Genomic DNA, 98,127 nt, shown 5'->3' with positions numbered 1-98,127 from the left:
CTTTATCTGGTGCGACGCAATATTGCCGTAGTTCCTGAATACAACCCCCTGATACATCGGCCTGCGGCCTATCCGCAACGAGCCAAAGTGGTCGGTCCGGAAGGTGAAAGCATTTATGTCGATCAGTGGGGCCGGATTAAGGTTCGCTTTATGTTTACTCGTAATGAGGATCATGGACATGATGGCGGAGCCGGAAGCAATGACAATGACAGTGATTCTGCTTGGGTAGACGTACTCACCCCATGGGCAGGTGAAGGTTATGGCGCGCGTTTTCATCCGCGGATTGGTGAAATCGTGGTGATTGACTTCTTTGAAGGTGATGTTGACCGTCCATTTGTGGTGGGGCGGATTCATGAAGCGGAACGCCATCAGACCATGTTTGATATTCAAGGCCAGTTACCGGATACCAAAAAACTCAGCGGTATCCGTTCGCAGGAAGTGGCAGGCGAAGGTTTTAACCAACTCCGTTTTGATGACACCACTGGACAGATCAGTACCCAATTGCAGAGTAGCCATGGCGCAAGTCAGCTGAATTTGGGTCATCTCAGCCATCCAAAAGCTGCCGAGACCAGTGATGGGCGCGGTGAAGGTTTTGAGTTAAGGACGGATCAATGGGGTGCTGTTCGGGCGGGTAAGGGTCTACTGATTTCAACCCATCCTCAAGATCAAGCCAATGGTAATCATCTCAGTACAAATGAGGCAAAAACTCAACTGCAATCGAGTTTCGATCATGCTCAAGTATTGAGTCAAGTTGCGGAAAATCAACTGACTGATCCGCTAGAGATTTTAAACAATTTAAAGCATTTTTTAGAACAGATGGAACACCAGGATGAAGCTAAAGCAAATGCTTTTAAACAGGCTTTAATGATTCTGGCAGCCCCCAACTCCATAGCGTGTGTAACCAATGAAAATTTACACTTTTCAGCGGATGGGCAGATCAGTCAAACTGCTGGCGATGCGATTAATTTCTCAACACAAAAATCATTCATTGCCCATGCTCAAGACAAGATCAGTTTGTTTGCAGCGCAACAGGGAGTTAGGGCATATGCTGCGAAAGGCAAAGTCGAACTTCAAGCACAGGATGATGCCATTGAAGCGATTGCCCGTAAGGTGATCAAGCTGATTTCTACCGAAGATAAGATTGAGTTGACCAGCCCGAAAGAGATTGTACTGACAGCGGGTGGTTCACAGTTAAAGATTAATGGAGAAGGGGTTTTTACGACTACGGGTGGCAAGTTTGAAAGTAAAGCGGGGCAGCATAGTTTTGTGGGAGGGGCTAAAGTCAGTTATGAAGTTCCTCAGCTGCCGAATGCTTCGATTTATAGTAATAAATTAGATGTGTATGACTTGTTTTGGCAGAGTGATTTTAGCCAGCTTAGTTTCAAAGCCTTAATACCTGAAACGAATGCAGTTATCACTGGTGGGATTGATGAGCATGGACGAACTGGAAAAATATCAACTGTTGATCCCTCAAAGGTTCAGATATTGGTGGGTGCGGATGATGAGTGGGGTTTGAGTATTGAAGGTTACGATGCAGATGAACTAATAGATCAAAATAATAATTAAGGTATAAAAAATATGTCTAATAAGGCTTTAGCAACTGTACAAATTTTAGATGCTCTCGGTAATCCAATACCTAAGATTCATTATCAGGTTAGAAATCAGAAAACAGATCAGCATGTTGTAAAAGGCATTACTAATTCAAAGGGCTGTTTTTATGAAATTCAGCGGGATAAAGGAACGATTTTAGACGTATATGTGAAAAGTCTATTTGATGATGGTATGAAGAAAATAAAATCTTTTACTATGTCTAAGGATAGGATGCTAGTTAAGGTGATTAGCCCTAAATTACTCATTGACTTAAAAACTTTAGAAAATAATGGTAAACAAGGTGGTTATAAGCGCAAGACGCATACAGTTCAGAAAGGAGATACGTTAACTTCGATAGCACAACAGTATCAGACTACTGTCAGAGCATTAGAAAATCTGAATAAGCTTGAAAATATAAATAAAATTAGCATAGGTCAAATCATTAAGCTGCCAGTTAATACACCTGCAACAGGCAGTAAAATCAGTCAGGATAAAAAACCGCAGCCACTTAAAAAGCAGCCCGAGAATGCTAAGTCTCAAAAATCAGCACCACCTAAACATGATGCAAAAAAAGCCGATCAATCATCAGAACCTGGTTTAGAAGATTATAAAAATAGGGCATTGGAAAAGCTTAATGAATGGTATGAGGATGGGAAAAAAGCTTTAACTGAAGCTATTAAAATTGAAATGAAAGAGGACCGAAGTCAGGATGGCGGGACTCCCAAATCTGATGTACCAAATCTGTGTAAGTCATCACCTCAATGTATTTCAAGTGGTCAAAGTGAATTAATACGGGAAATTAATATCCGCTTAGCTGGCTTTGGAGGTGCTTTACCTACAGATAAATTTACTCCTTTAACAGAAGCTTGCATCAAACAGTTTCAGAGAGATTATATGGGTGTTCCTGAAACGGGTAAAATATGTGGCAGTTTTTTAGCGACATTGGATAAATTTTATTATGAATATCCAATATCAGGATTTATGAAAAAAGCTACATGCCCTTGTGGTAAATGTAAGGGGTATGGGAATAAAAGAAAAGGAATAAAGTCTGGCGCTAATACAGCGAATGAATATCCAGGATTACATAGATCACTAATATGGATAATCAAGGCTTTAAATTTTTATTTAAAAAATGAATTTAAATCACAAAGCTTAGAAGTGGCTTACATTGAGTCAGGTTATAGGTGTATTGAAGATAACAAGGTTAAAAAAAGAACAAGTGTAAACCATATGGGGCTCGCTATAGATTTACATTTTAATAAGAAAGGTGTGAGGACAAAAGATGTAAGTGATATGGAGTTCATTAGAAAAAAAGTAATTTCTACTAAAATGGGGGCAACAGAATTAAGAGTAACAGATAAAATATATTTAGAGCCTAAAGTCTTTGCTAGCGGGAAAAGTGGAGCTAATACATGGGTGCATTTTGATATTACCAGGTATTCAAATGAATACTTATTAGATCAATTTTTTAAGAAAACAGTAATAGATTTAAATGGTATTTCATTAATTGATATTGCGAAAAGAAGTGGCTCAAATAATTTATTAAGTTGTTCTGGAATATTATTGGGTAAAGATAATACTTCTAAAATTCCAGATAAAACTATTGATGAATTAGTTATTGAATTAGGGAATGCAATTGCTAGTGGTGAGGGTAGTTATGAAGCTTGGAATGCTGGGGCACCTGAAGGCAAAAGGGTTAAATTTGGTAAAATGATGGATACTATTGGAACCATTACAAGTAAAACAATAAATCAACTTTTAAAAGCATCTGAAGCTTATACGTGGGAAGATGAGAGAAGGCGTTTTGCCACGGGGAAATATCAAACAATTCCGGAAACTCTAACGGCTGCAAAAACAAGGCTAGGGTTATCTGGGGACGAGTTATATGATGCAAAGATGCAAGAAAAAGTCTTTAAAGAGCATTTGTTGGTAGGTCGTACATCAATTTATGAATTAATCACAACAGGTAGGGCAACGGTAAAATCGGCAATGACAGATGCGTCTAAAGAATGGGCCTCAATTGCGTTACCTAAAGGGGAAAAAAATAAATTTGGTGTTATCTCTGATGGTTCTATAGGCTACCATCAATCTAAAACTAATAGAGCGAATCCTCATTCGACTTCGAAAGTAAAAGAAATTTTTGAAAAAATCAAATTACACCACGTTGAGAAATAGGTTATAAAATGAATATTATAAATATTGCTGCATTATTTGTATTGGGATTAATATTTTCAGGTTGTTCTTATTCAAAAGAGAACTTGGGATCTAATAATACAAGTTCGAATAGAATATCAAAAGATAATGTTGTTATATGTCGAGATAACTCAATAAGTATAGATTTTTGTACGATGGATAAAATAAATCTTTATAATAAAAGAATTATTGAAAAAGCAAATTTTTCAAAAAATAAATTAATTTTGATTATTGAACAGAATAGAGATGTTGGTAAGGGTGAGATTAGGAAAATAAATTCAGTAGTTGCAATAGATTTAGATTCTAAAGTAGTAATACCATTGCCTCAGGTAGTAGGTAATTTTGTTGATGAGAGATTGGATGTTATTGAAGAAGAACGGCCTACTATAAAATTCTCTAAAGAAAATGATACAGTATGCTTATCGGGAACAACATACTCTATAAATGATAATAATATTAATGTAGAAAATCAGTGTTATAGGCTTAGTGGGAGAGTATTTTTAAAAGTTGAAAATCAAGTTTTAAAGCCTAGTGTTAAAATAAAGCAAGAATATAGCTCAGATAATCATTTTAAATGTTTGAATAATTTTAAGTTGTCAATATGTAAGAGTATTCATATAGTTGCATCTGATAAACTTGTTGAGAAGTTTAGCTTTGTTAATTCTAATGATGGTGATGGAGTGGTAATTGATTTTAATGATAGTGATCATTTTTTAATAATATCACCATTTCAAGATGATAGTGGTAGAAGCTTAAGGATAATGGAAGTTAAGCAAAATTCGTTAATAAAGGAAAAATTTGTAAGTGCCAACAAAAATGTTGAAATAGATGAGAACCTGCAGATGACTTATTATGAAGGAGGTAAAAAAATTAAAATATCTCTTAGATAATAGTAAAAAGCTGATTCTTGTCTGCCTCTTTAATTTAGCCTTCTCAAACTTCTTCTAGAAACTCCTCACTTACTGCAAAGTAATATTTACTAGCCATTGGAGTGAAAAAAATGCAACAAACGGTCGTGAATACCATCATCACGGTACTCAAAAATGCGGACTACTATCCTGTCGATAATCATTAAATCAAACGTAATTATAATTAACCCGAATCACGGATAAGAAATTGACTTGAAAATCAGAAGGACTAGAGCCATCAGTTGAGTTACCACACAAAACTCACAACTCTAGTCCTTATGTTCAATAGTACCGAATTATTCTGTGTAATGGATGATTTCTTTCTTAAATTTGAAGCAACTTATTGGAAATTTCTCAAGCAAAGCAATCACTGTTTAAGAAGCCGAAAAGCACAACTGAGTATCTCTGAAATCATCTTTATCACCATTTGGTATAAGTGTTCTCACTTCAATAATTTCAAAGCATTTTTTTTATGGTTGAAACAGGATAAAAGTCATTTATTTAAGAGCTTACCCTGTAACAACGCATGATTCACCTGATTAATATGCATCAATTGGCTCAACACGCTTTACATGTAGCTGTAATGAAAGCTCAACATAGCCAATATTTATGGATTGATTCAACGACTCTGCCTGTCTGTAAAAATCAGCGTATTCAGCGGCATAAATCATTAGCCAAGATCGCATCACGGGGTAAAAGTTCAATGGGGTGGTTTTATGGCTGTAAATTACATATCGTGATGAATCAATTAGGTGAAATCGTGTGTTCTGCTTTATCCAATGGGCATGTTGCTGATATTAAAATGGTTGAACAATTAGTTGAAGGTTTACAGGCGAAACTCTGTGCGGATCGTGGCTACATCAGTCAAGAATTAAAAAGTAAATTAAAAGAGCAAGACATTGATTTAATTACCTATCATCGAAAGAACATGAAGTCTGTTGAATTACCCGCATAAGATGAATATCATTTAAAACAGCGTAATAAAATAGAAACGTTATTCAGCTTATTGAAAGGGCAATACAATTTAGTGACGAGTAAAGCCCGTAGTATGAGTGGCTTTTTAAGTTGAATCTATCCCTCGTTATGTGCATATCAATTGAGCCACCGAAACAAGCCAATAATTCAGATTATGAAGTCATTGGCTTAAACAGGATCCGGGTTAGATAGTAAAGAAAAAAATATCATCACTACTTCAAATGGAAAAATTAGAGTTCGTGGTCATATTGGAAAATGGTTAAGGATAACAGTATATAAACCTGATGGAACTCCATTAAAATTTGTATATTATTTACAAAAAAGAATAAATGAAAGTTCTGTTAAGTTGCATTTAGATGTAGATATTACTAATGGAAGTACTCAGCAAGATAAACCAAACATTAATAAGCAGATCAAAGAAAATATTACTTGCAAAATTTGCGGGAAGTCTTTGAAGCTTGATATTGATTTTATAAAGAATATAGCTCCTAAAGCTAAAGCGGAATTTCAAGAAGGATTATTAACATTACCTGATTTTATGAAAAAATATGAAGTAAATTCTTGCAAAGATCTAGTCAATATCTTAGCTCAAGGACAAATAGAAACTGAAAATTTTACAAAATTAAGAGAAAGTTTGAATTATACGAAGAAAACTTTTAAGAAACCTGAAAATATTTATGCAATATCTCCAACGGCATAAATGCCGGTTTTGAAAGACGTGGCATGGCGAGTTATACTAGACAGCAGAAACTTGAATATATTTGGAATTATCTAGCTGGTAATGATGCTGCTTATGGTTTTCATTTATATGGAAATGAAAAGTATCCTAATAGAGATTATAGAGGAAGGGGGTTGTTACATTTAACTAATTTTACAGGCTATGAGGATTGTGCAAAAGGTACGGGTTTAGATATTATTAATAATCCTGTTCTATTAGAAAATAATTATAGTATAGCTATAGAAACGGGGACTTGGTTTTGGAAAAATAAAAAGAATGGAAAAATAGCCAGTCTTACGAAAAATGAAAGTATAAAAATTGATTCAGATAGTATAACAACTTCTATTACACATTTAGTTAGTGGTGGAGAAATGAAATTGGCTGAAAGAAAAATAGCAAAAAAATCTATTGCTAAAAAATTTATTGTTAAATATGGTGTATGTGAATGAACTATTCTTTGAAATACCTGCTATTTATTTTTTTATTTACACTAGAAAATTCTTCTCTTTATGCAAGCAATGTAATTAAATTAAATACATATCAATGTCTAGAGTCCAATGAAGTTTCTAATAAGTTAGAGGTCTATATTAGTGATTGCAATAGAAAATTAAAAAAAATTGACTTTTATGAAATTCCTAATAGTACTCCAAAAATAGATTACGTATTTTTTAATAATATAAAAGAAAAGAATAATGTTTTTATAGTGATTTCATATGATGAGAATTATAGAGATCCATTAAATAGATTTAACTATTTAGGTAGCTATTATATGGTGCGTGCATATGAGTGTGATAAAAATAATAATTGTAAAGAAAATGAAAAAGTATCTAATTTTTTTGGTAGTGGGGGGATATAGTAGACTTAGAAAATAAAAAAATAATATATAAGTTTCCTTATTCTAGTCAGAATAAATTGAAAAATGAATTAAATTCAAAATTGTTTAAAGATTGGAGAAATGGAAAGCTTAATATTGGAATTGTACTTCGAAAAACATTTATTAATGACGTTAATAATTTCACACCAGAACATGTTGGATATCTAATAAAAGGTGATAAATTCAAAATAAAAGAAATAAGTTCTAGATGGTTAAATATTGTATATACTAATAAAAGTGGTCGAACGACTTCAGGTTGGATAGCATGTGAAGATACAAATGTATGTAATTAATTTTTATTTTTAGAAATCTATTACGTACTTTGATTGACCTGAGAGAATTATATGTATTAGTTCAGACTTGATCGTATATTCTTCTTGAAAAAGAGAAAGTTACCCGTTTTGATAAAGGTGTCGAAATCTTAAGCAAACAAAGGTAACTTTCTTATTTTGCATACTAACAATCAAATCATCAAACACAAAGTAGGCTTACTCAATTTAGCCGAAGAACTTCAGAATGTTTCTAGAGCATGCAAAGTGATGGGTGTTTCCAGAGATACTTTCTATCGCTATCAGGAATTAGTACAGTCTGGTGACATTGATGCATTAATCAATAAGTCCCGTCGAGTACCAAATCTAAAAAACCGTGTAGATAATGCTACAGAGCAGGTGGTCATTGATTTCGCAATTCAATATCCAGCTTATGGTCAGCATCGTACCAGTAATGAATTACGCAAGAAGGGTGTATTTGTGTCAGGGAGTGGTGTTCGCTCTATTTGGTTCCGCCATGATTTGGAGAACTTTAAGAAGCGTTTAAAAGCACTCGAAGCTAAAGTGGCACAGGATGGTATCGAACTAAATGATCATCAGATTACTGCACTTGAGCGTAAGCATGAAGATGATGTGGCATGTGGTGAAATCGAAACAGCTCATCCAGGCTATTTAGGTGCGCAAGATACCTTTTATGTCGGGAATCTCAAGGGTGTTGGACGGATCTACCAGCAAACATTTATCGATACTTATAGCAAGGTCGTTCATTGCAAGCTCTATACAACCAAAACACCAATTACAGCGGCTGATTTGCTCAATGATCGTGTATTTTTCTATCAATCCCAGGATTTACCAATGCTTCGCATTCTTACAGACAGAGGAACCGAGTATTGCGGTAAGGTGGAACAACATGACTATGAGTTGTATCTAGCCCTCAATGACATTGATCACACGAAGACAAAAGCAGCTTCACCACAAACGAATGGGATCTGTGAACGCTTCCATAAAACAATACTGCAGGAGTTTTATCAAATTACATTTAGGAAAAAGCTTTATAGCTCGCTTGAAGAGTTGCAGACGGATCTAGACGACTGGCTGAAATTCTATAATACTGAACGGACTCATCAAGGAAAAATGTGCTATGGTCGTACACCATTTGAAACTTTACTTGATGGAAAACGAATTTGGGCTGAGAAGAATTTAGCTCAAATTTAACCTGACAGGCACAATAAAAAATGGGGAACTGTCAGATCAGGTTTGAGCTAGTACAAATTATAGTTATCAAATTTTTAAAAAAGTAGCTACATTCATAGCTACTTTTCTTATTATTTACCCTTCCAAAACTTCTTCCAATAACTCTTCACTAGGTGCAAAGTAATATGCACCATCCATTGGTGTTACAAAGTGCAGCAACGGTCGTGAATCCCATCGCCAGCTGTGCCAAACATATGTTCCAACATATGATCGATAATGCTTAAGTTTTTGGTATAGGCAATAAAGAATAAACCTTGGTCACCCCGACCGTCTCCATAAGGAAGAGAATGACGTAAAATTTCCATTTCTTCGCCTTCGTAATCTTCTATGATTAAATGGGAAATATAGATATTTTAGCGTAGGAAATGGCTTCCAAAAGACGAATCCATATTTACATCCGAAATTGAATTTTAATATCGCCTTTTTGCTTTAATAAATCTTTATTGTCTTGAATATGTTTAAAAATCATGGCTTGAACTGCATCATGCTGAAAACCAAGTGCATAGCCTTTAACGATAATGATGCTGGGTAAACTAAAAAAAAGATATTTTGCATCATCTTCAGAAGGGCTGCTATGTATGGCGTGTTCAAGCAAAGTTTGTTGAAAGAATTTTTTTTCGTTCTGTACCTGTGCAGAATCGGTATCATTCCAGTAGTTTTGGCGCATTGCCATTAAGTTATTATGTTGGTAGCTCATCTATCTCATCACCATTAACCATCAATTCGATGGCAACTATATTGGGGTAATTCCCCAGCTTTCAATTTAATAAATTTTAAACCAAGCCAAATTTAGTTTGGTTATTTTGTGTATAGGGAATAGGGCGGTAATTAACAATTTCTCATTTACTTAGCAAGGAAGTTTGCATTGTGATGAAAATCATCTTTTATCACTTTGCTTTGCATGAAAAGGCTAATAAAAACCCGCAAAACAAGGTATCATAAGGCGTTTTAAAAATTGACCTTGGAGATGCCTTAAGTGGATCAACTGACTATTAGCCCTGAACATTTACAGGAAGCCGCTGAAAACCTAAGCACAATTCGCGATTTTATCCGTTTTGGTGTTTCAGCTCTACGTCAATACGATGCACACTTAGGTCAAGGTACAGAAGACTTTTTTGCTGAAAGCTCGGCTTTAGTGCTTCAAACACTGGCATTGGACTGGAATGCCAATCCAGAAATTTTAGATGCGAAATTACTGCCAAGCGAAAAAGCAGAATTTATCAGCTTGCTGGAACGTCGTATCAATGAAAAAGTGCCAACCTCTTATTTGTTAAATCTGGCTTATTTCTGTGGTAAACCGTTTTATGTTGATGAACGTGTACTGATTCCGCGTTCACCGATTGCAGAATTGATCAATCAATGCTTTGCACCTTACTGTCTGGATGAACATGGCCAGATGCGTGAAGCTTTGAATAATCTTCCGGAAAATGATCAGCCACAAACTCCGCGTCGTATTTTAGACATGTGTACCGGTTCAGGCTGTATTGCGATTGCTTTGGCTTATGCATTCCCTGAGTCTGAAGTGGATGCCACAGATATTTCTAAAGAAGCTTTAGAAGTAGCGTCGATTAATGCTGAACATCACAATATGCAATATCAGGTTGCATTGATGGAATCAGATTTATTTGCAAAAATTCCTGCTGAAAATCAATATGATTTAATCGTATCGAATCCACCGTATGTCGATGCTGAAGATATGGCAGATTTACCGGCTGAATTTTTACATGAGCCAGAACTTGCACTTGCTGCAGGTCAAGACGGTTTAGACTTGGTTCGTAAAATGTTGGCTCAAGCCGCGGATTACTTGACTGAAGATGGTTTAATTGTCATTGAAGTGGGGAATTCTGAATGGGCAATGAAACAGAACTTTAATACTGTTGATTTCCATTGGTTAACTTTCCAAAAAGGTGGTTCGGGTATCTTTGCTTTAACCGCAGAGCAGTGCCGTAAATACCGTGATTTATTTGAAAAATCTGTTCAAGCATAAGGAGTTGTGAACATGGCGGGTAATAGTATTGGACAACTGTTCCGTGTAACGACTTGCGGTGAATCTCATGGTGTTGGTCTCATGGCGATTGTCGATGGTGTACCGCCAGGGATCGAACTGACTGAAGCAGATTTACAAAAAGATTTAGACCGTCGCAAACCGGGTACCTCCAAGTTTGCAACGCAGCGTAAAGAGCCGGACGAAGTCGAAATTATTTCTGGTGTATTTGAGGGTAAAACCACAGGTACATCAATTGGTTTATTGATTCGCAATACCGACCAGAAATCGAAAGATTATGGCAATATTGCGCAAACTTTCCGTCCCGGTCATGCCGATTATACCTATACCCAAAAGTATGGTTTCCGTGATTACCGTGGTGGCGGTCGTTCAAGCGCGCGTGAAACTGCAATGCGTGTAGCTGCGGGTGCAATTGCGAAAAAATATCTGGCTGAAAAGTTTGGTATCGTGATTCGTGGTCATGTCACACAAATTGGTACAGAAAAAACCGAAAAACTAGATTGGAATGAAGTTCCAAACAATCCGTTTTTCTGTGGTGATATCGATGCCGTGCCACGTTTTGAAGCTTTAGTAACGTCACTTCGTGAACAAGGTACAAGCTGTGGTGCGAAGCTGGAAATTCTGGCCGAGAATGTGCCTGTGGGTTGGGGTGAGCCGGTATTTGACCGTCTGGATGCAGATATTGCGCATGCCATGATGAGCATCAATGCGGTGAAAGGCGTGGAAATTGGTGATGGTTTTGCGGTTGCAGAACAGTTTGGTCATGAGTCTCGTGATGAACTCACTACAGAAGGTTTCCTGGCCAATCATGCAGGCGGTATTTTGGGCGGCATCTCAAGTGGTCAAACCATTCGTGTCGCGATTGCTTTGAAACCGACTGCTAGTATCACGACTCCGGGTAAAACCATTAACATTCAGCGTGAAGATACGGACGTATTGACCAAAGGTCGGCATGACCCTTGCGTGGGCGTGCGTGCAACTCCAATTGCTGAAGCCATGTTTGCAATTGTACTGATGGATCATTTTATGCGCCATCGTGCACAAAATGCCGATGTGGTTGCGCCGTTTGCACCGATTTAAACCGAAGTAACTCGTTAAGGTTAAGAGCTTTAATGATAAAAAAACCAGACTTTAAGTCTGGTTTTTTTATGGATAGAATATTATTTGATGATACTTTGTGATAATTTTCTTTAAATTCAATTTTTTAGAAGAATAATGCAGCCATTAAAATATAGACTGGCAAATGCCAGTGACGTTGAAAGCCTAGTTGCTTTGATCAATCAGGCATATCGCACCAATACAGGTTTAAGCTGGACCAGTGAACAGGAAATTGTCGCGGGAGATCGAATCAATCATCAGCAGTTATTGGAGAGTCTGAATCAGCAGAATTTTTCTCTATTTGTTGCTGAAATGATTGAGGATTTAGAACCTGCTTTAGTGGCATGTATTGGTCTAACCTTTCAGCAAAATGCCGTTGAAATAGGCACTTTTTGTGTTCACTCGCAGTGGCAAAATCAAGGCATTGGGAAGCAAGTTTTAGCATATGCTGAACAACAAGCATTCTCAATTTGTCCAACTTTGATCAGTTATGAAATGTATGTACTGGATGCCAGAACAGAGCTGATTGAATATTATGAACGCTGTGGCTATTCAAAAACAGCATATGTTGAGTCTTATCCGCTTGATGCCAATGTGGGGCAGCCATTGATTGATTTACAATTACAGCATATGTCCAAGTCTGTTTCTTAAGTGAAGTATAGGAGAGATTTACACCGTGCAAACTATCCAGAAAATAGCCTAATCTAAATCACTTAACTGAATTGATTTAATTTTAAATTTCTGAAAAATTTATTTATTTATATTTAAATAACAGGAATTAACAAATAAATGAATTTAGTGCTCGCGCATGGTATAAAAATTGCTCATATTAAGATAAGTAATTATTGCAGGAGAGATGTTCTTCTGTGAACACGCCGAAGGAGCAACGACCCCGGAAACTCTCAGGCAAAAGGACTGTAATAATTTCAAAAATCTGGAGAGAAGCATATTCAGCCAATATGCTCACCGAAGGGGATGGTCAGCGTTAATTTTAGCGTCATGATCGAAGCTCTCAGGTATCAATGACAGATGGGGCGCATAGAAATGTAGATCTACATTTCCAAGGAGTGTGCTATGTGTCATATCGTTGTGATTGGATCAGGCATTACCGGTGTTACCACTGCCTACGAACTCGCCAATTTAGGTTATAAAGTCACGGTTTTGGATAAGCATTTGTATCCCGCCATGGAGACTTCATTTGCCAATGGCGGACAACTTTCCGCCTGCAATGCAGAGGTCTGGAACCAAAAAGCCACAGTACTGAAAGGTATTAAGTGGATGTCCAATAAAAATGCCCCATTATTACTCAATCCTTCATTTGATTTGCATAAATATGGCTGGTTGATGGAATTTGTCGGCAATATCAAACATTATGAAACCAATACCCGCGATACGGTAAGAATGGCTTTATTGGCACGTGAACGTTTATTCGCTATTGCTGAACAGGAAAATATTCAGTTTGATCTGGAAAAACGCGGCATTCTACATTTTTACCATAGCAAACTGGATTATGAAGTAGCGACTCGGGTGAATACTTTACTGATCAATGGTGGTTTGGAAAGAATTGCAGTAACACCAGAGGAAATTAAAAGCATAGAGCCCAGTTTAAAGGGAGATTATTACGGCGGTTTTTATTGCCCTGGAGATGCGACTGGCGATATCCATAAATTCACCAAAGGTTTGGCTGAAGCCTCTGAAAAGTATGGGGTGAAATACCTGTTTGGCACGGAAGTGATGGACGTAAAACACCATAAAAAAGGCGTCACTGTGCTTTACCATGCCAGTAATGAAAACATGCATTCAGATGCAGCTGTGATGGAATCGCTGGAAGCCGATGCTGTGGTGGTTTGTGGCGGTGTTGGAAGTTATCATTTGGCAAATTTATTGGGTGATCGGGTCAATGTATATCCAGTAAAAGGTTATTCAATTACGTTGAATCTGAATGATGAAGAAAGTGTCAAAAATGCGCCTTGGGTCAGCTTGCTGGATGAAAGCGCTAAAATCGTTTCCTCACGTTTAGGCGCGGACCGTTTACGTGTTGCCGGAACTGCTGAATTTAATGGTTATAACCGTGATATTCGTGCTGACCGTATTCAGCCATTGACCGACTGGGTGAACAAGAACTTTGATATTACCACTGAAGATGTAGTGCCGTGGGCAGGTTTACGTCCGATGATGCCCAATATGATGCCGATTGTACGCCGCGGGAAACGTGAACGGGTTTTTTATAATACTGGACATGGCCATTTAGGTTGGACTTTGTCCGCGGCTACAGCAGTGATGATTAGTCAGCAAGTCGCATCGCAGCATCCTGTTTGAGTTATTAAGATAAATGAATTTTAGAGGATAAAAGCCATTTGGTTAGGCAATTAAAGTAATTGAATCTTTTAAATAAAAAAAACAGAGGCATGATGCCTCTGTTTTTAATAACTTAAGAAAATTTTTAATCATAAAGCCGGTATATACCCGCAAAACGCTCACAGCCTTTCTGTTCTGTTTTCACCGATAAAATCGCCTTGTTAAAATCGAAATGATATTTGCAATCGTGTTCATTATCGGTAATCTCACTTTTCTGGTCAGCCGTGGTGTAAGCCAAAAAAGGAATGGTTTGCGTTTCTAATTTATTGTTTGGATTGCGGTAGGCAATGCCTTCAATTTTAATTTTATCTTTGGTGAGCTGATGTACCTGTAAATGTACAGGCTGACTGGCAAATTGGCCATTTTCAAATTTCAAATAATGGTTGGTCAGACTCTGGTTCAATGAGGTGTAAAAATTAAGATCCTCAATCCGTATTTCAAATTGTTGCGTATAACAGTCCAGCGTTTTACATTGCTGTAAACGCTTAAACCATAAATTGTGGGTATCTTCTAGGAGGCGAACAGGTGCATCACTGACTAAAAAAGCCGTGACATAGTGGTTAGTTAGCTTTTCTCGTGATTCAGTAAAATTATCGGCACAAATTTTCTTCAAGAATGACGTATTTGGATCAGAACAATCGATGCCTTGAGCAAAAGTCATGGTTGAGCACAAACAGCCAATACTGAATAATGTGCTTAATGTTTTAATGAGATTAATATCGGTATTCACCAGCATGATCGCTTATAATTTCACTATGTTGCGCTGCTGTAACTATAGCGAAATAGAAAGCGTGAATACAACATCTCAATCATTTATTTCTTAAGGATGCTTAACGTGGTTGCACAAATTCGAATTGGTCAGGGAATGGATGTACACGCCTTTGAAGAAGGTGACTTTGTCACTTTGGCGGGTGTTAAAATTCCGCATACGCATGGCTTAAAAGCACATTCGGATGGTGATGTGGTATTACATGCTTTGTGTGATGCCTTATTGGGTGCTTTGGCTCTGGGCGATATCGGGCAGCATTTTCCTGATACCGATGCAAAATTTAAGGGCGCAGACAGTCGGGTATTGCTTAAACATGTTTACCAGCTGATTTTAGATCGCGGTTATGTGCTGAATAATGCCGATATCACGGTTGCCTGTGAGCGTCCAAAACTGGCTAAGCATAATCTGGAAATGCGCCAGAGTATTGCAGATGTTCTGAATGTGGATGTTACCCAGATTAGTGTTAAGGCAACCACCACCGAAAAGTTAGGTTTTACCGGACGTCAGGAAGGAATTCTATCGATGGCAACGGTGCTGGTTTCACATCAGGCAAAATGATCGGGATGGATCAGCGACTGTTGTAATTCCTGGGTAGCTTTACGGCCTTGAAGTTGTAGGGCTACTGCATGGATTAAACCGGTCCAGGTTTCATTCGGTTCCCAAATGCTGTGCATCAGCTCTTGCGCAGTGGGCATGCCCATATCCATATAATATTGGCGATATAAATACATCAAACTGCTGACATGGTAATTGGTGGCACAATGCACCCATACCATCTGTTGCTGTACTAAATGACTGAGCAGGTCTAATACCAGTAAACATTGATCATCAGAAGGCGTTTCTGGAGAAATGGGAAATTGAATATAATTTAAGCCCAAATCCAGACAAATTTTATCTTCATGATCTAAATGCGGCTCGGCATCAGACAATGCCAGATTTACAATGGTGGTAATCCCATATTCTTTAATCAGCTTGAGCTGTTCTGCTGTAGGCTGGGCAGAAGTGAATAGATGCTCGTGAATAAACTGGAAATTTTCGATATGACTGAGTGCATTTTCAATTTCATTCATAAGATAAAATTTTTCCTAAGGTTAAAGTAGAAACGCCATCTGTTTAGATGGCGTTTTAGCTCTTAGCGATTTGGTAAAACGTTTTTTAATGCTTCGTGCATGTCGAGTAGGGCCTTTTCTGTAGTTTCCCAATCGATACAGCCATCAGTCACTGATTTGCCGTATTCAAGATCATCCAGATTTTCAGGAATATCCTGGCGACCACCTTTCAGATGACTTTCTACCATAATACCGACAATAGACTTGTTGCCATCCTGAATTTGTTCAGTGATATTTTTCAATACCAGCGGTTGCAAGTACGGGTCTTTGTTGGAATTGGCATGGCTAGCATCAATCATGATTTTGTTGCTGACTTTAGCTTTGGCCAAGGCATTTTCAGCGTCTGCAACAGAACCTGCATCGTAGTTCGGTTTGCCGTTACCGCCACGAAGCACGACGTGTGCATATTGGTTACCGCTGGTACGAATCACGGAAACCTGTCCCTGGTCATTCAGGCCAAGGAAGCTGTGACCATGTTTAACCGATTGCATGGCATTGGTTGCAACGGTTAAGCCGCCATCAGTACCATTTTTGAAACCTACAGGTGAAGATAAACCTGAAGACATTTCACGATGCGTCTGGCTTTCGGTGGTACGTGCACCAATCGCTGACCATGAAATAAGATCTTGATAATATTGTGGTGAGTTTGGATCGAGTGCTTCAGTAGCACATGGCAATCCTTTTTCATTCAATTCAACTAAAAGCTGACGGCCAATGCGAAGACCTTTTTCAATGTTGAAAGAGTCATTCATGTCCGGGTCATTGATTAAACCTTTCCAGCCTACAGTGGTACGCGGTTTTTCAAAATAAACACGCATCACGATATATAGGCTATCTTTAACTTTTTCGCTCAAAACTTTGAGACGATCAGCATACTCATGAGCAGCCACAGTGTCATGAATTGAACAAGGACCAATCACTACAAATAGACGGTTATCTTTACCATCCAGAATATTGCGAATCGTTTCACGACCTTTCAGGACGGTTTGATAAGCCTGTTCAGTCAAAGGCAACTCTTTTTTTAATTCAGCAGGAGTTACAAGAGGCTGAATGCTTTGTACATTCACGTCATCGATGTCAGATTGTGTAATAGGTTTTGACTGTAGTGTATTCATTGCCGTCACTGGTTTGATCATACAAGAGTTTTTTTAGTAGCCTGAATATAACACGATTTCAGCAGTGAGTTGCTATACAAAACACCAATAAATCCGTGAAAAAAACCGATTAATCGCATAGATAGTTTAACCGTTGTTTGATTTTTCAGCAGTTAAAATCATAGCAGTTGCAGGTTTTTCAACAGGTTTTGCTTTTACCGGATGAAGCATGAAATTCATGCCTAATGCGAATAGGGTAATACCGAGAATCTTACGGATAATTTTTTCCGGTAAGCGAGAACTGATTAAAGTACCCACCACAATTGCAGGAATTGAACCGACCAATAACCATCCGAGCAAGTGTAAATCTACATTACCGGAACTCATGTGTCCAAGACCTGCGACTAAAGTCAAAAGCACGGCATGGACCACATCTGAACCAATAATTCGGATCATGGGTAAATTAGGAAACATCAAAACCAATGCCATGATTCCAAATGCACCAGCACCCACTGAAGATAAGGTTACGAATACACCCAATACAATGCCCATAATCACAATATAAGCACGTTTTTTTTTCGCTTGAAAATTAACCTTTTCTAAATCCTGCGTCATATCCAGAGCTTCATCTTTACGGAACTTGGTAAAGAAGCGTTCAATATGACCGCGGAACATGATGGAAACACCGGTCAGGGTCAGCATAAAACCGAGCACCATGGTCAAAACAGATTTATAGCTGCTGGATTGACTGAGGTAATTTTCTAAAACCCAGTGCGTGGCAAATGAAGCCGGAATACTGCCCACAGCAAGCCAGATCACAATCGGCCAGACAATATTCATTTTTTTGGCGTGAACCATAGAACCGCAAAATTTTGAAATGGCGGCATAAAGCAAGTCTGTTCCAATTGCGATGTGCGGTTCGATCCTAAAGAGACTGATCAGGATCGGGGTCATTAATGAACCGCCGCCAACACCTGTAATCCCGACGCAGAAACCGACCAAAACACCCGCTAAAATAAATTCCAATGGACCAAACATGGTTATATGCCAAATATCAAAAAACCTGCATATGTTATGACTTTTTAATATAAGACGTTGTCTTGATTATTGATTTGCTTATTCTAAAAAAAGATATAGATGAAAGGTATTTTATAAAATTTGTGGTTTTAGCCTGAAATTTTGGAGGAATAAGAGGGTTAAACCTAAAAAATTGCATAAAATAAAGAATCTAAGTAAATAAATGGGCAAAGATGTTGCGCTTTGCCATTGCTGCAAATCCTGCTGCGATGGGTTAGATAATTGCATTATATTGGATGTTTTAGCATCCTGAATGACAAGGGTTTGCACAAAAACCTGTTTTTTAGTCTGGGCATAATTCCAGGTTGAACGGGTGAAAAATTGAAGATTGGCGTGCAGCATATTGAATTGTGTTTTATTAGGACTTTGCTGGCAAACAGCCTGAAGTGTTTCGTGCATAAACGCACAATTGGCAAACCATATTTTCTGTTGTTGTTTAACAAGAATCTGTGATATTCGACCTTGCTGTACATAAGCAGTAGGATGATTCAGATGAACCATTTTGAGATGGAGCGTTTTGAGATGAGAAGAAAGCCACACGCTAGGAAAGACAATAAATAATACAATATGGATGAGTATGGATATAATAACTGCCCAGGCAAAATGGTTAGGCCACCATTGCCATGTAGCTTGTATGGGCTGAATGACTTCTGTGTGAAGTCATTGCTGAATTAAACCCAACATAGCTATGCTATAAAACAACGCTTGTTTTGAAGTATTTCAAAAGCTTAGGGCATGATCAATTAAATTGAAAGGCCTATGTTAAAATAGGCCTAACTGCAAAATATACGGCATAAAGAGGATAAAAGTCTTGCAAAATCGGAAGCTTAAAATCGGTATCGTTGTCGGGGAAGTGTCTGGAGATACACTGGGCGCTAAACTCATCCGCCGTTTTCGAGAGCAAGGCATTGATGCTGAATTTGAAGGCATCGGTGGTCCGCAGATGATCGCTGAGGGTTTCAAAAGCTATTATCCAATGGATATTTTGTCGGTTATGGGCATTGTGGAAGTGCTTAAAGATCTTAAAAAACTCTTTGCCGTGCGTGATGGATTGGTTGATACCTGGAGCAAAGACCCGGTCGATGTTTTTGTCGGTATTGATGCGCCAGACTTTAATTTACGTTTATCTAAAAGTTTAAAGCAGAAAAATCTGCCGATTAAAACCGTGCAATATGTCAGTCCTTCGGTCTGGGCTTGGCGTCAGGGACGGGTGCATGGCATTAAAGCCAGTATCGATCTGGTGCTGTGCTTATTTCCGTTCGAGAAAACTTTTTATAAAAAATTTGATGTGCCAGCCGCATTCGTGGGGCATCCACTCGCCAGTCAATTGCCTTTGCAAAATCCTCTGATTGAAGCCAAACAAGAGCTGGACTTGAATGTAGAACAAAAGCATATTGCGCTGTTACCGGGTAGCCGCCGTGGTGAAATTGAAAGACTGGGTCCATTGGTGCTGGATGCAGCCAAAATCGTCAGTCAAAAACACCCGGAATATGTGTTTCTCATTCCTGCGATTAATGATGCACGCAAGCAGCAGATTGAGGCATTGCTACAACAATATCCTGCAGATTTGGTGGCTAAAGTATGCCTGCTGGAAAATACCGATACTGAATCGAAGATTGGCCGTCAGGTGATGAATGCTTCCAATATTGTAGCATTGGCTTCGGGAACCGCTACCCTAGAAGCGATGCTGTTACACCGTCCGATGGTGACTTTTTATAAGTTAAACTGGCTGACTTATGTAGTGGTCAAGTTCCTGATCAAGATTCCGTATTATTCCTTACCGAATATTATTGCGGGCAAAAAAGTCATTCGGGAATTGATTCAGCATGATGCAACACCAGAAAATTTGGCTGCCGAAATTGAAAAACTGATGAATATTGAAACTGCACAAATTCAGGCCATGCAGCATATCACTATGCACAAGCAGCTGCTGGCAGGAAATAGTGAAGATCCGGTTCAGGCTATCTTAAATACCTTAAATGCAGCCCCATCTGATCAGGCATAATTTACTGGAACTGCTGGCGATATTGGCTCGGAGTTAGATGAAACAGCCGTTTAAAGGTTTGACTAAAGGCGGTTTCGGAAGAATATCCGACACGGTGGGCAATTTGCTGGATCGATAATTGCCCTTCACGCAAATGCTGCGAAGCCAAACGGAAGCGGTATTGCTGTAAATAAGCCAGCGGTGTTTCCCCAACAATCGTGCTAAATAAAGTCGCAAATTTGGAACGAGACATGCAACATTGTTCGGCCAGACTTTCTACTGTCCAGGGCCGTTCAGGTTTGCCATGAATGGCTGCCAGGGCATTGGCCAGTTCGGCATGGGCAAGCGCGCGCAGCCAGTTATTGGAATCCTGTAACTGGGCAATATAATCACGTACACATTCAATAAAAAGAATACTCACCAGATGGTCGAGAATTTTGTCGCGACCCGGACGCAGCTGATAGGCTTCCACAGCCAAAAAATGTAGGCCTATTTGCAGCCATTCAGGCGCGGTACTGCCGGTAATATGCTGAATATGAATATAGTCGGGCAGGGCATTCAGTAAAGGCCGAGCCATAATGGTATCGATATGACAACGGATGGCCAAAATTAGCGCCGGTTCACCGCTCTCACTGCCAAACTCAATGGTTTCTTGCCTTTTTTCATCAAAAAGCCCTGTAATATTAAGTGCTTCAATTAAGTTATTTTTATTATTACTGTGACAGCTATGGGTCTGTCCAGAAGGGATCAGGATCAAATCTCCCGCTTCCAGTTGCAGCATTTTTTGCGATTCAAATTGTATGTTGAGCGTGCCCACCAGAACCACATAGCCAATCATGGCATCCTGTTCCTGATAAGCATAGGCCCAGTTGCCTTGCGGTTTTAAATAAATATATTCAGATTTATTCAGATGAATATCATCAAAAATTTTACTTAAGGCATCCATGTCTTATGTTTCTGTCTTCATCTTGACTAAAAATTATAAAAAGCCTGAATTTATTCCAGCATGTGTTTATAGGACAAATTGGGGCTATTTACGCCAAGAACGCTTGCATAGGTTTTTTGGACGTTTACAACTGTTCTTGATGCTGCATTTCTAGAAATATAAAGGGAGAACAGAAAATAAGGAAGATCGCGAGCATGAATGCACCAGTACAAATTGATCAAAAAACAACGTTAACCATGCAAACTGCTTCAGGTCTGGCACTCGATAAAAAACGTTATTGGTGGCTGCTGAGTCCAGGTTTACCAGTGATTGGCATGGGGATTTTGGCCGGTTACCAGTTTGGCCCTAAAGCTACGAAAAAAATATTTGCCTTGGGTGGCCCTTTATTGCTGCACGTGATTATTCCCAGTATTGATGCACTGGTGGGCAATGACAGTAATAATCCCAATGATGACGAAATTAAATCGCTGGTTGCAGACCCTTATTATGACCGGATTGTAAAATTATTTATTCCCTTGCAGATGGCTGCCAATCTTTTTGCCGGTTATGTGGTGAGCCGTAAAGAGACTTCTTTTGTCGATCAGATCCTGTTGGGAATTTCCATGGGGGCGATTAATGGTGTGGGCGTGAATACAGCGCATGAGCTGTCACATAGACCGCATAAGAAAGATCATTACCTTGCTCATGCCACATTAATGCCACTATTTTATAATCATTTTCGTGTTGAACATCCTTATGGCCACCATAAACGTGCGGCAACACCTGAAGATCCTGCATCTTCTAAAATGGGAGAAAGTTTCTATGAATTCTGGCCAAGAACGGTATTTGGCGGCATCAAGTCGGCCATTGAAATTGAAAAGAACCGTTTAAAACGCAAAGGTTTATCTTTCTTTAGTGCGGAAAATGAGCTGTTTCAAGGCTGGGCAATGAGTGCTGGTTTTCATGCCACCATGCTGAAGTTGTTTGGCAAAGAAGTGTTGCCTTATTTAGCTACGCAGGCTTTTTATGGGGTGAGCTTATTTGAAATTATTAACTACATTGAACATTACGGTTTAATGCGCGATAAAAAGGAAGATGGGACTTATACGCGTACCATGCCTGAGCATAGCTGGAATAATAATAATATTACTACCAACCTGTTTTTATACCAGTTGCAGCGTCATTCCGATCATCATGCCTATCCGACACGTCCATTTCAGGCCTTACGCCATTTTGATGAAGCGCCTGAATTGCCGAGCGGTTATGCCACCATGCTCTTGCCAGCAATGATTCCATCGCTCTGGTTTAAAATGATGGATAAACGCGTATTCGATCATTATCAAGGCGATTTAAGCAAAGCCAATATTCATCCAAAACGCCGTGCCAGCATATTCAAGAAGTTTGGTGTGGTTGATCGGTTGTTAAATAAAGAATAACGGGCGGCAAGTTGAACATTTAATATTTTTTGAATGCGTCTTTAAATGATCAATCATAAAAAAAGCCCATTCGAGGGTGAATGGGCTTTTACAACATCGTATTATATTGATTCTATATGACAATTTAATTACATTTTGCATAACGTGTATTATGTTAATTTCAGAAAACTATAAGGTGTCTAAATAATTTCTAGCAATTTAACTAATACTATATTTGTCTAGGCAATTATGAACTGTTTCTATTCTCATACTATCGATTTGCTGAAGTTTAATTTTATAGTTCTTAGGTTTCGGATACTGAAAAACTTTATCGATAAGATTATTGCTTACTTCAATAAAATCTTGTGGTTCGGGAAAATTAGGAGTGTTATTTATAAGATTTCTAATTTTAGCTATGACTTCATCTTTAGATAGTTTTTCTTCCATCCTAGATCTATAAATCAAATCTGATAGCTTTCCCATACCTATACATTTTTTCGCAACGTGTTCGCTATATGGTCCGTTATATGTTTTTTCAGCCTTAGCTGATGCAATACATAAAGGAATTATTACTAATTTTATTATATTTCTCATATTTATAAGATAATTATAGTTAGCCATATGAATTCTTAATATATCAGAATAGATTTAGCATAAAACCTCTTATTTGAAATTTTAAAAACTGGATTTTTCTACCAATTCGCTATCTATTTAACATAATGGTGCTTATACGAAATACATTTTAATTATTTAAATAAAATCATATATTTATATATTTTAGACTGCTCAAAAAAACAGCTAAAAACTAGCCTGGAAGCAAGTCGGCTTTTTTATGAGCGGTTTTGATATAGTCAGTCAATAGAATTGATTATTTTTTATTCAAAATGAAATTTTTCAATGTTTTCGACCTTCTCAGAGCAAAAACTATCCCCAATTTTTACAGATAAAACCGGGATGGTTTTTAGCCAATCTTGTACGCATATGCTCACATAAATCTCGGCCCTTTGCGGCTATACGACTTCACTGTAATTTCTTATGATGGGGACATAGAGAACAGGAAGTTCCACAGAATAAAAAGAATAGATCGAACAAGGAATGTAAGATCAGACAGGAGTCAGATCTAAGCATCAAATACGAAAAATCCCGGCAGGACGCCGGGTTTTTTATTTTATACGAATTTTGTTAGACAACATTGAATATATTTTGTAGCTTTTTCGATCAATTTATAAGAAACTGAATATCTCAATAAGCAATAAAAATAATTTAATACATATTGCAAAAAACAAATTATTTTAAATAGTTTTTCTAAACTTAAAATAATTTAAATTACAACAATAAATTAGAGGTCATAATGATGACAACCAAGTACAGTAAATTTTTTTCTGCAGCATCTGAGTTCAATCTAGATAATTTTCCATACTACTGGATTACTCAAGTACATTCTCAATATGTGCAAAATGTGGATCATGCGTTAAAAAAATATGGTCTGGATAATTCTCGTCGTCGTATTTTACTGGCTTTAAAATCCAAGCCCAACGCGAGTGTATCCGATTTATCCGATATGTTGATTTTCAAGATGTCGACCACGACGAAAATTATTTACCGTCTGAAAGATGAAGGCTTAGTGCATACTTATTGTTGTGAAGATGATGCACGAATTACCCGGGTCGTTTTAACCCATATGGGCGAGCAAATGGTGCAAAAAATTAACGATCTTAGTCACATTGTTCTAGATCAATCTTTTGAAGGTTTGACCCCGCTACAAATTGAAAAAATGCTAGACAGCCTTAAACTTATCTTCAGAAACTTGGCACATTGATCTCAATTTAATTAAAAAGCGTGGATGCAATGTCCACGCTTTATATCATCACTTGGATCTACTTTTTTAAATTCTAAAATCATATTTTTTAAGAGATCTGATTTACACCTAAGTATTTCTCTATAGCAGGTTGCTTGGATAAAACCAATTTTTCAATCAATTGTATATCGATCAAAGTTAGGCCGAGTAAGGGAAGACATATCCTAAGTATCTCCATTGTTATTTTTAGAGAAATGCCGAGTCTAGTCGACAGTAGAATATGGGGAAGCACTTAATACTTCTTTAGGTTTTAGCCACATCTATAATTTGGTTTTAAAATATAAGTCCTAAAACGGTTTTCAGAGTTTTTATAGATTCATTAGATATAAACATGAAACCAAAAAATAGCCTAAGCAAGCTAAACATTCACTTTTAAAAAGCCTATAATTTACTTATCTCGTTTTTAAAATCATCAAAAAATGACACCTGCTTGCAAAGTTTTAAAATCAAATAAAATTGAATTTTCTATCCATGAATATGAACACGATGCCAATGTTAAAAGTTTCGGTCTGGAAGCGGCCGAGAAACTGGGGCTAAGTGTTGAAGAAGTATTTAAAACCTTATTAGTCACCGATGATAAGAACTATTTTGTAGCAGTATTACCAGTGAATCACCAATTGAATTTAAAAAAAGTGGCAGCGGCAGTGGGCTGTAAAAAATTGCAGATGGCCGATCCTAAAAATGCCGAACGCTTAACAGGTTATCTGGTCGGGGGGATTAGCCCAGTGGGTCAGAAAAAGCGTTTAAAAACGGTCATCGATGCTTCAGCACAGCAGTTGCAAAAAATATATGTCAGTGGTGGTAAAAGAGGCCTGGATATAGGTGTAAAACCACAAGATTTAGCCCAGATCTTGGGCGCAGAATTTGCAGATGTGCTAGACGTGTAAAAATTGACTTCAATGATTCTAATCAGCCCTAAACAAATTTAGGGCTTTTTTATATGCTATACACTATGGATAGACATTAGGTGGAACACTGGCTAATACTCGGGATCAATAAAAAATACTCAGAGTGGCTTGGGCAAAAACTGAATCCTAGTTGTCTCATGCCATTAAAAGAACCCGATCTAGCAGTTGGACAATTTAATAATATGATCTTGCGCGTACAAGCTTTGGCGATTGGCGGTACTGACAAAGTCCGGCAAGATACGATTAAATATAGCTCGGCTGCAAACTGAAACAATGGGCTTGCCACAATGGATGTGATTGCCAATACCAAAATGGGCTTCGGGAACCTGCGATTGATTTTTCCAGCGTCTGAAATACTGAATATAACTCTTTTTATAATCAATTTATTGCATTGGTATTACCTGTCCAAGGCCGAACTTATGTCCTGAGCTATAGCGTGAAGTCCTAAATTTCGTTCTAAAAAGCATGAAAGGGCTAGTGTGTGTTGCCTCTGGTCTCTTATAAATACAAACCACAAGTGGGAATTAAAAATAAAGCATGGATAAAAATAACAAAATCTTCATTGCAGCAAGTCTGGCCAATGGGGCGAGTTTCTCGATGATTTTACCTTTGCTGGCGCCTCTGGTTCGTCAGTTAAAGCTCTCGGAACTGCAAGGCGGTGCCATGGTCTCGGGTGGAGCATTACTGATGGCGATAGCAGCCATTTATATTTCTAAAAATCAAAATAAATTTTCGATTTACCAGTTGCTCAGCCTTGGTTTTATTGGCATGACCATTACCTGGGGCATTTTCACTGCCGTCTTGCTCTATGGCCTGTCGGTTCAGGTGTCATTAATCAGCTTGTTTGGTTTGCTCATGGCGGCTCGTGCAGGAACCGGGGTATTTATGGCCATGCCGCAAATTGCGCTACAAACCTATGTGATGACCCGTTATGTCGAAGAACAAGAACGTAGCCAGACCATGTCAAAATTTGGCGCGTTAAATAGCGTAGGAGTGATTATTGGCCCATTTTTAACGACTTTACTGTTAGCGTGGGGCATCCTGGCTCCGTTATGGGCTGCGATAATCATTTTGAGTTTGATTAGTCTGGTGATTGTGTTTGGATTTGAACGTAGCAGCACGATTCAATCTGCTCAACAGGAGCATGTTCTAAATGCAGCCAATACAGATTCAGACTTTTCCATTTATCAATGTTCTGCCTGGTTGCTGCTTGGCTTTAGTTTGTATCTAGCAATTGTGACTGTGAATTTGACTGCCGGTTTTTATATCCAGGATCATTTTCACATGAGTATTGCAAAAGGCGCCGTATATTTTTCCCAGTGTTCTTTAATTGTGGGTATTGCACTGGTGGTTATGCAAAGCCTGATTTCCAGATATCTGCAATGGTCGGTCTATCGTTTGTTGTGGGTAGGCATTTTTTCCCTGACCGCAGCACTACTCATTTCTGTACTGACCGAACAGATCCGTATTTTCCAGTTCGTTTATCTTCTTTATGGGATTGCGGTCGCGTGTTTAATTCCTGCATTTACCACGGGGGCGGCAAAAGATGCACCGAAGTCTATGCAAGCCAAAGTCGCCAGCTGGTGTACCGCAACCCAGGCCTTTAGTTTTGTTTTAGGCCCAATCTTGAGTACCGGCTTGTATCAGTGGCATAAGAGTTATCCCTATTATTTTCTGCTGTTGTTAATGCTGGGTTTGATGGTTTATTTTTCTATGATGGTTATTGCCCAGGACAAGAAGAAAATATCCTTGAATCAGAATGATATGGCAGATAGCTAAAGGCTCATCGGAATGAACTGTATACAGTAATTCTCATGGCGCTGGATCTATAAAAAAGTCATTTATATAAGGCTTTGCATGACGAGCTGAATAAATTTCAGCATAAGCTGAATATTGTTAAACCAAAGCTTTGATTCATCTGGCAAAATTCATGGTTAAATAAGCCGATTGAATTTAATGTGAATTTTACGTGTTTCTGAAACCCTCTATGCCAGTTGTACCCACGCTTGCACAGGATTATCCTGAGTGGCATAAGGGGCGCATGGATTATTCACTCTGGTATCTGGAAATACAGCAGCCTGAATTACTGCATTATTTACACCACCTGCGTCAGCACTTTTCCGACCTGCTGTATACGCCCAATACGCGCCAGTTTCATATTACCTTGTTTATTTGCGGATTTCTGACCGCACATAAACCTGCTTGGGATGACGATTTTAGCCAGCAGCAATTACAACAACAGATTGAAACTTTAAACTCAGCACAAAAATCTTTATTTAAATTAAAGACGGGTAACTTAAATAGTTTTGAAAGTGCGCTTTTTATTGAAATTGAAGATACTGAAGGAAGCTTGGCCCAGATACGCCAACAGTTCTATGCCTGTTCAAAAGAAGTCGCCCCCTTACAGTATTGTCCGCATATCACTTTGGGTTTATATAAAGACAATATCAATAGTGATGCTGTTTTTGAGCGTATTGAAAAAATTTCACAGCAGCAATTTGAATTTCAAACCCGACAATTAACTTTTGGGACTTATCATGCCCAGGTTTTGCAGGGGCCATTAACACCGTACCATCAATTTTTATTGGGTGATGCATGATCCAACTTATTTTAGGCGGTGCCCGTTCCGGCAAAAGTCGTCTGGCTGAACAAATTGCGAAAGATTCAGCTTTAGCTGTAACTTACATTGCAACCGCTCAAGCCTTAGATGCGGAAATGCAGCAGCGAATTGCCCATCATCAAATGCAACGTCCTGCCCATTGGCAGCTGATTGAAGAACCTTACTCACTGGCAGAACGATTGCAGCAAATTGATGCGCCGAATCAGCTGATTTTGGTCGATTGCCTGACGCTATGGATAAGCAATCTGTTGATGCATGAAGATGCAAATCTGCAAGTTATGGAATGTCAAAAATTACTTGATGTGTTGCCTAAGTTGCAATCGCAGATCATTTTAGTGAGCAATGAAACCGGATTGGGGGTTGTTCCCATGGGCGAGATCAGCCGTAAATTTGTGGATGAATCTGGCCGTTTACATCAACAGCTGGGACAGATTGCCGATAAGGTGGTGTTTTGTGTGGCGGGTTTTCCAATGATTTTAAAAGGAGAGAAGTAATGAACTGGTGGTTAGATGCGTGTAAAACGCCGAGTGCAGAAGCCAGACTACAGGCTACAGAGCGTCAATTACAGTTAACCAAACCGACCGGTTCACTTTCCGAACTGGAAAATGTTGCGATTCAACTGGCCAGTTTGCAAAACAATCCGCGTCCCAATATCAACCAGCCCTGGATCAGCATTTTTGCCGGTGACCATGGGGTGATGGAAGAAAATATTTCGGCTTATCCGCAAGCTGTAACCCGGCAGATGCTGCAAAACTTTACTGGTGGTGGTGCCTGCATCAGCGTGATTGCCAAAGAATATCAGGCCAAACTGCAAGTCATTGACTGCGGTTCTGTCGGTGATGCTTATGAATATGCCGGTGTCGAACGACATTGCATTATTCCGGGCACGGCTAACTTCGCCAAACAGCCGGCCATGACCGAAGCGCAATGTGCCGAGGCCATGATGCTGGGTGCAAAAAGTGTGGAACAGGCTGTAGCGCATGGGGCATCTATTTATGTGGCAGGGGAAATGGGCATTGGCAATACCTGTTCCGCTTCTGCGGTCGCCTGTTTTTTACTGAATGAACCTGCCGAGCAATTGACCGGCGTGGGTACAGGCATTCGTGCAGAACAACTTAACCATAAAAAAAATGTGATTAATCAGGCTTTGGCTTTACATCAGCAATATGTCGGTCAGGATGCTTTCAAGGCACTATGCGCCGTTGGCGGTCTGGAAGTTGCAGCCATGGTGGGTGCCTATATTCGTTGTGCGCAACTGGGCCTGGCCATGGTGGTGGACGGATTCATTAGTACGGCATCGGCTTTGGTAGCGGTACGTTTAAATCCGGCAGTACGTGAATGGATGCTGTTTGGTCATCAATCGGCTGAATATGGGCATCTGCGTTTATTGCAAGAGCTGAATGCCAGTCCCTTACTCAAGCTGAATTTACGTTTGGGAGAAGGCAGTGGTGCCGGTGCGGCTTTAGGAATCATCAAGTTGGCCTGCAGCCTGCATAACAATATGGCGACTTTTGCTGAAGCGGCAGTGATTGGCGACAAGGTTTAATGGGTTTTTTATTTAGGATATGAACATGTATCGCATTGATCTGCTGCGTCATGGTGAAACCAGTTTAAGCCATACTTTGCGGGGGTCTACGGATGATGCCTTGACCGAGTCTGGCTGGCAGCAAATGCGTCAGACAGTAGAGCAAGCGTTACAGCATGATCCTAAGGCTTTGGTTTGGGATGCCATAATCAGTTCACCTTTGCAACGCTGCCGTGTATTTGCAGATGAATTGGCCCTCAAACTGAAACTTGAAGTGATACTGGATGCCAATTTGCAAGAAATGCATTTTGGTGACTGGGAAGCCCTTTCGACCCAAAGCATTTATGCAACCCAGCCGGAATTACTGGCGCAATTCTGGGAGAAACCCTCCCAGTTTAGTCCGCCAAATGCTGAAACCCTGCAGCAGTTTCATCTGCGAATCAATCAAGCACTACAGCAGATTCAGACTTATATGCAACACGAGCAGTTTGAACATGTACTGGTGGTCACCCATGGCGGTGTGATTAAACTGTTAAAATGTCTGGCAATGAATCAGCCGCTGGATAATATTCTGAAAATGTCGGCAGAACTTGGGCAACTGAACCGCTTTGCTTTGCATGACAATTTAACACTTCAATATCTGGAGCAATAACATGACTCCATTTTTGATCGCACTCCAGTTTTTAACGACTTTCCCCATACAACTGAAAGCAATGCCTACGAAACAGCAAAATGGGCAATCCTTGCTGTTTTATCCAATCGTGGGTTTGATGATCGGGTTAATCCTGTTTGGACTCGCACTGAGTTTGCAGGCAATTCCAATCATCTTATTAAGCAGTTTGGTGCTGGTGGTCTGGATTTGGCTAACAGGCGGTTTGCATCTGGATGGCTTGGCTGATACTGCCGATGCCTGGGTGGGCGGCTTTGGTAATGCTGAACGTACCTTAGCCATCATGAAAGACCCGAGTTGTGGCCCGATTGGCGTACTGAGCCTATTCATTGTGTGCTTGTTAAAATGGTCAGCCATTTATGTGTTGTTAGAACAGCAACTTTATTCAGCGCTAGTTTTATTTCCGCTGCTGGGGCGTTTAGTCCCTCTGATGTTATTTTTAAGTACGCGCTATGTCCGTACCCAAGGTCTGGGATCTTCCATGGCTGAGTTTATTCCCAAAACTGCTGCAATTTGCATAATTATTTTGTGTTTGCTGATATCAGCATATTGGGGCTGGTCCGGTATTTTAAGCAGCGTCTGTTTTATAGCGACTGTACTTTATTTAAGAGCCAAATTTATACAGCGTATTGGCGGCATTACCGGAGATACCGTTGGTGCCAGTATTGAAATTGTAGAAGTGGTCAGTCTGTTGAGTTTCGTCATCAGTTTATCTTTATATTTTCCATCTGCTTTACAAGCTTGAAAAAGAATTTTATGTATGGATTTTTAAAATTTTTTTTATACAAGGGAAGATTAAAGCAGGAAAGATTGAATGATTTTATGATGAAGAAAAAACTTAAATAAATATAGGATTTGTTAAATATTCAAATAATAAATTAAGTGAAAAATATATTACACTCAAAATTATATAAAAAGAATGACAAAAATATTTTATTAAAAAAATTAAAAATCGAAAGTTACATAAAAATACATATAGTGAATTTATAGTGCTGAATCTTAATGATTATTTCTTAAATATTTAATTTTTAAAATATTTTAAATGTTGTTGTTTTGTGATCAATATACCCAATTACAGTGATATCAATCTCAATTTATTTCGCTTTTAATTAGCCATAATCATTTTTGATTGAACTCGCGATGCTGATAAAGGGATGTCGTATGAAATTTGCCAACATTTTGTTGATGCTTATTTTATTGCAATTTTCAGGAAATATTTATCCTGCAAAACAAACATCTTCGATCGATGTTGTTACGACTATTCCTGTGAGTTGTCAATTTTCCAATGTCAGTCCACAAATTATTGTTTCTGAAAATGGTGCAGTTACTAGCGGAAATTTTACCTTGAACTGTAATAAAAATTTTCAACTGCAAATCAGTTCAAAGTCGTTAAAAGATGGAGATATTTCAACTTCAGTCAAAATAGACAATGGGGGGAAGTTGAATACCATCGTCAAGGTCAGTTTTATGGGGAACATTTATCAACTGGATGGTGTTAAACAGATTCAAGTATTAGACCCATCAAGTTCCGAGCTTGGAACAATCAGTATAAATCTGGCAAGTCCAGTGCATACAACAACACCTGCTGGGGTTTATCAGGACGTCTTGTATTTGGATGCAACTTTTTAATCACTCATTTTATGAGAGCATAACAATGAAAATATTGATTCAATCAGCTGCAACTTTAGCTGTGTTATTGGGGAGTGGCTTGGTTCAAGCCGATACTACGACAGCCAGTATTCCTATGGGGGTAGATATACCTAAAAGCTGTACTATTTCGAATTTAAGTTCCTCTGTTGTGGTCCCTGAAGATGGCACGGATACAACAGGTGGTTTCACAATGATATGTAATATTCCTGACTTTACTTTTAGGATCACAACAGACTCTTTAGAAAGTGGAAACCTACAACTAAAAAATCCAAATGGTGTGGGGTTGCCAATGAACATTCGTGTGAATTATTCAGTGGGTGGAACAATATTTAATAATGTAACAAATCTGGGATCTTCGACTAGAGATTGGTATACGCGACATGGGACAGTTGGAACACCAGTTGGTGCGATTCTCAACTTTAATCTCTCTAATCCAACCACAGCAACTACACCAGCCGGTGTGTATACAGACACATTCCGTGTGACTGTAAATTATTAATTTTCACTTCAACTCAAAAAACAAATGAGAAAAACCATGAAAACATTAACAAAAATTTCTTTAGTTGTTATTGCGGCTTTATCGAGTGCTTTAGTACAGACTCAAGCTGCCACAACTTCAGCAAGCATTCCAGTCAGTTTAACCATTTCTAAAAAATGTACCATTAGTGATGTATCAACGAATATTGTTATTCCAAATGATACAACAAGCGGTACAGGTAACTTTAAAGTGACTTGCAATACACCGTATAGCATTAGTACCAGCACGACCAATACAACCAATGCAACCACTTTTGTTAAATCGACAACCAATGCAAGCCATACTTTAAATACTCATATTGCTGTGGATTTAAACGGTACAGCTGTACCTGTCAATGTAGGTACAGCATTGTCTCAGCCTGGTTTAACGGTAGATACATATAACGTGAATGCTGCACTTGTCGCTGCTGTCGTGGCAACAACTCCTGCAGGTTTCTATAACGATACCTTAAACATTAGTGTTGATTACTAAGTTTGCAATTTCATTGAGGATAAAATCATGAAAAAAATGCTCTTAGCAATTACAACACTGATGATGGGATGTCCGGCATTTGCTGCTACAGCGACTTCATCTATTCCTATGAGTGTGGAAATTGCAAAGCAATGTACGATTGCAGATGTTCCATCAGGTCTGATTTTAAAAGAAGACAATACTTGGACCACGGAAAACTTTTCAGTAACTTGTAATGTCCCTTACGGCATTTATACAACGTCTGATAAATGGGATGCAGGTCAGACCTATTCATATGTTTCTAATGCCAATAATAATTGGTTAAAGACGCAAATAACTATACAAAATGCACAAACAGGTACAGGTTTGCCGTTGCGATATCCTATGGTCTATTTACCTCAACCAGGATATATCAAAGCAGATTATAGTTTGTCTATGCGTGTTTCAGACTCAATTACAGCAACGACACCCGCTGGTTTATATACTGATGTATTTCATGTATATGTTGAATATTAATTCTTAATAATCGCATAAAAGGTAAGCCATTTACCTTTTATGCATTTTTAATTGTGACGCTAAAAATATTAATTTGTACTGGGGTAAAAGAAATATGCGAACTATAACGAATAAAGCAAGTCTTGTTTTTGCTTTACTGACTTTCATGCAGTCCATAGCACATGCAGATCTGACGATATCTCCAGTTCAATTATATATTTCCGGTGAGCGTGAACAGCGTAGCACTACGGCAACACTAAATACCAAAGGTGAAAAATCAGACCGTACCTATGAAGTTAGCGTATTTCGCTGGTCTCAGGATGAACAAGGCAATGATGTTTTAACACCCGATACAGACCTGGTTGTTAATCCCAAGGCACTGATTTTAAAACCCGATGGAAATAAAGTCATTCGATTTGGATTTCGCCAATCTATTGAAGCCATGAACTTACAACAACAAGGGACCTGGCGGGTAAAATTCAACGAGATTCCATCACCCTTACAAAAAACCGGAATGAGCATTGCGCTGAATTTTAGTGTGCCTGTATTTGTAGGAAGCGGTTTCCAACCGGAGATGTCCTTTTACCTTGCGCAGGATGCCAAACAGAATACCGTATTAAAGGCAAAAAATAGTGGTACAGCACATTTTCAAATGACCAAGTTCAGCATTCAAGATGCATCAGGCAAAGTGCTTAAAGATGTCGATACCATGAAATATGTTTTGCCTAAACGTGAAGTTTCTATTCCTTTGGAGGGATGGAATGCTTCTGCAAAAAAATTAAAATTTGTCATGCAGTCCGATGCCAAAAAAAGTGCCGTAGTTTATGATATTGCGGAGCACTAAAATATATGCTTAAAGCAAAATATAATCTTATATTCCTTGCGCTTTTGACCTTGGTGCGAGCAGATTATGCTTTGGCAAATGAATTGCCTATACCTGAAAACAAAGATGAATTACAGCAAGATGCCATTCTTGGCTTATGGATTAACGGTATAGATCAGCATCAGGATGCGATGCTTAGTGTGGTTGAACAGAATAAATATATTGAGTGCAGTGTGCTGCAGGCAAATTTTATGGATCTTGCCAAATTCCAGCAGATTACTCAAAAGGGAATAGCCTATTGCCTGCTTTCTCAAACGGATATTCATCTTGAGGAAGATACCGATTTACAGCTGTTAAAAATTAATATTCCAGCCCGTTATATGCTGAGCCAGCATATTCAAAATAATGAAATTCAAATGCCGGAATTGCCCGGTTTAGGTGGCTTTTTAAATTATGATGCCTTTTATCAAAACGGAGATTATTCAAAACAGGCAAACGCCGTCGCAGATTTAGGCATATTTTGGAAAAATACTTTTTTTAATAGCAGCCATATTTTTCGAAAAAAATTTGCAAATAGTGGCGAAGACTTCAATACCAATACCCGGTTAAATACCACGCTGATATTTGAATTTCCAAAACATCTGACCACTTTGCAATTGGGCGATATTGTCAGTACCAATACCGGATTATCCCAGTCTTATTATTTTGGCGGTTTTCGCTGGGGGACCAATTTTACTTCGCGGCCAGATTTCGTTTACTGGAATACGCCTTCATTTAAAGGCAGTGCACTGGTTCAATCCACAATTGATTTAATTATTAACGGTAATAAAGCCTATAACTCTAAAATAAATCCGGGTGAATTTAATATTAACAGTAATATTAATTTTCGGGGTCTAGGCAGCGCCGATATGGTGATTGAAGACATTATGGGAAACAAGACTGTGCAAAATATCCCTATATTTGTCAGTGAGCGCTTATTAAAACAAGGTTTAACGGATTACAGTATATCAAGCGGTAAGTTACGCTATAACTATAGTGAAGAAAGCGATGATTATCGTGAATGGTTTGCGAGTGCTTATTTAAGGCGAGGAATGACCGATAGCACCACTTTGGGCATGGTGGCTGATTATAGTCGTGCTTTAACCAGTACCGGATTACTGTGGAGCCAATATTTATATAAACTTGGATTATTAGAAATCAATTCGGCTTATAGTGATGCGAAAAGCAGCGATGGTTATACGCTAAGTACAGAGTTTAAAAGAGATAAAGATAAATACAGTCTGGGATTAAAATCACAATATTATAGTCGTAATTTTCGTATGTTAGGCATGGAAGATCAAAAAGAACACTTTTTGCCTGAACAAGAAAACCTTTTTTATTTGTCCAAATCAGGTATACCTGTGCTGGGAAATTTATCTTTTACCTATATAGAACAGCAATATAGAAAAAGTGCAGAACGAGAAGATCAACGTATTTTTTCACTGCGTAATAGCCGCAGTTTATTTGATAATTTAAGCATGTCTTTAGGCTTCAGTTATGATGCAGTGAATCAGGATAATAATCGTGTCGATTTATCACTCAGTTACCGTTTCGATGATAAACATGCTGCCTATTTTAACCAGACTGATTCAGATTCGACCAATCTTAGTTTGGTGAAAACCAGCTCTAATGCTGTAGGTATGGACTATGCGGTTGGCCTGGGACGTGCAAATGAACAAAATACCGGCAATGTCGCGACCCGTGTCAAAACCCAAGCGGGTGATTTAGACCTGCAATATCTAAAAACGGGTTCTAACGACAGTTATAGCGCAACTTTTCATGGGGCATTAACCTGGTTGGGACATAGCGTAGATTTAACCAAATCGGTGAATAACGGTTTCTCTCTGGTCAAAGTTACCGATAGCCCGAATGTTGATGTTTATCGCAATGATTTATATATAGGTAAAACCAACAAAAATGGTGAAATATTTGTCCATGATTTAATTGCCTATACTAATCAGCATCTTTCATTTAATGAAAACCAGTTACAGATAGAAGATAAGGTAACTACAGCTCGTAAAACCATTATGCCGCTGAATAAGCGTGGCTATATTGTTGAATTTCCTGTCATTCATACACGTGAAGTGGATATAAAACTTGTCGATTTGGCGGGGCAGCCTTTAGCGCAGGGCAGCCAGGTTAGCGTGGATGGAAATCAGGCAGATATTTACCCAATCGGCAGTGATCATCTCGTCACCGTCTATGGAATGACTGATGGGCCGCATCAGTTACATGTACAGCTATCTTCGAATGAAGCCTGTACGGTTGATTTCAGCTTTAAAAGCAATGAGGCCAGTCGTGTCCCATTACAGCTGCTGTGTAAATAAGGGAGTATAAAGACAATGATTTTAAAAATTTTGGCGAGTAGTGTTTTCTTCTTTACATGCTCCAGCGCATATGCGCTTTGTACAATTTCCGATACCGGTGCTGGAACCATTCGTTTACAGCCTGGCTCTGGAGCAACTTCGTCTATTCAGTTAACCGCGAAGTGTGATACAGCGTTTAACATTACTTTTGACAGTCAGAATATGCTGAATAGTAGCGGTAGCAGTACTCTAAAAAATGAGTCTGCATTGGCTTATACAAAACTGAAAAACACGATAGATGTCAAATATGAGCTGTCTGGTGATGCCGGTTCACAGTGGCAGGTAATCACCAATCAGAAAAAAAAGGCCGCTCATAGCTATGTGATTGTTGCCCGATTAGGCACTGTGAATTTAGCAAACCTGGCTGCCGGGGATTATCATGACCATATTATTATTAATATAGATTATTAAAGCTTAATCTCCGAGAAACCAGGAATTAAAAAAGCATGGTATTTACCATGCTTTTTTTTTAAAGAAAATGAACAACCAGATGAATAATCGCAGGTCCAAACAACACCATAAATACCCCTGCAAGTACCATACTTAAACAGGCAACCACGCCTTCTTCTTTATGGCGCATGAAGGCCTTACTGGTACCAAAACCATGTGCCGAATTACCCAGAGCAGCGCCTTGGGCAAAACGTGAATTGAGCTTTAAACTTAAGAGCACGACATCTGCAAGTACGCCGCCAGCAATGCCTGTAATCATGGTAAATAAAATGACCAGTTCCACCGAACCGCCTATATGTGAAGTTAATTCCATCGCAAAGGGAGTCGAAATAGACCGTGCCATGAGACTATAAGATGTTTCCTGATCAAACTGAAACAGTTTAGCCAGGTAAAAAGCACTGACCACACCTGCCAGCATGCCAATCACAATACCTAAACCAATTGAAATGGCATGTTCTTTAATGACCTGACGATACTCAAAAATTGGAATGGCAAAGGCAACGGTTGCCGGACCCAGCATCCACACAATCCAATGACTTTCTTGCATATAAGTGTCATAGGAAATATGAAATATGACCATGAAAATGATCAACAAAAAAGGCACAAAAAGTGCAGGGGAAAGCAGCATATAAGGAAACTTTCGATAAAGCCTCTTCGCCAAGATATATCCTACAATCGTAAGAACAAAACAAAGCATTGCAATCATGTTCATATTATTCCCCGTGTTTAAGCATGGTTGCTTCTTGGCTGTGCTGACGCTGCTTTAAACGTGATTCAATTTTAAATCCAAGGTGTACGCTATATGCGGTAATCACCATCACGCACAGGGTTCCCAAGACAACAGCCAAAATCAGTTGCCAGCCTTGAGCGAGAAATAGGCTTTTATATTTGACCAGGCCGACTACGCAGGGAATAAATAATAAAACCAGTTCTGCCAGAATAAAGTCAGCACCGGTTTTGACCCATTGCAGTTTAAACAACCCTGTCAGCAATGCAGCCAGTAACAGCAATAGTCCGATCACACCGGCGGAAATCGGCAAATTGAAGGCATGCTGAATGACTGAGCCTAAAAACCAGATTGCGATTAAAATGCCGAGTTGCAGCACAATCAGCAAAAAGTGCGAATATCGTTGTGACATAGCCATCGTCTTAATAGGAGAATTTTCATATATTTTAAATTTGACTGACTTAGTCAATTATGAATAATAAGAAAAAGATTATGCTTATTTGGAATATTTGTGGATATTAAGAGCCTGAATATTTTTGTCAAACTTGTGCAATTGCAAAGCTTTACCCGCACAGCTGAACATCTGTGCGTGACCCAGCCAACCATCAGTAAAGCAATTCGCCAACTGGAAGAAGAAACTGGTGTAGCCTTATTTCACAAGGGGCAAGCTGGACGTAAACGTGAAGTTTTACTCACCTATATGGGCGAACAGATTTATCAACATGCTTTGGTGATTATTGAAGAACAGCAGCGTATTTTTGACTCCATTGAGCAAGTTCGGCATTTACACAAGGGCAAGCTCATACTGGGCTTGCCGCCACTGGGGTCGGTGCTTTTAAGTAGCCTGATTGCCAAATTTCACAAACAATATCCGCATATAGAATTAAGGTTTCTGGAAGTTGGGGCATCTGGCATTGAAGAGGCGATTTTGGCCAAAAAAGTCGATGTCGGGATTTTACTGGGGAATTTAAAACCGCAATTCAGTGGAATTCCAATTATGGATTCGCCATTATGCCTGCTTTCACGCAAAGCCACTCATTGGAAAGGCCGGAAAAAAGTTCAGCTTATTGAATTAAAAGAAGAGTCGTTTTTGCTCTATGACGACACCTTCAGTCTAAACAATATGATTATTCAGGCTGCGAATTATGTCGGTTTTGAACCGCATGTGGTGTGTAAAAGCAGTCAATGGGACTTTATTGCCAAAATGGTGGAATCAGATGTCGGGATTGCCTTATTGCCAAAAATTTATTGTGATCAGCTCGATCAGGAAAAATACAATGTCAGTCTGCTGGAAAGTCCCAACCTGAACTGGACCTTAAGCATGGCCTGGAATACCACGGTTGCCATGAATCCGGCCACGCGGGCATGGTTAAAAATTATTGAAGAAAATCAGGATAAAATTCATTTTTAAAGCTTTGCTACACTAATTCTAGCATTGGTTTTTTTTGATTTTGAGGGGTACATTTTTGTTATTTTAGGCGGAATCCTTGTCCTGATTTAGGCTCAAGTATTTACTGATTTGCCAAAGTAAACAGCGGTATTGAGTCATGACGATAGATCATGATTCAGGTATGAGAGCAGCTATAAACTCCTTGCAAAAATTCATAAATCACTTCATTTTAGTATCAATTTAAGCGCGGTGACTCAAGAAAATGAAATGGGACGAAATTGGCGAACAACCCTGTTCAATTGCCAGAACCTTATCGGTGATTGGTGACCGCTGGACTGTGCTGATTTTGCGAAATGCTTTTTTAGGCATGCGTCGTTTTGAATCCTTTCAGCAAAATCTGGGTATTACCCGCCATGTGCTGTCTGACCGTTTAAAGCATTTGGTTGAGCATGGTATTTTAGTCAAAAAACCCTATGTACAGCGGCAAGAGCGATATGAATATTGCCTGACGGAAAAAGGGCTGGCGCTTTATCCTATTTTAATGTCTATGGCACATTGGGCAGACCAATGGATGAATGAAGATATTGGCCAGCCCATGCGATACATTCATCAAAGCTGCGGGCATAGCATGAAGCCACGTTTGGTCTGTTCAGAATGTAATGAAACCATTCAGGCCAAGCATATTAAAGCTGAACTGACTCCGGATTATTTCAATTATCTGCAACAACGCAAGACCCAGTCCTAATCCATCTGCTAGGCATTAGAGGCAATTCGGTGGTTTGGGAATTCCTGCCAGACGGCTTAAATGACGTGCCACTAAACCGGTCTGAAACCTATCTTGTAATAGCGCATTATTGATGTCGCTACTGACTGTTTTCATTAGAAATTTAATCAGCGGACGGGTGGCCGGGGAATGTCCAAACTGCTGGTAGAACTGGCGCACGGCATGCAGAACTTCAAAATGCCAGGCGGTAAGTTCTAAACTTAAAGTATTTGCTAATTCTTGTGCAACCTGTTCATTCCAAATGGTGTAATCGACTAAGTGACCATCTTGATCGAGTTCTAAATTCATCATTAATCTCAAATTAGTTCAAACGGATACAGCGGCTATAATTCAGGCAGAGATCTGCAAATTCGGCATAAGAAATAATCTGCAGATGTTCTGATGTTTGGCTTGCCAGAATTTCTGCATCTGTATCCAGCACATAAATGCGATCCAGCTGTTGCAAAAATGGCTGTTGAAACTGTAAGACCGATTCGCCCATCAGTACAACACTATCTTCAGGGCCGTAGAGTTGTGCTAATTTTTCCAGAGTGGCGGGTATCGCTGAAAAACTACTTTGTAGCAAATATAAACTTTTGTTGATCATTATTGTTTCACTCGTCATCTTTACCAGTACAGCACAAAATCGAAACTTTGAATCAGCTCGGGACTAAATTCAACAAATTCAATCTCTTGTTGAGCTTGGGTAACAAAGATGGCGTTACGGTTTTTATTTTCCACCAGTACGGGACTTAAGTCGTAAAATTCAAAGCTATCGACCATGTTCGAAGCAACTTTAAAGGCATGTTTAAGCTGATCAAATTGCACTTCTGAATGCAGTAAACTTAGGGCGGCATCTTGCAACAAAACTTTGACGTCACAGCCAAACGTTGCCAGTACCATCGTGGCAGACAAGCTTTCATGCACTTGTAAATTGGCAAGATTTGCTTGAGTTAGAATAACGAGTACAGATTTCACACAATTTACCTTTTAAAAGCAACAAATTCCCAAAAATAACATCTTAGAATTGAATCAGACGTTGTGTTGATTGTACTGCATCGGCAAGTTCACCCAGTCCAACCAGTTCAAAGCCTTGAGCAAGATTATGTTGGCTAATCTGATGTCGTTTAGCATTTTCCTGATCCGAAATACCCCGCGCCAAAGCAGCACTGACACATACCGGTAAGCGAATGGCCAGCTTCTGCCATTCTTCAGTCAAATTACGCTGGTCATCTGGAACCCATTGTAAGGCATTCGCAACCGCGACTCCGTCCTGATAGAAAAACACGCGAAATGGCTGCTTTTTAGCCTGTAAAGCCTGTGCCAGACCTAGCGCGTGCCAGGCATAGATCGAGGTTGGAGCGGAGGTAATTAGTAATAAGGTGCTCATCGAAATTCACTTGAGGAATGCCCAATCCAATATTGATGCATCCAAACTTCATAAGAAAAGGGTAGTATACAATGATTTTAGTGACTGGTGGTTTAGGCTTTATAGGCTCACATATTGCGTTAAGCCTGATGGCTTATGGACAAGAAGTCATCATTGTCGACAATTTATCCAATGCAAATTTACAAACCTTAGAACGACTTGAATATATTTCGGGCAGCTATGTGCCCTTTGTTAAAATAGATATTCGCAACACGCCCGCATTAAACAAAGTTTTTGAACAATATTCTGTAGAAGCGGTCATTCATACTGCCGGTTTTAAATCGATAGAAGAATCGGCACTGAAACCGCTGGAATATTATAACGACAATGTCAGTTGTATCATGAGTCTGCTGCGCGCCATGCAGCGCACAGGGATCCGGACACTGATTCATTTATCCAGCTTGGCAGTATATGGGCAGTCGAGTCTGATCCTGACCGAGGATGTGCCTTTTAACTATTCTTATCCGAACCCCTATGTAAAATCACAACAAATGGTGGAAGAAATCATCCGTGATACTGCTTTGACCGACAGTGAATGGAAAATTGCCATTTTAAGATTGTGCAATATTGCCGGTGCCTTTGAACACGCCGTGCTTGGAGAATTTGTTGCCCCTTTACCGAAAAATATTATTCCATTGGCCTTACAGGCAGCAGCCAGACAGCGTGAATATATTGAGCTGCGTCAGCAGGCACAGACCTTGGACCGCACTGTAGAACGTAGCTTCTTACACGTGCTGGACTGCTGCGATGCCATTATGGCAACTTTAAAGTGGCTCAGGACGCAGCCCTATACCTGTGATGCCTTTAATATAGCCGGGCAAAATATGTCCATTCGCGCCTTGCTGAGTGAAGTGGCTAAAGTTACCCAGGCAGAAATTAAAACCATTGATGCCCCATTTTATAGTTATGCTGAAATGGATCAGGTCGGTGCAACTGCAGAAAAAGCCCATGAAATTTTACAATGGCAACCGAAACGCAGTATTACCCAGATTGTAGAAGATGGCTGGCGTTTTTATCAGCAAACATTAAAAGGACATTAATAAATAAATTGTAAACAATAATCATTTACATTAAGAAAGTGTTTGATTAAGATCATTGAATATGTCAAAACAGATGAATTGGCTAAAGCTATAAAATGGAAATGAGGTTGATGATGCAGACACGTATTGAACACGACACCATGGGCGATGTAGAGGTTCCGAGTGAAGCAATGTGGGGTGCGCAAACACAGCGTAGTTTGCAAAACTTTAAAATCGGGCAGGAGCGTTTACCACGGCCGATGATTCGTGCCATGGGGCTGGTAAAAAAAGCAGCAGCCATTACCAATGCCGAGTTAGAGCAAATTCCTCATGAATTGTCACATTATATTGTCGATGCCGCAGAAGAAGTCATTAGCGGGAAATGGGATAGCCAATTTCCGTTGGTGGTTTGGCAAACCGGTTCAGGTACGCAAAGCAATATGAACTGCAATGAAGTGATTGCCAATATTGCCAACCAGAAACTGGGCAATCCTTTAGGGGCACAAAAACCGGTGCATCCCAATGATCATGTCAATCGTGCGCAGTCAACCAATGATTCTTTTCCCACCGCCATTCATGTTGCAGCAAGTTTACAGATCAATGAACTGCTGATTCCTGCGGTCGCACGTTTACGCGATACTTTGGAAGCCAAATCTAAACAGTTTGCAGATATTGTTAAAATTGGCCGTACCCATTTACAGGATGCCACACCTTTAACACTGGGACAGGAATTTAGTGGCTATGTATCCCAGCTTGAACATGGGTTAAAGCGTTTGCATTATGCCTTATTGGGTTTATACGAATTGCCTTTAGGTGGTACAGCGGTCGGAACGGGGTTAAATGCACATCCTGAATATGCGGTCAAAGCGGCAGCACAGCTGGCTACATTAACCGGTTTACCTTTTGTGACTGCACCGAACAAGTTTGAAGCCTTGGCTGCGCGCGATGCCGCAGTATTTGCTTCTGGTGCCTTAAAAACCCTGGCCAGCAGTTTAAATAAAATTGCCAATGACATTCGCTGGTTGGCCAGTGGCCCGCGTTGTGGTTTTGGTGAAATTCGCATTCCTGAAAATGAACCCGGTTCAAGCATTATGCCAGGCAAGGTCAATCCAACCCAAAGTGAAGCCATGACCATGGTGGTCGCGCAAGTGCTGGGGAATGATACGACCATTAATGTAGCAGGGGCTTCGGGCAACTTTGAGCTGAATGTGTTTATGCCAGTAATTGCATTTAACTTATTGCAATCGATTCAGTTGCTGGGGGATGCATGTAATAGCTTCAATGACCATTGTGCCATTGGTATTGAACCAAACCGTGAAAAAATTGATCATTTCCTGCATAACTCACTGATGTTGGTGACTGCATTAAATCCGGTAATTGGTTATGAAAATGCCGCAAAAGTGGCGAAAACGGCTTATAAGGAAGGCAAAACCTTAAAACAGGTCGCGGTTGAACTGAATCTGGTTACGGCTGAACAGTTTGATGCCGTGGTAGTTCCGGAAAATATGGTTTCACCTAATGTGAAATAGCATCTAAAGTTTAGATGTCTTGTCAATTGATCATCAGTGGTTTTTATCTGTGGCAGATATGCCTACAATAGCTCTAGAAATTAACTGCTGATGATTGATTATGCTTGACGTTTTGATTTAAAAGCTCGCCAAATGGTGGGCTTTTTTCATCTTTATGGTAAATTAATTCACAAATAAAAGCCCACGGAGGATTTTCTGTAAAAGAAGCACTAAAAGAATATCGCATTGAAAGAACTAAGCTTGAAGATGAAATACAAGAGTTTCTTACCCAAAAATTCGCAGAATTTAAAGAAAAGACTGGGGCTGAAGTTATTCATTTAGATGTAAACATTGAAGTACTGGATGATCATGAGGCAGATGCTTTTATTGAATGCGTGTTTGTGAGTACAGATTTATAATGAACAACCAGAAAGTATAAGCTCATCGAAAGGTCAGCTTTCTTTATTTAATACACACTAATTACCTGCCATACAAAAAGCTATCGAAATGGGCTTGGGATGCAATCGATATAGGTGGTAGTTATATGTGCTTGCATTTCTGATGGGTTGAGTTAAAAGATGAAATTATTAACTTTGATTGGTGCAGGTGTGGCAGCTGGATATTGTTATAAAAAAGTTAAAAATAGGAAGAAAAATACAAAATCCAATGACTATTCGAGAAATAGAGGAACAAATCAAGGCACAAAATATCACTGTTTAATTTATTAAAAGGCCTCACAAATTTGTGGGGCCTTTGATTTTCCGGAGCCATGATTTTGAGTACACAGCTAAATTTCTTGATTCGTGATACAACTTAAATCGATGACAAGAATGATAAATTCTTTGTCTATTTAGTAATCTATAGATCTAATAAAGCGTGTAGGTGATTTAAACGACCTATAAAATTGAGTTTTTATTTCATATAGGAAATGCATATGGTTTGGCTTATTGCTAAATATGCTATAACTGCTGGGATGGTCATACTAATTTCAGAAGTTGCTAAACGTAGTGACCGTCTAGGGGGATTGATTGCAGCCTTACCTATCGTAACGGTACTTGTGCTGATATGGATGAAAATTGAGAATCAAGATCCCCAGAAAATTTCCAATCATGCTTGGTATACTTTTTGGTATGTAGTACCGACATTACCTATGTTTTTAGCATTTCCAATACTTTATCAGCGTTATGGATTTTGGCTGTCTCTAGCCCTTTGTTGCGTAATGACTATCCTTATTTTTCTTGCCTGGGCTATCATTTTGCGCCATTTCGGCATTGATTTAATGTAAAGCATTAAAACGATTACTCACATCGAATCAGGATGAATACTTGATAGGGAAATGTTAATTTCCTGCTGGAAAACCATGAAACATCCATTGGATGCCATACAAAATAACGAGGACTAAAATTACTGAAAAGATGATTTCTAATTTCTTCATTTTTAAGTATTCCTAACATTAACTTAATACACCTTATACAAAATAAAAAATTATTTTCATATAAATCATTTTCTTAATCTTTGTGTTAACTCCAATCATCTTTGATTGGGTTTCTTATTTGAATAGCAATTCCACACTTTGTTTATAGGATGGTTTTTTATTTAAGAAAAGCATCTAGTGTTTTGGTGTCAGATGTTAAATGCCAGCGTACTAAGTAACCAGCAAACCAAATACCAGGAATTACAATTAGACCCACACCAATCCATAAGGGAAGAGCAACTGGTCAAATAATTGATTGGGAGTGAGTACTGTTAAGTTAGGTAAATTTTGAAATGTTCACGAAAGCGATCAGGATTTCCGCCCTTTAAAACCATATAGAAAAAAGGAAGAGTAAATAACCAGACTATATTGGTAGTCACAATTTTAATTATTATCACATATTTCATCATTGGATAGTTCTTAGCATTCCTTCCCGGCAATGATATAAAACGGTGAATGAACGAACGACTTAAGAGCAGGAATGATAAAAAATACAGCTTTTATGATAAAAAATAAATATTTATTGAATACTTTTAGCTAAACAATTTAGAATAAAAACTACACAGCTCTAGGTTTCATTCAGTCCGTGAATCAGCCAGATACCCAATATTTTTTGTTAGTTTACCCGATTTGCTTAATGCTCATTGGTGCTGTTTTTATTGTTGCACATTTATGGTTTAAGGCTCCCAAATATTTATTGTGGATGGGGCTGAGTTGTATTTTGCCATCAGTAGCATTAGCTGCACAGACATTGATGACAAATGCACAATTGAAACTGACTGCGCCATGGTTTGCACTTTTCTATTTAGGCGGAGCTGGGGCAGTCACACATGGAATGCTGTTAAAAGCCAATTCTAGGTTAAATATGTTTGTAGCTTCTCTTTTTATGATCGCGGCTATGGTTTTTCTTTTATATTTCAAGTATATCGATGAGCAGTTATGGCCACGCATAGTCACAATTAATATTGCGATTTTATGCTTAGAAGCGTTAGCACTTCCGAAAGTGTATGCTTTATTGAAAAGAACAGACGTCTTAGAAAAGCTTTTATGCTTTAGTTACTTTCTCTTAATTACTTATGCTGTTATCAGAACTTTAATCGTCATTGTATACCTTCAAAATGTGCAAATGGTCACCTTAGCCACAACAACGTGGTGGATGATGATGATTGCAGTAAATATACTCATCAGTCTGTGGTTTGCAATTGTCGTTTCAGCTGTAGCTGTAAAAGAAAGGTTTAGTATTATTAACGAAGAAAGATTGAAAGATTCTTTAACGCAGCTGTATAACCGTAATGGTTTTTTAGAAAAAACCGAAGACTTGTTTAAAAAATTGCAGCATAGTGAAGTTTATCTTGTGATGTGTGATGTTGATCATTTCAAGATTATAAATGATACATGGGGACATACCGTAGGGGATAAAATTTTGTGCGCAATTGCGGATATATGCAGATCCAATATTCGGCAAGGTGATGTTGTCGGCAGATATGGCGGAGAAGAATTTATTATATTGCTGCAAAGTTCAGATGAAAAATCTTCATTAGCTTTAGTTGAACGTTTACGCAAAAAAATTGAAGATCAACTTTTTATTAATAATATAAGAACTACCGTAAGTTTTGGTGCAGCTCGAATAGATGCAGAATCTCAGTTCATTAGTGCTTTAGAAATAGCAGATAAACGTTTGTACAAAGCTAAAAACGCTGGCCGAAATAGGGTTTGCTTTAATTAAACTTTTTGATTGTATGTCCCGTAAAGAAATCGAGCCAAGTTTTCATTGTTTTGTCTTAAGCTTTTTTATTTATGTGTTGAAATAATGGCGTATGTCCCAAATCAGTGAGATTTATAAAGCTTAATTTAGCGTTGAATAAATTGTCATAATTGCTAAAATGCATTTCGTTTTTTATTACTGCTTTGCACTTATTTTGCATTAGTTTTGCAAGGTAAAAATAAATGTTTGTAAAACAGTAATCTATCTAGGAAAATTTTCAATGTTCGATATTTATTTAACAGATGTTCAGAAAAAGGTGCAATTCAAGGATTATCCGGGTGAGCATCCTGTTAAATTTATTTTGAATTTTAAGAAGATTTTCCCGAGTGTGATGGAACTGCTACTTCCGGTACTTCCTAATGATGAAAATCTGGATGAAATGACCTGGGAATCAACCACTGAAGATTTTGAACTGTTCAAATTATTGGTGAGTGGCTGGGGTGTGATTGAATTACGTTTAAATGCAATTTCCCAATTTAAAAATAAAAACTATGCAGATCAATTGGTCAAAACTGCACAACAAAAGCGTAAAGCCTTTGCCAAAAGCCATCCAAAATTAAAAACAGTTGAACTTGATTATCTATTTATGCATGAAGTTCATGCGTTGATTGATGCTGAGTTGGTCGAAATTGGTGAAAAATTCTATTTGCCAACTTTACGAGATCTCTGGAAGCATAAAGTAGCACAAAATATTTTGAATGCTAAATTCTAAAACTTGCTGAAATATAGTAAAAATCCTCCAAATGTTGGGGGATTTTTTTATTAATATTGAATATCCTAGAACCGCTTTGGGTGAACTAAACCCTTGCATATAAAAAATTAAAGATTTAATTATCAATAAAATATACTAGAAATTGTAATTATTATTGCATATGGTAGGCTCATTACAAGTTTTAGCTGCATTGTTGTAAAAGTTTATATTTCACATTTACTTAACAGTGTTGGCAGCTTGTCTAAAATCTTCCCGAAGAAATATCAAAGGATTTCATCAAATGTCGAATCAGTTTTTAGATTTAATTAATAAACGCCGTACTATTTATGCCATAGGTAAAAATGTAGAGCAAAGCCCTGAATATTTAACTGATTTGATCAAGCATGCCATTAAGCAAAGTCCTTCATCTTTTAACTCGCAATCTTCACGTGCAGTGATTTTGTTTAATGAGCAGCATGAGAAATTTTGGGGTTTTGTAAAAGAACAACTTAAAGCCTATGCAAAAGACCAAGAAAGCGCAGCAAAAACCAGTGCCAAAATGGACAGCTTTGCTGCGGGCGTGGGTACGGTTTTATTCTTTGAAGATATGGATGTCATTAAAGGCTTGCAAGAGCAGTTCCCGTCATATGCCGATAACTTCCCGGTTTGGGCGGAACATTCTACAGCGATTGCTCAGTTTGCCACTTGGACGGCCTTACATACCGATGGCTTGGGTGCTTCACTTCAGCATTACAACCCGATTGTCGATGAACAGGTTCATGCAGAATGGGATATTCCTGCCAGCTGGAAACTTCGTGCCCAGCTCGTATTTGGTTCGGTAGAAGGCGAAGCCAATGACAAAGGCTATATGGATGATGCAGCCCGTTTTAAAGTGTTTAAATAATTTTTAGATCAGCATTCTTTCTGATGTCAGTCATAGCTGTGCTTTATGACTGGCTTAGGGAGGGTGTGGTTTATTTTTTATAGCAGATAATTTTTTAGAAGATAATTTTTTAGAAGATTATCTTCGAATATTGCTTATTTTTCTTTCAGCTATTTTATAAAAAAAACGGGGCTCACTCCTTAGAGTATCACCGCCGTTTTAATTACAGATTTAAATTGATTGTGATACTTAAGCTTTAAGCAGAAGCCTGCTGACGCTTGCTTGCAGTACGTCCATGCAACAGATAATAGATGACAATACAGACCAATACCGCCATGGCACTATAAAAATATAGCTGTGAATAGGAAATATAGCCGAGTGCCTGACCAATGAAATAAGGACCAAAACCTAGGCCTGCATCGAGGAAAATGAAAAAGGTTGAGGTGGCAAAGCCCATCCGTTCAATGTTGGCACTTTTCACTGCCACGGTTTGGCAAACCGACTGAATGTTGCCATAGCCAAAACCGAGTAAGCCTGCACAAAGTAGCAGCATAAATGAACTGTGTGCCTGACTTAATAAAACCAGGGCAATGGCCATGATGATAAAGGCCGGATACATAATGATGTTTTCACCTTTACGATCCATTAGCGGGCCAGTAAACGGTCGTGATATCAAGATGGCAATGGCATACATCAAAAAGAAGAAAGAAGCGGTTTCAACCAGATCGATTTCTTTGGCGTAGAAATTGATAAAGGACAGCACACCCGAATAGCAAATCGATGCCAATAGCATAATGATTGAAATAGGCAGGGCTTTCATTTCAATAAACTGGGAAATGAAACTTGGTTTTTTTACACTGACTTGAGTTTCAACTGTTTTGGGATGTTGTGGCAAGTTGGGAACTTGAATCATCAACGCCACAATTAAACAGCACACAGCAATGAGGGTAGATAAGGCAAAAATCGCGTTATAACCGACATGCAGCATCATCCATATGGCCAGGAATGGACCAATCGCGGTACCCAAGGTACTGCTCATGCTGTAGTAGCCAATACCTTCACCACGACGGGTTGGCGGTAAAATCTGGGCAATGATGGTTCCCAATACGGTCGATGCCATGCCCATCATAAAACCATGCATGAAACGTACACCCAGCAAGGCAGCGACATTCAGGGGAATGAAATAGAATCCGGAAAAAATCAGAAATCCAATTAACCCTACAATCATGGTGGTTTTACGGCCAAAACGTTGCAGAAACTTACCTACCAGCAAACGGCCAATCAGGGTGCCAACAATAAATAATCCCGAAACCAGGCCTGCCTGAGCAGTCGTTGCACCCAGTTCAGCAACGGCATAACCGACAATGACCACCACAAGAAGATAAAAGGTCAGTACCAGCTGAAAGTTAATGGAACTGACAAGAATAAAATTTCTTGTCCATAAGGGGGCATTATCACTCATGCTGTTCACCTGTTTTGTTAATTTCAAGATCATTTATGATGGCATGCAGAATCTTGATGGAGCGTTGAATATCTTGCTGATCCAGATTTTGAATTAGCTGACTTTCAAAGTTGTCTATTTCGGCAGCACACTGTTGAAAAAGCGCGATGCCTTGAGTACTTAACATCAGTTTTTTTTGACGTTTGTCTTCAGTTTCGATGTGGCTTAAAACACCCATTTGCATCAGCACATGTATACGCTTTGCGATCGATGGCTTAGACACATTTAAATAATCTGCCATTTCTATAGAGGTACAACCATGCTTTTCCTGAATCACAAACAGGATTTGCCATAAGGAATAATTCAGCTGATAGGGAAGTAAAATTGTATTGATTTCATCACTCATCATTCGTGCGCAGCGCAGCAGTGAGGGACGAAATCCGAGTAAGGAATTCATAATAGTTAACCAGGGTAACTAACTATCTGCAATTTTATGCTTCTTTATATGATTGTTCAAGTTCAAATCAGGCCGGGATCAAGAGTCCTGATCAAAATACAGGTCAATGAAAGCTAGTATGTTAGGCTTTATTTCGGGGTATTGCAGTGGGCTGGAAATATTAAAGCAACATACTTTGCTTAAAATTTAGGCGTATTCTAAAAGCTGTTCAAAACAACAAAATGACTTTCCTAAAAATCTGCATGATCAATCATCAGCCGAACAAATTAAAAAAGGTGAGGTTATGAATCTAGGATTAACAGCACTTGAGCTTGCGCGAATTCAGTTTGCGTTCACTGTCTCTTTTCATATTATTTTCCCGGCTATTTCCATTGGCCTGGCAAGCTTTCTGGCGGTTTTAGAATGGCGCTGGCTAAGAACCCAAGATCCGGTCTATCAGGACCTGTTCAAGTTTTGGGTCAAAATATTTGCCATTGCCTTTGGTATGGGCGTGGTTTCCGGTGTGGTCATGAGCTACCAGTTCGGAACCAACTGGAGTGAATTTTCACGCATCTCCGGTAGTGTAACCGGGCCACTTCTAGCCTATGAGGTACTGAGTGCATTCTTCCTGGAAGCCGGATTCCTGGGCATTATGCTGTTTGGCTGGGGGCGTGTTGGTCCTCGGGCACATTTCTTTGCTACGGTCATGGTGGCCCTCGGAACCTGTATTTCCATGTTCTGGATTCTCTCATCCAACAGCTGGATGCAAACTCCACAAGGTTTCAGTATTGAAAATGGCATTATCGTTCCGCAGGACTGGCTAGCCATTGTGTTCAATCCTTCTTTCCCGTATCGCTTGGCGCATATGGCAATGGCTGCATTTCTGGTGTCAGCCTTGCTGGTGGCAAGTACAGCAGCGTGGCATTTATTGAAAGGGCGCCGTGATGCCATGGTCAAAACGTCTTTTTCCATGGCCTTATGGATGATATTGGTACTTACCCCTTTGCAGGTTCTGATTGGCGATCTGCATGGTATCAATACCTTAAAGCATCAACCAGCAAAAATTGCCGCAATAGAAGGCCACTGGGAAACTAATCACAATGAAGGCATGCCGCTGTATTTGTTTGGTATTCCGGATATGCAGGCAGAGCAGACTCGCTATGGATTGGCCATACCCAATGCCGGTAGTCTGATTCTGACTCATTCCATGAACGGTAAAGTGCCTGGCCTGAAAGAATTTGCGCCAGAAGACCGTCCAAACTCAACCATTATTTTTTGGAGTTTCCGGGTCATGGTGGGCCTGGGCGTGTTGATGCTGCTATTGGCCCTAGTCGGCTTATGGCTCAGAAAAACTGGCCGTCTTTATGAAAGTTCAGGATTTCACCGTTTTGCCTTGATGATGGGACCTTCGGGTTTTATCGCCATGTTGGCTGGCTGGTTTACTACAGAGGTTGGACGTCAGCCTTGGGTCGTGTATGGGGTATTAAGAACTAAAGATGCACTGTCCCCGGTGTCGGCAGAACAGGTTGGATTAACCCTGATTATTTTTGTACTGGTGTATTGCGTAGTGTTCGGGGTTGGCATCTATTACATGCTCCGAATCATGCATAAAGGCCCGGAATTTGTTCATTACATGCCGCATAGTGAAGAGAAGGTTATTCAAGCTTCACATCGTCCATTAGGCAGTACCGATGAAGAGCTGGATGGTCAGCCTTTAGATAACAACCAGGAGAATGACAAATGATTGATTTATCTTTTATCTGGATTGTAATTATTGCGGTTGGTGTGCTGATTTATGTGGTACTGGATGGCTTTGACTTAGGTATCGGCATCTTGTTTCCTTTCTTTAAAGCGCAACAAGAACGTGACGTGATGATGAATACCGTGGCTCCAGTATGGGATGGCAATGAAACCTGGATGGTGTTGGGCGGGGCAGGCCTATTTGCCGCTTTTCCTTTGGTGTATTCGACGGTACTTTCTGCGCTATATCTGCCTATCATTTTGATGGTTGTTGCCCTCATTTTCCGAGGAGTGGCTTTCGAATTTCGTTTTAAATCCAGACGTAACCGCCATCTTTGGGATATGGCCTTTATTGGAGGTTCTATACTGACCGGATTTTTCCAGGGCATCATTCTGGGAGCCTATATTCAAGGCATTAAAACCACCAATGGGATATACACTGGAGGCGGTTTAGATTGGCTCACGCCATTTTCGGTTTTTACCGGGGTGGGAGTGGTGGTGCTGTATGCTACTTTGGGCTGTGGCTGGCTCATTTTTAAAACAGATGCAGACTTGCAAAATCGAATGTTTCAACTCATGCCGAAGCTGATTATTGCCTTATTCATCATTTTCGGTTGTGTCAGTATTTATACGCCTTTGGCTCATCCTGCAATTGCCGAACGCTGGTTTAGTCAGCCTCAGCTTACCTATTTCAGTCCAGTACCAATTCTGGTTTTAGTATTTACTTACCTCGCGTTACGTGCCTGCAAGCAACGTAAGGAACTCAGTCCATTTGTTTATACTTTGGCCCTAGTTTTCCTAGCTTATACCGGATTCCTGATCAGTTTATGGCCTTATATCATTCCACGTTCAGTCACGATTTGGGAGGCAGCAGCACCTCAAAGTAGCCAGTTATTTACCCTGATTGGTGCATTGCTGTTGATTCCAATCATTATTATTTATACAGGGTTGTCTTACTGGGTCTTCCGCGACAAAGTACGCATTGGTGATAAAGGCTATCATTAGGGAGTAAATATGAAACTTTCACAGACGCAGTGGTTTATTGTGTTGTGGCTGGGTGGATTTTTTGCTTTGGCCCTCATTGCCGGAGCATTCCGGTTGCTGGTTCAATTGGCTTATTATCTTTAACTCTCTAAAAAAGCTATTAAAGTGGCCAGCTTTAAACAGGCCACTTTGTTTTATAGAGAAAATTTGATGTGATGATACCCATTCAAATCCATTTTTAACGTCGAATTTAACCTCGAGCGTTTTTCTATACTTGAATGCTATTTATTTTGCTTACGATAAACGCTGGGACGTACCGGATGTGCATTTTTCCATAAGCCTTTTTTCTGCTTTTTGGCCTGGTTTTGTAGCGCCAGCCATTTTTGTTTTTGAGTCGGATTTTTAATATATTCCTCGTATACCCAGGCTGCGCCGCGTTTGACCAGCTCCTGATTGATATTGCGTCTAAAACGATAAATCACCCCAACGCAGCGGCCATAGCGATCGACATCGGTAATCTCGACACGGACCAATTTGTAATAGACCATTTTTTTCACCAGACGCTGTGATTCCTTGCCATAAGTTTGTGTCGATTCTGGGGCATCGACATAGGCAAAGCGCAGTTTGGTTTCTGAACGCCGTAAGTTAAAACGTGTGCAGGTGAGGGTATCGCCATCACTGACGGCAATGACTTTACACCAGTATTTTTTTCCTTTTTTGAAGGGTTTAAAGAGTTGGGTCAAATACAGGTTAATTTTTCGGAAAATAAAAAATGAAACCGCACACAACAGCATGCCCAATACAATGAGCCAGAAAGGGGAGAGATTTGCCAACATAGAAAAATTTTGGATAAATGAGCCGGAAATTTCAGCGCCCATTCATCTATAAAAATGAGAAAAATATGGAGGTCAAGTTTAAGTGAATTGGCATGAATTAAGGGCTGAATAAATAACCAAATAGCACTCAATCCCTTGCCAATTCAGCATTTCGTTTATTTATTCGGCAATAGCTTATATTTGAATCACAATTAACATAGATCAATTTTCCATCCCAAAGATAATATAAATAGCCTAAGTAAATTCTATGTCTTTCTTATGTGGAAGCTAAGCTATAACAAGACCCTTTTTTAGAAATGACATATATTGATTTTACGTTCAAATAGCCTAAGCAAAAATTTTAGAAATTTCGCTTCGCAAAAAATGATGCCGTGAATTTTCTTTCAAATCTTTATGCCAATACATCCCCAAATAAATAAGCGGCAAGTCTACAGGCACCGGAAAAATATTTAATGCTGGAGAAACTTGCAAATGGGTCAGCAAATTTTGAGGAATGGTTAAAACCGATTTTGGATTTTGCAGCAAAATCTGTAAAGCAGTTGAATAGTGCTGGCAGCGTAAAGAAATCTGTCGTGACAGTTGTTGGCGGTTTAAATAAATATCTTCAACTAAAACACCAGTACGCCGTGATGAAACGCCAATATGCGATGAGGCGAGATAAATTTGTTCATTCATATTTTGCTGCTGTGTACAAACCACAAAATGGTCTTGCACGAGTTTTTGGAATTGAATTTTTTCACCAAAATTTTGCTCCAGATCAATGACAAAATCTATTTGCTGGGTAGCAAGGTCCGTCACGATGCTTTTACGGTCGAGTTTGCTACTGAAAAATTGAATATCCAGATCCAGTCTTTGGAAGTGCTGAACCAGTTTGGGAAAAATCATCGGTTCAATTTCATCATGTACCGCAATTTTTAGGCTTTGCACCATGCTGGGATCAAAACTTTGCTTTTGTATAGATATATTTTGAATGGCAACCAGTGCATTTTTAACGACAGGATAAATTTGCTCGGCAAAAGGTGTAGGCAACATTTTACTGCCGGCACGTGCAAACAAGTCATCTTGCAAATGCTGTCTTAAACGCTGTAGGGCATGGCTGGCAGCAGATTGGCTAATACACAAAATCTGCGCAGCCTTGGAAATGCTTTTTTGTTCATAAACAGCAATAAATAAGGGATATAAGTTGATGTCTATGCGATGAAAAACAGCCATATCAATCACGGCTTTATTATGCATACTATTCATGATGTTCTATTGAATTAAATCATTTTATTCATAATAGTTTTCAGGTTATGTTGTTGTAAAGATTAGATCACATAATATTTTAAGGAAGTTGCCATGTTTGAGTTGTCAGCACGAGCACAGGATTTCATTGAACGAACCAAAGCCTTTATAAAAAACGAAATTGAACCGGTGGAAACCGAGTTTTGGAACGATGTTCATGAGTTAAATCAAGGCGGTGATTGGACAACTTGGCAATGGCCTGCGCAACTTGAAATATTAAAAAATAAGGCTAAAGCAGCAGGGCTTTGGAATATGTTTTTACCCTGTCCGGAACTTGGCCAAGGTTTGTCGGTTCAGGAATATGCGCATATTGCCGAACTTTCAGGGCGCAGTTTAATTGCACCCATCGTATTTAACTGTAATGCGCCTGACAGCGGCAACATGGAAGTGTTATGGCGCTATGGATCTGAACAACAAAAACAACAATGGTTAACGCCATTGCTTGAAGGCAAAATCCGCTCAGTGTTTTGTATGACTGAACCTGCCGTTGCATCCTCAGATGCCACCAATATGCAGGCGACAGCTGTAGTCGAGGGTGATGAAATTGTCCTGAATGGCCGTAAATGGTGGTCGTCAGGTTTGGGCGATCCCAATGCAAAAATCATCATCTTTATGGCGCATACGCCTGACGCAAGCAAAGACCGTCATCATCAACATTCTATGGTTCTGGTTCCTATTGATACGGCAGGAGTAAAAATTGAACGTATGTTGCCGGTTTTTGGCGATTATGATGCTCCGCATGGTCACGGCGAAATCAGCTTTAACAATGTACGCGTACCGGTAGCCAATTTTATTGGCGGTGCAGGTCAGGGTTTTGAAATTGCCCAGGGTCGTTTAGGGCCGGGCCGTATTCACCATTGCATGCGCTGTATCGGTGCAGCGGAAAAATCACTTGAGCTGATGATTGACCGTGGCATGAGCCGTAGTGCTTTTGGCAAGGAAATCTTAAAACTGGGTGGCAATCTGGAACGTGTTGCAGAAGCACGGGTCGCCATTGACCAGGCACGTTTACTTACACTTTATGCTGCTTACAAGATGGATACTTTGGGTAATATGGCAGCACTGACTGAAATTTCAGCAATTAAAGTGGTTGCGCCAAGTGTACTGGAAAAAGTGGTGGATATGGCCATGCAGATTCACGGCGGTGCTGGCGTTTCCCGTGATACGCCACTGACAGGTTTCTTTGCTCAGGCACGATCTTTACGTTTGGCTGATGGTCCGGATGAAGTTCATAAAGGCATGATTGCCAAACTTGAACTGGCTAAACGTGGTTACGGTTCACGTCGTAAGTAATATCTAAAAAATATAGCGAGTAGATGAGACTTCTTACAACTTTATTCAAATTTCCCTATGAATGGAAAATGAAAAAGGTGTAAATAAGGTGATGTAAGAAGTCTTTTGAAATTAAAGATTTAGGGAAATAAGAATGTCAGTTATTGATGTGGGCGGAAATGTCCGTCAAGGCGAAGAGCTAGATGTCATTGCAGTTGAGCATTGGCTCAAAGCACAAGGCATTGATTTACACGGTCAGGTCGAAGTCACGCAATATTCAGGCGGAGCGTCTAACTGGACTTATCGTTTGAAATACGACAATAAGGACTTGATTTTACGTCGCCCACCTAAAGGAACCAAAGCCAAATCTGCCCATGACATGGCACGTGAATACAACGTGCAAAAAAATCTGGCACCTTTCTATCCGGTCTTGCCGGAAATGCTGGCGCTGTGTCAGGACGAATCCGTAATTGGGTGTGACTTCTACGTGATGCAGCGCGTGGAAGGCATTATTCCACGTGCCAATTTACCTAAAGAACTGAACTTTAATGAAGCTCAGGTTCGCGAATTATGTATTAATGTGATCGACAAACTGATCGAGCTGCATCAAGTTCCTTATGTCGGTACAGAACTGGAAAAACTGGGTAAAGGTGAGGGCTATTGCCGCCGTCAGGTGGAAGGCTGGGATGCACGCTATGAAAAAGCCAAAACCTTAAATGTGCCTTCATTCAAATATGTACGCCAGTGGCTGAAAGATAATATTCCTGCCGATTCAAAAACCTGCGTGATTCATAATGACTGGCGTTTTGACAATGTGATTTTAGACCCCAACCATCCGACTCAAGTGATTGGGGTGCTGGACTGGGAAATGGCTACACTTGGCGATCCTCTAATGGATTTAGGTTCCGCACTGGCCTATTGGGTGGAAGAAAGCGACAACCACATTTTTAAAGCCACGCGTCGTCAGCCGACCAATTTAAAAGGCATGTTCACGCGTCAAGAAGTCGTGGATTATTATTTAGAAAAAACCGGCTTGCAACCTGAGAACTGGACCTTCTACGAAGTATTCGGCATTTTCCGTTTAGCCGTGATTGCACAGCAAATCTATTACCGTTATTACCACAAGCAAACCAATAATCCAGCCTTTAAGGATTTCTGGATTGTGATTCATGCCTTGCATATCCGTGCGCTTAAATTGATTGGTTTACAGAAACTTGAAGCCAATCAACTGGCGCAAAAATATATCGCCAAATTTAAGGAGCTGATGCCCTCATGACCACAATCTATCTGATTCGTCACGGACAGGCTTCTTTTGGAGCGGAAAGCTATGATCAGCTTTCCCCTAATGGTGAATTACAGGCGAAATTATTGGGCCAATATTTCGATCAGATTCTAAAAGAAACGCCCTATGTGGTGGCAGGCTCGATGCAACGTCATCAGCAAACGGCGCAACTGGCTTTAGCCGAATGTTTTCCCGAAGCTGAAATTCAGATTGACAATGCCTGGAATGAATTTAATCATCAGCAAGTTTTTGCCAAGTACGAACCACGTTTTAATGAACCACACTTGTTAAAGCAGGATGTGGCCAAAGAAGAAAATCCGCGTGCTTATCTGGCGAAAATTTTTGAAGGGGCCATCGAGCGCTGGACCGGTGGTGACTATCATCATGAATATGATGAATCCTGGCCACATTTTAAAAACCGGGTAGAAACAGCATTGCAAAATTTATGTAATGAACTGGCCAAAACCAAACCCCGTTATGCTGTGGTATTTACCTCCGGTGGCGTGATTTCAGTGGCTGCCGGAAAACTGTTAGAACTAAATGCCAACCGGACTTTCGCCTTAAACTGGGCGATTGCCAATACCAGCATGACCACATTGCGTTTGGTGGGGAATGAAGCGCAGTTATTAAGCTTAAATGAACATCATTTTATTAAGGCTGAAGATTCCAAGTTACTGACATGGATCTGATTTAAAAAAATAGCAAAGGAAGAGAACATGGCAAAAACAATTTTAATTACCGGAGCAAGTTCAGGCATTGGCGCGGGTATGGCACGTGAATTTGCACAAAAGGGCTATAACCTGGCCATTTGTGCGCGTCGTCTGGAGCGTCTGGAAGCTTTAAAACAAGAGCTGGAAAGCAAGTATGGCGTAAAAGTCATTGCCAAAACCTTAGATGTGACTCATTACGATCAGGTCTTTGAAGTGTTCCGCGCATTTAAACAAGAGTTTGGCACTATTGACCGCATTATTGTGAATGCGGGCGTGGGTGAAGGCCGTCGAATTGGTAAAGGAAATTTCGAAATTAACAAGGCGACCGTCGAAACAAACTTTATTTCAGCTTTGGCTCAATGTGAAGCCGCGGTGGAAATTTTCCGTGCGCAAAATGCAGGGCATCTGGTGATGATTTCATCGATGAGTGCAATGCGTGGCATGCCTAAACATTTAACGGCATATGGGGCAAGTAAAGCCGGTGTTGCACATTTGGCAGAAGGCATCCGTGCCGAACTGATTGATACCCCGATTAAAGTCACCACCATTTTCCCGGGATATATCCGCACTGAACTGAATGAAGGTGCCAAAAAACTGCCTTTTGAAGTGGATGAAAAAACCGGTTCGCATTTACTGGTTAAAGCCATTGAAAAAGCACCAGTTAAAGCTTATGTGCCACAGTGGCCTTGGTTGCCGCTCGGTTTGGCCATGAAAATTTTGCCTTTGAAACTGGTCAATAAATTGGGCTGATTTTAGAATTTTAAAAAGCCCATTCAATGGGCTTTTTATATCTTTTTTAGATATGAGGAAAATGCTTTTAACATTCGTGTGATACTTTAACTCGACGAGCCATTTGATAACAAAACTGTGCAATAAGACTTGCAGCCAATAACACACACGCAGCCGAAAATGCGGGATTATTTCCTAAAGCAGTTAAACTGGTACATATTGCGCCAATGGCCATCTGTAAAAAGCCATATAAACCAGAAGCAGAACCTGCAATTTTAGGATTGACATTTAAAGCATTGGTCAGCGAAGCAGGAGAGGTTAAACCTACCCCATAGCAAAACCCCACCACTGGAATCATGACACTCCACGGCGTTAAATAATCAAAATAAGTATATCCAAATAAAAGTATAGAAAAACCAATACTAATACTGCTGCCAAGGGCCATCATCGTATTCAGGGAAATTTTCGATACTAAACGGGTCGAACTGAATGTACCTAACCAAATTCCCACCATCACTAATGCAAGGTAAACACCAACATCGTGAATGGTGCCATGCAGTTGATGCAGCACGATATAAGATGCAACACCTAAAAAGCCATAAAATGCTGTTGTAGCTAAACTTCCACCTAAGGCATAGCCCAAAAACTTGGTTGATGTAATGAGTTTCTTATAATCATCCATTACCGCTTTTGCTGAAGTTTCACGTTTTAGTGCTGCATCGGAAACAAAGATCCAGACAAGCATGAGATTAATCAAACCCAGCAGAGATCAAGCGACAAAAATACTTTTCCAACCCGCAGCGGATGCTAAAAAACCACCAAAAATTGGAGCCAGTCCAGGCCCAAACATCACCATCATATTCATTAAGGATAATCGTTTGGTCGTTTCAATCCCTGAAGATGTATCTCGTACGATCGCGCGCCCCAATAATAGACCGGTACATCCACCAAGTGCCTGTAGGAAGCGCATTCCGATTAACATATGCAAATTCACTGCATATAAAGCGCCTAATCCCGCAAAGGTATACAGCAGCATACCAAACAGCAGTACAGGACGACGGCCAATACTGTCTGCCAAAGGACCATAAAAAAGCTGTCCAATAGCCAGACCAATAATATAAACGCTTAAAGTGAGCTGAACTTCATGCAGATCGGCCTGAAAATATTGCCCAACCAAGGGCAAAACCGGCACAAAAATGTGCATGGCAAGTGTGCCGCTTAAAGTCAGTATCGCTAGAAACCATAAAGGAATATTTTTATGCTCAGCTTGAGGTACAGACATATTTAAACCTCATCTGACAGATGATTCATATCTGAGAGTATCAGGTAAAGACTTTGTAAAACCTGACGTGCGATTTTTAAATCATTAGCATCCAGACTGGCTCTGATTTCATTTTCCAGATCCTGAGATATCGATTCCAGATGTGCAATAATTTCCTTACCTTGAGGGGTAATGCAGGTGGCTTTAGCACGGCGGTCATGCTGTTCAGCTGTGCGCTCCACAAAGCCTAATTTTTCCAGATTATTCAGTACCCGAACCACAGAAGAACTGTCTAAAGACAGCATTGCAGCCAGATCTTTTTGTCTGACAGGTTTATCCAGGCGTGACAAATATACCAATGGCAACCAGGTGGCTTCGGTCAATTCATATTGTACCAGTCGTTGGTCTATCGTTTTACGCCAGGCGCGGGCAACTAGGGCGGCTAAACTGCCAAAACGAAGCTGATCAAGATTTTGTGTTGGAGTCATCATAGAAAAATAGATTGTATGTCATCTATTTTTAAAATAGGCCGCTAACTGAAAATTGTCAATTTAGAAAGGAGGATTTGGATGGTAAAAAATATAATGAATGATGAGGGTTGATAAAGATAAAATATCGGCGGATAGATCCTTGGATTGAAGGGAACACCTTGTAGTTTCGGTCAATGCTTTTAACGCGATATAATCATATATTGATGTGGATATGATCGTGAATTTTATTGTTTATGCTGTTAAAAATTTCAACTCTTGCCCTGATTCCATCTTTGATTATTCAAGGTAATGCCGTTAAAAAAAATACTTTACGCTTACCCGAACCCGAGGGAAACCGTCAGGGATCGGTTGGAAACGGAAAACCTTTATCTATCCTGATTGTAGGTGATTCAGCAGCGGCAGGTGTAGGCGTTGAAATTCAGGACGATGCTTTACTCGGTGCAGTGCTGAACCAGTTACAAGATGGATATGAAATCAGTTATCAACTTGAAGCAACAACCGGTCATAGCAGCGGGCAGGTGATTAAAACAGTCAAAAATATGCCTGCTCAACACTTCAATGTGGTGATTACTTCTGTCGGGGTGAATGACATTACCAAACTGACCTCGCCTAAGGGCTGGATTAAAAAGCAGCAACAACTTTATGCCGAGATTAACCAGAAATTTACGCCTGAATTGATTATTGCCGCGGGTGTGCCGCCAATGAACCTGTTTCCGGCTTTACCCAATCCGCTGGCCTGGCTATTTGGACAATATGCCAAAGGCATGAATAAAAATCTTGCAAAATTTGTGCAGCAGCACGCCAATATGCAATGGATTGAATATGATCTGCAGCGTTTTAGGGCTTTAAACCTGGAAATGGCAAAGGATGGTTTTCATCCCAGCAAGGAAATTTATACACTTTGGGGCGAACAGGTAGCAGATAAAATTCGCCAAATGTTTTAAATTCAACTGAAGACGGATAAATTGACTGTTATGAGCACTGAACTTGAAATAGAAACTCATCCATTGGAACCCTTTCTTCCTTCAAATGCCAAGTTGCTGATGATGGGCAGCTTTCCACCGCCTAAAACACGCTGGAAAATGGAGTTTTATTATCCAAATTATCAAAATGACATGTGGAAGATTTTTGGTTTGGTCTTCTTTCAAGATAAAGAATATTTTTTGGATATCGCCAATAAAAATTTCAGGGAACAGCAGATCCGTGATTTCTTAATGGAAAAAGGGATCGCAATTTTTGATACGGCGTATCAAATTATTCGCTTAAAAGGCAATGCCTCGGATAAATTTCTGCACATTGCACAAGCAACTGATTTAGCCAAGCTTTTACAGCAGATTCCTGATTGTCATAGCATTATGACGACTGGAGATAAAGCCACCGATACCTTAATGCTGTCCATGCCTGAAGCTACGGAAAAACCGAAAATTGGACAGCCCTCCAAAGCCTATTTTGCTGAACGCGAGCTGACTTTATACCGGATGCCATCTTCATCACGTGCTTATCCCTTGGCAATAGAAAAAAAAGCTGAAGTCTATGCTCAATTATTTAAGGAAATAGGCTTACTATAAGTTAGTTTAATATGTCTGTTTTTAGGCGAAGGGCATCATTTTGGGATATTTCACCCATTTAAAAGCATGCACCTGAAAATCCCGTACATGGCTAAAATCGGACCAGATCAACTGGCTGCCTTTGGTCCATTTTAGGCTTTGAATGCGGCGTGAAATCTGAGCCAGTTCTTCGGCATTGGCAAGACGAAGATCGCCAATTTCCACATACAGCCGAACACCAGGATAATCACTAAACTCGCCTTTAAATAAGGCTTTTAACCAGAATAAGCGGCTACTATTAATCGCCTGAATACAGGCTTTACTATTTTTCGGCAAATTCTGTTGTAACGATTCGGTATAGGTATCAAAGAAAAAACCGCTTGGATTTTCTCTAAGAAATAAAGTGCCTATGGGACTAATGGTCGGCTGCAAGTTGCTATCTACCGTAGCAATAGAACAGTGCATTGCAGCACGTTGTGCATCATTCACCACCTTGCAGATATGTTGCCATTCTTCTGTTTTCATTTTATTTCCCCTTTTTTATTTTTAAATAGTATTCAGTGAGTTGAATAAAACACAGATCATTTAAACATGAATGTCACTTGATCTGCATTGATCCGATTGACTGGTCATTCATGACTCTTTTAGGCAAATCTTTTTGCCAACATGACACAAATCACCACAGCCATACACACCACGATCATATCTAAATGAATATTTTCGCCCAAAATGATTGCGCAAAGGATTAATCCGATAAAGGGTTGTAGCAGTTGTATCTGGCCCACTTTAGCAATTCCGCCCATAGCCAGTCCCTTATACCAGAAGAAAAAACCTATGAGCATGCTGAAGATGGATACATAAGCCAAGCTTGCATAAGCAGAATAAGAAACTTCAGTGAAATTGGCTGGAAAATAGTACAGCGTTAAAACCAGCATAAGGGGAAAGGCAACAATCAGTGCCCAGCAGATCACTTGCCATCCGCCTAATACTTTGGATAAATGTCCACCTTCTGCATAACCCAAACCACAAGCTAGAACAGCTGCAATCATATAAACATCACCACTAGCCAGATGATAGGACTGATCCTGAAGCAACATATAAGCAAGCACAAAGCTGCTTCCCAGCAGGGTAAATAACCAGAATTTTGCATTCGGATTTTCACCGGCTCTCATCACTCCGAACATGGCCGTGCAAACTGGAAGCAAAGCTACAAAAACCAAAGCTCTAGAGGCAGATATGTTTTGTAATGCCAGCGCACTAAATAAAGGAAAACCGATGACCACGCCCAGACTGACAATAATCAGGGATGTGTACTGATGGGTTTGCGGGCGCTGCTGTTTAAACCATAACAAACACAAGAGCGCCAATACTGCTGCAATCGTTGCCCGAATTGCGGTTAAGAAGGTCGGACTAAAACCTGTTACTGCAATTCGGGTGGCAGGCATGGAACCTGCAAAAATAATTACCCCTAATAATCCGTTTATCCAGCCGATATTTGTTCTGTTCATTTGATACTGCTCATTGAATTTAGAGCAATTTAATAAGAAAAAAAATACAGCTGCTATATACAGGGCAATACAATTTAACATCACTGTTATGCTAGATTGAGCAGTACAGTTTGACTGTTGGGGGATGCGTGAATGACAAAAACTAAAATTGAAGTTGTAATTGAGCTGATCAAACAGAATATCAAAAACAAGACACTGATAGCCGGCTCACGCTTGCCCTCAGTGCGCCAGTACGCCCAGCAATTAAATTACTCGGTTTCAACCATTGTGGAAGCCTATGCACGCTTGCTAGCAGAAGGCATGATTGAATCCCGAGCAGGGGCCGGTTATTACATTCTTGGCAAACCGGTTCAACACATCAATATTGAACAGAATATTCAATACGACAGGGAAATTGATCCGCTGTGGATTTCCAGACAATCTTTAGAAGCTAAAAATGAAATGCTCAAGCCGGGCTGTGGCTGGTTGCCCGCAGAATGGATGCCTGAACAGACGCTGCGCAAAGCCTTAAAAATAGTGGCAAAATCGGAAGAATCACTTTTAATTGATTATGCACTTCCGCATGGACATTTGGCTTTAAGACAATATCTAGTTCGAAAAAAGGAAAATTATGATTTAAAAATTCATCCCAATCAGATTCTGCTTACCGATTCAGCCACTCAATCGATTGATTTGATTTTCAGATTACTATTGCAGCCGGGTGATATTGTGCTGCTGGATGACCCATGTTATTTCAATTTTCAGGCACTTATTCAGGCACATCATTTACGTGCAGTCGCGATACCCTTTACCGAACATGGCCCCGATCTTGAATATTTTGCGCAGGCACTCGCGTTAAAACCAAAAATATATCTGACCAATTCAGGCATTCATAATCCTACAGGAGCAACGCTTTCATTAGCGAGGGCTTATCAAATTGCCCGACTGGCTGAACAGGCCAATATGCTGATTATTGAAGATGAAATCTTCGCTGATTTTGAATATTTACCTGCCCCCCGATATGCGGCACTCTCTGGACTTTCCCATGTGATTCAGATTGGCAGTTTTACCAAAACGCTTTCGGCAGCAGTACGTTGCGGATATATTCTGAGCAATATAGATAACATTGAGAAATTGATTGATTTAAAGATCGCAATACACTTCAGTAATAGTAATCTGAACGCAGAAATTATTTATCAATCGCTGATGGATAGCAGTTATCCGAAACATTTGGACTGGCTAAAAAAACAATTGATTAAAGCCAGCAATGAAACCATTCAAAAGCTTGCCCATTTGGATATTCATCCTTGGATTGTCCCCAAAGCAGGCATATTTTTATGGTGCAGATTACCGCCACATATTGAAGCGTCAAAACTTTCCAAGATATGTCTGCAACAGGGCATTATATTGGCGCCGGGAAATTCATTCAGTCAGTCTGAACAAGCCGGTCAATTCATTCGTTTTAATGTGGCTCAATGTATTGATAAAAAAGTTTTTGATGTACTGGAAAATGCCATCAGAACTTATTCCAGTGTGGTCATTTAAGCTGAGTCAGCCACAACTTTTATCCATCATATTCCACATAATCCCATAAATTTAAACGGGATTTAATCTCTTTGCGGATATTGGGCAGCATCGGCAACAGGGTTCCGTCAATCCAGAGGCTTAAGGCTTGTGCTGAAATCAGCTGTTGATTGGCATCGACGATTTTTGCACCCTTAACCATAAGTAAAGTTTCTTCACATGCTTCGGTTTCAATGCCTTTAAACAGCACCTGAAGTTCAAATCCGGTATCCTGAATCAGCCATTCCAGTTCAAGTTGCACATTCTGATTGGATTTTAATACCGCCTGACCTTCAACAATTTCAGAATCTGACAGACAGTCGTGCTCCACACGGACTTTAGATAAAAACCAGTCTTGAGTACCTAAATCCTCAAGGGTTTTATAGGGTGTTAAAATATCACTTAAATTAAATTGACGACTTAAATCAAAAAATTGCATTACAAAAAGATCACGATGGGGAGAGCGGAGTTAAATACTCGAAAAATAGAATGTTAAAGCAAATCAGGAAATGAGTAAAATCATTGTGTTGATTGATCTAAAATATGTATAAATCACACTCAATCTCTTATAAGTCCTCACAGCAATATCACTTAAACGACCAAACTTCATTACTTTAAACCATCTAGAAAATGCACAGCAGTGGTCCAATCATGTGAATATATCAAACTGCAAAAGCAAATTATTGAAAGCCGGTGTCAGCTATTTACTATGTGATCTTTTACTTGCAGCAAGCCGGATTTCAGTGGAGCTTTCACTATAAAAAGTTTTGTATATCTCAATGTCATTCAGCTGTCATTACATCATCCATTCAAATGGGAAATATGACGCCACTTGCATGGCATAACGTTGAAATCGAGTCGATTCAGGATCTTTTGAATATTCTGTGTAGGTTCCATCTTTATGATGCTCTAGCCAAATGACTTCATCCTGTGGATTCAGTTTGAGTTCATAGGCAATTTGCGGTAAATATTTATCTAAAGCGTTCGAAATTTGTTCTTGTAACACATCAGATTCTACCACCAGTCCGACTTCGCTATTTAAATTGGCGGAACGAGGGTCAAAATTGGCCGAACCAATAAATGCCATGCCATCTATATCAAAAAATTTGGCATGCAAACTGGAGGCATTTTTGCCTTTAGCTGGAATAACATTCCCTGTCACCACCTCATACCAAGTGCGTTTATTACGCTCTATATAGGGCTTAAATTCATAGAGTTTTATCCCATTTTTTAGTAAATCATGGCGATATTGTCTATAAAAGGCATGCACCACAGGAACGTCATTGGCAAGGAATGAATTGGTGAGTATCCGGACATTTACGCCTTTTTTAACTAAACCGGTTAAATAATCCATACCTTTCTGTGTAGGTACAAAATAGGCAGAGACCAGTTCCATATGTTGTTTCGGTTCTCCCATAATCTGAAAGATCTGATGGTAAATCAGCTGATTGCTGGATGCCTGACCACGAATTTTATCGGGAGAGTCGGCAACAAAATGCGCTTTTGCCCAGTTAATCGGACGGTCTTTTAAGTGTTGATTGATCTGTTTTTCAGCCAGTTCAATCCGCCTTTTTAACTGGTCTTTTTGTAAGGCAGTCAGTTCATAATATTTACGTAATTTGGCAAGCTGTTCAGGCCGACTTTTACCCAGCAGCTGCGGTACCGAATAACTCAAATCATCATTCCAAAAGTCTTGAAAGACTTCATTGGCATGCTGAACGGCAGTGCCATAAAACAGGATATCCATATCGGTAAACTGGAAATTTTCACTGGCTTCAAAATATTCACGGCTGATGTTGCGTCCACCCGTCACCGCTATGGCACCATCGGCAATAATCAGCTTGTTGTGCATCCGGTGATTGATCTGGTTGAAACGAAAAATATAATCAAACACCCGTAATTTTCTAGCTCTAAAGGTGTAAGGATTAAAGATTTTAATTTCAAAATTAGGATGTTGAGCCAGTTGTTTTAAGGTTGCATCAAGTTGAGAACCGTTCTGGTCATCAATCAATAAACGGATTTTCACCCCACGATCTGCAGCTTTGAGCAATTCCGCCAGCATCAGGTGACCAATTGAGTCATCTTCCCAGATGTAGTATTGCAAATCGATATTGTATTGCGCTTTATTAATCAGGTGCAGTCTTGACGCAATACTGATAAAAGCATCATCTAAAGACAGATAGGCAGTTAAACCCTGAGTAATTTGTGTATCAACATTGGAACCGTTTAGCCAGTGCTCGGCATGAACCTGAATGGGAAGCTGCTTTTTTGATTCATTCATCGGCAAACTGCACCCCGTCATTGTGAAAAATATCAAAGCAAACATGACAGCACGCAAGGATGTTCTCATCTGCATAATTATTATGAAGTCATAAAGTTATAAGTACATATTATCATCATGTTATAGGTTGAATCTGACAATAAAAAGAGGTTACTGTAGCTCATCTGTTAAAGAACCAATCAAAGGATGGTCAATTCATGAAATCACGTGCTGCAGTCGCATTTGGTCCAGGTCAACCACTTGAAATTGTTGAAATTGATGTGGCACCACCCAAAGCAGGTGAAGTTCTGGTCAAGATTAGCCATACCGGTGTCTGTCATACCGATGCCTTTACTTTGTCCGGTGATGATCCTGAAGGGGTATTTCCTGCGGTACTGGGCCATGAAGGTGCAGGTGTGGTGGTTGAAGTGGGTGAAGGCGTTACCAGTGTTAAACCGGGTGATCACGTTATTCCACTATATACCGCAGAATGTGGTGAATGTCTGTTCTGCAAGTCTGGTAAAACCAACCTCTGTGTAGCGGTTCGTGCGACTCAAGGTAAGGGCTTGATGCCAGATGGCACGACACGTTTTTCTTATAATGGTCAGCCGATTTACCACTATATGGGCTGTTCAACCTTTAGTGAATATACCGTGGTGGCGGAAGTATCCTTGGCGAAAATTAATCCTGAAGCGAATCATGAACATGTTTGCTTATTAGGTTGTGGTGTAACGACCGGATTGGGTGCAGTAAAAAATACCGCTAAAGTTCAGGAAGGCGATACCGTAGCCGTATTTGGTCTGGGTGGTATTGGTCTGGCGGTGGTTCAAGGTGCCAAGAAAGCCAAAGCCAGCCGCATTATTGCCATTGATACCAATCCTGAAAAATTCACACTGGCTGAACAGTTTGGTGCCACAGAATTTTTGAATCCGAAAGATTATGACCGTCCAATTCAGGAAGTAATTGTGGAGAAAACCGGCTGGGGCGTAGACCATTCTTTTGAATGTATTGGCAATACCAATGTGATGCGTTCTGCACTGGAATGTGCACATCGTGGTTGGGGCCAATCCATCATTATTGGTGTAGCTGGTGCAGGTCAGGAAATTTCAACCCGTCCATTTCAGCTGGTGACTGGTCGTACCTGGAAAGGTACTGCTTTTGGTGGCGTTAAAGGCCGTTCTCAATTGCCAGGTATGGTGGAAGAAGCCATGAGTGGTGATATCCAGCTTGAACCATTCGTAACCCATACCATGGGACTGGAAAAAATTAATGAAGCCTTTGATTTAATGCATGAAGGTAAATCAATTCGTACCGTGATCCATTTCGAAGACTAGGGTCTGTTGACATTTCATAAATAGTTTGCGTTGTAGGCTAAAATTGAGCATGAGACGTATACGTCGCAAGAATGAAATGCAAAGAATGGTGGTTCCATTTTTAAATTTCATGACGCAGTCTGAGATAATTTTAGCCACAACCTGAGCAAAATCAAAGCACTGCTTTGTTTGCAGCGCAAGGCGCAGCTGGGGACTAGAGTATTTTTTGACGCTACGTCGTTATGAACTACGCATTTAGAATGACTAAATTTTGTAGTTCATGCCTAGTATCCTCTAAAAAATACTCGTCGTCGCAAACATAGACGAATTGTCAACAGACCCTAAGCATCCATAAATAAAAAGAGAAATAAAAAAACGGGCAGATTGCCCGTTTTTTTAATCAGACCGATTGATAAGCATCAGCCCAATTTAAGCCGTGGCTTTAATGACTTCGGCAATGGATTCAGCCACATAATCGATATTGCTTAAATTAAGACCCGCAGCGCACATGCGGCCACTACGCACCAGATAAATGCCGTATTGATCTTTGAGAATATCGACCTGTTTAGCCGTTAAGCCAGTATAGCTAAACATGCCTTGCTGTTTCACCAGATAGCTAAAATCACGCTCTGGTAAGGCTAGACTGAGTTTATCTTTTAAAATGTGACGCATTTTAATAATACGCTCACGCATTTCCTGCAGTTCAGCTTTCCATGATGCCGTCAGCTGTTCATCTTGCAAGACATTATTCACTAACAATGCTCCGGTCGTTGCCGGACTTGAATAGTTGCGGCGTACTGTGGCTTTTAGCTGGCCCAATACTTTTTGTGCAGTGGCCGAATCATCACAAACAAAGGTTAGGCCGCCTACACGCTCACCATAAAGAGAGAAAATTTTGGAGAATGAATTGCTGACAATAAAATTCATGCCCGCCTGATCAAGCGCGCGGATCGCATATGCATCTTGCTCTAGTCCTTGAGCAAAACCTTGATAGGCAATATCCAGGAAGGGAATCAGATCCTGCTTTTTCAGTACTGCAATCACCTGATTCCATTCTGCAGGCGTCAAATCGGCACCGGTCGGGTTATGACAACAAGGATGTAATAACACAATGCTTTTTGCCGGAAGCTGGCTTAATTTTTCCAGCATCGCTGGCACATTGACACCATTGGTTGCAGCATCAAAATAAGGATAGAAATGTGAGTGAATACCGGCACCGTTAAAAATGGCAATGTGGTTTTCCCAGGTCGGCTGACTGACCCAGACATCAGATTCAGGAAAATATTTTTTCAGAAAATCGGCACCCACTTTCAGTGCACCAGAACCGCCTAAAGTCTGGATAGTGACTGCACGATCATCACGGCGTGCTGGACTGTTTTCGCCCAGCACCAAGGCTTGAGTGGCTTGATTATAGGGTTTTAAACCATCCATCGGTAAATACAACTTGACCTGATCATTGCTCGCTTCAATATTCTTATATGCTGCTTTGATGGCTTCAAGTTGAGGCACAATATTGTCCTCATTATAATAAAGCCCGATGCTTAGATTCACTTTTTGAGTCCGTTCATCTTTAGCAAATTCTTCCATCAAGGAAAGAATCGGATCACCTGCATACGCATCAACATGTTGGAACATAAATACATCCTTAGTTATATGGAGTAAAACAAATCAAGCCTTCGGTATAGCAGGCATTTTAGCGGTTTATTGAAATAGCTGGGCTTCTTTTTTCATATTTTAAAATAAGCTGTCTGGCTGAATTCAGGCCTGGAATTGGGGCAGAGCATAATTTTAAAAACCCGTTCTAGGACTGGTTATAGATCAGATAGAGATCTGACACATGTCATGCCTGATAAGCCATAACAGGTTGATAAAGCAGAATGCGTAAAACACCAAACCAGAAATAAACCTAAAGCCAGATGCAATCCAGCTATTTTGCTCATCAAAAAAATAAACAGAAATTTGCTGGAAAAAGCACCCGGTCGATGAGCATAGCACTGGATAGCAGCTTGAAGATGTGAGCTATGTTGATGATGTTCATAAATGGATTAAATTTTATCTTGCTGGATTTTTTATACGCAAATGATAAGTAAAAGTTTAATGATTGATGTATTTTTATTTTGAATAAAACTATTGTCAAATAAGGCAATACAGCGTATTTTAATTTCAAGACACATACTTTTTTGAAGAAATAAAGATGTTAAAGCAACCGATGATCTCAAACGCAACTTATTATTTTTGGCAATTTAGATAATTGCCTGAACGCGTTCGGGCAAGAAAAGGTTGCCCACCAAGTTTATAACCTGATCGGCAAACCTGATCAGGTTTTTTTATATCTTATTTTTCTTACATTTTTTGGAGTTTACTCATGCAAACATTAAATTATTCATACTTTAGCAACTTTTATTGGTCTTACTTTAGTCAATTGATGACTCTTCACACGCAATCCATTAGACCCATAACGCTCAAATAAAAGATTGGACTAAAATAGTCCCCAGGAACGACCAATGAATGCTTTGAATACTGCTTTACAACAAACTCAAACAACTGAAAAAGAAACCATTTTAACTTTGCCGCATCAATTGAAGGCACAATTGCCTTTATCGAACAAGCTGGCGCAACAAATTGCCGATCAGCGTCAAACCATTGAAAACATTTTAGATGGCAAAGACCATCGTTTAATGGTCGTGACCGGCCCATGCTCCATTCACGATCCAGCTTCTGCACTTGAATATGCACAGAAATTACAACAATTACAAAGCCAAGTAGCAGACCAGATTTTCCTGGTCATGCGTGCCTATATTGAAAAACCACGTACCACCGTTGGCTGGAAAGGCTTCCTGTATGACCCAAATTTAGATGGCTCCTCCAATATGCAATTGGGCCTGGAAAAATCACGTGAGTTATATTTACAAATTATTGAAATGGGCTTGCCGATAGCATCGGAAATATTAAGCCCAATGGCAACGGCCTATTTCGACGATTTACTGGCATGGGGTGCTATTGGTGCACGTACCAGTGAATCCCAGATTCATCGTGAAATTTCAAGCCATATGCCATACAGCATCGGTTTCAAAAATGGCACTGATGGCTCGATTCAAATTGCCCTGGATGCCATTCAATCTGCATCTCATCCCCATCAATTCCTGGGTCTGGGCCAATCGGGATTACCGTGTATTTTAGAGTCTCAGGGTAATCCAAAAGCGCATCTGATTCTGCGTGGCTCGAATAGCGGCCCGAACTACCAGTTGTCAGAAATTGAAAAAATCAAAGCCAAGCATGCTGCTGAATTGCCGGCACTGGTAATTGATTGCAGTCATGGCAACAGCTCGAAAAATCCAATGCTGCAACCTGAAGTGCTGCAACAGATCGTGGCAGAACGCTTGCAGACCAATGTGCGTGGGGTAATGCTGGAAAGCCATATAGTCGATGGTCAGCAAAAAATTTCTGAGGAGATGGTTTACGGTCAGTCGGTTACGGATGGATGTCTGGGCTGGACAAAAACCGAACAACTGTTGTTAAATATGACTGATTCACTGCGACTCGAAAGTTTAAAGCGTAGTGCTTAAACTGAAGCTCAGGTCTTTCCTCAATCCATTGGGGAAAGACGGTATCCGGTGTAGCTGATCAGCCGGATCTACACAGAAGTTCAATGTAGTGCATGCAGTCTTTTGCAATGCAGAATAATGATAATTAAAACGATTTTAAAAATTTAATTCAATAATAACTGATTTAAAAAAATCAACAATAACAATAATTTATCAGTGATCAGCCTCAAGCTGTTTTTATACAGCTGGCAGGTAATGATCCCAGGAATCTCGATATGTATACAACCGAATTGCTCGATGAAGCACGTAAACTCATGCACCATATGCTGACCAAGGTGGTTGAATATGGTGGTTCAGATCTTTTTATTACTGCAGACTTTCCGCCGAGTATCAAACAGCAGGGTTTGATGAAGCCTTTCGGTCAGCAAAAACTGACAGCGGATAAAACCCGTTTATTTGCTTATTCCCTGATGAGTGACCGACAGATCCAGGAATTTGAATCGGTCATGGAATGCAATTTTGGTATGAGCGTACCGGGTATTTCACGTTTCCGGGTGAATGTGTTCCAGCAACAGCACAATGTGGGTATGGTGATCCGAACGATTACCACCGATATTCCAAGCTTTCAGCAATTGGGATTACCAAGCTCGCTGCAACAGGTGATTATGGAAAAACGAGGACTGGTGTTGATTGTTGGTGCGACGGGTGTCGGAAAATCTACCACGCTGGCGGCCATGATTGATTACCGTAATACCCACACTGAGGGGCATATTATTACCATCGAAGATCCGGTGGAATATGTTTATCAGCATAAAAAGTCGATGATTACGCAGCGAGAGATTGGCGTAGATTGTATCTCCTGGCATAACGCACTGGTTAACACCATGCGTCAGGCTCCAGATGTCATCGTCATTGGTGAAATCCGTGATACAGACAGCATGGAACATGCCATTGCCTTTGCCGAATCAGGGCACTTGTGTCTTGCCACACTACATTCCAATAATGCAGACCAGGCCCTAGACCGCATCATTAACTTCTTTCCGGAAGAACGCCGTAATCAGCTGCTGATGGATTTATCTGCCAATATGAAAGCAGTGATTTCCCAGCGCCTGATTCGAACAGAGGATGGAAAAGGTCGCCGTGCTGCGGTGGAAATACTGCAGAATACACCTTTGGTCTCTGACCTGATCCGCAAGGGTGAATTCTATGAGCTAAAAACCATTATGGCACGCTCGCGTGAGCTGGGCATGCAAACCTTTGATCAGGCACTCTTTGATTTATACAATGAAGGGGTCATTTCTCATGAAGAAGCCTTGCGCAATGCGGATTCAAGCAATGAACTGCGTCTGCAGATCAAGTTAAAGAGTAGTCGCATCAATCCAGTTTTACAGGCAGAAAGCGGTCAAATTTCCATGCTAGAACCATCCAAATCTCGTGCACTCTCTCCAGATTAATGCATGATTCTTTGACCAAGCTGAAATGCGGCTTGAAACGTAGTTGAGTGATGAATCTCTCAAGGTGGCCGAAAGCTGAAGTAGCTTTCGGCTACCTGTTTAGATTTTTAATTTCCTATGCTGGATGAAAAGAGAGATAAGGGATAATTTTTCCTCAACCGTGATCTCCGTAATTCCTGAATATTATTTCCTATATGAAAAGTCTTTTTAAAAGTAAGGTTTTAAAATTCTTAACTATTTCTTGTTATCTTTGTTTTTATTGAATTAAGTCACATAATTGTCTAAAAATATTTTCTTTATAAATCAAATCTATTTGAGGCTTAAAAAAAAACGCTGCACAATGAAATCAAAATATATGGGCATGAGCCTGCTATTAAGATGCATGCGTTTTTGCATGATCGGGGAAAATATGTATAGTACGGAATTACTGGAAGAAGCACGTAAAATAATGTTCCATATGCTGACCAAGGTGGTGGAATATGGCGGCTCGGATTTATTTATTTCAGCAGATTTTCCACCCAGCATTAAACATCAGGGTTTAATGAAACCCATTGGTCAACAGACATTGACTGCCGACAAGACCAAGCTGTTTGCCTATAGTTTGATGAATGAAAAACAGCGGCAGGAATTTGAAACCGAGCTGGAATGTAATTTCGCGATTAGCGTTCCCAATGTTTCGCGTTTTCGCATTAATGTTTTCCAGCAGCAATTACAGGTGGGAATGGTGATCCGAACCATTACCGCAGAAATTCCAAATTTTGACCAGTTAAAGCTACCTGAATCCTTAAAACATGTGATGATGGCAAAACGTGGACTGGTCCTGGTCGTAGGAGCCACCGGCTCGGGTAAATCGACCTCTTTGGCCGCCATGATTGATCATCGTAATGAAAATTCTGCCGGGCATATTATTACGGTGGAAGATCCGGTTGAATATGTGCATAAGCATAAGAAATCGATGATCACGCATCGTGAAGTCGGCGTGGATAGTCATTCTTGGCACAATGCCTTGAAAAACACCTTGCGTCAGGCACCCGATGTGATTTTAATTGGTGAAATCCGTGATACCGAAACCATGGAACATGCCATTGCCTTTGCCGAAACCGGGCATTTATGTTTAGGGACATTACACGCCAATAATGCCAATCAGGCTCTAGATCGAATCATCAACTTTTTCCCGGAAGAACGTCGTAACCAATTGTTGATGGACTTATCTTCCAACATGAAAGCCATTATTTCACAGCGTTTGGTGCGTACCGAGGATGGACGCGGGCGTCGTGCAGCCATTGAAATTTTGCTGAATACCCCATTGATTGGCGATAATATCCTTAAAGGTCAGTTTCATGAATTAAAAGAAATCATGAAAAAATCCCGTGAATTGGGCATGCAAACTTTCGATCAGGCTTTATATGATTTATATAATGAAGGTTCGATCAGTTATGAAGAAGCTTTGCGTAATGCCGATTCCATGAACGAATTACGCTTGCAGATTAAATTGAAAAGTACCCGACAGAATCTTGCCAGTCCAGCTGAAAATAGCGGATTCAGTATGGTGCAAGAAGCAAGTCAAGAAAAAACCGAAGAAGCTGCTCCTGAATAATCAGACTGTTAAGTTATAGATAAAAAAGCATGTTTAAAAGCATGCTTTTTTAAATTCATAGCGAGGATCATTTTAGTCAGTCACTGCTGGTTTATCGACCACCAGATTATAGAAAAGCAGGCTTAAAATAATCATCCCTGCACACAGCATATAAGCAATACTATAGTCAAAATGAGCAATTACAATACCTAAAATCAACGATCCCAGCGCAATACCTATGTCATAACAGGTAAAGTAGGTTGAGGTCGCATGACCAATTCTATGTTTCTCAGATCGTTGGATGGAAATGGTTTGCAGACAAGGTTGGGCAGAACCAAATCCCATCCCAATCAGTACAGCAGCAAACATAAATCCGGGTACGCTATCAATTTGACTAAGCACCAGTAAACCTAATGCAAACAAGGCTAAGGCTGGGTAAACCACATAATTCGCACCTTTACGGTCAAAGATTTTTCCCGTGATCGGGCGCAGTATCATCATCGAAATCGCAAATACCACAAAAAACAGGCTGGCATAAGACAACATATGCTTCGATTCGGCAAAGGTTGAAATAAACGACATGATGCTGGCATAGGCAAATGAAACCATCATAGCCATGATGGAAACAGGCACTGCCTTTTTCTCGATAAAATCCTGAAGACTCAGTTTACGCTTTTCCGGTTTTTCGACCGGGCTGACTTTATGTTTGAGTGGAATCATAAAACAGAACATAAAGCCCAGGAGCACAAATGCCGCTAAAATAGCAGAGATGGTGATATAAGGCAGGGCTTGAATTAAACTTAATCCAATCAGCGGCCCAAGCACAATGCCTAAATTTATCGACGTGAGGAAATATCCCATACCTTCGCCTTTACGTTCAGCCGGGATAAAGTCATTGACAATCGGAACAATGACCGTAGTTAAAATACTAAACCAGATCCCGTGTAAAAAACGAATGCACAGCAATAAAGTTAAATTGTCTGCCAGCATATAGGTCAGACAAAATAGGCAGAACAAGGCTTCAGAGATATAAAGGGCTTTTTTTACCCCAATTTTTTCAACAATCAAACCACTAAAAGGCCTTACTGCAATGGCAGATGCCATAAACAGGGTCATGGCTAAACCTGCTTGTGCCAAAGTACCATGCAACTCGTTAAGAATATAAATCGGCAAGATGGTGGTTTGAGCAAAATAAAATATAAATAAGAATAAGTTATTTGCCAGACATAGAATAAAGGACTTATTCCATAACTGGGGTACAGTTGCAGTAGACATAATTTACCTAAATCAGTATCAATGGGATATACGACTTATCAGGCTTATGACCACCATTATTATTGTGGATTGTTATAATTATTTAAGATCAGTCAGAAGGCTATATCGATGTTTAAATATTATCCGATTATATGGGAAAAGTGTAGTAATATAAGAATAAATTGCAATAAATAATTTAAATGGTGATTTTCATTCGATCTAATATCGTCATTTGATATTTTTATTAAAAGTCATTTAAAAATAAAAAAATCAGCCTCTAAGGCTGATTTTTTTATCTAAAACAGGATTATAAACCTGCTTCGTATTCACTGCTTGAAAGTAATTTTTCTATATCTGCCATATTGTCTGGCTTAATTTTATAAATCCAACCCTTGCCATAAGGGTCATCATTGACAAAATCAGGATCATCTTCAAGTGCCGAGTTCACTTCAACCACTTCACCTGAAACAGGCGCATGAATATCAGATGCTGTTTTAACTGATTCGACCACGCCTGCCTGTTCACCGGCAGTGATTTGCTGACCCACTTCTGGTGCTTCTACATAGACCAGATCACCTAAAGCATCTTGAGCATGGTCGGAAATACCGGTAACAACAAGATCACCTTCAATTTTGACCCATTCGTGAGTAGTGGCGTACTTTAATTCTGAAGGGTGATTCATTGATGACTCCTTTAAAATATTCAAATCATTTTTGCCATGTTTTATACATGTTTTTTGATAAAAACAAAAGTTTATAAATACGGATCTTTGCGCCAATTGCTTGGGCTGCGACCACTCCAGCGTTTAAATGCACGGCTGAAATTGGCCACATCGCTATAACCAATTTCATCGGCAATCTGTTCCAGGGTGTAATCGGTACGTGAAAGCAGGGAAGTTGCATGACGATAGCGTACTTCATCCACCAAAGTGGAAAAGGAGGTGCCTTCAGCTGCCAGTTGACGCTTTAAAGTACGATCCGACATATGCAGCCGATCTGCAACATTTTCGATGCTTAAATAATGCTGCTCCGACTTGGTCAAAATATCACGTACCCGCATGGCCAAGCGGCGGCGTTCACCCAGTGCAGATAGTTCCGATTCACATTGGTTAATCGCAATCTGGCTGGCAATCGGGTCCGCATTGACCATCTTTAACCCCAGATATTTTTTATCAAAACTGCTTAACAGGTGCGGCTGTTCAAAACGGAACTGATGCGACGGGAATTTCGCCATATAGCGTTCAAAACCGGCAGGTTTCGGAAAATCAAAATCAATTTCCCCAGACAGATCTTCACAACCTGTCAGGGCTTTGGCCATGGTGATAATACCAAAGGTCAGGGCGATGGCGATTTCAGTGCGTAATGGTTCAATGTCAAAGTCACATTGCAATTGCAGCGTGGCTTTTTCACCAAAAGTGGAAAAATAAAGCTGTAAAAAAGGCAGACGTAGCTGAATAAATCGGTTGGCCAGAATCAGGGCATCGGTAATATCATGCGCCGTCATAATGGCATAGCCAATAAAGCCATGAATCGAGATACGCATTTGGGTACCCAAGTGGAAACCCAAGGTCGGTTCACCTGTTAGGCGTAGTGCATGTTTGACCAGCTCATTGGCAATTGGGGTCGGAATACGAAAGTTGGGATCTGCCAATTGTTCACTATTTAAGTGAAAAGGTGTAAATAGTGCTTCAGCAGTGTAGCCCCAGCGGGAGACCACATCTAATAGCAGCAGGCCATAAACGCCGGGTATTCCTTGATCCTGTCTTGGAGAAATCGTTTTCATGCGCCATCCATTGCATTCATTCGTTTTTCTATTTGTAAGTGCCATATTGGCACGAATTGGAAGACTATCCTATTAAAATTGTTCAACAATATTTTTAAAGCCTGCACATTATTCAGGCTGATAGTCTTTTTTGAAGACCAAAATTTTAGTGGTGGAAATAAGTAACACATCATGATTCTGATTGAATGCCTGGGTCACATAACTCACTATAGCGCGGTCAGTCTTACTTTTTGATGGCGTAATTGCCACAATTTCGACTTCAACATGAATCTTATCGCCAGGACGGGTCGGGCGTGGCCAGCGCAGACTGGATTCCGAACCAATCAGGCCGTAAGCGACTGGAAAACATTCGGTCCATAAACGCATGGTCACTGCACAGGTGTGCCAGCCACTGGCTGCTATTCCGTGAAAAACAGGATGCGCTTTGGCCTGATGTTCATCGGTATGAAAAACTTGCGGATCATAAGCATGGGCAAACTGTTTAATTTCTTCTAAGGTCATTTCATATTCACGGCTAATGAAACGATCACCCACTTTTATATCTTCTAAATACAGCATTAATGCAATTCCTTTTTCTTCAATGCCTGTTGTTCTATCAAAAAACTGCCACTTTGTCTTTGCCACAAATGTGCATAAATACCGCCTAATGCAACCAGTTCATCATGCGTACCTTGCTCTACAATGCTGCCTTCATCCAGTACAATCAAACGGTCCATTTGGGCAATGGTGGACAATCGGTGCGCAATGGCAATCACGGTTTTGCCTTCCATCAAGTCATCCAGACTGGATTGAATCGCGGCTTCAACTTCAGAATCTAAGGCACTGGTGGCTTCATCTAAAATCAGGATCGGTGCATCTTTTAAAAACACCCGGGCAATGGCAATACGCTGGCGTTGACCACCTGACAGTTTGACGCCGCGTTCGCCAACATAGGCTTCGTAACCGGATTTGCCGCGCAAGTCGGTGAGCTGTGGAATAAAATCTTCCGCCTTGGCTTTGCGTACGGCTTCAAACATCTCTTCATCGGTTGCATTAGGGCGACCATATTTAATATTTTCAGCCACAGTACGGTGTAACAAGGAGGTATCCTGAGTCACAAAAGCAATGCTTTTACGCAAGCTGTCCTGAGTTACATCTTGAATGTTTTGACCATCGATCGAAATACGACCTTGGTTGATATCGTAAAAATGCAGTAACAGTTGAATCAGCGTGGACTTTCCCGCACCGGAGCGGCCGACAATGCCAATTTTCTCACCCGGTTTAATGGTTAAATTAAAATGATCAATCACATTTTTATTCTGATAAGCAAAGCTGACATCTTCAAATTTGATTTCACCATGCTGTAACTGCAAGGGTTGCGCATCAGGTTTGTCCTGAATGTGAATCGGACGCCCCATGGTTTTCATACCATCTTGAATGGTACCGACATTTTCAAACAGTGCGGATGACTGCCACATCATAAATTCGGCAATACTGTTAAGTTTTAAGATCATGGCTGTAGTTGCGGCAATAATACCGAGTTCAGCCTGACCGTTAATCCAGAGCCAAATTGCGGTACCTAAAACACCACCATATAAAACCACGCTGAGCAAATTAATGCTGATTTCATACTGCACGCCCAGGCGCATTTGCTTATATACCGTGACCATGAAGCCTTGCATCGACTCTTTGGCATAGTGGCTTTCACGGCCAGCATGGGCAAATAGCTTGACGGTTTGAATATTGGTATAGGCATCGGTCACACGACCGGTCATGACTGCACGGGCATCGGCTTGCTTACTCGAAATCTGGCTTAAACGTGGAATAAAAAAGCAGGCCGCAGCAATAAACAGCACCAGCCAAAGCATTAGTGGCACAATCAGCAAGGGAGAAATCGCTGCCAGTACCAGACTAATAGTGGCAAAGTAGATCAGAACATAGGCCAGCATATCGCCTAAAATCACCCAGAATTCACGTACTGCCAGTGAGGTCTGCATCACTTTGGCAGACAAACGCCCGGCAAAGTCGTTATGGAAAAAATCCAGGCTTTGCTGTAACAGTAAATTATGGAAACGCCAGCGTAAACGCATGGGAAAAGTACTGTATAAAATTTGATGTTTAATAATCGATTGCATGCTGGCAAATAGAATATTGGCCAGTAAAATGCAGCTCAGGATTGTAAGATTTTGGCTATGTTGAGCTAAAAAAGTGTCAGGTTGGCTTTTGCTTAGCCAGTTGACCAAATCGCCGATTTTGGAATAAAGGAAGGCTTCAAAACTTGCAGCAGCTGCGGTAAACAGTACCAGCAACAATAAGTAAGGGCGTACACCTTGGGCTGCTTGCCAGACAAAAGGGAAAAAGCGGGTAGGGAGTGGTTCGTTTAAACCTTTGGATGGATAAGGATCGACGAGTTTTTCAAACCACTGCAGCATGCGAATTTCCTTGAGTGAATGTCAATTAGGCTTAATTTTATTGGAACTTTAATATTATAAATAATAATCAAAGTGATATCTAAAAACTTGTTTCATTCAGTAAAACATACAATTCGATAGCTGAAGCTATTGATGTCAAACAACAAAGAATAAAGTGTAAATTCATCAATACAGTGTATGTCTGGTGCTAGAAGGCTTTGTAAAGTATCAGGGAGAAAATTCTTTGTTTCTATACTAGCGATGAAAACTGTCAAAAGCATCAGAATAAACTCCAATGAATTAAAAAAATTCCATGCTTTAACATCAGTCAGTTAGCTTATTTATTATATAAAAAATTATAAAATTAATATTAAAAATGTAAGCATATATTTTAATTAAAACCAGCTTATATCAAGCTTTGAGAAATAATTGATTGAATATAAATATTTATTTTTACAAAATAATAATTAACAATTGAATAACAAATAATCTAATTAATTTACACATTATTTCAAGTTATATTTAAAGTTAATTAGATACTTTCTGGAATATTGGAAATGAAAAATACTGCTAATTTTCAGATGTTGCAGCAAGTTTATAATTTTATCGCTGAGCGACCAGGATTTCAAAGCAAAGGTGAACTTGATCTCATGTTGGATTTTTTTTCGGTTATTCATGAAGATGATCAAAAAGGCATAAGACTGGATTCACCTTCTAAAATTATTGGTAAATTTGGAAGCCGAAATATCGTGAATATTCAACTGGCACCTTCCTTAAAAAATAAAAATGAATTTCTTAGCTGGGCCTATAAGCAGCTGCATCGTTAGTAAAAAAGCTATTTAAGAGATTATTTTATAAGGTTCTGATCAGATCAGAATCTTATTTCAAGGCCTAAATAAATAGGATTATTTTAAATTATTTCAATATGTACGGTGTTTTAAAACTGAATGGTTTGAAGGTGACCATATTATTGATTTTATTGGATAATTATGAATAAAAATGCTCTGTAAATAAAAAATATTTTGGAGCTAATTTAAAAATATTTACCTAAAGATATAATTAAACACATATATAGACATAAATTTAACACCTTTAAAAGCTGCTCTTCTATAATTTATTAGGCTTAATCATAATAAGAGCAAAAAAAATGGCTAAAATTTTGATTCTAAAAGAGGTGAGTGCGAAAAGTGCATGTGGCACTAAAATAATTGTAGAGCAGGTTTTTGAAAAGATTTTAAACCCCGAGGGATTGATCTGGTTGCCCTTACCTAAAATTGTGATCACGGAAAAGGTGATTAATTTAAATGAAAATAATACTTTTATTCATCCTGGAACAGGAAAAATTTTCGAGGTAATGAAAGAGAAACAATTCTTTAAATTTAAAAGAAAAACCCAACCATTATATTGATCTCATTTTGGTAAAATATTAGAAATAAAATACAAAGACATATTTATATATCTTTTAAAAATTAAAAAAATAACTCATATTTGAAATTAATCTAAAGCTGGAACATTAGTACAATTTCAATTTATTGGTAAGTAATAATGATTACCTTTTAATTAACGAAAAGAAAAATGATTTAAATTTATGGAATAATTTATTCAAGTCAATTTTATTTATCAATGAAAACAATCACGACTAGAATATTGATTTTGAATTTGCTTGGTCTTATTCAAGCGATATCTAGATGAATTGAGCCAAGTCAAAAGCTGGAGGGATTTCAGTGAATTTTGACTTAGCCTGGTTTGGAAGGGAACTCATGATTGATAGCTAAAGTTATATCGCCTTAAATGCCTCTATGGCACGTTTGCGCGATAAGCTTAAATCCACAATGGGACGTGGGTAATGTAATGCTTGAGCTGGTTCAAAAGCATAAGGTTCATGAATTTTTTTTGCATCCAGATGCGCCAGTTCCGGTACCCATTTACGGATATAATCGCCATTTTTATCAAATTTTTGCGATTGATTTACCGGGTTGAAAATCCGAAAATAGGGCACCGAATCTGTTCCCGTTGAAGCACACCATTGCCAACCGCCATTATTGGCTGCCAAATTGCCATCAATTAAATGCTGCATAAACCATTTTTCACCCAGACGCCAATCAATCAGCAGGTTCTTGGTCAAAAACATTGCAGTAATCATGCGTACCCGATTATGCATCCAGCCGGTTTGCAGTAACTGGTGCATACCCGCATCTACAATCGGAATACCGGTTTGGCCTTGCTGCCAGGCAATCAGGTCTTGCTCTGAATTTCGCCATTCAATCTTTTGAGTATTGATCTTAAACGGTTGATGTTTGGAAACGGCAGGAAATTGATAAAGAATATGTTGATAAAATTCTCGCCACAGCAATTCATCCAGCCAGGTTTGCTGTCCCAGATTGTCGATATGGAAATAGCCTGCTTGCTTTCTAAAGATAGCCTGTAAACACTGCCGGATTGAAACCGCACCAATATTCAAATAAGGCGACAGCTGGCTGGTGGAATTGAGGTGAGGGAAATCCCGCTCCTGTTGATAATGCTCTATTTTAGCATCGATAAAATTGTCCAGCACTTCTAATGCATAGTCTTTGGTTACTGGCCAAAGTTGCTGTAACTGATCTGTGTCAGGACTTTGCATAGATGTTGATGCGCTAATGAGCGCATGACCCAAATCAAAGTCCAGCTGTATTTTTTCTTGCTGTGCGACTGCTGGATAACATTGCGGCAGGCTGATGCTAAGAAGTTCATAGCAGCGCTTTTTAAAAGCACTAAACACTTGATAAGGCTGGTGAGATTTATTGCAGATCGAACCGACGGGAAAAATCGTCTGGTCATGATAAAGCTCAAGGGAGATCTGATGTTTTTCCAGTTTTTTTTGGGTCTGGGCATCACGCTTTAATTCATTCACTCCAATTTCGATATTGGCATGTACAGCATTAATGCTGAGTTGCTGGCAAAGTTGCAGCAATTGATGAGGGACATCATCCCATAAGGGAATCTGTTTGATGAGCAGGGGGATATTCAGTTGATTGAGCTGGGATTTTAGAGTTTCCAGTTGGCGCAAATAAAAAATTTGCTTGGCAGGACTATCATCATGTCGTTGCCATTGCTCAGGTGAGAGAATCACCAAGGCCATACAGTTTCCAGATTGAGTCGCATGCCAAAGTGCAGCATGATCCTGTATACGTAAATCCTGTCGAAACCATATTAATTGCATGAACCGGGATGCCTTATCTGAAGCTGAATCATTCAAGTCTAACAGGAACGGTAGGATGCTTTAAATTACCATGCTTTAAATATTGCACTTTATAGCATGACGTTTAAAAGCCTAAACTTCAGGATCACTGGATTTTTCTTGATCTGCCGAGCTTGCCGTGAATTGCCTGAAATCCGCACCGGATGGCGCCTGATAAACTTTCAAGCCAAATTCAGGAATAATGGCAATCAAATGATCAAAGATATCGGATTGTATTGCTTCATAATCCTTCCATACCGTGGTATTTGCAAAAGCATAAATTTCCAGTGGCAAGCCTTCACTGGTGGGCTGTAATTGCCGAATAATCAGCGATTGATTTTGCGCGATGCCGGAATGCTGTTTTAAGTAAAACTCGACATAGGCGCGGAAGGTGCCTAAATTGGTTAAACGGCGCTGATTGTATGAGGATTGGTTCGAGAGTTGCTGGTTAAAGCTTTCCAGCTCATCATGTTTGCTATTTAAATATTGATCCAGCAATAAAAATTCTTTCAGCTTCTGCTGTTCAGTCGGGGTCATAAAATGCACGCTGCTTTGATCGATAAAGATTGATCTTTTGATCCGCCGAGCTCCCGCATAAGCCATACCGCGCCAGTTTTTAAAAGTATCTGTCACCAGTTTATTGGTCGGAATAGTGGTCAGGGTCTTGTCAAAATTCTGAACTGTAATGGTATGTAATGACATATCAATGACATCACCATCGGCATTCAGTGAAGGCATCTCTATCCAGTCACCAATGCGCACCATGTCATAAGATGAAATTTGTACCGAGGCCACCAAAGACAGAATGGTATTTTGAAATACCAGCATCAGTACTGCCGCCATGGCACCAAAACCTGCCAGCAAGGTAAAGACATCTTTTTTAAGGAACGTACCTAAAATCATCAAGCCACAGACAATAAAAATAATCAGTTTAACCAGCTGTAAATAGCCTTTAATCGGCTTGTTTTTTGATTTGGGATTACGTTGATAAACCAGATTGAAAATACTTAAAAATTCACTGATGGCCAAAGCAAGAGTAAGAAAAATAAACGCCTGTGCCGCCATCTGCACAAAAACAATTACTTTTTCTGAAAGATGTGGAACAGTGATAATTCCGTTCATAATCACAATAGCGGGCACAATGTTGGAAATCCGTCGGATTACACTGTGCTGGGCAAAAATTTCATGATTGACAAATTTCATCTTGGAAATCAGTTGGCGAATTCCACGAACCACCACCTGCTTGGCAATAAAATTGGCAACGATTGCCAGTAGAATTAACAGGCTTAAGGAAGTCAACATTTCCAGCCAGGGATATTGATCTGACCAGTCCTGAATATTTTGTATAAATGCCAATTGTTCCAAAAACTTACCCTTAAATTTGCAAATTATGGAACAGTCTATAGGGTTATTTTTTTATTATTATAAAGATAACGTTTTATATACATGAACTAAAACAAAATTCACCAGCCGGGTGGATGCTGGAATTGATTAATTTTTTATTATTATTCTGTTCTTGTAGTCTATGCCAATATGAATACTGGCATAGAGAATTATTTTAACTATTGATGAAGCGAACTTACCACATTAAATCGTCTGGAATCACATAAGCTGCATATGGATCATCTTCATCTGTGGTTTGTTCATTCTGTTCAGAATTATTGACAATAATAAAGCCTTCCATCTTGTCATTAATTCGCTCAGCCAAGGCTTTGGGTAAAACAGCATAACTTTCGGCTTCTTTGGCAATGATTAATGAACCCGCCACCAAGGCATTATAAATCTGCTGATTGAGATAGATTTTTTTAACTTTATTGTCATCAATAAACTGATAGACCACCTCACCATCAATCTCTTTAATTTTGTGCTGGTTGATCATTTGAACAATGGCAGCTTTGAGTTCTTTACCCTGTAACAGGCGTTTTTTTTCTAAATCCAAAGCCTGATCTTTCGCCAGCTTTTCTTGCTGAGTCTGTGCGATTTTTGCTTTTAATTCAGCTTCATCGCTTTGACCGGTACGCTGCTCATGGACTGCCTGTTTGGATAGTTTTTTAGCTTTCTTGTTATCAACTAAACCTGCTTTTAGCAATTGAGCCTGTAATGCATTTTTGACCATAATAAATTCCGATATTACTCTTGAGTCTGCCGATAACGATAGTAAATAACCCAGTAAATTGAGCTAAGTGTCAAACTTAACATCGCTGGGACAAGGTAAGCATTTAATTTTAAATAAGGATAAATCAGGCTGGCAAGCAAACCGCCAAGGAAAAATCCAAATAAAATGAGCAAGTGAAGAATAATGCGTCTACGCTCTACTTTTAGACCACGTAACTTATAGCCTAACGCCAAACCCAAATCCGTCAAAACGCCAGATAAGTGCGTTGTCCGAATGATGGTACCTTTATAGTGACTTACCATAGCATTTTGTACGCCCATGGCGCTACATGCCCAAAGTAAGGCATAACGTGGAAAATAGGGAAGCAAAAACCAACACAACAGGATAAAAAGAGCCACCAGGCTTAAAGGTAAACCGTAGCGGCTGCCTAACTTAAACTGGCTATTCCCAAGAATGAATCCGCTATAAAATGAACCGGTCACATAACATAGAACAACCAGGCCCAAGAACAGAATTGTATCCGGTTCCCACTTCAGTAAAGCCATGGCCAGCATGCTGACATTTCCGGTCATATGGGAAACGGACTGATGCAATACGGTCACCAGTCCGAGAACGTTAATCATCCCTGCATTGACTGCAAGGAAAAAAGCCCCTAATTGAACCCAAAGCGGTAAAGTTTGAAAAGGCATAACGTCATAAAAAATACTTAATAATGACTATCTTAATCTAAACCGCGATCAACAGCAGCAGTAAATAGCACATCTGTTGAAGAATTTAATGCAGTTTCGGTCGAATCCTGTAACACACTGATTACCATACCGATGGCCACCACTTGCATGGCAATATCTGAACTGATCCCAAACAGGCCACACGCCACAGGAATCAGCAGTAAAGATCCACCGGCAACACCCGAGGCACCACAGGCTGAAATTGTTGCAAGTACCGATAAAACCAGCATGGTGGTGAAATCCACCGAAATACCCAAAGTATTCACAGTAGCTAAAGTAAGCACGGTAATCGTTACAGAAGCACCAGCCATATTGATGGTCGCACCGAGTGGAATAGCCACACTAGCGGTAGATTCATTCACGCCTAAACGTTTGGCTAAATCCAGGTTTACCGGAATATTGGCTGCCGAACTTCGGGTAAAGAATGCAGTAATACCACTTTCACGCAAACATTGAAGCACCAATGGATAAGGGTTCGCGCGGGTAACAAAGGCGACCATAATCGGATTGACCACCAATGCCACAAAAAACATGGTACCAATCAATACCGCCAACAATTGTGCATAGCTTTCAAAAGTACTTAAACCGGCTTCAGCAAAGGTCACTGCAACTAGACCAAAAATACCGACTGGAGCAAAGTTAATCACCAGACGAATCACTTGGTTCACTGCAGTAGCAGCATCGGTTAAAAAAGCTTTCGTGCTGTCAGATGAATGACGGAACGCAGCACCTAAAGCAACCGCCCAGGCCAGAATCCCAATAAAGTTTGCTTCACTAATGGCAACCACAGGATTCGCTACAAAACTAAGCAGCAGATTTTTTAAAATCTGAACCAGACTGCCCGGCGCCTGAAGGTCAGTTTGCGCAGGAACATCCAAAAATAATGTGCTTGGAAACAGCATGCTAGAAACTACGGCACTTAATGCCGCCAGAAACATACCCACTGCATACATCAGCATAATGGGCTTGATTTTGGCACTATGTCCGACTTTAAAATTGGCAATGGAAGATAAAACCAGGACAAAAACTAAAATAGGCGCAACAGATTTAAGTGCTTTAATAAATAAGTCACCCAATAGGCTTAGATAAGGAGCCACATTGGGGCACAAAACAGCTACACCAATACCTAAAATAATGGCGATAATAATTCGGGAGACTAAACTCAAACGCATTAAAGCAGAGAACATAAAGGTGCCTTGTCACACATACGAGGACTAAAAAAATCACAAAGATGGGTGGCATTTTATACCTAAAAATGATCTTGCTAAAAAATAATTGCCATATAAAAACTAACTGTTTATTTTTAAAGTTGATATTTTCAGTTTTTAATAAAATTTTTGCCGATTTTTAAATATTCAAATAATACAAATGCTTCGGATCATTCTGCTGTGCTGCATTATGTTTAATCGTTCTATTGCAATCTATTTTAAGTGCTATATGAAAATACTGAGGAGATATCCAGCATTATTTTAGATATCTCTACTAGAAATTTAGAAATTGCGTATTGCAATATTTATCCCATTCATCTTAAAAGACTTCTGGTGAAAGTTCTTGCATGGCCTGAAAATGAGTCAGATAAATCTGGCCACTTAACTGATTCAGCAGTTTTGAATGCTGTAATTTATCCATGACTGGACCCTTAATTTCGGAGAAATTCAGTTTAATCTCCAGTTTATTTAACTCGGCATTGAGATCTTCCAGCATTTCCAGCGCACTCAGGTCAATGGCACTAATACTGGAGCAGTTAATGACCACATGCTCTAAATCAGCATACTGACTCACAGCATTAATCAGGAAACCTTTAAAAGTATTGGCATTTAAAAAGGTCAGATTCTCATCTATACGCATGGACAGAACTTTATTTGATGTGAGTACATCATGGCGTTGTACATTTCTAAAATGCTGGGTGCCTTCTACCAGGCCAATCACGGCAATATGCGGACGGCTGATCCGCCACAACAGCAGAATAAAGGTTGAGACAATACCCAGTATCAAACCGGTCGAAATATCTATGCACAGCACGCCAAAGAAGGTGATCCACATTGCAATGCCATCTGCTTTGGAATAACGCCAGGTGTCTATAAAGGGCTTGAAATCGACCAGTTTCCAGATTGAAACAATAATGGTTGCAGCCAGAATAGCCAAAGGCAAATCACGGAAAAAAGCCGTGAAATAGAGGCTAACCAAGACTATAAATAATGAGGATATCACGCCTGCCAGCGGTGTTTTAGCACCGGCATCCGCATTCACCACCGTGCGCGATAAGCTACCGGTAACCGGAAATGCCGAACTTAAGCCCGCGCTTAAATTGGATAAACCCAACGCGATCAGTTCCTGGTTACTATTTAAATGACTGCGTTGCTGTAATGCCGTCGCCTGAGCAATAGATAAAGACTCGACAAAGCTAATCATGGCGATCATGGCTGCACCGGGGAATAAGGTGATGATCAGTTCCATATTCCAGTAGGGCATGCTGATGGGTGGAAAACCTGAAGGGATTTCACCTACGGTTTTAATGCCTACCGCTTTTAAATCCAGAAAGTACACCGCGGCAATCGAAATCACCACCAAGGCCAAAGGCAAGGCTTTAACAATAAAAGCAGTTGAACCGACCCGGCTTTGAATGGCATTGGAATTTAAAACTCTGGGAAGATAAATCAGAAATACTAAGGCAAGCAGCCCGAAAATGAAGCTTTCGATATGGCTATAACGCAGGTACTGCCAGGCACTTAGAAAAAATTCAGGAAGATTATTGGCTTTTAACGGGATATCGACTAAAAATTTAAACTGGCCTAAAGCAATCAGCAAGGCAGAGGCAATAATAAAACTCTTGATCACCGGATGGCTAATCAGCTGAATCAGAAAGCCGAATCGGAAAATCCCGAGCAATAAAGAGATAATACCAACCATCACTGCCAGCAGACAGGCGGCCTGTATATAAACTGGAGAGCCAACCTCAAACAAGGGATTCAGCGTCGCGAAGGTCATCATGGAAATAATCGCGACCGGGCCAATCGAAAGCGTCGGGCTGCTCCCCACCATGGCATAAATGATCATGGGTAGAATACTGGCATACAGCCCCATAATAGGCGGTAGTCCAGCCAGCATGGCATAGGCCATGCCTTGCGGAACCAGCATGGCGATGACAATCAGGGCCGAAAGAAGGTCAGATTTAAATTTGGCTGGGGTATATTGACGCAGCCATTGCCATGCGGGCAATAACGAGCTTAAGCGGGCATTAAAATCTGACATATCTAAAGCTAAATCACTATTTTAGATATATTATGCACAAAAAGTGCTAAGAAGTCTTGTCAGGAAGATAGGGCTTGATAACCTTTACTGTGCAAAAATGGCGAGAACTTAAAATTTAATCGCCAAACCAAATTTAGCAGCAAGTTCAGTCCAGATAAAAGGATGATCTTTTTTCGGATTTAAAAAGTAAGCGCACAGAGCATTCCTTGAGTTCTGGCGTATATGATGATTTTGTCATTAGGACATTGACTTAAAAAGCTTTGCTCCGATAGTCTAGGCACGCTTCAAATGAAAATTCACGATTAAATCTTTGTTAATTTTATCAATAAATATGTTATAAAATGTAAATATGGTCACACTATTTCAGGGTCAGGTTTTTGAAACAGATTCTTTTGGCACTTAAATTAAATCTTCGTAAACTGATCCTGATTTCGACTATTATCAGTGTTTCGTGCTTGTTTATTGTTTCTGTATTTATTCTCAATTATGTGATTAAAGACCAGCTCATTCAAAATTCACTTTTAGTGAATGTCAAATATGCTTCAAAGGTTGCCAACAGTGCAGATCAGCATTTCGATGATATGCTCAAAGAGCTAAAATATAGTGCTGACCTGTTAGGACAAAATTTTTCTAATCCTCAATTAATACAAGAAGAAGCAAAGCGTCTTAAAAATCAGTCCAACAAATTTAATAGTTTACTAATTGTGGATAAGCAAAGAAGAATCATCTCTTTTGCACCGCAAAGTTTAAATTTGAGTACCCATATTTCATATAAATCAGTGGGAATTATTGAATCTTTAAAGTATAAAACCACTTATATTTCTCCTCCCTATTGGTCAGTTCGACATAATTTGGTTGTGATGCTGTCCCAACCCATTTATGACCGAAATAAAAATTATCAGGGCATGATTGGTGGCACGATTTATTTACAAAAAAATAATCTCATCCAGAAAATGCTTTCAACCGAGTATGACTTTAAGAAAAGTTATATGTATGTCATGGATCAGGATAATCGAATTATTTTTCATCCCGATCCGACTAGAATTGGCGAAAAAATTGTCAATAATACGGGTCTGGACTATATGGTCCATAAACGGATGGGGAATATCCGGCTAATCAATAGTCGGGGGGTCGAAAATTTGGCAGGTTTTGCCTACATTCCGAGTACGAACTGGATTGTCGTTTCCCAGCAACCAACCGAAGAGCTGTTAAAGCAGGCCAATGTGATTCTTTTAAAAGTTTCAGTGGGAATTTTAATTTTTTATTTGTTTATATTTTTTATTGTCTGGAGAATGTCGCGCTTTATTTCTTCACCTTTAAATAGCTTGGCAAAAATGGCCAGTATGCTCAATCAGCCAGACATTCAAGATAAAATCAAGCAGGTTGATCCTTGGTATTTTGAAGTTTTAAAGTTTAGAACGTCATTGCTGCTCAGTTCACAAGCATTCAGTGAAAAGATTACTGAATTGCGTCAACATGTAAATACCGATCCATTGACAGGTTTATATAATCGGCGGGGGATGCAAATCTTCTTAAAAGAAGTAGTGAGTTTAGAGAGAGATTTTGCCGTTCTTGCGATTGATATCGATTTTTTTAAAAAGGTGAATGATACCTATGGCCATGATCAGGGGGATATGGTTTTAAAAAACCTGGCCAGTCTTATGAATCATAACTTCAGAGATGGAGACATTTGTTGCCGTATAGGAGGGGAAGAGTTTATTGTATTAATGACGACTTTAGATCCTAAGGTAGCTTACAATGCTGCGGAGCGTTTAAGAAAAACAATGGAATCAAGCAACATCAATTCTATTGGACCAATAACAATATCTATTGGAATTGCCTTTTGGCCTAAAAGCTCAGACAGTGTGACCGAAGTTTTTAAAATGGCTGATAATAAACTTTATCAAGCCAAGAATAACGGACGTAACTGTATTCGTTATTAGAGAGTGGAACGGTATTTATTTTTCTACTTATTCTACCGGCTTATAATGAAGTTTGAGCTCTGTAAGGGAAGCTGGTTTAGCAAAATAGTAGCCTTGAAAATGATCACATTCATATTCTCTGAGAAATTTGGCTTGGGCGTGAGTTTCTACACCTTCAGCGACCACTTGTAATCCGAGTTGATGAGCCATGACAATAATGGCTGCGACAATAGCACCATCTTTCTCATTTTTAGGTAAATCTTCAATAAAACTACGATCAAGTTTTATCTCATCAACAGGTAAAGTACGTAAATAACTCAGACTGGAGTATCCTGTTCCAAAGTCGTCGACAGAAACTTTAATGCCCAAATCACGAATCGCCATTAAAATTTCTAAAGAACGGTCAGCACCTGCAATTAACATGGTTTCAGTAACTTCAATTTTTAATAATTCAGGCTGTAACTGTGTAGTGGTCAGAGTTTCCTTTAACTCATGCAAAAAGCCGGTGCGCTTGAACTGTAAGGGAGAAAGATTGACGGCTACACTCAGGCTAGCGCCATTTTTCTTATTCCATTCAACAATATCCTGACAGGCCTGCTGTAAAACCCATTGGCCAATGACTACAATTTGACCGGTTTTTTCGGCGAATGGAATGAAGTCTGCTGGAGAGATAAAACCTCTTTGTGGATGCTGCCAACGGATTAAGGCTTCTACACTTTTTACCTGGCCTGAATGAGCATCAATAACCGGTTGATAGACTAACCTAAACTGTTTTTCTTCCAGAGCAACCATTAATTCATGCCGCATAAGCACATAATCGATTTTCGGTGCGCACATAGCGTCAAAAGCATACCAGTGCCAGGCATTTCCACCTTCTTTTTTGGCTTCATTCATCGCATGTATCGCATGATGAAGCAATTGGGTAGATTTTTCTATTTGAGTTCCATCATCTGCAATACCAATACTCGCGCTCATATGGATTTTATGGCCATCGATATCAAATGGAACTGACAGGCTTCTTAATATTTGCTCTGCAATGACCGCGGCCTGTTTTAAATCATGGCATTTATTCAACAGTATGCCAAATTCATCTGCTGAAAAATGAGCAATGATATCCTCTTCTTGAACGATCTGACGCAGGCGATTTGCTACAGCAATCAGGAGCTGATCACCACTGAGGTGTCCCAAACTTTGATTTAAAGGCTGGAAACCATCTAAATCAACATACATGACGATCAGAGGGTGATGATGCTCATGTTGCATGTGGAATGCGACATCCAGTATTTTTTCGAAGGTATGATGATTAATTAATCCGGTTAAACTGTCGTGGGTTTGTTGACGGGCGATATATTCGCTATTTGCCCGTTGTTGAGTAATATCCTGCTGAATTCCGATAAAATGTGTGCAGAAATTTTTGTCATCAAAAACCGGTCCTAATATCAGTTGGTTCCAGAACCAGCTCCCATCTTTACGATAATTTTTTAAGGTGATCTGGATTTCTTGTTGCTCTTTAAGCGCATTATGTATTTTATTAACTGCTTCAGGATCTGTATCAGGACCTTGCAGAAAACGACAATTTTTACCAATAATTTCTTCTTTTTTATAACCGGTCAGGCATTCAAACGCAGGATTAACATACTCAATGGCCTGATCTGGGGCGGCATTGCTCAATATAATTCCATGAGGATTAGCATCGACACTTCGTTTAAGTAGACGTAGCATTTCTTCAGTTTCACGCCGTTCTGAAATATCACGAGCGATTGCAAATACGCCAACCACATGTTGAGCTTGTTGAATGGGTAAATAAGTCAGGTCTAACCAGTAACATTCACCTGCGGCATTCAGTGCCTGAATTTCCAGGTGCTGACTGTTTCCCTTTAAGGCTTGTTCAAATGCAGTTTGCGCTAAAGATTGAAATTCAGCACAAATAAAATTCGAGAAATGTAAGCCCCGAGCCTGTTCAAGATTGAATTTAGTAATTTTTTCAGAGACAAGATTAACATCAATCACGATGCCTTCTAGATTATGTTCAAAAATCGCGTCCGGATGGTAAGTGAAGAAAGAGCGATATTTATCATGAAGAGCCAGTCTTTGTTGCCGTTCTTCATGCAGATCCATACTTAAGGCAATTAAAGATGCTGCATGACGAAGTAATTTAATATGAGTCGGTGTGGGACATTTAGGCGAACGATAATATGTCCCAAAGGTACCATAGAGTTTTCCATGGGCATTAATAATAGGCGTAGACCAACATGCGTTCAGATTTTCCTCTTGAGTCAAGGTCCTGAAAGGTTCCCAGTTCTGGTCAGTGGCTAAATTTTCACAAATCACAAGTTTTCGGTGAAAAGCTGCTGCACCACAAGCACCGACATTTGGGCCTATTTCTAAACCATTAATCGCTTCTTGATATTGGGGTGAAAAATGTTGGGTACCACTGATCAGGCTTAAAGTTTGTTCTCTCTCTGAGTACAACATAATGGATACCATTGAATCAGGTATCCGGGCTTCTAGCCATTCACTGACAGTTTGAAAGATGAGGGTTAAGTCAGCGTGTTGCCCAATTAAATTAAAGATAGATTGAGTATCTAAATAACTCGCTGTTTGACTCATATCGCATCCCTTCCTTGAGTTGTATCGCGTATTTTTAATAGATTCTCAATCAAAAAACTTGAAATCAGATCGATATACTGATTATTAATTTTATATAAACAATATAACAAAAATGTGATTATACTTACCTACAATTATCTGAAAATCTTGATGAATCTCAAGCGTTGACTTAAACAACTTGCATCAATATTCATTCCTCTAAAAATAATAGCTATTGAAAGTAGAACTATTTCTTAAAAACAAAAGCGATCTGACCTTCTTAAAACCGGATAACAAACTTACAGTACCAGGTGTTCTGTTCAGAGCCATGAAAAATCCGTGCTTATTTTCTAAACGGTAATAGTCAATATTGCAAAGAAATTGAATAGAAAATCAAGTCATATCCAGATAGAAGGGTATTTATATAAAATCAGGCATTCAGTGGAAAATGCATGTGCAAGATTAAAACAGTTTGAGCTGTTGCCACCCAATATAACAAGCTAAAGCAAAACTATAAAAGTACTGTTGCCTTAGCTTGTATCTTTATCTGGTTATCACTATAAAATGTCAAAAGATTTTAATATCTTCCCAATTCTATTGTATAAGTATGATTAAATTAGATTTTTAGGACAATACAGTTGATAGAGGGTATTCAGTACCTGAACCAGTTTTTGATCTTTAATGGAATAAAAAATCTGTTTGCCGTCACGACGCGTGCTCACTACATCACTTTTACGTAACATCATCAGCTGCTGGGACAAGGTGGGCTGATTAATTTGGGTCAGCTCTTCTATTTGTGAAACATTCAATTCTTGTTTTGCGAGATAACATAAAATAAGTAAACGATCTGGATTGGCTAATGATTTTAATACCGTGACCACGGTATCAATAGCATCATGCATAGAAGCAATTTCAAGATCGGTATTCATACAGCATTTCCATACTACATATCAGTAATGTACGCAGTATATAATGCCTGAATAATCCAATACATTATATAAAATACCATTTCAATGGTTTTTAATGAAAGTAATTATCAGATATTCTTATATAAATAAGATAAAGCATTTAATTTTTATTAAATGCTTTATCTTGGTGCGAGTATGGGTGAGAAATGCTGATTATAATTTCTTGGACTGTTTAAATCCTTTTAATTCCTTTTCATTAAATTGCAGAGCTTCAATAATAGCTTGTCGTGTTTCCGGATTATACCAATTAAAAATAGCGGATATTTTTTCTTCAAAATTTTCGCTGATAATAAAACGATCTTCTTGAATGCTAAGTAATCCATTGTTTTTTAGAATGGCAATAAAGCTTTTTAAGGTTGCACTGTCAAAATAATAACCTGCCTGAATCTTTTTCGTTTGCGACAGTTTGTTCAGTACTGCTTTACCCATCTTCTCCAGTTCTTTCAGGCTAAGCGCTTGCAGCGGAGCATACTGCTGTAGCAATGCAGCGATCATGTTCATGTTATTCAGACTAGAAGCAGACAAATGCGCCAGAGTTAAAAGCTGCTTTTGCAGTTGTTCATCAGCCGGAATAGAAAGGCTACCATCCTGACGAACAATCCAGCCTAAATGTTCTAACTTGTCTATAATTAATACTATTTCTTTTTCTAATTCATCCATAGACCATTTTAAGAAAAATTCTTCCTTAAAATAAGGGTAGATATTTTTAATGGTATCGCTTAAATAATGAGTTGAGATTTTTTTATAGGAATGAATAAGCATGGCAATTAATGCCGGTAGAATAAAACAATGCAAAATATTGTTGCTAAAATAACTTAACAGTATCTTTTGACTTTCAGCAACCTGTACCCATTTTTCATTGTTTTGGTTTAATGTTTCAACCTGTTTTAATTTTTCAGCATACTGAATCATTTCAGCGCTGGATAATTCGCTCATTATCATTCGCGAATCATATTGAGTCATTTTTAATAAATCACGATACTGGCTAATCTGTGAAATTAAATGCTTTTCGCTTAAAGCATGATCATCTGCATTGAGTAAAATAAGCGAAATTAAAGAAATAGGATTAATCACTACCGCTTTATTAATATTTTCCTGGATTGAATTGGCCACCTGATTGACCGTTTGAATGACCGGTTGGGGCAATTCATCATGAATATTGAGTTTAATTTGCTTGGCCTGATGTTCAGTTAACACCTGGTCCAGAAATACCGGTTCACCAAAATTGACGTGTACCTGGCCAAAGACTTTTTCAATTTTACGCACCGAACTCAAAATGCCCCAGATCGATTCGGCTTCTTTAGGCTTGCCATTCAGTTCATTTAAATAAGAGGTGCCTTCAATCAGTTTTTCATAACCAAAATAGGTAGGAATAAAGGCAATTGGCTTGGTTGCACCCCGTAAATGACTTTGTACCGTCATCGACAGCATGCCTTTTTTCGGCGGTAACAGCAGGCCAGTACGGGAACGACCGCCTTCAATAAAGTATTCCAGTGGGGTATTGCGAGATAAAAGGCTGTGTAAATACTCTTTAAACACAGAAGTATAGAGTTCATTGCCGCTGAAGGTACGTCGGATAAAATAAGCGCCACCACCACGCATGATTTGACCGACCACAGGCAAGTTCAGGTTAATACCGGCAGCAATATGCGGAACCATCAAGCCACGGTTAAAAATCACATAAGAAAGTAGTAAATAGTCGATATGACTGCGGTGGCAAGGGGTATAGACAATTTCGTAATCTTTGGCTAACTCGCGCACGGTATCGAAATTATGCACCTCAATACCATCGTAAAGTTGCGTCCAGAGTTTGGTCAGTGCCAGTTCGGCAAAACGCAGGGTGGAATAGGAAAAGTCCGAAACCACTTCGGTTAAATAGCCCTTGGCACGGTTTTCCGCCTCAAACATGCTGATTTTGTTATCAATGCTTTCTTTACGAATCGCATCTTGCACCGTTTCGGTTTTCATTAACTTGTTAATGAGATTACGGCGGTCAGATAAGTCAGGACCTAAAATGGCTTCTTTGTATTTATTAAAATTGC

At 39.7% G+C, this 98,127-nt stretch carries 93 protein-coding genes, 6 pseudogenes and 1 riboswitch (1 of these 100 cut by a window edge); of the genes and pseudogenes, 58 read left to right on the top strand and 41 right to left on the bottom strand.

The window, feature by feature from the left end; genetic code table 11:
- The 8 genes and pseudogenes from B9T26_RS02685 to B9T26_RS02650 all read left to right on the top strand — a co-directional run.
- Positions 1 to 1,566: DUF2345 domain-containing protein (locus tag B9T26_RS02685; protein ID WP_143222989.1), on the top strand; the 1,566-nt coding region annotated here is incomplete at its 5' end.
- Positions 1,567 to 1,578: 12 nt separating this feature from the next.
- Positions 1,579 to 3,765, top strand: coding sequence for a LysM peptidoglycan-binding domain-containing protein (locus tag B9T26_RS02680; protein ID WP_086198262.1), 2,187 nt, complete (start codon positions 1,579 to 1,581; stop codon positions 3,763 to 3,765).
- Positions 3,766 to 3,773: 8 nt separating this feature from the next.
- Positions 3,774 to 4,673 (top strand): hypothetical protein, encoded by a 900-nt coding sequence (locus B9T26_RS02675; protein WP_086198261.1) that lies wholly within the window; start codon positions 3,774 to 3,776, stop codon positions 4,671 to 4,673.
- Between the two features lie 296 nt (positions 4,674 to 4,969).
- Positions 4,970 to 5,838 (top strand): annotated as a pseudogene (locus tag B9T26_RS02670) (IS982 family transposase).
- A 174-nt stretch (positions 5,839 to 6,012) separates the two neighbouring features.
- The gene (locus tag B9T26_RS02665; protein WP_086198260.1) at positions 6,013 to 6,366 is read left to right on the top strand and encodes a hypothetical protein; all 354 of its coding nucleotides are present in this window, start codon (positions 6,013 to 6,015) and stop codon (positions 6,364 to 6,366) included.
- 23 nt (positions 6,367 to 6,389) lie between these two features.
- Positions 6,390 to 6,833, top strand: a complete 444-nt coding sequence (locus B9T26_RS02660; protein WP_086198259.1) for a glycoside hydrolase family 19 protein — start codon at positions 6,390 to 6,392, stop codon at positions 6,831 to 6,833.
- Positions 6,830 to 7,240 carry a hypothetical protein gene (locus B9T26_RS02655; RefSeq protein WP_086198258.1) on the top strand — a complete coding sequence of 137 codons (411 nt, stop codon included), beginning with the start codon at positions 6,830 to 6,832 and terminating at the stop codon, positions 7,238 to 7,240. Before B9T26_RS02660 ends, B9T26_RS02655 begins: the two co-directional genes overlap by 4 nt.
- Positions 7,241 to 7,704: 464 nt before the next feature.
- Positions 7,705 to 8,742: an IS481 family transposase gene (locus B9T26_RS02650; RefSeq protein ID WP_086198257.1), complete on the top strand. Its 1,038-nt coding sequence runs from the start codon at positions 7,705 to 7,707 to the stop codon at positions 8,740 to 8,742.
- 114 nt (positions 8,743 to 8,856) lie between these two features.
- Here the strand turns inward: B9T26_RS02650 and B9T26_RS02645 are convergent.
- Both B9T26_RS02645 and B9T26_RS02640 read right to left on the bottom strand, forming a co-directional pair.
- Positions 8,857 to 9,107: pseudogene (locus B9T26_RS02645) on the bottom strand (peroxidase); the annotation flags it as partial.
- A gap of 65 nt (positions 9,108 to 9,172) precedes the next feature.
- Positions 9,173 to 9,478: a hypothetical protein gene (locus B9T26_RS02640; RefSeq protein WP_086198256.1), complete on the bottom strand. Its 306-nt coding sequence runs from the start codon at positions 9,476 to 9,478 to the stop codon at positions 9,173 to 9,175.
- Between the two features lie 279 nt (positions 9,479 to 9,757).
- Here B9T26_RS02640 and prmB point away from each other — a divergent pair, with 279 nt between their 5' ends.
- The 4 genes from prmB (at position 9,758) to B9T26_RS02620 (ending at position 14,203) form a co-directional block, all read left to right on the top strand.
- The gene (prmB, locus tag B9T26_RS02635; protein ID WP_086198255.1) at positions 9,758 to 10,768 is read left to right on the top strand and encodes a 50S ribosomal protein L3 N(5)-glutamine methyltransferase; all 1,011 of its coding nucleotides are present in this window, start codon (positions 9,758 to 9,760) and stop codon (positions 10,766 to 10,768) included.
- Positions 10,769 to 10,780: 12 nt separating this feature from the next.
- On the top strand, positions 10,781 to 11,866 hold the full coding sequence (gene aroC, locus B9T26_RS02630) for a chorismate synthase (RefSeq protein ID WP_086198254.1): 1,086 nt from the start codon (positions 10,781 to 10,783) through the stop codon (positions 11,864 to 11,866).
- A 135-nt stretch (positions 11,867 to 12,001) separates the two neighbouring features.
- Positions 12,002 to 12,535 (top strand): GNAT family N-acetyltransferase, encoded by a 534-nt coding sequence (locus B9T26_RS02625; RefSeq protein WP_086198253.1) that lies wholly within the window; start codon positions 12,002 to 12,004, stop codon positions 12,533 to 12,535.
- 187 nt (positions 12,536 to 12,722) lie between these two features.
- Positions 12,723 to 12,812, top strand: a riboswitch (glycine riboswitch).
- A 146-nt stretch (positions 12,813 to 12,958) separates the two neighbouring features.
- On the top strand, positions 12,959 to 14,203 hold the full coding sequence (locus B9T26_RS02620) for a D-amino acid dehydrogenase (protein WP_086198252.1): 1,245 nt from the start codon (positions 12,959 to 12,961) through the stop codon (positions 14,201 to 14,203).
- A gap of 124 nt (positions 14,204 to 14,327) precedes the next feature.
- Here the strand turns inward: B9T26_RS02620 and B9T26_RS02615 are convergent, their stop codons facing one another.
- Entirely contained in the window at positions 14,328 to 14,978 is a 651-nt protein-coding gene (locus B9T26_RS02615; protein WP_086198251.1) for a hypothetical protein, read from the bottom strand.
- Positions 14,979 to 15,077: 99 nt separating this feature from the next.
- Here B9T26_RS02615 and ispF point away from each other — a divergent pair, with 99 nt between their 5' ends.
- The gene (ispF, locus tag B9T26_RS02610; protein WP_086198250.1) at positions 15,078 to 15,569 is read left to right on the top strand and encodes a 2-C-methyl-D-erythritol 2,4-cyclodiphosphate synthase; all 492 of its coding nucleotides are present in this window, start codon (positions 15,078 to 15,080) and stop codon (positions 15,567 to 15,569) included.
- On the opposite strand, the gene B9T26_RS02605 is transcribed toward ispF, so the two are convergent.
- From B9T26_RS02605 to B9T26_RS02590, 4 genes are all read right to left on the bottom strand, one after another.
- The gene (locus B9T26_RS02605) at positions 15,557 to 16,081 is read right to left on the bottom strand and encodes a protein tyrosine phosphatase family protein (protein WP_086198249.1); all 525 of its coding nucleotides are present in this window, start codon (positions 16,079 to 16,081) and stop codon (positions 15,557 to 15,559) included. The two genes, ispF and B9T26_RS02605, sit on opposite strands and share 13 nt — an antisense overlap.
- A 62-nt stretch (positions 16,082 to 16,143) precedes the next feature.
- A complete protein-coding gene (locus B9T26_RS02600) occupies positions 16,144 to 17,235 on the bottom strand; it encodes a 3-deoxy-7-phosphoheptulonate synthase (protein WP_143222988.1) in 1,092 nt (363 codons plus the stop codon).
- A gap of 126 nt (positions 17,236 to 17,361) precedes the next feature.
- Positions 17,362 to 18,252, bottom strand: a complete 891-nt coding sequence (locus tag B9T26_RS02595; protein ID WP_086198247.1) for a sulfite exporter TauE/SafE family protein — start codon at positions 18,250 to 18,252, stop codon at positions 17,362 to 17,364.
- Between the two features lie 111 nt (positions 18,253 to 18,363).
- A complete protein-coding gene (locus B9T26_RS02590; protein ID WP_143222987.1) occupies positions 18,364 to 18,831 on the bottom strand; it encodes a hypothetical protein in 468 nt (155 codons plus the stop codon).
- A gap of 271 nt (positions 18,832 to 19,102) precedes the next feature.
- On the opposite strand from B9T26_RS02590, the gene lpxB reads away from it, so the two are divergent.
- Complete coding sequence (lpxB, locus tag B9T26_RS02585; RefSeq protein WP_086198245.1) at positions 19,103 to 20,296, top strand: lipid-A-disaccharide synthase; 1,194 nt, start codon at positions 19,103 to 19,105, stop codon at positions 20,294 to 20,296.
- 1 nt (position 20,297) lies between these two features.
- On the opposite strand, the gene B9T26_RS02580 is transcribed toward lpxB, so the two are convergent.
- A complete protein-coding gene (locus B9T26_RS02580) occupies positions 20,298 to 21,221 on the bottom strand; it encodes an AraC family transcriptional regulator (protein WP_086198244.1) in 924 nt (307 codons plus the stop codon).
- A 194-nt stretch (positions 21,222 to 21,415) separates the two neighbouring features.
- On the opposite strand from B9T26_RS02580, the gene B9T26_RS02575 reads away from it, so the two are divergent.
- Positions 21,416 to 22,636 (top strand): alkane 1-monooxygenase, encoded by a 1,221-nt coding sequence (locus tag B9T26_RS02575; RefSeq protein WP_086198243.1) that lies wholly within the window; start codon positions 21,416 to 21,418, stop codon positions 22,634 to 22,636.
- A gap of 198 nt (positions 22,637 to 22,834) precedes the next feature.
- Here the strand turns inward: B9T26_RS02575 and B9T26_RS02570 are convergent, their stop codons facing one another.
- Complete coding sequence (locus tag B9T26_RS02570) at positions 22,835 to 23,236, bottom strand: hypothetical protein (RefSeq protein WP_086198242.1); 402 nt, start codon at positions 23,234 to 23,236, stop codon at positions 22,835 to 22,837.
- A 733-nt stretch (positions 23,237 to 23,969) separates the two neighbouring features.
- On the opposite strand from B9T26_RS02570, the gene B9T26_RS02565 reads away from it, so the two are divergent.
- The 16 genes from B9T26_RS02565 to B9T26_RS02490 all read left to right on the top strand — a co-directional run bounded on the left by B9T26_RS02565 (position 23,970) and on the right by B9T26_RS02490 (position 36,968).
- A complete protein-coding gene (locus B9T26_RS02565) occupies positions 23,970 to 24,434 on the top strand; it encodes a MarR family winged helix-turn-helix transcriptional regulator (RefSeq protein ID WP_086198281.1) in 465 nt (154 codons plus the stop codon).
- A 458-nt stretch (positions 24,435 to 24,892) separates the two neighbouring features.
- The gene (gene ybaK / locus B9T26_RS02560; RefSeq protein ID WP_086198241.1) at positions 24,893 to 25,360 is read left to right on the top strand and encodes a Cys-tRNA(Pro) deacylase; all 468 of its coding nucleotides are present in this window, start codon (positions 24,893 to 24,895) and stop codon (positions 25,358 to 25,360) included.
- A gap of 80 nt (positions 25,361 to 25,440) precedes the next feature.
- Positions 25,441 to 25,650, top strand: a complete 210-nt coding sequence (locus B9T26_RS02555; RefSeq protein WP_086198240.1) for a hypothetical protein — start codon at positions 25,441 to 25,443, stop codon at positions 25,648 to 25,650.
- A gap of 268 nt (positions 25,651 to 25,918) precedes the next feature.
- Positions 25,919 to 27,160, top strand: coding sequence for an MFS transporter (locus B9T26_RS02550; protein ID WP_086198239.1), 1,242 nt, complete (start codon positions 25,919 to 25,921; stop codon positions 27,158 to 27,160).
- A 208-nt stretch (positions 27,161 to 27,368) separates the two neighbouring features.
- Positions 27,369 to 27,980 (top strand): 2'-5' RNA ligase family protein, encoded by a 612-nt coding sequence (locus B9T26_RS02545; RefSeq protein ID WP_086198238.1) that lies wholly within the window; start codon positions 27,369 to 27,371, stop codon positions 27,978 to 27,980.
- On the top strand, positions 27,977 to 28,495 hold the full coding sequence (cobU, locus tag B9T26_RS02540) for a bifunctional adenosylcobinamide kinase/adenosylcobinamide-phosphate guanylyltransferase (RefSeq protein ID WP_086198237.1): 519 nt from the start codon (positions 27,977 to 27,979) through the stop codon (positions 28,493 to 28,495). The genes B9T26_RS02545 and cobU overlap by 4 nt, the downstream gene beginning before the upstream one ends.
- Entirely contained in the window at positions 28,495 to 29,547 is a 1,053-nt protein-coding gene (gene cobT / locus B9T26_RS02535; protein WP_086198236.1) for a nicotinate-nucleotide--dimethylbenzimidazole phosphoribosyltransferase, read from the top strand. The genes cobU and cobT overlap by 1 nt, the downstream gene beginning before the upstream one ends.
- Positions 29,548 to 29,566: 19 nt before the next feature.
- A complete protein-coding gene (locus tag B9T26_RS02530) occupies positions 29,567 to 30,178 on the top strand; it encodes a histidine phosphatase family protein (RefSeq protein WP_086198235.1) in 612 nt (203 codons plus the stop codon).
- 1 nt (position 30,179) lies between these two features.
- Positions 30,180 to 30,941, top strand: coding sequence for an adenosylcobinamide-GDP ribazoletransferase (locus B9T26_RS02525; RefSeq protein WP_086198234.1), 762 nt, complete (start codon positions 30,180 to 30,182; stop codon positions 30,939 to 30,941).
- Between the two features lie 416 nt (positions 30,942 to 31,357).
- The gene (locus tag B9T26_RS02520; protein WP_086198233.1) at positions 31,358 to 31,825 is read left to right on the top strand and encodes a hypothetical protein; all 468 of its coding nucleotides are present in this window, start codon (positions 31,358 to 31,360) and stop codon (positions 31,823 to 31,825) included.
- Between the two features lie 25 nt (positions 31,826 to 31,850).
- A complete protein-coding gene (locus B9T26_RS02515) occupies positions 31,851 to 32,345 on the top strand; it encodes a hypothetical protein (protein ID WP_143222986.1) in 495 nt (164 codons plus the stop codon).
- Between the two features lie 36 nt (positions 32,346 to 32,381).
- Positions 32,382 to 32,855 (top strand): hypothetical protein, encoded by a 474-nt coding sequence (locus tag B9T26_RS02510; RefSeq protein ID WP_086198231.1) that lies wholly within the window; start codon positions 32,382 to 32,384, stop codon positions 32,853 to 32,855.
- 27 nt (positions 32,856 to 32,882) lie between these two features.
- The gene (locus tag B9T26_RS02505) at positions 32,883 to 33,350 is read left to right on the top strand and encodes a hypothetical protein (protein WP_086198230.1); all 468 of its coding nucleotides are present in this window, start codon (positions 32,883 to 32,885) and stop codon (positions 33,348 to 33,350) included.
- A gap of 94 nt (positions 33,351 to 33,444) precedes the next feature.
- Positions 33,445 to 34,173 (top strand): molecular chaperone, encoded by a 729-nt coding sequence (locus B9T26_RS02500; RefSeq protein ID WP_086198229.1) that lies wholly within the window; start codon positions 33,445 to 33,447, stop codon positions 34,171 to 34,173.
- Between the two features lie 5 nt (positions 34,174 to 34,178).
- On the top strand, positions 34,179 to 36,518 hold the full coding sequence (locus B9T26_RS02495; protein WP_086198228.1) for a fimbria/pilus outer membrane usher protein: 2,340 nt from the start codon (positions 34,179 to 34,181) through the stop codon (positions 36,516 to 36,518).
- 15 nt (positions 36,519 to 36,533) lie between these two features.
- A complete protein-coding gene (locus tag B9T26_RS02490) occupies positions 36,534 to 36,968 on the top strand; it encodes a hypothetical protein (RefSeq protein ID WP_086198227.1) in 435 nt (144 codons plus the stop codon).
- A gap of 58 nt (positions 36,969 to 37,026) precedes the next feature.
- Here the strand turns inward: B9T26_RS02490 and B9T26_RS02485 are convergent, their stop codons facing one another.
- Together B9T26_RS02485 and B9T26_RS02480 are read right to left on the bottom strand one after the other, a co-directional pair.
- Positions 37,027 to 37,719 carry an LrgB family protein gene (locus tag B9T26_RS02485; protein ID WP_086198226.1) on the bottom strand — a complete coding sequence of 231 codons (693 nt, stop codon included), beginning with the start codon at positions 37,717 to 37,719 and terminating at the stop codon, positions 37,027 to 37,029.
- Between the two features lies 1 nt (position 37,720).
- Positions 37,721 to 38,146, bottom strand: a complete 426-nt coding sequence (locus tag B9T26_RS02480) for a CidA/LrgA family protein (protein ID WP_413772755.1) — start codon at positions 38,144 to 38,146, stop codon at positions 37,721 to 37,723.
- A gap of 99 nt (positions 38,147 to 38,245) precedes the next feature.
- On the opposite strand from B9T26_RS02480, the gene B9T26_RS02475 reads away from it, so the two are divergent.
- On the top strand, positions 38,246 to 39,145 hold the full coding sequence (locus B9T26_RS02475) for a LysR family transcriptional regulator (protein ID WP_086198224.1): 900 nt from the start codon (positions 38,246 to 38,248) through the stop codon (positions 39,143 to 39,145).
- Between the two features lie 241 nt (positions 39,146 to 39,386).
- Positions 39,387 to 39,869, top strand: coding sequence for a winged helix-turn-helix transcriptional regulator (locus B9T26_RS02470; RefSeq protein ID WP_086198223.1), 483 nt, complete (start codon positions 39,387 to 39,389; stop codon positions 39,867 to 39,869).
- A gap of 15 nt (positions 39,870 to 39,884) precedes the next feature.
- Here B9T26_RS02470 and B9T26_RS02465 read toward each other — a convergent pair whose 3' ends face one another.
- Genes B9T26_RS02465 through tusD form a run of 4 tightly spaced genes read right to left on the bottom strand, consistent with a single transcriptional unit; the run spans position 39,885 to position 41,277 of the window.
- Positions 39,885 to 40,196, bottom strand: coding sequence for a TusE/DsrC/DsvC family sulfur relay protein (locus B9T26_RS02465; protein WP_086198222.1), 312 nt, complete (start codon positions 40,194 to 40,196; stop codon positions 39,885 to 39,887).
- 13 nt (positions 40,197 to 40,209) lie between these two features.
- On the bottom strand, positions 40,210 to 40,494 hold the full coding sequence (locus B9T26_RS02460; protein WP_086198221.1) for a DsrH/TusB family sulfur metabolism protein: 285 nt from the start codon (positions 40,492 to 40,494) through the stop codon (positions 40,210 to 40,212).
- 20 nt (positions 40,495 to 40,514) lie between these two features.
- Positions 40,515 to 40,865 carry a hypothetical protein gene (locus B9T26_RS02455; protein WP_086198220.1) on the bottom strand — a complete coding sequence of 117 codons (351 nt, stop codon included), beginning with the start codon at positions 40,863 to 40,865 and terminating at the stop codon, positions 40,515 to 40,517.
- Between the two features lie 43 nt (positions 40,866 to 40,908).
- The gene (gene tusD, locus B9T26_RS02450) at positions 40,909 to 41,277 is read right to left on the bottom strand and encodes a sulfurtransferase complex subunit TusD (RefSeq protein ID WP_086198219.1); all 369 of its coding nucleotides are present in this window, start codon (positions 41,275 to 41,277) and stop codon (positions 40,909 to 40,911) included.
- A gap of 71 nt (positions 41,278 to 41,348) precedes the next feature.
- Here tusD and B9T26_RS02445 point away from each other — a divergent pair, with 71 nt between their 5' ends.
- The 7 genes from B9T26_RS02445 to B9T26_RS02415 all read left to right on the top strand — a co-directional run bounded on the left by B9T26_RS02445 (position 41,349) and on the right by B9T26_RS02415 (position 48,677).
- Positions 41,349 to 42,356, top strand: coding sequence for an SDR family NAD(P)-dependent oxidoreductase (locus B9T26_RS02445; protein ID WP_086198218.1), 1,008 nt, complete (start codon positions 41,349 to 41,351; stop codon positions 42,354 to 42,356).
- Positions 42,357 to 42,469: 113 nt separating this feature from the next.
- Complete coding sequence (fumC, locus tag B9T26_RS02440) at positions 42,470 to 43,864, top strand: class II fumarate hydratase (protein WP_086198280.1); 1,395 nt, start codon at positions 42,470 to 42,472, stop codon at positions 43,862 to 43,864.
- A 557-nt stretch (positions 43,865 to 44,421) separates the two neighbouring features.
- Positions 44,422 to 44,571, top strand: coding sequence for a hypothetical protein (locus B9T26_RS15630; RefSeq protein ID WP_171262907.1), 150 nt, complete (start codon positions 44,422 to 44,424; stop codon positions 44,569 to 44,571).
- Positions 44,572 to 44,777: 206 nt separating this feature from the next.
- A complete protein-coding gene (locus B9T26_RS02430) occupies positions 44,778 to 45,128 on the top strand; it encodes a DUF3147 family protein (protein ID WP_086198217.1) in 351 nt (116 codons plus the stop codon).
- Positions 45,129 to 45,903: 775 nt separating this feature from the next.
- Positions 45,904 to 47,043, top strand: a complete 1,140-nt coding sequence (locus B9T26_RS02425; protein ID WP_227518756.1) for a sensor domain-containing diguanylate cyclase — start codon at positions 45,904 to 45,906, stop codon at positions 47,041 to 47,043.
- A 259-nt stretch (positions 47,044 to 47,302) separates the two neighbouring features.
- Complete coding sequence (locus B9T26_RS02420) at positions 47,303 to 47,794, top strand: hypothetical protein (protein ID WP_086198215.1); 492 nt, start codon at positions 47,303 to 47,305, stop codon at positions 47,792 to 47,794.
- A 280-nt stretch (positions 47,795 to 48,074) separates the two neighbouring features.
- On the top strand, positions 48,075 to 48,677 hold the full coding sequence (locus tag B9T26_RS02415) for a nitroreductase family protein (RefSeq protein ID WP_086198214.1): 603 nt from the start codon (positions 48,075 to 48,077) through the stop codon (positions 48,675 to 48,677).
- A 235-nt stretch (positions 48,678 to 48,912) separates the two neighbouring features.
- Here B9T26_RS02415 and B9T26_RS02410 read toward each other — a convergent pair whose 3' ends face one another.
- Both B9T26_RS02410 and B9T26_RS02405 read right to left on the bottom strand, forming a co-directional pair.
- A complete protein-coding gene (locus tag B9T26_RS02410) occupies positions 48,913 to 50,118 on the bottom strand; it encodes an MFS transporter (protein WP_086198213.1) in 1,206 nt (401 codons plus the stop codon).
- Positions 50,111 to 50,554, bottom strand: coding sequence for a MarR family winged helix-turn-helix transcriptional regulator (locus B9T26_RS02405; protein WP_227518755.1), 444 nt, complete (start codon positions 50,552 to 50,554; stop codon positions 50,111 to 50,113). Before B9T26_RS02405 ends, B9T26_RS02410 begins: the two co-directional genes overlap by 8 nt.
- A 283-nt stretch (positions 50,555 to 50,837) precedes the next feature.
- Between B9T26_RS02405 and B9T26_RS02400 the strand changes: the two genes are divergently transcribed.
- Genes B9T26_RS02400 through B9T26_RS02390 form a run of 3 tightly spaced genes read left to right on the top strand, consistent with a single transcriptional unit; the run spans position 50,838 to position 53,401 of the window.
- Positions 50,838 to 52,277 carry a cytochrome ubiquinol oxidase subunit I gene (locus tag B9T26_RS02400; protein WP_086198212.1) on the top strand — a complete coding sequence of 480 codons (1,440 nt, stop codon included), beginning with the start codon at positions 50,838 to 50,840 and terminating at the stop codon, positions 52,275 to 52,277.
- Positions 52,274 to 53,278: a cytochrome d ubiquinol oxidase subunit II gene (gene cydB / locus B9T26_RS02395; RefSeq protein ID WP_086198211.1), complete on the top strand. Its 1,005-nt coding sequence runs from the start codon at positions 52,274 to 52,276 to the stop codon at positions 53,276 to 53,278. Before B9T26_RS02400 ends, cydB begins: the two co-directional genes overlap by 4 nt.
- Before the next feature lie 9 nt (positions 53,279 to 53,287).
- Positions 53,288 to 53,401, top strand: coding sequence for a DUF2474 domain-containing protein (locus B9T26_RS02390; protein ID WP_086198210.1), 114 nt, complete (start codon positions 53,288 to 53,290; stop codon positions 53,399 to 53,401).
- Positions 53,402 to 53,538: 137 nt separating this feature from the next.
- Here B9T26_RS02390 and B9T26_RS02385 read toward each other — a convergent pair whose 3' ends face one another.
- Together B9T26_RS02385 and B9T26_RS02380 are read right to left on the bottom strand one after the other, a co-directional pair.
- Complete coding sequence (locus B9T26_RS02385; protein WP_086198277.1) at positions 53,539 to 54,093, bottom strand: thermonuclease family protein; 555 nt, start codon at positions 54,091 to 54,093, stop codon at positions 53,539 to 53,541.
- A gap of 327 nt (positions 54,094 to 54,420) precedes the next feature.
- Entirely contained in the window at positions 54,421 to 55,338 is a 918-nt protein-coding gene (locus B9T26_RS02380) for a LysR family transcriptional regulator (RefSeq protein ID WP_086198209.1), read from the bottom strand.
- A gap of 93 nt (positions 55,339 to 55,431) precedes the next feature.
- Between B9T26_RS02380 and B9T26_RS02375 the strand changes: the two genes are divergently transcribed.
- From B9T26_RS02375 to B9T26_RS02360, 4 genes are all read left to right on the top strand, one after another.
- Complete coding sequence (locus B9T26_RS02375; RefSeq protein WP_086198208.1) at positions 55,432 to 56,670, top strand: acyl-CoA dehydrogenase family protein; 1,239 nt, start codon at positions 55,432 to 55,434, stop codon at positions 56,668 to 56,670.
- Between the two features lie 133 nt (positions 56,671 to 56,803).
- A complete protein-coding gene (locus tag B9T26_RS02370) occupies positions 56,804 to 57,925 on the top strand; it encodes a phosphotransferase family protein (protein WP_086198207.1) in 1,122 nt (373 codons plus the stop codon).
- On the top strand, positions 57,922 to 58,620 hold the full coding sequence (locus tag B9T26_RS02365) for a histidine phosphatase family protein (protein WP_086198206.1): 699 nt from the start codon (positions 57,922 to 57,924) through the stop codon (positions 58,618 to 58,620). The genes B9T26_RS02370 and B9T26_RS02365 overlap by 4 nt, the downstream gene beginning before the upstream one ends.
- A gap of 27 nt (positions 58,621 to 58,647) precedes the next feature.
- Entirely contained in the window at positions 58,648 to 59,391 is a 744-nt protein-coding gene (locus tag B9T26_RS02360; RefSeq protein ID WP_086198205.1) for an SDR family oxidoreductase, read from the top strand.
- A 67-nt stretch (positions 59,392 to 59,458) separates the two neighbouring features.
- On the opposite strand, the pseudogene B9T26_RS15960 reads toward B9T26_RS02360, so the two are convergent.
- Positions 59,459 to 60,652, bottom strand: a pseudogene (locus tag B9T26_RS15960) (multidrug effflux MFS transporter).
- Between the two features lie 2 nt (positions 60,653 to 60,654).
- Positions 60,655 to 61,122, bottom strand: coding sequence for a MarR family winged helix-turn-helix transcriptional regulator (locus B9T26_RS02345; RefSeq protein WP_086198202.1), 468 nt, complete (start codon positions 61,120 to 61,122; stop codon positions 60,655 to 60,657).
- Positions 61,123 to 61,355: 233 nt separating this feature from the next.
- Here B9T26_RS02345 and B9T26_RS02340 point away from each other — a divergent pair, with 233 nt between their 5' ends.
- Together B9T26_RS02340 and B9T26_RS02335 are read left to right on the top strand one after the other, a co-directional pair.
- Positions 61,356 to 62,066 (top strand): SGNH/GDSL hydrolase family protein, encoded by a 711-nt coding sequence (locus B9T26_RS02340; protein WP_086198201.1) that lies wholly within the window; start codon positions 61,356 to 61,358, stop codon positions 62,064 to 62,066.
- Between the two features lie 30 nt (positions 62,067 to 62,096).
- Positions 62,097 to 62,690 (top strand): uracil-DNA glycosylase family protein, encoded by a 594-nt coding sequence (locus B9T26_RS02335; protein ID WP_086198200.1) that lies wholly within the window; start codon positions 62,097 to 62,099, stop codon positions 62,688 to 62,690.
- A 21-nt stretch (positions 62,691 to 62,711) separates the two neighbouring features.
- On the opposite strand, the gene B9T26_RS02330 is transcribed toward B9T26_RS02335, so the two are convergent.
- The 3 genes and pseudogenes from B9T26_RS02330 to B9T26_RS15950 all read right to left on the bottom strand — a co-directional run.
- A complete protein-coding gene (locus tag B9T26_RS02330; protein ID WP_086198199.1) occupies positions 62,712 to 63,194 on the bottom strand; it encodes a pyridoxamine 5'-phosphate oxidase in 483 nt (160 codons plus the stop codon).
- A 119-nt stretch (positions 63,195 to 63,313) separates the two neighbouring features.
- A pseudogene (locus tag B9T26_RS15955) lies at positions 63,314 to 63,721 on the bottom strand (EamA family transporter); the annotation flags it as partial.
- A gap of 78 nt (positions 63,722 to 63,799) precedes the next feature.
- Positions 63,800 to 64,177 (bottom strand): annotated as a pseudogene (locus tag B9T26_RS15950) (EamA family transporter); the annotation flags it as partial.
- 132 nt (positions 64,178 to 64,309) lie between these two features.
- On the opposite strand from B9T26_RS15950, the gene B9T26_RS02320 reads away from it, so the two are divergent.
- Positions 64,310 to 65,701, top strand: a complete 1,392-nt coding sequence (locus B9T26_RS02320) for a PLP-dependent aminotransferase family protein (RefSeq protein ID WP_086198198.1) — start codon at positions 64,310 to 64,312, stop codon at positions 65,699 to 65,701.
- A 19-nt stretch (positions 65,702 to 65,720) separates the two neighbouring features.
- Here the strand turns inward: B9T26_RS02320 and B9T26_RS02315 are convergent, their stop codons facing one another.
- Together B9T26_RS02315 and B9T26_RS02310 are read right to left on the bottom strand one after the other, a co-directional pair.
- Complete coding sequence (locus B9T26_RS02315; protein ID WP_086198197.1) at positions 65,721 to 66,158, bottom strand: hypothetical protein; 438 nt, start codon at positions 66,156 to 66,158, stop codon at positions 65,721 to 65,723.
- Between the two features lie 357 nt (positions 66,159 to 66,515).
- The gene (locus tag B9T26_RS02310; protein ID WP_086198196.1) at positions 66,516 to 68,075 is read right to left on the bottom strand and encodes a phospholipase D family protein; all 1,560 of its coding nucleotides are present in this window, start codon (positions 68,073 to 68,075) and stop codon (positions 66,516 to 66,518) included.
- Positions 68,076 to 68,197: 122 nt separating this feature from the next.
- Between B9T26_RS02310 and B9T26_RS02305 the strand changes: the two genes are divergently transcribed.
- A complete protein-coding gene (locus B9T26_RS02305; protein WP_086198195.1) occupies positions 68,198 to 69,313 on the top strand; it encodes an S-(hydroxymethyl)glutathione dehydrogenase/class III alcohol dehydrogenase in 1,116 nt (371 codons plus the stop codon).
- Positions 69,314 to 69,721: 408 nt separating this feature from the next.
- Here the strand turns inward: B9T26_RS02305 and B9T26_RS02300 are convergent, their stop codons facing one another.
- Entirely contained in the window at positions 69,722 to 70,927 is a 1,206-nt protein-coding gene (locus tag B9T26_RS02300) for an aromatic amino acid transaminase (RefSeq protein WP_086198194.1), read from the bottom strand.
- Positions 70,928 to 71,796: 869 nt separating this feature from the next.
- Here B9T26_RS02300 and B9T26_RS02295 point away from each other — a divergent pair.
- From B9T26_RS02295 to B9T26_RS02285, 3 genes are all read left to right on the top strand, one after another.
- The gene (locus B9T26_RS02295; RefSeq protein ID WP_086198193.1) at positions 71,797 to 72,858 is read left to right on the top strand and encodes a 3-deoxy-7-phosphoheptulonate synthase; all 1,062 of its coding nucleotides are present in this window, start codon (positions 71,797 to 71,799) and stop codon (positions 72,856 to 72,858) included.
- A 254-nt stretch (positions 72,859 to 73,112) separates the two neighbouring features.
- Entirely contained in the window at positions 73,113 to 74,291 is a 1,179-nt protein-coding gene (locus B9T26_RS02290) for a PilT/PilU family type 4a pilus ATPase (protein ID WP_086198192.1), read from the top strand.
- A gap of 409 nt (positions 74,292 to 74,700) precedes the next feature.
- Positions 74,701 to 75,888 carry a PilT/PilU family type 4a pilus ATPase gene (locus B9T26_RS02285; protein ID WP_086198275.1) on the top strand — a complete coding sequence of 396 codons (1,188 nt, stop codon included), beginning with the start codon at positions 74,701 to 74,703 and terminating at the stop codon, positions 75,886 to 75,888.
- A 72-nt stretch (positions 75,889 to 75,960) separates the two neighbouring features.
- Here the strand turns inward: B9T26_RS02285 and B9T26_RS02280 are convergent, their stop codons facing one another.
- The 5 genes from B9T26_RS02280 to B9T26_RS02260 form a co-directional block, all read right to left on the bottom strand.
- Positions 75,961 to 77,142, bottom strand: coding sequence for an MFS transporter (locus tag B9T26_RS02280; RefSeq protein ID WP_086198191.1), 1,182 nt, complete (start codon positions 77,140 to 77,142; stop codon positions 75,961 to 75,963).
- A 286-nt stretch (positions 77,143 to 77,428) separates the two neighbouring features.
- Complete coding sequence (gene gcvH, locus B9T26_RS02275) at positions 77,429 to 77,803, bottom strand: glycine cleavage system protein GcvH (protein WP_086198190.1); 375 nt, start codon at positions 77,801 to 77,803, stop codon at positions 77,429 to 77,431.
- Between the two features lie 71 nt (positions 77,804 to 77,874).
- The gene (locus B9T26_RS02270) at positions 77,875 to 78,903 is read right to left on the bottom strand and encodes a helix-turn-helix transcriptional regulator (RefSeq protein WP_086198189.1); all 1,029 of its coding nucleotides are present in this window, start codon (positions 78,901 to 78,903) and stop codon (positions 77,875 to 77,877) included.
- 108 nt (positions 78,904 to 79,011) lie between these two features.
- A complete protein-coding gene (locus B9T26_RS02265) occupies positions 79,012 to 79,461 on the bottom strand; it encodes a MaoC family dehydratase (RefSeq protein ID WP_086198188.1) in 450 nt (149 codons plus the stop codon).
- On the bottom strand, positions 79,461 to 81,314 hold the full coding sequence (locus tag B9T26_RS02260) for an ABC transporter ATP-binding protein (protein WP_086198187.1): 1,854 nt from the start codon (positions 81,312 to 81,314) through the stop codon (positions 79,461 to 79,463). The genes B9T26_RS02265 and B9T26_RS02260 overlap by 1 nt, the downstream gene beginning before the upstream one ends.
- Positions 81,315 to 81,850: 536 nt before the next feature.
- Between B9T26_RS02260 and B9T26_RS02255 the strand changes: the two genes are divergently transcribed.
- Positions 81,851 to 82,120 carry a hypothetical protein gene (locus B9T26_RS02255; protein ID WP_086198186.1) on the top strand — a complete coding sequence of 90 codons (270 nt, stop codon included), beginning with the start codon at positions 81,851 to 81,853 and terminating at the stop codon, positions 82,118 to 82,120.
- Between the two features lie 320 nt (positions 82,121 to 82,440).
- A complete protein-coding gene (locus B9T26_RS02250) occupies positions 82,441 to 82,701 on the top strand; it encodes a hypothetical protein (RefSeq protein ID WP_086198185.1) in 261 nt (86 codons plus the stop codon).
- A 369-nt stretch (positions 82,702 to 83,070) separates the two neighbouring features.
- Here B9T26_RS02250 and B9T26_RS02245 read toward each other — a convergent pair whose 3' ends face one another.
- The 6 genes from B9T26_RS02245 to B9T26_RS02220 form a co-directional block, all read right to left on the bottom strand.
- Positions 83,071 to 84,492, bottom strand: coding sequence for a cryptochrome/photolyase family protein (locus B9T26_RS02245; protein ID WP_086198184.1), 1,422 nt, complete (start codon positions 84,490 to 84,492; stop codon positions 83,071 to 83,073).
- Positions 84,493 to 84,603: 111 nt separating this feature from the next.
- Positions 84,604 to 85,875: a mechanosensitive ion channel family protein gene (locus B9T26_RS02240; RefSeq protein ID WP_086198183.1), complete on the bottom strand. Its 1,272-nt coding sequence runs from the start codon at positions 85,873 to 85,875 to the stop codon at positions 84,604 to 84,606.
- 214 nt (positions 85,876 to 86,089) lie between these two features.
- Positions 86,090 to 86,626, bottom strand: a complete 537-nt coding sequence (locus tag B9T26_RS02235) for a DUF2058 domain-containing protein (RefSeq protein WP_086198182.1) — start codon at positions 86,624 to 86,626, stop codon at positions 86,090 to 86,092.
- A 14-nt stretch (positions 86,627 to 86,640) separates the two neighbouring features.
- Complete coding sequence (locus B9T26_RS02230; RefSeq protein WP_086198181.1) at positions 86,641 to 87,315, bottom strand: YoaK family protein; 675 nt, start codon at positions 87,313 to 87,315, stop codon at positions 86,641 to 86,643.
- A 32-nt stretch (positions 87,316 to 87,347) separates the two neighbouring features.
- Complete coding sequence (sstT, locus tag B9T26_RS02225; RefSeq protein ID WP_086198180.1) at positions 87,348 to 88,541, bottom strand: serine/threonine transporter SstT; 1,194 nt, start codon at positions 88,539 to 88,541, stop codon at positions 87,348 to 87,350.
- Between the two features lie 340 nt (positions 88,542 to 88,881).
- A complete protein-coding gene (locus tag B9T26_RS02220) occupies positions 88,882 to 90,606 on the bottom strand; it encodes a SulP family inorganic anion transporter (protein ID WP_086198179.1) in 1,725 nt (574 codons plus the stop codon).
- Between the two features lie 377 nt (positions 90,607 to 90,983).
- Between B9T26_RS02220 and B9T26_RS02215 the strand changes: the two genes are divergently transcribed.
- Positions 90,984 to 92,549 carry a sensor domain-containing diguanylate cyclase gene (locus tag B9T26_RS02215; RefSeq protein WP_086198178.1) on the top strand — a complete coding sequence of 522 codons (1,566 nt, stop codon included), beginning with the start codon at positions 90,984 to 90,986 and terminating at the stop codon, positions 92,547 to 92,549.
- A 27-nt stretch (positions 92,550 to 92,576) separates the two neighbouring features.
- Here the strand turns inward: B9T26_RS02215 and B9T26_RS02210 are convergent, their stop codons facing one another.
- On the bottom strand, positions 92,577 to 95,138 hold the full coding sequence (locus B9T26_RS02210; RefSeq protein ID WP_086198177.1) for an EAL domain-containing protein: 2,562 nt from the start codon (positions 95,136 to 95,138) through the stop codon (positions 92,577 to 92,579).
- A gap of 345 nt (positions 95,139 to 95,483) precedes the next feature.
- Here B9T26_RS02210 and B9T26_RS15775 point away from each other — a divergent pair.
- Positions 95,484 to 95,680: pseudogene (locus B9T26_RS15775) on the top strand (IS5/IS1182 family transposase); the annotation flags it as partial.
- Positions 95,681 to 95,728: 48 nt separating this feature from the next.
- On the opposite strand, the gene B9T26_RS02205 reads toward B9T26_RS15775, so the two are convergent.
- Complete coding sequence (locus B9T26_RS02205; protein WP_086175681.1) at positions 95,729 to 96,046, bottom strand: ArsR/SmtB family transcription factor; 318 nt, start codon at positions 96,044 to 96,046, stop codon at positions 95,729 to 95,731.
- A 192-nt stretch (positions 96,047 to 96,238) separates the two neighbouring features.
- Positions 96,239 to 98,127 carry the 3' portion of a glycerol-3-phosphate 1-O-acyltransferase PlsB gene (gene plsB / locus B9T26_RS02200; RefSeq protein ID WP_086198176.1) on the bottom strand. 613 nt of this gene lie beyond the right edge of the window, so the window shows 1,889 of its 2,502 coding nt (coding positions 614-2,502); its start codon lies beyond the right edge, outside the window — the gene reads right to left on this strand; its stop codon occupies positions 96,239 to 96,241.

Source organism: Acinetobacter sp. ANC 4169, from assembly GCF_002135355.1.
Taxonomy (GTDB): Bacteria; Pseudomonadota; Gammaproteobacteria; order Pseudomonadales; family Moraxellaceae; genus Acinetobacter.
The sequence above is the reverse complement of the archived record's forward strand: the minus strand, read 5'-3'. Positions and strand labels throughout refer to the sequence as shown.

Bases quoted from the DNA above. Each gene is read 5' to 3' on its own strand.
- B9T26_RS02505 (WP_086198230.1), top strand. From the start codon at position 32,883: ATGAAAAAAATGCTCTTAGCAATTACAACACTGATGATGGGATGTCCG.
- B9T26_RS02460 (WP_086198221.1), bottom strand. From the start codon at position 40,494: ATGATCAACAAAAGTTTATATTTGCTACAAAGTAGTTTTTCAGCGATA.
- B9T26_RS02580 (WP_086198244.1), bottom strand. From the start codon at position 21,221: ATGGATGCCTTAAGTAAAATTTTTGATGATATTCATCTGAATAAATCT.
- B9T26_RS02615 (WP_086198251.1), bottom strand. From the start codon at position 14,978: ATGCTGGTGAATACCGATATTAATCTCATTAAAACATTAAGCACATTA.
- B9T26_RS02260 (WP_086198187.1), bottom strand. From the start codon at position 81,314: ATGCTGCAGTGGTTTGAAAAACTCGTCGATCCTTATCCATCCAAAGGT.
- B9T26_RS02575 (WP_086198243.1), top strand. From the start codon at position 21,416: ATGAATGCACCAGTACAAATTGATCAAAAAACAACGTTAACCATGCAA.
- B9T26_RS02390 (WP_086198210.1), top strand. From the start codon at position 53,288: ATGAAACTTTCACAGACGCAGTGGTTTATTGTGTTGTGGCTGGGTGGA.
- B9T26_RS02345 (WP_086198202.1), bottom strand. From the start codon at position 61,122: ATGATGACTCCAACACAAAATCTTGATCAGCTTCGTTTTGGCAGTTTA.
- B9T26_RS02285 (WP_086198275.1), top strand. From the start codon at position 74,701: ATGTATAGTACGGAATTACTGGAAGAAGCACGTAAAATAATGTTCCAT.
- B9T26_RS02430 (WP_086198217.1), top strand. From the start codon at position 44,778: ATGGTTTGGCTTATTGCTAAATATGCTATAACTGCTGGGATGGTCATA.
- B9T26_RS02495 (WP_086198228.1), top strand. From the start codon at position 34,179: ATGCTTAAAGCAAAATATAATCTTATATTCCTTGCGCTTTTGACCTTG.
- B9T26_RS02295 (WP_086198193.1), top strand. From the start codon at position 71,797: ATGAATGCTTTGAATACTGCTTTACAACAAACTCAAACAACTGAAAAA.
- B9T26_RS02405 (WP_227518755.1), bottom strand. From the start codon at position 50,554: ATGAATTCCTTACTCGGATTTCGTCCCTCACTGCTGCGCTGCGCACGA.
- B9T26_RS02230 (WP_086198181.1), bottom strand. From the start codon at position 87,315: ATGCCTTTTCAAACTTTACCGCTTTGGGTTCAATTAGGGGCTTTTTTC.
- B9T26_RS02480 (WP_413772755.1), bottom strand. From the start codon at position 38,146: ATGTCACAACGATATTCGCACTTTTTGCTGATTGTGCTGCAACTCGGC.
- B9T26_RS02600 (WP_143222988.1), bottom strand. From the start codon at position 17,235: ATGAATACACTACAGTCAAAACCTATTACACAATCTGACATCGATGAC.
- B9T26_RS02235 (WP_086198182.1), bottom strand. From the start codon at position 86,626: ATGGTCAAAAATGCATTACAGGCTCAATTGCTAAAAGCAGGTTTAGTT.
- B9T26_RS15630 (WP_171262907.1), top strand. From the start codon at position 44,422: ATGAAATTATTAACTTTGATTGGTGCAGGTGTGGCAGCTGGATATTGT.
- B9T26_RS02265 (WP_086198188.1), bottom strand. From the start codon at position 79,461: ATGCTGTATTTAGAAGATATAAAAGTGGGTGATCGTTTCATTAGCCGT.
- B9T26_RS02205 (WP_086175681.1), bottom strand. From the start codon at position 96,046: ATGAATACCGATCTTGAAATTGCTTCTATGCATGATGCTATTGATACC.
- B9T26_RS02290 (WP_086198192.1), top strand. From the start codon at position 73,113: ATGTATACAACCGAATTGCTCGATGAAGCACGTAAACTCATGCACCAT.
- B9T26_RS02305 (WP_086198195.1), top strand. From the start codon at position 68,198: ATGAAATCACGTGCTGCAGTCGCATTTGGTCCAGGTCAACCACTTGAA.
- cobT (WP_086198236.1), top strand. From the start codon at position 28,495: ATGAACTGGTGGTTAGATGCGTGTAAAACGCCGAGTGCAGAAGCCAGA.
- B9T26_RS02515 (WP_143222986.1), top strand. From the start codon at position 31,851: ATGAAAATATTGATTCAATCAGCTGCAACTTTAGCTGTGTTATTGGGG.
- B9T26_RS02510 (WP_086198231.1), top strand. From the start codon at position 32,382: ATGAAAACATTAACAAAAATTTCTTTAGTTGTTATTGCGGCTTTATCG.
- B9T26_RS02270 (WP_086198189.1), bottom strand. From the start codon at position 78,903: ATGAAAACGATTTCTCCAAGACAGGATCAAGGAATACCCGGCGTTTAT.
- B9T26_RS02570 (WP_086198242.1), bottom strand. From the start codon at position 23,236: ATGGCTAACTATAATTATCTTATAAATATGAGAAATATAATAAAATTA.
- B9T26_RS02385 (WP_086198277.1), bottom strand. From the start codon at position 54,093: ATGTTGGCAAATCTCTCCCCTTTCTGGCTCATTGTATTGGGCATGCTG.
- B9T26_RS02410 (WP_086198213.1), bottom strand. From the start codon at position 50,118: ATGAGTGATAATGCCCCCTTATGGACAAGAAATTTTATTCTTGTCAGT.
- B9T26_RS02255 (WP_086198186.1), top strand. From the start codon at position 81,851: ATGAAAAATACTGCTAATTTTCAGATGTTGCAGCAAGTTTATAATTTT.
- B9T26_RS02620 (WP_086198252.1), top strand. From the start codon at position 12,959: ATGTGTCATATCGTTGTGATTGGATCAGGCATTACCGGTGTTACCACT.
- B9T26_RS02210 (WP_086198177.1), bottom strand. From the start codon at position 95,138: ATGAGTCAAACAGCGAGTTATTTAGATACTCAATCTATCTTTAATTTA.
- tusD (WP_086198219.1), bottom strand. From the start codon at position 41,277: ATGAGCACCTTATTACTAATTACCTCCGCTCCAACCTCGATCTATGCC.
- sstT (WP_086198180.1), bottom strand. From the start codon at position 88,541: ATGTTCTCTGCTTTAATGCGTTTGAGTTTAGTCTCCCGAATTATTATC.
- B9T26_RS02380 (WP_086198209.1), bottom strand. From the start codon at position 55,338: ATGAATAGTATGCATAATAAAGCCGTGATTGATATGGCTGTTTTTCAT.
- B9T26_RS02655 (WP_086198258.1), top strand. From the start codon at position 6,830: ATGAACTATTCTTTGAAATACCTGCTATTTATTTTTTTATTTACACTA.
- B9T26_RS02490 (WP_086198227.1), top strand. From the start codon at position 36,534: ATGATTTTAAAAATTTTGGCGAGTAGTGTTTTCTTCTTTACATGCTCC.
- cobU (WP_086198237.1), top strand. From the start codon at position 27,977: ATGATCCAACTTATTTTAGGCGGTGCCCGTTCCGGCAAAAGTCGTCTG.
- B9T26_RS02340 (WP_086198201.1), top strand. From the start codon at position 61,356: ATGCTGTTAAAAATTTCAACTCTTGCCCTGATTCCATCTTTGATTATT.
- B9T26_RS02595 (WP_086198247.1), bottom strand. From the start codon at position 18,252: ATGTTTGGTCCATTGGAATTTATTTTAGCGGGTGTTTTGGTCGGTTTC.
- B9T26_RS02465 (WP_086198222.1), bottom strand. From the start codon at position 40,196: ATGAATTTAGAACTCGATCAAGATGGTCACTTAGTCGATTACACCATT.
- B9T26_RS02360 (WP_086198205.1), top strand. From the start codon at position 58,648: ATGGCAAAAACAATTTTAATTACCGGAGCAAGTTCAGGCATTGGCGCG.
- B9T26_RS02545 (WP_086198238.1), top strand. From the start codon at position 27,369: ATGCCAGTTGTACCCACGCTTGCACAGGATTATCCTGAGTGGCATAAG.
- B9T26_RS02400 (WP_086198212.1), top strand. From the start codon at position 50,838: ATGAATCTAGGATTAACAGCACTTGAGCTTGCGCGAATTCAGTTTGCG.
- B9T26_RS02315 (WP_086198197.1), bottom strand. From the start codon at position 66,158: ATGCAATTTTTTGATTTAAGTCGTCAATTTAATTTAAGTGATATTTTA.
- B9T26_RS02420 (WP_086198215.1), top strand. From the start codon at position 47,303: ATGTTCGATATTTATTTAACAGATGTTCAGAAAAAGGTGCAATTCAAG.
- B9T26_RS02300 (WP_086198194.1), bottom strand. From the start codon at position 70,927: ATGTTCCAACATGTTGATGCGTATGCAGGTGATCCGATTCTTTCCTTG.
- gcvH (WP_086198190.1), bottom strand. From the start codon at position 77,803: ATGAATCACCCTTCAGAATTAAAGTACGCCACTACTCACGAATGGGTC.
- B9T26_RS02375 (WP_086198208.1), top strand. From the start codon at position 55,432: ATGTTTGAGTTGTCAGCACGAGCACAGGATTTCATTGAACGAACCAAA.
- B9T26_RS02250 (WP_086198185.1), top strand. From the start codon at position 82,441: ATGGCTAAAATTTTGATTCTAAAAGAGGTGAGTGCGAAAAGTGCATGT.
- B9T26_RS02530 (WP_086198235.1), top strand. From the start codon at position 29,567: ATGAACATGTATCGCATTGATCTGCTGCGTCATGGTGAAACCAGTTTA.
- B9T26_RS02680 (WP_086198262.1), top strand. From the start codon at position 1,579: ATGTCTAATAAGGCTTTAGCAACTGTACAAATTTTAGATGCTCTCGGT.
- cydB (WP_086198211.1), top strand. From the start codon at position 52,274: ATGATTGATTTATCTTTTATCTGGATTGTAATTATTGCGGTTGGTGTG.
- ybaK (WP_086198241.1), top strand. From the start codon at position 24,893: ATGACACCTGCTTGCAAAGTTTTAAAATCAAATAAAATTGAATTTTCT.
- B9T26_RS02500 (WP_086198229.1), top strand. From the start codon at position 33,445: ATGCGAACTATAACGAATAAAGCAAGTCTTGTTTTTGCTTTACTGACT.
- fumC (WP_086198280.1), top strand. From the start codon at position 42,470: ATGCAGACACGTATTGAACACGACACCATGGGCGATGTAGAGGTTCCG.
- B9T26_RS02525 (WP_086198234.1), top strand. From the start codon at position 30,180: ATGACTCCATTTTTGATCGCACTCCAGTTTTTAACGACTTTCCCCATA.
- B9T26_RS02220 (WP_086198179.1), bottom strand. From the start codon at position 90,606: ATGTCAGATTTTAATGCCCGCTTAAGCTCGTTATTGCCCGCATGGCAA.
- B9T26_RS02520 (WP_086198233.1), top strand. From the start codon at position 31,358: ATGAAATTTGCCAACATTTTGTTGATGCTTATTTTATTGCAATTTTCA.
- B9T26_RS02485 (WP_086198226.1), bottom strand. From the start codon at position 37,719: ATGAACATGATTGCAATGCTTTGTTTTGTTCTTACGATTGTAGGATAT.
- B9T26_RS02370 (WP_086198207.1), top strand. From the start codon at position 56,804: ATGTCAGTTATTGATGTGGGCGGAAATGTCCGTCAAGGCGAAGAGCTA.
- B9T26_RS02280 (WP_086198191.1), bottom strand. From the start codon at position 77,142: ATGTCTACTGCAACTGTACCCCAGTTATGGAATAAGTCCTTTATTCTA.
- B9T26_RS02605 (WP_086198249.1), bottom strand. From the start codon at position 16,081: ATGAATGAAATTGAAAATGCACTCAGTCATATCGAAAATTTCCAGTTT.
- B9T26_RS02565 (WP_086198281.1), top strand. From the start codon at position 23,970: ATGACAACCAAGTACAGTAAATTTTTTTCTGCAGCATCTGAGTTCAAT.
- B9T26_RS02320 (WP_086198198.1), top strand. From the start codon at position 64,310: ATGACAAAAACTAAAATTGAAGTTGTAATTGAGCTGATCAAACAGAAT.
- B9T26_RS02660 (WP_086198259.1), top strand. From the start codon at position 6,390: ATGGCGAGTTATACTAGACAGCAGAAACTTGAATATATTTGGAATTAT.
- aroC (WP_086198254.1), top strand. From the start codon at position 10,781: ATGGCGGGTAATAGTATTGGACAACTGTTCCGTGTAACGACTTGCGGT.
- B9T26_RS02365 (WP_086198206.1), top strand. From the start codon at position 57,922: ATGACCACAATCTATCTGATTCGTCACGGACAGGCTTCTTTTGGAGCG.
- B9T26_RS02675 (WP_086198261.1), top strand. From the start codon at position 3,774: ATGAATATTATAAATATTGCTGCATTATTTGTATTGGGATTAATATTT.
- B9T26_RS02550 (WP_086198239.1), top strand. From the start codon at position 25,919: ATGGATAAAAATAACAAAATCTTCATTGCAGCAAGTCTGGCCAATGGG.
- B9T26_RS02625 (WP_086198253.1), top strand. From the start codon at position 12,002: ATGCAGCCATTAAAATATAGACTGGCAAATGCCAGTGACGTTGAAAGC.
- B9T26_RS02335 (WP_086198200.1), top strand. From the start codon at position 62,097: ATGAGCACTGAACTTGAAATAGAAACTCATCCATTGGAACCCTTTCTT.
- B9T26_RS02470 (WP_086198223.1), top strand. From the start codon at position 39,387: ATGAAATGGGACGAAATTGGCGAACAACCCTGTTCAATTGCCAGAACC.
- B9T26_RS02445 (WP_086198218.1), top strand. From the start codon at position 41,349: ATGATTTTAGTGACTGGTGGTTTAGGCTTTATAGGCTCACATATTGCG.
- B9T26_RS02415 (WP_086198214.1), top strand. From the start codon at position 48,075: ATGTCGAATCAGTTTTTAGATTTAATTAATAAACGCCGTACTATTTAT.
- B9T26_RS02245 (WP_086198184.1), bottom strand. From the start codon at position 84,492: ATGCAATTAATATGGTTTCGACAGGATTTACGTATACAGGATCATGCT.
- B9T26_RS02310 (WP_086198196.1), bottom strand. From the start codon at position 68,075: ATGCAGATGAGAACATCCTTGCGTGCTGTCATGTTTGCTTTGATATTT.
- B9T26_RS02640 (WP_086198256.1), bottom strand. From the start codon at position 9,478: ATGAGCTACCAACATAATAACTTAATGGCAATGCGCCAAAACTACTGG.
- B9T26_RS02330 (WP_086198199.1), bottom strand. From the start codon at position 63,194: ATGAAAACAGAAGAATGGCAACATATCTGCAAGGTGGTGAATGATGCA.